109 protein-coding genes, 5 tRNA genes and 3 pseudogenes (1 of these 117 running past the window's edge) are annotated in these 114,515 nt (G+C 65.5%); 65 read left to right on the top strand and 52 right to left on the bottom strand.

Annotation, left to right across the window (positions count from 1 at the left end; translation table 11 throughout):
• Positions 1-74: 74 nt before the first annotated feature.
• Positions 75-299, bottom strand: a pseudogene (locus tag A5766_RS11085) (MFS transporter); the annotation flags it as partial.
• 178 nt (positions 300-477) lie between these two features.
• Between A5766_RS11085 and A5766_RS11090 the strand changes: the two are divergent.
• Both A5766_RS11090 and A5766_RS11095 read left to right on the top strand, forming a co-directional pair.
• Positions 478-2,145 carry a DNA repair helicase XPB gene (locus A5766_RS11090; RefSeq protein WP_324288136.1) on the top strand — a complete coding sequence of 556 codons (1,668 nt, stop codon included), beginning with the start codon at positions 478-480 and terminating at the stop codon, positions 2,143-2,145.
• A 21-nt stretch (positions 2,146-2,166) separates the two neighbouring features.
• Positions 2,167-3,318: a pyridoxal phosphate-dependent aminotransferase gene (locus A5766_RS11095; RefSeq protein ID WP_064904762.1), complete on the top strand. Its 1,152-nt coding sequence runs from the start codon at positions 2,167-2,169 to the stop codon at positions 3,316-3,318.
• Between the two features lie 22 nt (positions 3,319-3,340).
• Here the strand turns inward: A5766_RS11095 and A5766_RS11100 are convergent, their stop codons facing one another.
• Positions 3,341-4,369 carry an NADP-dependent oxidoreductase gene (locus A5766_RS11100; RefSeq protein WP_064904763.1) on the bottom strand — a complete coding sequence of 343 codons (1,029 nt, stop codon included), beginning with the start codon at positions 4,367-4,369 and terminating at the stop codon, positions 3,341-3,343.
• Positions 4,370-4,505: 136 nt separating this feature from the next.
• On the opposite strand from A5766_RS11100, the gene A5766_RS11105 reads away from it, so the two are divergent.
• On the top strand, positions 4,506-5,096 hold the full coding sequence (locus A5766_RS11105) for a TetR/AcrR family transcriptional regulator (protein ID WP_064904765.1): 591 nt from the start codon (positions 4,506-4,508) through the stop codon (positions 5,094-5,096).
• A gap of 9 nt (positions 5,097-5,105) precedes the next feature.
• Here the strand turns inward: A5766_RS11105 and A5766_RS11110 are convergent, their stop codons facing one another.
• Both A5766_RS11110 and A5766_RS11115 read right to left on the bottom strand, forming a co-directional pair.
• Positions 5,106-5,762, bottom strand: coding sequence for a TetR family transcriptional regulator (locus tag A5766_RS11110; RefSeq protein WP_082965499.1), 657 nt, complete (start codon positions 5,760-5,762; stop codon positions 5,106-5,108).
• Positions 5,763-5,799: 37 nt separating this feature from the next.
• A complete protein-coding gene (locus A5766_RS11115) occupies positions 5,800-8,037 on the bottom strand; it encodes an MMPL family transporter (RefSeq protein WP_005204405.1) in 2,238 nt (745 codons plus the stop codon).
• 196 nt (positions 8,038-8,233) lie between these two features.
• Here A5766_RS11115 and A5766_RS11120 point away from each other — a divergent pair, with 196 nt between their 5' ends.
• The 3 genes from A5766_RS11120 to A5766_RS11130 all read left to right on the top strand — a co-directional run bounded on the left by A5766_RS11120 (position 8,234) and on the right by A5766_RS11130 (position 11,207).
• Positions 8,234-8,863, top strand: coding sequence for an alpha-ketoglutarate-dependent dioxygenase AlkB (locus A5766_RS11120; RefSeq protein WP_064904769.1), 630 nt, complete (start codon positions 8,234-8,236; stop codon positions 8,861-8,863).
• Positions 8,864-8,976: 113 nt separating this feature from the next.
• Complete coding sequence (locus A5766_RS11125) at positions 8,977-9,411, top strand: hypothetical protein (RefSeq protein WP_156527443.1); 435 nt, start codon at positions 8,977-8,979, stop codon at positions 9,409-9,411.
• The gene (locus A5766_RS11130; protein WP_064904773.1) at positions 9,411-11,207 is read left to right on the top strand and encodes an alpha/beta hydrolase; all 1,797 of its coding nucleotides are present in this window, start codon (positions 9,411-9,413) and stop codon (positions 11,205-11,207) included. The genes A5766_RS11125 and A5766_RS11130 overlap by 1 nt, the downstream gene beginning before the upstream one ends.
• 28 nt (positions 11,208-11,235) lie before the next feature.
• Here A5766_RS11130 and A5766_RS11135 read toward each other — a convergent pair.
• The 4 genes and pseudogenes from A5766_RS11135 to A5766_RS11150 form a co-directional block, all read right to left on the bottom strand.
• Positions 11,236-12,875, bottom strand: a pseudogene (locus tag A5766_RS11135) (adenylate/guanylate cyclase domain-containing protein).
• Between the two features lie 279 nt (positions 12,876-13,154).
• Positions 13,155-13,709, bottom strand: a complete 555-nt coding sequence (locus A5766_RS11140) for a YceI family protein (RefSeq protein ID WP_064861509.1) — start codon at positions 13,707-13,709, stop codon at positions 13,155-13,157.
• Positions 13,710-13,824: 115 nt separating this feature from the next.
• Positions 13,825-14,472, bottom strand: coding sequence for an NUDIX hydrolase (locus A5766_RS11145; protein ID WP_064904775.1), 648 nt, complete (start codon positions 14,470-14,472; stop codon positions 13,825-13,827).
• Between the two features lie 264 nt (positions 14,473-14,736).
• On the bottom strand, positions 14,737-15,798 hold the full coding sequence (locus A5766_RS11150; protein WP_039855010.1) for a hypothetical protein: 1,062 nt from the start codon (positions 15,796-15,798) through the stop codon (positions 14,737-14,739).
• Positions 15,799-15,865: 67 nt separating this feature from the next.
• Here A5766_RS11150 and A5766_RS11155 point away from each other — a divergent pair, with 67 nt between their 5' ends.
• The 5 genes from A5766_RS11155 (at position 15,866) to A5766_RS11175 (ending at position 18,495) form a co-directional block, all read left to right on the top strand.
• Entirely contained in the window at positions 15,866-16,405 is a 540-nt protein-coding gene (locus tag A5766_RS11155) for a DUF1990 family protein (protein WP_005204391.1), read from the top strand.
• Between the two features lie 203 nt (positions 16,406-16,608).
• Positions 16,609-17,484: an ankyrin repeat domain-containing protein gene (locus tag A5766_RS11160; protein ID WP_168431245.1), complete on the top strand. Its 876-nt coding sequence runs from the start codon at positions 16,609-16,611 to the stop codon at positions 17,482-17,484.
• A complete protein-coding gene (locus A5766_RS11165; protein ID WP_005204384.1) occupies positions 17,481-17,792 on the top strand; it encodes a hypothetical protein in 312 nt (103 codons plus the stop codon). The genes A5766_RS11160 and A5766_RS11165 overlap by 4 nt, the downstream gene beginning before the upstream one ends.
• Positions 17,789-18,085 carry a WXG100 family type VII secretion target gene (locus A5766_RS11170; protein WP_005204383.1) on the top strand — a complete coding sequence of 99 codons (297 nt, stop codon included), beginning with the start codon at positions 17,789-17,791 and terminating at the stop codon, positions 18,083-18,085. The genes A5766_RS11165 and A5766_RS11170 overlap by 4 nt, the downstream gene beginning before the upstream one ends.
• Complete coding sequence (locus A5766_RS11175) at positions 18,082-18,495, top strand: ankyrin repeat domain-containing protein (protein ID WP_005204382.1); 414 nt, start codon at positions 18,082-18,084, stop codon at positions 18,493-18,495. The genes A5766_RS11170 and A5766_RS11175 overlap by 4 nt, the downstream gene beginning before the upstream one ends.
• Positions 18,496-18,613: 118 nt before the next feature.
• Here A5766_RS11175 and A5766_RS11180 read toward each other — a convergent pair.
• The 3 genes from A5766_RS11180 to A5766_RS11190 form a co-directional block, all read right to left on the bottom strand.
• Positions 18,614-18,690, bottom strand: a tRNA-Phe gene (locus A5766_RS11180).
• Between the two features lie 29 nt (positions 18,691-18,719).
• Positions 18,720-18,796: transfer RNA gene (locus tag A5766_RS11185), tRNA-Asp, on the bottom strand.
• A 38-nt stretch (positions 18,797-18,834) separates the two neighbouring features.
• Positions 18,835-18,907, bottom strand: a tRNA-Glu gene (locus tag A5766_RS11190).
• 216 nt (positions 18,908-19,123) lie between these two features.
• On the opposite strand from A5766_RS11190, the gene A5766_RS11195 reads away from it, so the two are divergent.
• Positions 19,124-19,196: transfer RNA gene (locus A5766_RS11195), tRNA-Lys, on the top strand.
• Positions 19,197-19,426: 230 nt separating this feature from the next.
• Here A5766_RS11195 and A5766_RS23860 read toward each other — a convergent pair.
• Both A5766_RS23860 and A5766_RS11205 read right to left on the bottom strand, forming a co-directional pair.
• Positions 19,427-20,521, bottom strand: a pseudogene (locus tag A5766_RS23860) (Arm DNA-binding domain-containing protein); the annotation flags it as partial.
• A gap of 10 nt (positions 20,522-20,531) precedes the next feature.
• A complete protein-coding gene (locus tag A5766_RS11205) occupies positions 20,532-21,155 on the bottom strand; it encodes a helix-turn-helix transcriptional regulator (protein ID WP_005204380.1) in 624 nt (207 codons plus the stop codon).
• A 111-nt stretch (positions 21,156-21,266) separates the two neighbouring features.
• Between A5766_RS11205 and A5766_RS11210 the strand changes: the two genes are divergently transcribed.
• The 5 genes from A5766_RS11210 to A5766_RS11220 all read left to right on the top strand — a co-directional run bounded on the left by A5766_RS11210 (position 21,267) and on the right by A5766_RS11220 (position 22,604).
• Entirely contained in the window at positions 21,267-21,500 is a 234-nt protein-coding gene (locus tag A5766_RS11210) for a hypothetical protein (RefSeq protein ID WP_005204379.1), read from the top strand.
• Entirely contained in the window at positions 21,500-21,628 is a 129-nt protein-coding gene (locus A5766_RS25310) for a hypothetical protein (RefSeq protein WP_269449448.1), read from the top strand. The genes A5766_RS11210 and A5766_RS25310 overlap by 1 nt, the downstream gene beginning before the upstream one ends.
• A gap of 63 nt (positions 21,629-21,691) precedes the next feature.
• A complete protein-coding gene (locus A5766_RS11215) occupies positions 21,692-21,973 on the top strand; it encodes a hypothetical protein (protein ID WP_005204378.1) in 282 nt (93 codons plus the stop codon).
• Positions 21,970-22,137 (top strand): hypothetical protein, encoded by a 168-nt coding sequence (locus A5766_RS24390; RefSeq protein ID WP_005204375.1) that lies wholly within the window; start codon positions 21,970-21,972, stop codon positions 22,135-22,137. The genes A5766_RS11215 and A5766_RS24390 overlap by 4 nt, the downstream gene beginning before the upstream one ends.
• A complete protein-coding gene (locus A5766_RS11220) occupies positions 22,134-22,604 on the top strand; it encodes a hypothetical protein (RefSeq protein WP_005204373.1) in 471 nt (156 codons plus the stop codon). Before A5766_RS24390 ends, A5766_RS11220 begins: the two co-directional genes overlap by 4 nt.
• Positions 22,605-22,606: 2 nt before the next feature.
• Here A5766_RS11220 and A5766_RS24395 read toward each other — a convergent pair whose 3' ends face one another.
• On the bottom strand, positions 22,607-22,861 hold the full coding sequence (locus A5766_RS24395; RefSeq protein WP_141630820.1) for a hypothetical protein: 255 nt from the start codon (positions 22,859-22,861) through the stop codon (positions 22,607-22,609).
• A gap of 20 nt (positions 22,862-22,881) precedes the next feature.
• Between A5766_RS24395 and A5766_RS11225 the strand changes: the two genes are divergently transcribed.
• From A5766_RS11225 to A5766_RS11285, 13 genes are all read left to right on the top strand, one after another.
• Positions 22,882-23,295: a DUF2742 domain-containing protein gene (locus A5766_RS11225; protein WP_064904777.1), complete on the top strand. Its 414-nt coding sequence runs from the start codon at positions 22,882-22,884 to the stop codon at positions 23,293-23,295.
• Positions 23,292-24,329: an AAA family ATPase gene (locus A5766_RS11230; protein WP_005204362.1), complete on the top strand. Its 1,038-nt coding sequence runs from the start codon at positions 23,292-23,294 to the stop codon at positions 24,327-24,329. Before A5766_RS11225 ends, A5766_RS11230 begins: the two co-directional genes overlap by 4 nt.
• Before the next feature lie 232 nt (positions 24,330-24,561).
• The gene (locus A5766_RS11235) at positions 24,562-24,756 is read left to right on the top strand and encodes a hypothetical protein (RefSeq protein ID WP_005204355.1); all 195 of its coding nucleotides are present in this window, start codon (positions 24,562-24,564) and stop codon (positions 24,754-24,756) included.
• A 517-nt stretch (positions 24,757-25,273) separates the two neighbouring features.
• Complete coding sequence (locus tag A5766_RS11240) at positions 25,274-25,639, top strand: hypothetical protein (protein WP_005204354.1); 366 nt, start codon at positions 25,274-25,276, stop codon at positions 25,637-25,639.
• Complete coding sequence (locus A5766_RS24695; RefSeq protein ID WP_005204353.1) at positions 25,639-25,815, top strand: hypothetical protein; 177 nt, start codon at positions 25,639-25,641, stop codon at positions 25,813-25,815. Before A5766_RS11240 ends, A5766_RS24695 begins: the two co-directional genes overlap by 1 nt.
• The gene (locus A5766_RS11245) at positions 25,796-26,428 is read left to right on the top strand and encodes a hypothetical protein (protein WP_005204351.1); all 633 of its coding nucleotides are present in this window, start codon (positions 25,796-25,798) and stop codon (positions 26,426-26,428) included. Before A5766_RS24695 ends, A5766_RS11245 begins: the two co-directional genes overlap by 20 nt.
• The gene (locus tag A5766_RS11250) at positions 26,415-26,702 is read left to right on the top strand and encodes a hypothetical protein (RefSeq protein ID WP_005204347.1); all 288 of its coding nucleotides are present in this window, start codon (positions 26,415-26,417) and stop codon (positions 26,700-26,702) included. Before A5766_RS11245 ends, A5766_RS11250 begins: the two co-directional genes overlap by 14 nt.
• Positions 26,689-27,198: a hypothetical protein gene (locus A5766_RS11255; protein ID WP_005204346.1), complete on the top strand. Its 510-nt coding sequence runs from the start codon at positions 26,689-26,691 to the stop codon at positions 27,196-27,198. Before A5766_RS11250 ends, A5766_RS11255 begins: the two co-directional genes overlap by 14 nt.
• On the top strand, positions 27,195-28,655 hold the full coding sequence (locus A5766_RS11260; RefSeq protein WP_005204345.1) for a terminase large subunit domain-containing protein: 1,461 nt from the start codon (positions 27,195-27,197) through the stop codon (positions 28,653-28,655). Before A5766_RS11255 ends, A5766_RS11260 begins: the two co-directional genes overlap by 4 nt.
• A 230-nt stretch (positions 28,656-28,885) precedes the next feature.
• A complete protein-coding gene (locus tag A5766_RS11270) occupies positions 28,886-29,257 on the top strand; it encodes a hypothetical protein (protein WP_005204343.1) in 372 nt (123 codons plus the stop codon).
• Complete coding sequence (locus A5766_RS11275) at positions 29,250-33,857, top strand: phage tail tape measure protein (RefSeq protein ID WP_156527444.1); 4,608 nt, start codon at positions 29,250-29,252, stop codon at positions 33,855-33,857. The genes A5766_RS11270 and A5766_RS11275 overlap by 8 nt, the downstream gene beginning before the upstream one ends.
• Before the next feature lie 89 nt (positions 33,858-33,946).
• Positions 33,947-34,219, top strand: a complete 273-nt coding sequence (locus tag A5766_RS11280) for a type II toxin-antitoxin system TacA family antitoxin (protein WP_005204340.1) — start codon at positions 33,947-33,949, stop codon at positions 34,217-34,219.
• Complete coding sequence (locus A5766_RS11285; RefSeq protein ID WP_005204339.1) at positions 34,216-34,734, top strand: GNAT family N-acetyltransferase; 519 nt, start codon at positions 34,216-34,218, stop codon at positions 34,732-34,734. Before A5766_RS11280 ends, A5766_RS11285 begins: the two co-directional genes overlap by 4 nt.
• Here the strand turns inward: A5766_RS11285 and A5766_RS11290 are convergent.
• Entirely contained in the window at positions 34,731-34,973 is a 243-nt protein-coding gene (locus tag A5766_RS11290; RefSeq protein ID WP_005204337.1) for a helix-turn-helix domain-containing protein, read from the bottom strand. The genes A5766_RS11285 and A5766_RS11290 overlap by 4 nt on opposite strands.
• A 109-nt stretch (positions 34,974-35,082) precedes the next feature.
• Between A5766_RS11290 and A5766_RS11295 the strand changes: the two genes are divergently transcribed.
• Entirely contained in the window at positions 35,083-35,298 is a 216-nt protein-coding gene (locus A5766_RS11295; protein WP_005204335.1) for a hypothetical protein, read from the top strand.
• 102 nt (positions 35,299-35,400) lie between these two features.
• Here A5766_RS11295 and A5766_RS11305 read toward each other — a convergent pair whose 3' ends face one another.
• From A5766_RS11305 to A5766_RS11335, 8 genes are all read right to left on the bottom strand, one after another.
• Positions 35,401-36,975, bottom strand: a complete 1,575-nt coding sequence (locus A5766_RS11305; protein WP_331710683.1) for an HNH endonuclease — start codon at positions 36,973-36,975, stop codon at positions 35,401-35,403.
• 158 nt (positions 36,976-37,133) lie between these two features.
• Positions 37,134-37,556: an organic hydroperoxide resistance protein gene (locus A5766_RS11310; protein ID WP_005204332.1), complete on the bottom strand. Its 423-nt coding sequence runs from the start codon at positions 37,554-37,556 to the stop codon at positions 37,134-37,136.
• A 17-nt stretch (positions 37,557-37,573) separates the two neighbouring features.
• On the bottom strand, positions 37,574-38,074 hold the full coding sequence (locus tag A5766_RS11315) for a MarR family winged helix-turn-helix transcriptional regulator (RefSeq protein ID WP_005204330.1): 501 nt from the start codon (positions 38,072-38,074) through the stop codon (positions 37,574-37,576).
• Between the two features lie 91 nt (positions 38,075-38,165).
• Positions 38,166-38,714, bottom strand: a complete 549-nt coding sequence (locus A5766_RS11320) for a dihydrofolate reductase family protein (RefSeq protein WP_005204328.1) — start codon at positions 38,712-38,714, stop codon at positions 38,166-38,168.
• A gap of 10 nt (positions 38,715-38,724) precedes the next feature.
• Positions 38,725-38,874, bottom strand: a complete 150-nt coding sequence (locus A5766_RS23865; protein ID WP_174273025.1) for a hypothetical protein — start codon at positions 38,872-38,874, stop codon at positions 38,725-38,727.
• 72 nt (positions 38,875-38,946) lie between these two features.
• Entirely contained in the window at positions 38,947-40,737 is a 1,791-nt protein-coding gene (gene selB, locus A5766_RS11325; RefSeq protein ID WP_039855008.1) for a selenocysteine-specific translation elongation factor, read from the bottom strand.
• Position 40,738: 1 nt separating this feature from the next.
• Positions 40,739-42,067, bottom strand: coding sequence for an L-seryl-tRNA(Sec) selenium transferase (selA, locus tag A5766_RS11330; RefSeq protein ID WP_005204323.1), 1,329 nt, complete (start codon positions 42,065-42,067; stop codon positions 40,739-40,741).
• A gap of 24 nt (positions 42,068-42,091) precedes the next feature.
• Positions 42,092-42,187, bottom strand: a tRNA-Sec gene (locus tag A5766_RS11335).
• Between the two features lie 52 nt (positions 42,188-42,239).
• On the opposite strand from A5766_RS11335, the gene selD reads away from it, so the two are divergent.
• Both selD and A5766_RS11345 read left to right on the top strand, forming a co-directional pair.
• Positions 42,240-43,253 carry a selenide, water dikinase SelD gene (gene selD, locus A5766_RS11340; RefSeq protein WP_005204321.1) on the top strand — a complete coding sequence of 338 codons (1,014 nt, stop codon included), beginning with the start codon at positions 42,240-42,242 and terminating at the stop codon, positions 43,251-43,253.
• 58 nt (positions 43,254-43,311) lie between these two features.
• Entirely contained in the window at positions 43,312-44,466 is a 1,155-nt protein-coding gene (locus A5766_RS11345) for a GGDEF domain-containing protein (protein WP_005204319.1), read from the top strand.
• Here the strand turns inward: A5766_RS11345 and nrfD are convergent.
• The 6 genes from nrfD to A5766_RS11380 form a co-directional block, all read right to left on the bottom strand.
• Positions 44,450-45,553: an NrfD/PsrC family molybdoenzyme membrane anchor subunit gene (gene nrfD, locus A5766_RS11350; protein ID WP_064904783.1), complete on the bottom strand. Its 1,104-nt coding sequence runs from the start codon at positions 45,551-45,553 to the stop codon at positions 44,450-44,452. The genes A5766_RS11345 and nrfD overlap by 17 nt on opposite strands.
• Positions 45,550-46,575 (bottom strand): 4Fe-4S dicluster domain-containing protein, encoded by a 1,026-nt coding sequence (locus A5766_RS11355; RefSeq protein WP_064904806.1) that lies wholly within the window; start codon positions 46,573-46,575, stop codon positions 45,550-45,552. Before A5766_RS11355 ends, nrfD begins: the two co-directional genes overlap by 4 nt.
• A gap of 10 nt (positions 46,576-46,585) precedes the next feature.
• Positions 46,586-49,939 (bottom strand): formate dehydrogenase, encoded by a 3,354-nt coding sequence (fdh, locus tag A5766_RS11360; RefSeq protein WP_197501432.1) that lies wholly within the window; start codon positions 49,937-49,939, stop codon positions 46,586-46,588.
• A gap of 15 nt (positions 49,940-49,954) precedes the next feature.
• Positions 49,955-50,275, bottom strand: coding sequence for a putative quinol monooxygenase (locus A5766_RS11370; protein ID WP_064904785.1), 321 nt, complete (start codon positions 50,273-50,275; stop codon positions 49,955-49,957).
• A 95-nt stretch (positions 50,276-50,370) separates the two neighbouring features.
• Positions 50,371-51,240 carry an alpha/beta fold hydrolase gene (locus A5766_RS11375; RefSeq protein ID WP_005204309.1) on the bottom strand — a complete coding sequence of 290 codons (870 nt, stop codon included), beginning with the start codon at positions 51,238-51,240 and terminating at the stop codon, positions 50,371-50,373.
• 108 nt (positions 51,241-51,348) lie between these two features.
• Entirely contained in the window at positions 51,349-52,923 is a 1,575-nt protein-coding gene (locus tag A5766_RS11380; RefSeq protein ID WP_064904787.1) for an MFS transporter, read from the bottom strand.
• A 53-nt stretch (positions 52,924-52,976) separates the two neighbouring features.
• On the opposite strand from A5766_RS11380, the gene A5766_RS11385 reads away from it, so the two are divergent.
• The 5 genes from A5766_RS11385 to A5766_RS11405 all read left to right on the top strand — a co-directional run bounded on the left by A5766_RS11385 (position 52,977) and on the right by A5766_RS11405 (position 57,800).
• Positions 52,977-53,927: an alpha/beta fold hydrolase gene (locus A5766_RS11385; protein WP_064904789.1), complete on the top strand. Its 951-nt coding sequence runs from the start codon at positions 52,977-52,979 to the stop codon at positions 53,925-53,927.
• A gap of 169 nt (positions 53,928-54,096) precedes the next feature.
• Entirely contained in the window at positions 54,097-55,215 is a 1,119-nt protein-coding gene (locus tag A5766_RS11390) for an MBL fold metallo-hydrolase (protein WP_039855038.1), read from the top strand.
• Entirely contained in the window at positions 55,212-55,973 is a 762-nt protein-coding gene (locus A5766_RS11395) for a crotonase/enoyl-CoA hydratase family protein (RefSeq protein WP_064904791.1), read from the top strand. Before A5766_RS11390 ends, A5766_RS11395 begins: the two co-directional genes overlap by 4 nt.
• A 30-nt stretch (positions 55,974-56,003) precedes the next feature.
• Complete coding sequence (locus tag A5766_RS11400; RefSeq protein ID WP_064904793.1) at positions 56,004-56,909, top strand: LysR family transcriptional regulator; 906 nt, start codon at positions 56,004-56,006, stop codon at positions 56,907-56,909.
• A 3-nt stretch (positions 56,910-56,912) separates the two neighbouring features.
• Positions 56,913-57,800 carry a LysR family transcriptional regulator gene (locus A5766_RS11405; RefSeq protein ID WP_064904795.1) on the top strand — a complete coding sequence of 296 codons (888 nt, stop codon included), beginning with the start codon at positions 56,913-56,915 and terminating at the stop codon, positions 57,798-57,800.
• Between the two features lie 21 nt (positions 57,801-57,821).
• Here the strand turns inward: A5766_RS11405 and A5766_RS11410 are convergent, their stop codons facing one another.
• Genes A5766_RS11410 through A5766_RS11420 form a run of 3 tightly spaced genes read right to left on the bottom strand, consistent with a single transcriptional unit; the run spans position 57,822 to position 61,868 of the window.
• Positions 57,822-59,048: an acetyl-CoA C-acetyltransferase gene (locus A5766_RS11410; protein ID WP_005204296.1), complete on the bottom strand. Its 1,227-nt coding sequence runs from the start codon at positions 59,046-59,048 to the stop codon at positions 57,822-57,824.
• Positions 59,041-60,726 (bottom strand): class I adenylate-forming enzyme family protein, encoded by a 1,686-nt coding sequence (locus A5766_RS11415; protein WP_064904797.1) that lies wholly within the window; start codon positions 60,724-60,726, stop codon positions 59,041-59,043. The genes A5766_RS11410 and A5766_RS11415 overlap by 8 nt, the downstream gene beginning before the upstream one ends.
• 5 nt (positions 60,727-60,731) lie before the next feature.
• Positions 60,732-61,868 (bottom strand): thiolase family protein, encoded by a 1,137-nt coding sequence (locus A5766_RS11420; RefSeq protein WP_039855007.1) that lies wholly within the window; start codon positions 61,866-61,868, stop codon positions 60,732-60,734.
• Between the two features lie 152 nt (positions 61,869-62,020).
• Here A5766_RS11420 and A5766_RS11425 point away from each other — a divergent pair, with 152 nt between their 5' ends.
• Together A5766_RS11425 and A5766_RS11430 are read left to right on the top strand one after the other, a co-directional pair.
• The gene (locus A5766_RS11425) at positions 62,021-63,217 is read left to right on the top strand and encodes an acyl-CoA dehydrogenase family protein (RefSeq protein ID WP_174273024.1); all 1,197 of its coding nucleotides are present in this window, start codon (positions 62,021-62,023) and stop codon (positions 63,215-63,217) included.
• A 34-nt stretch (positions 63,218-63,251) separates the two neighbouring features.
• Positions 63,252-64,409, top strand: a complete 1,158-nt coding sequence (locus A5766_RS11430) for an acyl-CoA dehydrogenase family protein (RefSeq protein WP_064904799.1) — start codon at positions 63,252-63,254, stop codon at positions 64,407-64,409.
• A 13-nt stretch (positions 64,410-64,422) separates the two neighbouring features.
• Here the strand turns inward: A5766_RS11430 and A5766_RS11435 are convergent, their stop codons facing one another.
• Entirely contained in the window at positions 64,423-66,450 is a 2,028-nt protein-coding gene (locus A5766_RS11435) for an NAD(+) synthase (protein WP_005204287.1), read from the bottom strand.
• Between the two features lie 43 nt (positions 66,451-66,493).
• Positions 66,494-67,897, bottom strand: a complete 1,404-nt coding sequence (locus tag A5766_RS11440; RefSeq protein WP_039855006.1) for a WS/DGAT/MGAT family O-acyltransferase — start codon at positions 67,895-67,897, stop codon at positions 66,494-66,496.
• 151 nt (positions 67,898-68,048) lie between these two features.
• Between A5766_RS11440 and A5766_RS11445 the strand changes: the two genes are divergently transcribed.
• From A5766_RS11445 to A5766_RS24700, 6 genes are all read left to right on the top strand, one after another.
• A complete protein-coding gene (locus A5766_RS11445) occupies positions 68,049-68,627 on the top strand; it encodes a nuclear transport factor 2 family protein (protein WP_005204283.1) in 579 nt (192 codons plus the stop codon).
• A 183-nt stretch (positions 68,628-68,810) separates the two neighbouring features.
• Positions 68,811-69,803, top strand: coding sequence for an acyl-ACP desaturase (locus A5766_RS11450; RefSeq protein ID WP_005204280.1), 993 nt, complete (start codon positions 68,811-68,813; stop codon positions 69,801-69,803).
• A gap of 133 nt (positions 69,804-69,936) precedes the next feature.
• A complete protein-coding gene (gene dusB / locus A5766_RS11455; protein WP_082965502.1) occupies positions 69,937-71,085 on the top strand; it encodes a tRNA dihydrouridine synthase DusB in 1,149 nt (382 codons plus the stop codon).
• A gap of 127 nt (positions 71,086-71,212) precedes the next feature.
• Positions 71,213-73,471, top strand: coding sequence for an LCP family protein (locus A5766_RS11460; protein ID WP_039855005.1), 2,259 nt, complete (start codon positions 71,213-71,215; stop codon positions 73,469-73,471).
• A gap of 99 nt (positions 73,472-73,570) precedes the next feature.
• Positions 73,571-74,233 (top strand): phosphate signaling complex protein PhoU, encoded by a 663-nt coding sequence (gene phoU / locus A5766_RS11465; protein WP_039855035.1) that lies wholly within the window; start codon positions 73,571-73,573, stop codon positions 74,231-74,233.
• Positions 74,234-74,373: 140 nt separating this feature from the next.
• Positions 74,374-74,523 carry a hypothetical protein gene (locus tag A5766_RS24700; protein WP_168431243.1) on the top strand — a complete coding sequence of 50 codons (150 nt, stop codon included), beginning with the start codon at positions 74,374-74,376 and terminating at the stop codon, positions 74,521-74,523.
• 90 nt (positions 74,524-74,613) lie between these two features.
• On the opposite strand, the gene pstB is transcribed toward A5766_RS24700, so the two are convergent.
• The 4 genes from pstB to pstS are packed head-to-tail and all read right to left on the bottom strand — an operon-like array spanning position 74,614 to position 78,615.
• Positions 74,614-75,390 (bottom strand): phosphate ABC transporter ATP-binding protein PstB, encoded by a 777-nt coding sequence (gene pstB, locus A5766_RS11470; protein WP_005204271.1) that lies wholly within the window; start codon positions 75,388-75,390, stop codon positions 74,614-74,616.
• Between the two features lie 53 nt (positions 75,391-75,443).
• Positions 75,444-76,373, bottom strand: coding sequence for a phosphate ABC transporter permease PstA (gene pstA / locus A5766_RS11475; protein WP_005204269.1), 930 nt, complete (start codon positions 76,371-76,373; stop codon positions 75,444-75,446).
• A complete protein-coding gene (gene pstC / locus A5766_RS11480; protein WP_005204267.1) occupies positions 76,370-77,458 on the bottom strand; it encodes a phosphate ABC transporter permease subunit PstC in 1,089 nt (362 codons plus the stop codon). The genes pstA and pstC overlap by 4 nt, the downstream gene beginning before the upstream one ends.
• A gap of 35 nt (positions 77,459-77,493) precedes the next feature.
• Complete coding sequence (gene pstS, locus A5766_RS11485) at positions 77,494-78,615, bottom strand: phosphate ABC transporter substrate-binding protein PstS (RefSeq protein ID WP_039855004.1); 1,122 nt, start codon at positions 78,613-78,615, stop codon at positions 77,494-77,496.
• Positions 78,616-78,794: 179 nt separating this feature from the next.
• Between pstS and A5766_RS11490 the strand changes: the two genes are divergently transcribed.
• The 7 genes from A5766_RS11490 to A5766_RS11515 all read left to right on the top strand — a co-directional run bounded on the left by A5766_RS11490 (position 78,795) and on the right by A5766_RS11515 (position 86,118).
• Positions 78,795-80,084, top strand: a complete 1,290-nt coding sequence (locus tag A5766_RS11490) for a hypothetical protein (protein ID WP_005204263.1) — start codon at positions 78,795-78,797, stop codon at positions 80,082-80,084.
• A 97-nt stretch (positions 80,085-80,181) separates the two neighbouring features.
• Positions 80,182-81,171 (top strand): glycosyltransferase family 2 protein, encoded by a 990-nt coding sequence (locus A5766_RS11495; RefSeq protein ID WP_039855003.1) that lies wholly within the window; start codon positions 80,182-80,184, stop codon positions 81,169-81,171.
• Positions 81,168-81,884, top strand: coding sequence for a DUF998 domain-containing protein (locus A5766_RS11500; protein WP_005204258.1), 717 nt, complete (start codon positions 81,168-81,170; stop codon positions 81,882-81,884). The genes A5766_RS11495 and A5766_RS11500 overlap by 4 nt, the downstream gene beginning before the upstream one ends.
• Positions 81,881-82,705 carry a glycoside hydrolase family 16 protein gene (locus A5766_RS11505; RefSeq protein WP_005204255.1) on the top strand — a complete coding sequence of 275 codons (825 nt, stop codon included), beginning with the start codon at positions 81,881-81,883 and terminating at the stop codon, positions 82,703-82,705. The genes A5766_RS11500 and A5766_RS11505 overlap by 4 nt, the downstream gene beginning before the upstream one ends.
• 208 nt (positions 82,706-82,913) lie before the next feature.
• Positions 82,914-84,092, top strand: coding sequence for a glycosyltransferase family 2 protein (locus tag A5766_RS11510; protein ID WP_231894620.1), 1,179 nt, complete (start codon positions 82,914-82,916; stop codon positions 84,090-84,092).
• Positions 84,019-84,441: a hypothetical protein gene (locus tag A5766_RS25025; RefSeq protein WP_231894621.1), complete on the top strand. Its 423-nt coding sequence runs from the start codon at positions 84,019-84,021 to the stop codon at positions 84,439-84,441. The genes A5766_RS11510 and A5766_RS25025 overlap by 74 nt, the downstream gene beginning before the upstream one ends.
• Positions 84,442-84,468: 27 nt before the next feature.
• Complete coding sequence (locus tag A5766_RS11515; RefSeq protein ID WP_231894622.1) at positions 84,469-86,118, top strand: hypothetical protein; 1,650 nt, start codon at positions 84,469-84,471, stop codon at positions 86,116-86,118.
• On the opposite strand, the gene A5766_RS11520 is transcribed toward A5766_RS11515, so the two are convergent.
• Entirely contained in the window at positions 86,036-86,974 is a 939-nt protein-coding gene (locus A5766_RS11520) for a glycosyltransferase family 2 protein (RefSeq protein WP_082933763.1), read from the bottom strand. The genes A5766_RS11515 and A5766_RS11520 overlap by 83 nt on opposite strands.
• A gap of 246 nt (positions 86,975-87,220) precedes the next feature.
• Here A5766_RS11520 and A5766_RS11525 point away from each other — a divergent pair, with 246 nt between their 5' ends.
• Positions 87,221-88,438, top strand: a complete 1,218-nt coding sequence (locus tag A5766_RS11525; RefSeq protein WP_082965500.1) for a 4-hydroxybenzoate 3-monooxygenase — start codon at positions 87,221-87,223, stop codon at positions 88,436-88,438.
• On the opposite strand, the gene A5766_RS25315 is transcribed toward A5766_RS11525, so the two are convergent.
• Together A5766_RS25315 and A5766_RS25320 are read right to left on the bottom strand one after the other, a co-directional pair.
• Entirely contained in the window at positions 88,396-88,728 is a 333-nt protein-coding gene (locus A5766_RS25315; protein ID WP_005204243.1) for an arylamine N-acetyltransferase, read from the bottom strand. The two genes, A5766_RS11525 and A5766_RS25315, sit on opposite strands and share 43 nt — an antisense overlap.
• Positions 88,706-89,221 (bottom strand): arylamine N-acetyltransferase family protein, encoded by a 516-nt coding sequence (locus A5766_RS25320; RefSeq protein ID WP_005204242.1) that lies wholly within the window; start codon positions 89,219-89,221, stop codon positions 88,706-88,708. The genes A5766_RS25315 and A5766_RS25320 overlap by 23 nt, the downstream gene beginning before the upstream one ends.
• 89 nt (positions 89,222-89,310) lie before the next feature.
• On the opposite strand from A5766_RS25320, the gene A5766_RS11535 reads away from it, so the two are divergent.
• From A5766_RS11535 to A5766_RS11555, 5 genes are read left to right on the top strand one after another with little or no spacing between them, the layout of a single operon-like run.
• Positions 89,311-90,129 carry a 2-amino-3,7-dideoxy-D-threo-hept-6-ulosonate synthase gene (locus A5766_RS11535; RefSeq protein ID WP_005204240.1) on the top strand — a complete coding sequence of 273 codons (819 nt, stop codon included), beginning with the start codon at positions 89,311-89,313 and terminating at the stop codon, positions 90,127-90,129.
• Between the two features lie 43 nt (positions 90,130-90,172).
• Positions 90,173-91,366, top strand: a complete 1,194-nt coding sequence (locus A5766_RS11540; protein WP_064904800.1) for a 3-dehydroquinate synthase II family protein — start codon at positions 90,173-90,175, stop codon at positions 91,364-91,366.
• Positions 91,363-92,514 (top strand): LLM class flavin-dependent oxidoreductase, encoded by a 1,152-nt coding sequence (locus A5766_RS11545; RefSeq protein WP_005204237.1) that lies wholly within the window; start codon positions 91,363-91,365, stop codon positions 92,512-92,514. Before A5766_RS11540 ends, A5766_RS11545 begins: the two co-directional genes overlap by 4 nt.
• Positions 92,511-93,827, top strand: coding sequence for a lipopolysaccharide biosynthesis protein (locus A5766_RS11550; protein WP_064904802.1), 1,317 nt, complete (start codon positions 92,511-92,513; stop codon positions 93,825-93,827). The genes A5766_RS11545 and A5766_RS11550 overlap by 4 nt, the downstream gene beginning before the upstream one ends.
• Complete coding sequence (locus tag A5766_RS11555) at positions 93,824-96,409, top strand: AMP-binding protein (RefSeq protein ID WP_005204231.1); 2,586 nt, start codon at positions 93,824-93,826, stop codon at positions 96,407-96,409. Before A5766_RS11550 ends, A5766_RS11555 begins: the two co-directional genes overlap by 4 nt.
• Before the next feature lie 4 nt (positions 96,410-96,413).
• Here A5766_RS11555 and A5766_RS11560 read toward each other — a convergent pair whose 3' ends face one another.
• The 4 genes from A5766_RS11560 to A5766_RS11575 all read right to left on the bottom strand — a co-directional run bounded on the left by A5766_RS11560 (position 96,414) and on the right by A5766_RS11575 (position 100,301).
• Positions 96,414-97,436 (bottom strand): glycosyltransferase family 2 protein, encoded by a 1,023-nt coding sequence (locus A5766_RS11560; RefSeq protein ID WP_051993756.1) that lies wholly within the window; start codon positions 97,434-97,436, stop codon positions 96,414-96,416.
• A gap of 88 nt (positions 97,437-97,524) precedes the next feature.
• On the bottom strand, positions 97,525-98,523 hold the full coding sequence (locus tag A5766_RS11565) for an endonuclease/exonuclease/phosphatase family protein (protein ID WP_005204227.1): 999 nt from the start codon (positions 98,521-98,523) through the stop codon (positions 97,525-97,527).
• A complete protein-coding gene (gene mshD, locus A5766_RS11570) occupies positions 98,489-99,427 on the bottom strand; it encodes a mycothiol synthase (RefSeq protein ID WP_005204225.1) in 939 nt (312 codons plus the stop codon). The genes A5766_RS11565 and mshD overlap by 35 nt, the downstream gene beginning before the upstream one ends.
• Complete coding sequence (locus A5766_RS11575) at positions 99,411-100,301, bottom strand: winged helix-turn-helix transcriptional regulator (protein WP_005204223.1); 891 nt, start codon at positions 100,299-100,301, stop codon at positions 99,411-99,413. The genes mshD and A5766_RS11575 overlap by 17 nt, the downstream gene beginning before the upstream one ends.
• 156 nt (positions 100,302-100,457) lie before the next feature.
• On the opposite strand from A5766_RS11575, the gene A5766_RS11580 reads away from it, so the two are divergent.
• The 3 genes from A5766_RS11580 (at position 100,458) to A5766_RS11590 (ending at position 102,987) form a co-directional block, all read left to right on the top strand.
• The gene (locus A5766_RS11580; RefSeq protein ID WP_005204221.1) at positions 100,458-101,429 is read left to right on the top strand and encodes an LmeA family phospholipid-binding protein; all 972 of its coding nucleotides are present in this window, start codon (positions 100,458-100,460) and stop codon (positions 101,427-101,429) included.
• 410 nt (positions 101,430-101,839) lie between these two features.
• Positions 101,840-102,679 carry a sulfurtransferase gene (locus tag A5766_RS11585; RefSeq protein WP_005204219.1) on the top strand — a complete coding sequence of 280 codons (840 nt, stop codon included), beginning with the start codon at positions 101,840-101,842 and terminating at the stop codon, positions 102,677-102,679.
• A gap of 2 nt (positions 102,680-102,681) precedes the next feature.
• Positions 102,682-102,987 carry a DUF1416 domain-containing protein gene (locus A5766_RS11590; RefSeq protein WP_005204217.1) on the top strand — a complete coding sequence of 102 codons (306 nt, stop codon included), beginning with the start codon at positions 102,682-102,684 and terminating at the stop codon, positions 102,985-102,987.
• 67 nt (positions 102,988-103,054) lie between these two features.
• Here A5766_RS11590 and A5766_RS11595 read toward each other — a convergent pair whose 3' ends face one another.
• A complete protein-coding gene (locus tag A5766_RS11595; RefSeq protein ID WP_064861682.1) occupies positions 103,055-103,456 on the bottom strand; it encodes a helix-turn-helix domain-containing protein in 402 nt (133 codons plus the stop codon).
• A gap of 57 nt (positions 103,457-103,513) precedes the next feature.
• Here A5766_RS11595 and A5766_RS11600 point away from each other — a divergent pair, with 57 nt between their 5' ends.
• Both A5766_RS11600 and A5766_RS11605 read left to right on the top strand, forming a co-directional pair.
• Positions 103,514-104,536 carry an alpha/beta fold hydrolase gene (locus A5766_RS11600; protein ID WP_064904804.1) on the top strand — a complete coding sequence of 341 codons (1,023 nt, stop codon included), beginning with the start codon at positions 103,514-103,516 and terminating at the stop codon, positions 104,534-104,536.
• Between the two features lie 104 nt (positions 104,537-104,640).
• Positions 104,641-105,306 (top strand): FABP family protein, encoded by a 666-nt coding sequence (locus tag A5766_RS11605; protein ID WP_005204210.1) that lies wholly within the window; start codon positions 104,641-104,643, stop codon positions 105,304-105,306.
• A 49-nt stretch (positions 105,307-105,355) separates the two neighbouring features.
• Here the strand turns inward: A5766_RS11605 and A5766_RS11610 are convergent, their stop codons facing one another.
• Positions 105,356-105,802, bottom strand: a complete 447-nt coding sequence (locus tag A5766_RS11610) for a hypothetical protein (RefSeq protein ID WP_005204209.1) — start codon at positions 105,800-105,802, stop codon at positions 105,356-105,358.
• A gap of 491 nt (positions 105,803-106,293) precedes the next feature.
• Here A5766_RS11610 and A5766_RS11615 point away from each other — a divergent pair, with 491 nt between their 5' ends.
• Positions 106,294-107,919, top strand: coding sequence for an HNH endonuclease signature motif containing protein (locus A5766_RS11615; RefSeq protein WP_005204207.1), 1,626 nt, complete (start codon positions 106,294-106,296; stop codon positions 107,917-107,919).
• Positions 107,920-107,961: 42 nt separating this feature from the next.
• Here the strand turns inward: A5766_RS11615 and cydC are convergent, their stop codons facing one another.
• The 5 genes from cydC to A5766_RS11640 all read right to left on the bottom strand — a co-directional run.
• Positions 107,962-109,728: a thiol reductant ABC exporter subunit CydC gene (gene cydC / locus A5766_RS11620; protein WP_005204205.1), complete on the bottom strand. Its 1,767-nt coding sequence runs from the start codon at positions 109,726-109,728 to the stop codon at positions 107,962-107,964.
• On the bottom strand, positions 109,721-111,451 hold the full coding sequence (gene cydD, locus A5766_RS11625) for a thiol reductant ABC exporter subunit CydD (protein ID WP_005204203.1): 1,731 nt from the start codon (positions 111,449-111,451) through the stop codon (positions 109,721-109,723). Before cydD ends, cydC begins: the two co-directional genes overlap by 8 nt.
• A 5-nt stretch (positions 111,452-111,456) precedes the next feature.
• Positions 111,457-112,533 carry a cytochrome d ubiquinol oxidase subunit II gene (cydB, locus tag A5766_RS11630; RefSeq protein WP_005204202.1) on the bottom strand — a complete coding sequence of 359 codons (1,077 nt, stop codon included), beginning with the start codon at positions 112,531-112,533 and terminating at the stop codon, positions 111,457-111,459.
• Between the two features lie 12 nt (positions 112,534-112,545).
• On the bottom strand, positions 112,546-114,132 hold the full coding sequence (locus A5766_RS11635; protein WP_005204199.1) for a cytochrome ubiquinol oxidase subunit I: 1,587 nt from the start codon (positions 114,130-114,132) through the stop codon (positions 112,546-112,548).
• Positions 114,133-114,362: 230 nt separating this feature from the next.
• Positions 114,363-114,515: the 3' end of an aminodeoxychorismate lyase gene (locus A5766_RS11640; RefSeq protein ID WP_005204198.1), read on the bottom strand. It continues 726 nt past the right edge of the window; only the last 153 of its 879 coding nucleotides appear in the window; its start codon lies off the right edge, out of view; the stop codon is at positions 114,363-114,365.

A 114,515-nucleotide genomic window follows, 5' to 3' on the forward strand; every position in this document is an offset into this window, starting at 1 on the left:
GCGGGAGCCGGAGAATTCGCCATAGCCGAGTATCTCAAACCCCCAACCATTAACTAACTAACGACACGAGATACTAGCGCATACGCGGTGATGACCCACTGCTGATTGGCGGTGCTGATGCCGAGGTCGACCTTGGCGTCGGGCAGGGCGATCTGGACCACTGTGCCGTCGAGCACGACCATCAACTGCGCGATGCAGATGAAGACCAGGGCCTTCCAGCGGCGCGGGTCGGGCTCGGTGGACAGGGTTGGCGTCTCGGAAGCTGACGACCCAGAAGATGGCTTCTCGGAAGTTGACATGAAGAGTGAGATCCCCACTTGCGTCGTAGTACCCCGGAGATATCCGGAGGTTTGCTCCGCTTACTTTACGCCGCGATGGTCGCGCAGGACAGTGTCACTTAACGGACATAAGGGACGCGCGTCGTCTCGTGCTTGCGCCGCTCCGTTCTGCGCTTAGAACGCAGATACAATGGCGCGGGTGACTGATGGACCCCTGATCGTGCAATCCGACAAGACGCTGCTGCTCGAAGTCGATCATCCCGACGCCGCGGCGGCGCGTGGTGCGATCGCCCCGTTCGCCGAGCTCGAGCGCGCTCCTGAGCATGTGCACACCTACCGGGTGACGCCGTTGGCACTGTGGAACGCGCGCGCGGCCGGGCATGACGCCGAACAGGTCGTCGACGCTCTGGTCTCGTTTTCGCGGTATGCCGTCCCACAGCCGCTGCTCATGGACATCGTCGACACGATGGGCCGGTTCGGGCGGCTGCAGCTTGTGAAGAGTCCTGTTCACGGGTTGACGCTCGTCAGCTTCGACCGTGCGGTCCTCGAGGAGATCCTGCGCAACAAGAAGGTCGCGCCGATGCTCGGTGCGCGGATCGACGACGACACCGTCGTGGTGCATCCGTCGGAGCGTGGTCGGCTCAAGCAGGTGCTGTTGAAGGTCGGTTGGCCCGCGGAGGATCTCGCGGGCTACGTCGACGGTGAGGCGCATCCGATCGAGTTGGAGCAGGACGAGTGGCATCTGCGCGACTACCAGGAGATGGCCGCCGACTCGTTCTGGGCCGGAGGTTCGGGCGTCGTCGTGCTGCCCTGTGGTGCTGGCAAGACGATGGTCGGTGCCGCGGCGATGGCGAAGGCGCAGGCAACGACGCTCATCCTGGTGACGAATACCGTTGCGGGACGGCAGTGGAAGCGTGAGCTCATCGCACGTACGTCGCTCACCGAGGAGGAGATCGGCGAATACTCGGGTGAGCGCAAGGAGATTCGTCCCGTCACCATCGCGACCTATCAGGTGATGACGCGAAAGTCGAAGGGCGAGTACAAGAATCTCGACCTGTTCGACTCCCGCGACTGGGGCCTCATCGTCTACGACGAGGTGCATCTGCTGCCCGCGCCCGTATTCCGCATGACCGCCGACCTGCAGTCGCGGCGTCGACTCGGTTTGACCGCAACGCTCGTGCGTGAGGACGGCCGTGAGGGCGACGTGTTCAGCCTCATCGGACCCAAGCGGTACGACGCCCCGTGGAAGGACATCGAGGCGCAGGGCTGGATCGCGCCTGCCGACTGCGTCGAGGTGCGCGTGACGCTCACCGACGAGGAGCGCCTGCAGTACGCGGTCGCCGAGAACGAGGAGAAGTACAAGCTCTGCTCGACGGCGCACACCAAGGTCAACGTCGTGAAGTCGATCCTCGCCAAGCACGCGGGCTCGCCGACGCTGGTCATCGGCGCGTACATCGATCAGCTCGAAGAACTCGGCCGTGAACTCGACGCCCCGGTGATCCAGGGTTCGACGAAGAACAAGGAGCGCGAGGCGCTGTTCGATCGCTTCCGCTCGGGAGAGCTGCAGACGCTCGTCGTGTCGAAGGTCGCGAACTTCTCGATCGACCTGCCGGAGGCGTCGGTCGCGGTGCAGGTGTCGGGCACGTTCGGGTCTCGTCAGGAGGAGGCTCAGCGACTCGGTCGTCTGTTGCGCCCCAAGAAGGATGGCGGCCAGGCCCACTTCTATTCGGTGGTGTCACGCGACACCCTCGACGCCGATTACGCCGCCCACCGGCAGCGTTTCCTCGCCGAGCAGGGTTACGCGTACCGCATCACCGACGCCGACGACCTGCTCGGCCCGGCCATCGGCGAGGAGTCCGTGGACTGATCCACGGCTAGCCTTGACCTCATGACCGTCGAGCGCCTTCGTCCGTTCTCCAGCACGATCTTCGCCGAGATGTCGGCGCTGGCCGTGGCTCACGATGCAGTGAACCTCGGCCAGGGTTTCCCCGACACCGACGGCCCGGCATCGATGTTGGCCGCCGCCAAGGACGCGATCTCGACCGGGCACAACCAGTACCCGCCGGGTATCGGTGTCCCCGCGCTCCGCCACGCCGTCGCGCGGCACCAGCGTGAGCACTACCGTCTCGACTACGACGCCGACTCCGAGGTGCTCATCACCGTCGGTGCCACCGAGGCCATCGCGGGCGCGATCGTCGGGCTGGTCGAGCCCGGGCGCGAAGTGGTGATGATCGAGCCGTACTACGACTCCTATGCCGCAACGGTTGCGATGGCCGGCGGGGTTCGACGCGTCGTCCCGCTCGTCGCCGACGGCAACGGTTTCCGGCTCGACCGAGAACGACTCGCCGACGCATTCGGACCGAAAACCTCTGTCGTGCTGGTCAATTCACCGCACAACCCCACCGGGACCGTGCTCTCCGACGACGATCTCGCCGAGATCGCGCGCCTGTGCATCGAGCACGACGTCGTGGCCGTCACCGACGAGGTGTACGAGCATCTCCTGTTCGACGGCCGCACGCACACCCCCCTGGCGACGCTTCCCGGGATGCGCGAACGAACCCTGCGAATCTCCAGCGCCGCAAAGACATTCAACTGCACCGGCTGGAAGGTCGGCTGGATCAGTGGTCCACCCGAACTGGTCGCCGCGGCACGCGCGGCCAAGCAGTTCATGACCTACGTCGGGTCGGGGCCATTTCAACCAGCGGTTGCCGTCGCACTCGACAACGAGATGGAGTGGGTGCGCAAATCTGCGGCAGAACTCGAGGCCAAGCGCGACCTCCTCACCTCCGCGCTCGTCGACTCCGGGTTCGACGTACATCGCAGCGAGGCAACCTATTTCGTCTGCGCCGATCCGCGACCACTCGGATACGACGACGGCGTCAAGTTCTGCCGGACGCTACCCGAGCGGATCGGTGTCGCGGCGGTGCCGGTCAGCGTCTTCGCCGACGACAAGGAGCCGTGGAAACACATGGTGCGCTTCGCATCCTCCAAACGAGACGACGTCATCGCCGAGGCCGCGCGGCGGCTGCGGACACTCTGACCCGCGCCCTACTGACCGTCACCTACAGGCGCACGACCATCTTTCCGACGTTCGCGCCGCGCATCATGTCGAGGAAGGCGTCGATCGCGTGATCGATGCCGTCGACGACGGTCTCATCGAAGACCACGTCGCCCGCAGCGAGCCACTCCGACATCTTGGCGGTGAACTCCGGCGCCTTGTCGAAGTGATGTCCCACGGTGAAGCCGGTCAGCGTCAGTGCGCGGGTGATGATGTTGGACATGTTTTCCGGGCCGGGAACCCGCTCGGTCGAGTTGTAGCTGACGATCGCGCCACAGAGCGCCGCGCGCCCGCCGTCGTTGAATGCGTCGAGGGCCGCCTCGAGGTGGTCGCCGCCGACGTTGTCGAAGTAGACGTCGATGCCGTCGGGAGCGGCTGCGCGCAGTTGCTTGCGGATCGGGCCCTCTTTGTAGTTGACCGCGGCGTCGAATCCGTAACGGCCGGTGAGCAACTCGACCTTCTCGTCACTTCCCGCCGAGCCGATGACGGCCTTGGCGCCGAGGAGTCGTGCGATCTGGCCCGCGGCGGTCCCCACGGCACCGGCGGCGCCGGAGATGAACACGATGTCGCCCGGCTTCATCTTCGCGATCTCGGTCAAGCCGACATAGGCGGTCAGGCCCGTCATGCCGAGCACGCCGAGGTAGAGCGACGAGTCGAATGCCTTGTCGCCGTTGGCGTCTGACGGCGGCTCCGGTAGCACGGTGAACGCCTTCGCCGGACCTTGTGCCACATCGCGCCAACCGAGCTGGTGCAGCACCAACGCGCCGACCGGCACGTCGTCGGAGCGAGATTCGACGACCCGCCCCACGGCACCACCGGTCATCGTCTCGTCGAGCTTGAAAGGCGGAACATAGCTGCGGGTGTCGATCATCCGCCCGCGCATGTACGGGTCGACGGACATGAACTCGTTGGCCACGCGCACCTCCCCCGGCTCGAGATCGTCGAGAACGACTGTCACGGTGCGGAAATCGGACTGCTTCGGCCATCCGACCGGACGGGACACCAACTGGATCTGGGTACTGGTTGCGGTCATGTCTCCACTCTCCTCAGTGTGCGTGCGCAGTCAAGGCACATTCTGGTTCAGGCTGGTTCAGGGCAAATTCTGGACTGTTCATTACACTATAGGCATAGTAGAATGATCGTTGCAAAATCAGTGCGAGGAGGCAGCCGTGGGACGCACCGCAACGTTCAATTCGACCGAACTCATCGCTTCTGCTCGAGATCTGTTCTGGCAGAAGGGTTTCAGTGACGTCTCGGTTGCCGACGTCGAGGCCGCGTCAGGCGTCGGCCGCTCCAGTATCTACCACGCGTTCGGCAGCATGCGCGGACTGTTCGACGCCGCGGTCGACGACTACCTGACGACCATCGTCGCACCCCGACTGACCGAGCTGAACCGCGACGACGTGCACCCCGACGCCATCTGCTCATACCTCTCGGACCTGCGAGACGCCATCACCGCAGCGTCGGCCGCCGACGCCGGGACGCCTTCGGGATGCCTCATACTCACCGCGTCGGCGACACCGATCGGCGCCGACGATGCGGTGCACGGCGTCATCGAGAACTATCGGGCGATGTTGTCCGACGCGATCCGACGCGGCATCGCGGCACGCATGCCCGAGGCGTCGTCGAGCATCGTCGACCATCACACCCGCCTGACCGTCGCCGCGATCATCGCTGCGCAGTGCCTGGCGCGTATCAATCCCGACGAAGCGGCACGCACGCTCGACGCCGCGACCAGCGCACTCGATACGTCTGCGTAGCGCGCGCACTCACAGCGGCAATCCCTGCTCCAGCAGGTCGATCGCCTCGAGAAGCGACTCGAGGAATCTGCCGTCGCGCACGTTCTCGGTCCCGTTGGCGATGTGGAACATCATGCCGCCGACCGCGGCGATGAAGACGCGTAGCCGCGGATTGTCGCGCTCGACACCGAGGTAGTCGGCGATGAAGTCTGCGGCCTCGGAGATCGCGCGGTCGGATTCGACCTGGTTGACCACCAGCAGCGCCGGCTCGGACTGGATGAGTTTCATCCGCGCCGGGTCCGAGGCCCAGTCGTCGGCGAGAACCAGGCCGACGAGTCTGCGCACGATCTCGCGCAGGAGATCGAATCGTCCGAGCCCGGGCGGGATCGATGTGAGCGCCTCCTGCCACACGTCGTCGAGGTCGTCGTTGATGACGACCTGTTCCTTCGATTGGAAGTAGCGGAAGAAGGTGGTGTGGGAGACGTCGGCAGCCTCGGCGATCTGCGCAACGGTCGTCTGTGCGTACCCCTGGGCGTCGAACAGTTCCATCGCCGCCGCGCGGATTGCCGCCCTGGTGCGACGTTTGTGCTTCTCGCGCAACCCGATCGGGCGTACGGGGGCGTCGGGCGCATGCGAGACCGAGGCGGGCGCGGTAGCCATCGCTGCCGTACTCGTCGCCTCGGTCATCGCACTGCTCTCCCTATCTACTCTTTATCCAGTCCGCTCAACTCGACGCCGCGGCGGCGACCTCGCGGGTTTCGTCGACGCTCGCCTGCGGGATACCGCGGTCGCGCACCTTCTCGCCCTCGATGTCGAGATTGGGAACCAGCTTGTCCAGCCATCGTGGCAGACCCCACGCCCGATCGCCCAGCAATGCGATGACAGCGGGCACCACGATCATCCGGATGATGAAGGCGTCGAACAGCACGGCAATCGCGAGCGAGAAGCCGAGCATCTTGGCCGTCGTGTCCGGGGAGAGCATGAACGCCGCGAACACGCTGATCATGATGATCGCCGCCGATGTGACGATACGCGCGCCATGCCGGTAGCCGGCGATGATCGCCTCCTTCGCGGTCATGCCGTGGATGTACTCCTCGCGTATTCGCGTCACCAGGAACACCTGGTAATCCATCGCGAGGCCGAACACCACGCCGATCAGGAAGATCGGCAGGAACGACAGGATCGGCTTGGTGTTGTCGATCAGACCGAACCAGCCCTCCTGGAAGATCGCGACAGTCACGCCGAACGTCGCGAGGACCGAGAAGATGAAGCCAATCGTTCCGATCAGTGGCACCCAGATCGACCGGAACACCGCGATCATGATCAGGAACGCCAACCCGACCACCACGATCAGATACGGGATCAACGCCTTGTCGAGTTTGGCCGAGAGGTCGGACATGATGGCCGTCTGACCACCGACGTGCAGTTCCGACCCTGCTCGCTGCGCCTCGGGACTGAAGTCGCGGATCTGCTCCATGAGGTCGTGCGTCGCCTGATCCGACGGCGCACTCTTGGGCGTCACCGAGATCAGCGCGGCGGTTGCTCCGACGTTCGGCTGCGGTGTGCCGTTGCCCAGCCAGGTCATCGTCGACGCGTTGGCGACGTCGGGCAGCGTCTTGATGTGCGCGACGGTCTCGGTGGCCGCCTTCTCGACCGTGCCGTTCTCGGAGTGCAGCACGACGAGCAGCGGGCCGTTGATGCCCTCGCCGAAGCCGCGCTGCAGCAGTGCCTGTGCGGGAGCCTCGTCGTCGCTGGAGAGCGAGAGCCCCAGTTGCAGCTTGCCGACCGGGATCGCCGCGAGTACCAGCACCGCGAGACCCGCGACAATGAACGGGATGGGTCGCCGAACCACCATGCGGCCGAAGCGAACTCCGTTGGTGTCGGCGGTGTCGGATTCTTCTGCGTGCTTGATCCACGGGATACGTGGGGTGAACGCGAAACGTCCGACGGCACCGAGCAGCGCGGGGATCAGGGTGAGCGCGGCGATCACTGCCATGAACACCGCGACGGCGGCGCCCGCACCCATCTGGGTGATCAGCGGGATTCCGACCACCATCAGCGCGACGACCGCGATGATCACGGTCAGCCCGGCGAAGACCACAGCGGAGCCGGCCGTACCGACCGCTCGACCCGCGGCGTCGGCTCTGTCACCGCCGCGCTTCACCTCGCCGCGATAGCGGGAGACGATGAACAGGGCGTAGTCGATCGACACGGCGATGCCGAGCATGGTGACGATCGCGGTGGCGGTCTCGTTGACCGTGATGACCTCGGCACTCAGCCGCAGCAGCATGATGGTGATCATCACGCCCATCAGGCCGGTGATCAGCGGGATGAACGCGGCGACGAGCGCTCCGAAGGCGACGATCATCACCACGAAGGCGACGGCGAAGCCGATCAACTCAGCCTTACCGCCCGCCTCCATCACGCTCATCAGCGAGCCCGTGGCCTCGACCTGCAGACCGTTGCCCCGATGCTTCTCGAGGATGTCGGTCAGCTGCTTCTTGTTCTCGACGGTGAGGTCGGTCAGCTCGATGTTCTGCCGCACCTGGATCAAACCGACCTTGCCACCGTCACCGAGGACCGACGACGCGAGCTCGGGTTTGGCCGTGGCGACGGTGACAGGGTTCAGAACCGTCGCCTTGTCGGTCAGCTCGGGCAAGGTGTGCAGGTCGGCGACGAGTGCGTCGATCTGTGCGGAATGGGCGGCCAGCCCGTCGTCCGCGGCAACGAGGACGCTCGTCGAGGCCTCCGATTGCTGCTTCATCGCCTCGGGGAAATACTCCTCGACCTGCGAGGTCGCAGTTCCGGAGTCGGTTCCGGGGAGTTCGAAGTCTTTCGCGAACTTGGGGTTCAACGCACCCACGAGTCCGATGAGCAGCGCGGCGATGACCACCCACGCCCCGATCACCCACCACTTGTGGCGGAACGAGAACCGTCCCACCCGAAACAACAACGACGCCATCTGTGTGCACTCCCTCGAGAAGACTCGGACATTCCGGCAGCAACTAAGAAGTGTTAGTTGCTAACACTTGTGCTCCGGTATACCGATGGGCGGCGTCGGTGTGCCACCTCCAAGCCGCGATTGTGAGCGACGTCCCATGCGAGTCCTTCCGGCCGCGTTGCGAACACGTGTTCGATGTTGGAGTAGGCTGTGGCCCATGAGCGCAGGAGTCCAGGGATCGATCTTCGACCTCGACGCCGAGTCACCGCGGCTGCGCGACCTCGGATCGCATGTCGAACGTCGAGTCCTGACCAAGGGCGCGTGGGTCGATCTGCGGCCCGGATGGATCGCAGGCAGCACCGACCTGTTCGACGCTCTGCTCGCCGACGTTCCGTGGCGGGCCGAACGTCGTCGGATGTACGACAGAGTTGTCGACGTCCCGCGTCTGGTCTGCAATTACCAGGCGAGTGACGAGCTCCCCGACCCGCTACTCGTCGACGCACGCGCCGCCTTGACCGCGCACTACCGCGACGAGTTACCCGAGGGCTTCGCGACGGCGGGTCTCTGCCTGTATCGCGACGGGTCGGATTCGGTTGCGTGGCACGGCGACCGGTTCGGCCGCGGCGCCACCCACGACACGATGGTCGCGATCGTCTCTCTCGGCTCTCCGCGCCCGTTGGCGTTGCGGCCGCGCGGCGGCGGAGCGTCGTTGAAATTCACGTTGTCGGCGGGCGATCTGTTGGTGATGGGCGGGAGTTGTCAGCGCACCTGGGAGCACGCGGTACCCAAGGTCCGCGGCGTCGGCGCGCGGATGAGCGTGCAGTTCCGACCGCCCGGCGTGTGGTGAGCGGGAGACTCCCAAAGATTCTTGGAACCTTTACCCCCTTGGGTGCGTCAGAGTCTGTGCCGCCGGTGTCAGCCGACGGGAACATCTGACCGCGACATCAGGGGGACCGACACGTGACAGCACCTCAACTGCCGCTCGATGGCATGGCGGATGCGATCGCAGAGGGCGTGGCCGAGCTACTCAGCAGAGCGAGGCGCCCGGACCATCAGGACAACACCCCGAGCCCCGGGCCTCCCCCTGACCAATCCCCCTCTGCTCGAGCACCTTTCGGCGTTCGCCCCGAGGAGATCGAACAGACCGCGAGTACGTGGCGTCGTGAATCGAAGGTCGTGGCGGAGCTCAAACTCGACGCGTTGTCGTCGGTGTCCGGCGCGATGAGTGACGTGACAACGGCACTGCACTCGGCGTCGACCTCGGCGGTTCCGACACTCGCCTCGATCTCGGCTCGCCTTGCGACACTTGCCGATTCGCTCGTCACGTTCAACGCCATGGTGATCGATCGCGATGACCGCGCCGCGGCGGCCCTACGCAGCGTGCCGAGCCGCTGATGACACCGACCATCTCAGCGGTGCGCGGGTGGAGCACGGATGCGATCTCGGCGGCGGGTGCGGCCGCGCAGGCGGCAGCCGCCGCACTCGACTCGTCCCTCGCGGCAGTGGAGCGATCACTGAACGACGCCGGCTCGTGGCGGGGCGCAACCCACGATGCCGCGCAGGCCCGAGTCACCGAGGAACGCGACCACGCCTCCGAGGTACGCAACGTGCTGAACCAGATCGCCGACGAGGCCAAGGACGCCGCCACAGACATTGGCCATGCACGGGCGTATCTGATCCGCGAAGTCGACAACGCGATCGCCGACGGGTTCACCGTGTCCGACACCGGCGAGGTGACCCACGCCGATCCCGACGAGGACATGAACGCCTTCGTCCGCCAGAACCGGATCGCCATCGGCATCGACACCCTCGCCGAATTCGACACCGACTACGGTCGTCGGATCAGCGACCTGGCATCGGACATCGCAGCCATGGTCAATGGACAGCCCGACGTCACGCTGCCCGGCGGCACTCGCGCCGACCCGGACGACGTGGTTGCCGGGCTGCGTAACCTACCCGTCGAACAACGACGCCAGTACCTGGAGTCAATGAGTCCCACCGACGTGCGTCGTCTGATCCAGGCCGATCCGAACGTCATGGGCAACCTCGACGGCGTGCCGTTCGACACCCGAGCCGATGCCAACGAGATCAACATCCGCAACGCACTGGCAGACGAGATCGCAGCCGGACGTGGTGACGGGCCGCGCGCACAGATGCTGACCGACTTCCTGCGACAGAAGAACGACCCTGCCTCCGCGATCGACCGCGACAACGCAGGCGCCTACTTTGCCGACGACAACAAGACCGAGCGCAGGTTCATCGCATTCGATAACAGTGGCAACGGCCGGTTCATCGAGATGATCGGCACGTTCAACAAGGACACGCGTAACGCTGCGGTGGTGGTCCCTGGAACGAACAGCAACATGAATGGCAGCCTGCGCAACAGCAACTCCGCGTGGAACCTCGCAAAGCAAACCGACGGGCCGGTCTTCGTCTACATGAACGGTGAACTACCGCAGAAGATGGGTCACGAGGGTATGCCCTCCGCCGCGCTCGACGGACTGGAGGGCGGGCTGCGCGACGGCCTGCCGGGTGCGCGGGACGGCACCCGGTCGGGGATGGAGAAGTCCTTGAACAATTCTGCAGCCGACCCCGTCTTCGCTCGCAGCATGGCACCGGGACTCGTCGATTTCGGTCGTGAACTCGACGCCGAGATCGCCCGCCACGCCCCCGACGCGAAGACCACGTTCATCGGCCACTCCTACGGGGGTTCGGTCGTCGGATCGGCCGAACAGTTGGGACTGCGCGCCGATCGGGTGATCTATGCGTCGTCGGCGGGCACCGGAGTGTTCGAGGGCGGGTGGGACAACGCCAATCCGCGCGTCGAGCGGTTCTCGATGACCGCACCGGGCGACCTCATCCAGGGCATCCAGTCGCTACCCGGCAATCCGCACGGCGCCGATCCTGACACCGCCCCTGGCGTGACACGTATGGACTCGGGTTACTTCGGTGATGACAGACAGCATCCCCGGCGGCTCGTGGAAGGCACCGCAGGCCACGGCGACTACTGGGACGACCCGAACTCCGACGCCTTCAACAACATCGCGCGCGTCATCGTCGGCGAGCAACCAACACCGTACGTCTATCGAGCACCAGACATTCCGATCGTCGGGGCACTGAAGCACCTGGCGGCCGCAGGTGTGATCGACGTACCAGGTCTCCCCGACATCCCGCTGCGCCTACCGAAATGATGCGACTACCGAAATGAACTGCGCGCGTTCACTTATCGGAGTGTTTGGACGAGCCCGTCGCCATCCGGATCGCAGGGCCGAGCAGTCCGGAGATCAACCCGCCGATCGACAACGGCGTCTGGCCGTCGAGTCCGATCGGGGCATACATCTCGGTGATCTCACTGCGCCCCCGCACAACTCGACGATCAACCGCCGTCCAGTGCTCGCTCTCGCCCTCCGACGCGTCTATCGCCTCGCCGCTGGCGAGAACCGGATAGCGGCCGCTGCGGGCAGCCTCCGACAGGCGCGCGCACTCGTTGACCGGGTCACCGATCACGGTGTACTCGTAGCGCCGTTCAGCACCGATGTTGCCCGCGAACACGGTTCCGTAAGAAACTCCGATCCCCCACCGGATCTCGAGCGCTTCGGTCAGACCCCTGGCAAGGTCACGCGCGGCGGCGAGTGCCGCGGCGGCCGGGTCGTCGAGTTCGACGGGGGCGCCGAACACCGCGAGCGCCGCGTCGCCTCGAATTTGTTGACAAAGCCGCCGTGTCTGTCGACCACGTCGGCGACAACGGAGAAGAACGAGTTGAGGAGCGCCGCGGTATCTTCCGGCGCCCGATGCTCGGCCAGCGTCGTGGATCCGACGATGTCGACGAACAGCACCCCGACCTGACAGTTCGATCCGTGCATCCCCGCGCCGTGTTCGATGGCGAGTTGCGCGACGGTGTCGCCGACGTGCCGTGCGAACAGTTCACGCATCCGCTCCCGCTCGTCAAGACCCTCGACCATCTCGTTGAAGCCGTGTTGCAGCACTCCGAGTTCGGACGAGTCGTACACATCGACGTGGGTGGTGAGGTCGCCATTCTGGACCCGCTGCACGGCGTGCCGCAGTTCGGTGAGCGGGTCGATGATGGCCTGCCCGACCAACATGATGACGCGCACGCCCGCAGCGAGACCGACCGCGGCCAGCACCACTGTCGTCCAATCGATCCTGCCGGCGGCCGGTGGCAACAGGCCCGATCCCCTCCCGAGGTTGATGATCAGCAGTCCACTCATCGGCACGAGGCAACTGATCGCCCACACCGCGGCCATGCGTGCACGCACGCCCTGCACCGCATGGGTTGCCGGGTGATCCTGCAGCGCGATGATCAGCAGCGGGCGCGCCGAGCGTTCGGCGAACAGGTAGGTGAGGCAGCCGATCGACATACCTGCAAGGGCGAACGCGACAGCCACCCCGAGTAGGTCGTCGGCGCTGAGCCTGCCCAGCGACAGAAGCACGTAGCTGAGCACGGCCAAGAGCCAGCCGACGATCGTGGCCGCCGCCTGCGCGAACGGGATTCTCTGGACGGATCGTCGACGCTCCCGATCGGCCTGCTCGCCACTGATGAACCAGCGCAACTGCGGCACCATCACGGCGAAGACCAGCACCACATTGACCACGAGACCGACGCCGATCGCCGCGACGACGGCCGGAAAGTTCGGTGCGCCCAGCGTCGTGGCGAAGGTCATCTGGCCACCGTTGTAGGCGAGCTGGACCAGCAGGAACGTCTCGAGGCCGACGAGCACGTTGCTGCCGACGATTGCCGAACCGGCGATCACGCTCGCGCGGCGGGCGAGCCGGATACGTTCCGCCCGGCCGATGCCACCCCATTCGCGCAACGTCGGAGGCCGCTCGACGCCCCACACGAATGTCGAGTATCGACGCCGCGCGCGAGACCACCGGTCATCGTGGTCGCGGGAGCGTTGCGGTTGCACCGAAGCGCCTTTCTGCCTGTTGTGTCACATAAGACAGTTCATTGTGACAGGCGAAATGCCGGGATCAGAACTCGATCGTGTGTGACGACGCACGCCGAAACGCCAAAAAGGCCGGCGCCGCTCCCGGGGGACTAACGGGAACGGCACCGGCCGCGGACTCGTACGTCATGTCGAGGTCATCGACTCATCGCACGAGCGGTCATGATCGGATCAGGCCTGCGCCTTGAGCGCCTCGATCTCGAGGTTGATGGTGACCTTGTCGCCGACGACGACGCCGCCACCCTCGAGTGGCATCTCGATGTCGATGCCGAAGTCCTTGCGGTTGATCACGGTGGTTGCCTCGAAGCCGGCAACAGCGCCCTGGCCCATGCCCGGGTTCGATCCGTTGAACTCGAGTGCGAGGTCGACCGACTTGGTCACGCCGTGCAGGGTGAAGTCGCCGGTGAGCACGAAGTTGTCACCGTCGGGGCGCACGCTGGTCGAGACGAAGGTCGCCTTGGGGAACTTCTCGGCGTCGAAGAAGTCGGCCGACTTGATGTGGCCGTCACGCTGCGGGTTTCCGGTGGTGATGGTCGTGACGTCGATCTCGGCCTGCACCGACGGGGTGCCGTCCTCGGCAACAGTGATGGTTCCGCTGAACGACTCGAACTTGCCGCGAACCTTGCTCACCATCAGGTGCTTCACGACGAAGCCGACGGTCGAGTGGGTGGGATCGATGTTCCAGACGCCGGCCTCGATGGGGGCCTTGACGGTGCTTGTGGTCATGGTGAAACTCCTCGGCTTCTTGTCGTTTCGGGTTGTGGTCCGTGGACCGTCTTCTCGGCCCATCGCTCATTCTAAACGGACCGCGGTCCGATTTCATTCCGCTAGACCAAACTATTTATTTCCAGGCGAATACTGGCTGCTCAAAGCCATCGACGCGGGTATCGCGACCTCGCAGGACGACCTCGACGAACTGATAGATCACCGCGGCGGTCGGCGCGTGGAGCAATGCCGAGTGACCGCTCGGCGAGTGATCATCGGGGTCACGACGCAGCCCGGGGATACGGAGTTGTATGACCGGACGCGGCGATTCGGGGATCGCGATGAACCGCGGTTCGTCGAGTAGGTCGTCGAGTGGCACGAAGAACAGTTCCGACACCTCGTCGGGGCTCGGCGTCGGAGGCGGTGCGTCGTCCGGCGCCCAGCAGACGACGGGCGTCATGACGAAGCCGGATCGTGTCGGGTAGTCGTCGAGCAATCCGAGTACGTCGTCGGTGTCGAGCGCCACCCCGAGTTCCTCGTGCAGTTCCCGCAGCGCGGCGTCGACGATTCCCTCTCCCGGGTCGAGGCGTCCGCCGGGGAGCGCGAACTGTGCGGCATGGCGACGCATGGTCAGTGGCCGACGCAGAACCCAGATTCCCTGTCGGTCGGCTTGATTCGAGATCACGATGGCGACGGCGGCGGGCCTGGCATCAGGATCGTCGACGACGCGACGTTCGAGAGCCGCGATGCGATCAGTGGCGATCGTGCGATCGATAGATGTCACATATTCAGTTCACCACGGTCGAAGAATCGCTAACCGATGTGCCCGCACACACACCGGCGACTCGCTCGTGATCTGCACCGGCGAACCTTTTCTCCGTCACGACGATCGGCCACCATTGATACACCCGCGAACCGAAACCTCCTCCAAGACAAGGCAGATCATGTCCACGATCGTTGTCACTCTCATCGTCCTGGTCCTTCTCGCCGTGCTGAGTAATCGCCCGGGGTTGAACTTCTATGCGCGCAGCATGGGTGGGTCGGGGCGCTAGACCCGCAGTTGTCCGTGCTCGTGCTGCGCCGTCGCCCGCGCGACTGCCGCGCGTAGGTGATAGTCGATGATCGCCAGCGCGAACAGACCGAGCGCAAGGTTGTAGAGCGCCCCGAAACCGTCGAGCGCGAAGTCGACGAGGGCGTTGGACATCGTGAAGATGAGCGCTGCCATGCGCAATGCGCGCAGCGGCCAGACGCGATCGGTGTAGCGGCGACCGATCATCGCCGACGCCGAGCACGCCAGCGTCAGCACGCCGCTGATGAACAGAATCCACGCGGCGGTGGGGTCGCGGCTCAGTTCGAGATAGATCCCGTAGTCGCGGTGATTCACGTACAGCGCGAGCGCACCCACGATGACCGTCAGCGCGGAGCTGATGACCAGCAGCCAGCCGATCAGCGTCAACCACCAGCGTCGTCGGAAGAAACTCGGGATCAACGCGAGTGCCCGCGCGCGTAGCCGGGTCAGCCGGTCCGGGGTGTGGACACTCGCGTCGAGTAACCCGCGAATATGCGTCACGAGTGCAGGATCGGCGTCGCGTGCTTCGGCGAAATCGAGGAGGTCGGTGGCCTGTCGGCGTCGACTCTCCGGAAGTCCGTGCGCCACACCGTCGGCCGCGATCACCGCTGCGTTCGCGATCGCCTCGGGCACCGATGGTCGCTTGAGGTCGCGGACGAACCGACTGATCAGCAGGATCAGCACCACCAGCAGGTACATGATCTCGGCCGATGGACCGTAGAAATAGTCGTTGTCCTTGGTGACGAACTTGCCCACTTCGTCGAGGAACAGACCGAATCCGATACCACCCATCACCACCGCGACGACGCGAGGCGTCGAACCGAGCAGGAGCCAACCGAAGACCAGCGCGAGCATCATGAGCGCCCCGCCCCACAGTGCGTGGGCGATGTGCAGCGTGCCGTTTCCGATCTGCGGGTAGCCGGTCAGACGCAGGTAGGCACGCGTCACGAGGATCGTGCCGATCGCGAAGATGAGGAACCACTGCACCGCCGCGGTTCCGTAGACGCTGCGCACCAGGACGGTTGTTTGCCGAGCCGACATGAGGCGATTGTTGCGCGTGACGGTGCAGCGTGAGTTCGAAATCGGACACGGTCACTAGAATGGCGTGATGTCCGACCTCGGCCGTTGGGAGCTTGAGCCGTTCACGTACGACGAGGTCGGCGCGACCCACGGCACGCCTCCTGCGAGTGCTCACGTCGTACGGGCAGAGCGGCTCGTCGGTCACGGCCAGTCTGACTTCCATACGATCAGCGACGCGGTTCTCCGGTACGGCATGCAGCGAGGCGCCGGGCTGCGGGTTCACGCGAGTACGACGTCGGCGCAGGTCGGCACCGTCATCGTGCTCAGCGCGTGGTTCCTCGGGCCGGTTCGCATTCCCTGCCGGGTGGTGTACGTCATCGACGAACCAGGTCGTGCCGGATTCGCCTACGGCACACTTCCCGGGCATCCGGAAAGTGGCGAGGAGTTGTTCGCGGTCGAACTGCGGGCCGACGGCTCGGTGGTGGCGACGATCTGCGCCTTCTCTCGTCCTGGCCGCTGGTACACCCGACTCGGCGGTCCGGTCGCGCGTCTCGCCCAGCGGCTGATGACCCGGCGGTACTTGGCCGCGATGGCGCGACTCGGGCGCGGGTGCGGCTCGGGCGGATGAGCGCGCTCTACCTGTCCGAGCATGGCCGATGGCCTCCGATCGTGCGCGTGCACACCTCGAACCCCGTCGGAGCGGAATGGCTTGTCGGAATGGCGGAGCGCTACGGGCCCGGGGTCACCCGCGGGCGGCCACCGCTTGCTTAGCCGTTAGTGTGCGTTCGCAGCACGGCTCGTGACCAACAGGACCGGGAAGGCGAATAGATGATGTCAGAGAAGCGACACGACTATCGCGATCGAGCCGGCCGAACGCCGCTGCACTACGCGGTTGCGGATAACGAGTTGGAGAAGGTGCGCAATCTCCTCGCGGCGGGCGCCGATCCGAATGCCAAAGAGCGCGAAGGACTTACCCCACTGCACGCCGGGGCCCAGCTCACGGACACCGGAGCGGTGATACGCCTTCTCCTCGACTCCGGTGCGGACCCCAACGCGTTGGACAACCTGGGAAGGAATCCGCTGATGGTCGCAGTCGCGTCCTCAAAGTCGCCGCTAATCCAATCCATACTCCTGAACGCGGGAAGCGATCCCCACCACGAAGGAACAAACCACTACAGCCCAGCCAACTACATCGAGCGCTTCGGCACAGGCGAGGAGAAGAATGTCTTCGCGGTACATGCGGTAGGAAAGGGCACGATGTCGATCGACTACGACAGTTGGCGCGAACCGGAGTGGGACACCGAAGAGGAACCCGACGTTGACCCGGTCAGCGAGGCCGAGAAGAAGCGTCAGCAACTCAGGGAGATGCACGCCGAGAGGGTGCACGCACTTCGCGGGAGCGCGTCGTCTCACTCGGGGGTAAAAGTTCAGGTCACCAGCGAGGGCCATCTCGTCTCCGTACACATCCCCGAGTCGGCGACAACTGATGTGAGTGCCCTCGAACAAGAGATCGTTGACTGCAGCCGGCGCGCGATCGGCGACGTCGGTACAAAAGTGATTGCTCTGGCTCGCCAGGTCGGCCAGATTCTGGCAGAGATTTCACCTGCCGACGCCCGCAGCGTCGAGTTCGCCGATGCCTTGCTCAGTAGCTTTTCGCCGGAGGCGATGACGAACGGCGACAGCGCCACGGAGGAGCCCGACTCGTGACCGCGATAGATAAGCACGCGCTCGAATCGGCCGCCGACACGTTGACGCACACCGCGGTTGCTCTCGCCGAGCAAAAGAAGGAGCTACGCGAGCAGGGGGACATACATCTCGACTATTGGATCGGACGATCCGCCGACAAGTGGGGGCCCGAGTTCGAGGAGTGGTTCAACGGCGCGGATGCATTGGTGGCCCGCCTGGGAGCCATGGGCGAGCTGCTCGGTGATGCGTGCCACGCGTCCACCGATGCCGACAATGAGAGCGCGGCTGACATCGGAAGTACCGCCGACGAAGAGGAACTCAAGCCATGACGCGAATTCATCGAATCGATCTCGACCAGTTCGATCGTGTCGTCAGACTCATGGCGAGCTTCGAGGAAGCCCTGGAGGATGCCGAGATTGAGTTGGCCAAGATCACCACGGACCTGCCGAAATCCTGGGAAGGCACCACCGCCGACGCGTTCTTCGACGAGTCAGCCGACTGGACCGCGGCAGCCAAAGAGTCTCGCGACGAACTCAAGCGGTTGCGGGCAGTGGGCGAGATGATCATCACCAACTATCACCGCGCTTTCCGCGCAAACGCCCAGATGCTCAACGGCCTATGAGCACGGTCGACGATCGCGATCGAGCCGGCCGAACGCCTCTGCACTACGCCGTCAACGCCAACCGTGACCTAGATAAGGGGCGCCGCCTTCTCGAAGCCGGTGCCGACCCGAATGCCAAAGACCACGAAGGACTCACGCCACTGCACATTGCCGCCCAGTACGACGAGGGAGAAGAAGCGATACGCCTTCTCCTCGAGCTCGGTGCGGACCCCAACGCGTTGGACAACCTGGGGCGGAGTCCGCTGATGGTCGCTGTCGCGTCGTCACTGTCACCGGCAATCGAATCCATCCTCTTGGCCGCGGGAAGCGATCCCCACCACGAAGGAACAAACCACTACAGCCCCGCCATCTACATCGAGCGCTACGGCACAGACGAAGAGAAGAGCCTCTTCGCGCCATACCTGCGGTAGAGACAGTCGCGGCCACAGTTCTCGGCACACTAGTGGCCCACTTGCGTGGGTCCAAAAGTGAATCGCCCGAGCCGGGCTAGAAGACAGAAATCTCTGTCTGAGATGGGAAATTCTCCCATGGTGGCCAGAGTCGGGATCGAACCGACGACCTTCCACTTTTCAGGCGGACGCTCGTACCAACTGAGCTACCTGGCCAGAAGGTCCGGTGCGAAACCGGAAACCTTTGGCGACCCTGACGGGACTCGAACCCGCGACCTCCGCCGTGACAGGGCGGCGCGCTAACCAACTGCGCCACAGGGCCATCTTCAATTTTCCTGCTCCCCCGTAGAGGATCAGTTGTACCCCCTACGGGATTCGAACCCGCGCTACCGCCTTGAAAGGGCGGCGTCCTAGGCCGCTAGACGAAGGGGGCCGGTTCTCCGTTGGGAGCCGACTCAGCTTAGGACACCGCTCGCGCAATTCACAAATCGGCTGGTCAGACTGCATTTCGCACGAGTTGGTGCCCTCCGAACACCATACCCGGATCCGACGTCGACGGCATCGACAATTCCAAGCCCACCGTCGATGCATCGCCGCGCGGCCGACCTGTAAACTCACTTCCTGCGTCGGCCACAGCGCCGAGGCGTCCGCCCCTATAGCTCAGTTGGTAGAGCTACGGACTTTTAATCCGCAGGTCGTAGGTTCGAGCCCTACTGGGGGCACTTCCCTGATCAGGCGATTCATCGAAAGATGGGTCGCCTGAATCTGTTTCGTCGGTCTGATCTGTCACCGATTGATCACCTTTGCTTTGCAAAGTTCTTTCGGTGTCACGCCCTGCCCGCGGGATGAGACGTGCCGCCGCCTCGGCTGCGCCCTTCTCCACACCCGGCAGCAAGTGCGAGTAGGTGTCGCTCGTGATGCTGATCGAGCTGTGCCCGAGCCGCTTGGAAACGATCGCGAGCGGCACGTCAGCGGCCAACAGCAACGACGCCGCACCGTGGCGCAAATCGTGCACCCGAATGCGCCGCAAGCCGACCTCGTCGGCGAGGTCGTGGAACAACTTCGTCACGTCGGCGGGCGGGATCGGGCTTCCATCCTCACGGCTGAATACCAATCCGTGGTCGCAATACAACTCGCCCCACTCGGCACGCTCGATCTCCTGATGCGCCCGGTGTGCGAGCAGCGTCCGCATCGTCATCGCATCGAGTTCGACGGTGCGGTGGTCCCCCGACGCAGTCTTCGGCGCACCGAACTGGAACTGCCGGTGCTCACCTCCGCAGAACCGGCACTCAATTCCGGTCCCATCGACCTCGACGATCTGCTGGCGGACGGTGATGACCCCGTCGGCGATGTCATCCCATCGGAGACCGACAGCTTCGCCGCGACGCAGTCCAGTGAGCGCGAGGACTTCGAACAACGCACCCAGGCGGTGCGATCCCGCGCGATCGAGGAACGTTCCGAGTTCCGTTGGCGTCCAGGGCTTCACCCTCGGGCGGGCGGCACGCGGCAACTCCATATCGGCGGCGGCGTTGAAACTCACCAGGTGCTTGCGCTTCGCGCTCGTGAGGGCACTACGCAGCGTGGCATGAACGCGGCGCTGCGTAGCTGGCGAGAGCTGCTTGGGGTTGCGCCGCTGACCCTTACCGATCTTCGCCCCCTCGGCAGGTTTCGTTGGCGGCTTGGCGATTTCACGGAGCATGTGCTCGACGTGTGTAGCTCGGAGATCCCGCAGTCGTACATTGCCAATCGTCGGCACGATGTAGGCGTTGACATGCTGCTGATAGCTACGCAGCGTCGTCGGGCGCACCCCAGCGGATTCCTTTGCTGCGAGCCATGATTCGAGGTATTGCGCGAGTGTGAGTCGTTGATCCACCGCGACAACTCCGGTGCGGATCTCGCCCAGCCGCTCGTCGAGCGCCTCCACGGCTTCGCGCTTGGTTCGGAATCCTCGCTTGCGCTCCTGGCGTCGCTTGCCTGTCGCCGGGTCGCGACCGAGATCAACGACATATCCCCAGGAACTACCCGAGTTCTTGACGCTACCGCGCATCAGGATTCACCTATTCCTTATTGAAGTGATCCGGAGGGAGGAACGCTTCGAGGAACGTACGCACGGCGTCGGGCGTAACTCCACCAACAATCTTCTCGACCTCACTATCCCGTTCCGATGCAGCTGAAACAGCCTCGCGCAGTTGATTTCGCGCCTCTACGAGGCTGGAGACCGCCTTGATCGCAGGCTTCGTTGCGAGATGAGACCGCACAACGTCCAACGACATTTCGACATCGTTCGAGTCGTAACTACGCTTTACGAGATCAGCCGGTTCCGCGTTCAATCGCTCTGTAGCGTCCCAGATCTGGTCTGCCACGATGTTGACGTCGTCAGCCGAACGACTGGCGAGCGAGATGAAGGCATCAAGCGCGGCACGTTGGTCGTAGCTGCGGCTGGCGATCATCTCGTCGAGGGTCAAGTCGAAAGCTGACGCCAGCACCACGGCTTCGTCGAGCCGGATTGTTCTGTCCATGGCCTCAATCTTCGCGATGGTCGTCGGGTGAGCTCGTAGCCCTGCGGAGACGAGACGATCAGCCAAGTCGGCCTGTGACCAGCCTCGTTGCTTTCGCTCAGCCTTAACGCGGTTGACGAAGCGTCGCGCGATGTCGTGCGAGATTCCCTCTTCATTTCCCATAGTAGGAATATCATCCCGCAGTGGGTTGTGTTCGTCAAGGTTACGTAGTACCGTCTGAGTCGGCTCCCCGATTTGGGAAGCATGAACCAATTCAGGAAAGGCCTTTGAAAAATGACGAACCCCCACTGGACACCGGATGCAGTGAGGGAGCTGGGCGTCCGGACCGATCTTGAGACCGCGAACAGCGTGCTTGGAATTAGCCGATCGGTCGGTTACGAGCTCATTCAGCGCGGCGAGTATCCAGTCAAGACTCTCCGAGTTGGCAAACGCTACATCGTCCCGGTCGCGGGACTCCTTGCCGCACTGGACATCCCGGCGACGGAACCCGAACGGCAGTCGGCCTGATGACTGCCCCACCGGGTATCGCCCCGGCTCGCTCTCCCCGGAGTATCGACTTCTCCGGTATCGAAGACCTCAAAGTCATCGCCCGCCGCGTGCTCGCGGAGCAGGGCACACAGACCGAAAAGAAATGACCGGCCTGAGCACCACCTCAGACCGGTCGAATCAGAAACCACCTCGACAAAGGAAAGACCCTGATGGAACTCATTCTGACATACCCGAGCGACAGGCGGACAGACCGACGCGTCGTGACCGCCCGCACCGATGCCGCGTGGACGGTGTGGCACCAGTCGCCGGCCGGTGAGACCCGCGACCGACTGCGCGACGCTATCTGGCAATTCCAGGACCGCGCAGACGCTGGCCACAACGTCTCGTCGATCGTCGGAGCGCTCGACGCAGCGGAACTCAACGCACACGCCGAGATGCTCGGCGAGGTCGACGACGTAGTAACAGAGTCGCAGAGTGGTGACGCCGCATGAACCGCGAAGCCGTGGCCGATCGACTCTGCCACCAACTCAACACGTTCGAGTCGAGCGCGTTGAGCGACGAACAGCTCCTCGCCCTGACCGTGCTGCTCGAATCGTTCAGCGGTGTGAAATCCGAAGAGCTGCCTCGGGTTCCGCATTTGGAGGTCGTCCGATGACCGCGACTTCGCCCAACCGCGCCGTCGACGAACTCCTCGAATCGGCTTGGAATGCGATCGAGTCGATCGAGTGGGGCATCGACCGGATCGCGATGAACGACGAAATCGAGACCGACGACAGCGTCGAGCTGTCTCGCATCTCCGATGCGACCGGACCGATTGGACGCGCAGTGCGCGCCTTCACCCGCTACAGCGACGGCCGGCCGATCAGATCCCACGTCCCGATCACTCCTGGTGTCACGTTCATCGTGCTGTGGCCAGCCGACCCCGCCTGGGCTGCCGCCGAATACGCGTTGCACGAGGGGATGACTTGGGATGGCCGTTGGCGACTGGCATCCGAGGGCCGACTACCTGTCGACCCGGGCCAGCCTGACCGTGGCGGATTCCGCGTGTGGGTCGACGACGGGCCGTGTGCCGTCCGCATCGAGGATCTGCCGCCCACTCCACAGTTGGAGGTTGTCAGATGACCCTACGAGGCCGACGCGAAGCGTCCGAACGGCTGCAACCGCTGTGGTGCCCCGAATGTCGCAGCACCTACGCCGACCCTTGGTCGCACACCTGCGGGATACACGCGTCGGCACCCCGCGACCTCGATGCGTGGGAGGACACCCTTGCCACGCTCAGCCACCTGGGTCTGACGCCCATGGTGCCCGCTGAGGTTGCCCGCGGCATCTGGCGGCGTGGTGGTCGATCCCTTCGCCTCATCAGCCGCGTCTCTGAGCACGGAGGGATTCAACCAACCGCATGATTCCTACCCAGCCCGTCTCACCCCGCGTTGACAACCAGTCGACGCGGGGTGAGGCCGCGCGCCTTCCCACCCGCATTGTCGCGCTCACCCACACCAGCCGCGAAGTCTCGTGGTCCCTTGCGCACGAGGCGCTTTGGCCCATCGTCGAGCGCGCCTTGCGTGTCGGAGCACTACCACTGATCGGTACACACGACTGGCTCGATCTGCCCACCTCCGACCCTCGACGCGTCGGGGCGATCTATCTCGCCGCCGACCAGTGGGCCTTACACCTCGAAAACCAGACCTCCGCGATCATCGACGCCTCGCGGGAGATCTCGATCAGCCGCGACTGGTCCGCCGAAGCTCAACGCCAGCTCGAACACGAACGGTGGCTACAGGCCAATCCCTGGGCAATGCGGAGGCCGGCATGACGCGCAACCGCCACTACGACACAGCCCAGGAGGACAACGTGCATCCGATCAACGGTGGCGAACCCGAGGTTCCGCACCAGATCGTCGACGGAGGCACGTTCATCCACGACGAGCCCGAAGGTGTTGCCGCAGTGTGGGGTAAGGGCGATCGTGTGCTCTGGGCGGATGGCGAAGCACTCATCGTCTGCGGTCCCCAAGGCGTAGGCAAAACGACCCTCGCCTCGAATGTGTTGGCGTCGCTGATCGGTGAACGACCCACCGACGTACTCGGCCTTCCCGTAAACCCGGTGCCGCATGTTCTCTACCTCGCGATGGACCGGCCTCGGCAGGCCGCGCGAGCGCTGCGCCGACAACTCGGGCATCGAGACCGTGACTACCTCGCACAACGCATCACGTTCTGGAAGGGACCGCCGCCCTACGACCTCGCGAAGAACACAGGTGTGCTGACCTCTCTTGCCGAGTCTGCCTGCGCCGACATCGTGATCGTCGACAGCCTCAAAGATGCCGCGCTGGGTCTATCGGATGACGAGGTCGGAGCCGGGTGGAACCGCGCCCGCCAACAACTGCTGGCCAGTGGCCGCAACCTTCTCGAACTGCACCACATCAAGAAGATCCCCTCGGACAAGAAGCCCGATATCGCCGACGTGTACGGCTCGACGTGGATCACCTCGGGAGCGGGCTCAGTGCTACTGCTCAACGGCAACCCCGGCGACCCCGTGGTTCACATGCACCACGTCAAGCAGCCCGTCGGCGAGCTCGGCCCTTGGAGTCTCCTGCACGACCAGGAGAGCGGTGCGGTCACCATCCACGGTCAGGTCGACATCGAGGCCGTCGCAGCCCGCATCGGTGGCATCACCGTGAAAGGTGCCGCACGGCTGCTCTTCGAGGTGGACAACCCCGACCGAAACCAGATCGAGAAGGCGCGCCGCAAGCTCACCGCACTGGTACGAAACGGACGGCTGTACGCCACAGAGCCGGGTAAGCCGAGCCCCACAACCTACGTCGCGGCGACCTGTCAGGGGCTCGCGTCATGACCCCCGAAATCCAATCACGTTTCCAATCACGCGGCCTCTCGCCGCGTGATAAATCACGCGCCCTCCAATCAATCACGGCACAACCCAAAGCCGCAGGTCAGGCAATCACGGTTCCAATCACGGGTATCACGCACCCACGTAATCACGCCCTGGGGGGTCTCTTAGAGACCCCAGGGCGACGTGGCGGGGCCGAAATCAGGCTCTCCGGGGCCTCTGAAAACAGGAGAAATGGATGGACCTCAACGATCCCGAACACTCCAACCGGATCACCGCTGTGCTCTTGCCCGATGGCTGGCACAAGGTTCTCCACAACAGCTTCGAGATCGAACCCTGGAATCCGGCAGACGCTCTCGGCTTCTCATTCCTCACGGGCAGTGAGGAGATCTCGGGGCCTCTCACGTCAGTCCTCGCGATCAGCCAAGCATGAGGAACCAGCCACTCTGCGAAATGTGTCGATTCCCGATGAGCTTCCCCGAAGACATCGACCGTGGGGAACACGCCACATGCATCGCCATCGCCTGGCCCAAGGGATCACGACAGAGGGCGCAACTGCGAAAGCCCTTCCACTTTCGAAAGGAGAAGAAGCGATGACTCCGAGCCTCAGTACCCAGCCCAACCCACCTGCTCGTGGCTCGCGTGCTGTGTGCGGAATCGATGCGCGCACGTGCGAGTCGGGGGTGGGGGGCAAATTCTCCCCCCGCTTTAACCCCGCCCAACCCACCTCGTGCTGCCTCACGTCGCCCAACCCACCTCGTGCTGCCTCACGTCCCGATGGCCCGAACGTTGTGCGTGCGCGTGCGAGCAGGGCCTCGAAGATCGCAGTCACGTCGGCGCGAGGTGATGTGACCAACGTGTGACCACTGCATCGATCTCGTTGCAGCGCAATACAACTCAACACCCCAGCGGATACACAATCCGCAGGTATCACAGAAGGAGAAGTCACCATGCCCTACACCCCACCCAGCAACGTCCACCGCATCAGCACCCGACGAGGCGGCAACCGCATCGCCAACCTCGGCTACGTCGACCGCAACGGCGTCTACCGCTTCCGAGATGGGCGGACCGTGCAGGCAGCGGGCTACCTCGTTCGCGCCGACGGCACCCGCGAGAGCGGCACACGGCTGGTGATCGTGCAGGCCGACGGGACTCTCCGCTTCGGCCCCGGCTCACAGGACGGGCAGGACTCGGCGGGCAACACGGCTTCCGGTCGTCACTCCGTCGACAGCGATTACCAGGCGACCTACGACGCCAACCCCGACGCGTACGACGCATTGCCGTTGACCGTGTTCACCGTGGCGGACGGTGCCTGATGGCCGGCCGACCGTTCGAGGAACTCAGCGCCGCACTCGGCGAGGCCCTGAGAGCCTCCACACGCCCCAAGCCGCCCTCGGCACCCAAGACCCCACCCCCAGCTGGATCGTCGCTCAGCGACGCCATCACCCACCACTACAGCCAGGAGAACGCACATGCCGACGACAACGACTGAGGCGCAGGACGCCCTCGCCACAGCCCGCGCCCACCACGCCGAACTCGAAGACGCCATCCGCGACGGCAACGACACCATCACCGCGGCGCAGTTGGCCGACGCCACCGCCGAGATCCGCACGGCTGAACTCCGGCTCGAAGCTGCCGAGCGCGCCGAGCAGCGCACCGCCGAGGCCGCCCGCGCCCACGAGGCCGACGTGGTGCGCCAGGAGTTCGAGCACCTCACCGGGAAGGGGTCGGAGAAGGCACGCAAGGCGTACGCCGCCGCGGTGGCGGCACTGCGCACCCTGACCGCCGAGGCCAACGGACTTCGCGACACCCGCGCGGCACTGCAAGCGCGCGCCAGCATGGCCGGCGTCGACCTGCCGTTCTGGGATTCCGAGCGAGTCGTCGACGGTGGCGGCGAGTCGTACATCAACCGCGCCATCAAGGAGGCACGCGGTGACGTCCTCACTCACGCCCACGCCCTGCACGACGACAAGCGCCGCGCCGAGTTCGCCGCAGCCGCACAGCGCGCCGAGAAACTCGACCGTGAACGCCACGAGCGCTTCATGGCCAATACCGAGGTGACCGACGAGCTCGGACGGCGGGTGGTGGCCGATGTCGACGCCTGACGGGTGCCCCGACGCCGCCTGCCAGCGACCGATCCCGCAACTGGTGATCGCCCGAGCTCTCGACGCGGTCGCGCAGTTCGTCGACCCCCGCGACGACGGCCGTGTGGTGGTCCGGGCCGATGACGACACCGTCGAGTTCGTGCGTGCCGTCATCGGCCTGGCCGTGGGGTTTGCGTACCTCCTGCACCCCGAGCTCAACGACGCAGAGATCGCCGAAGGGCTGCGCCTGCAAGCGCACTCGATTCGGGAGGTGGAGTCCAGTGTCGGCGGCTGAGCCGGATGGTGGCACGCACGCTCGCCCGCGACCCGCGTCGGGCCTACCCGCGCGGAACTACTCGTGGGAGCCGTTCGTCGCCAACAACACCAAGAGCCTCAAGCATGGCGCGTACTCAGAGCGTGTGATCACTCCGATGGCCGCTCAGATCGGCAACGATCTCGTGGAAGCCCATCCCCATCTTCGCGAATTCAAAGAAGCGACGTTGGAGTACGCGCGCGTAGACGCTCAGGTTGAGTGCCTACAGATGTGGGTCGACGAGCACGGCGAACTCGACGACGCGGGGCAACCGACGGGCGCAACCGTGTTGCTCTTGCGCACCCGCAAGCACCTACTCAACCTTGCCGACCGCCTAGGGATAACCCCGCTGGCCCGCGCTCGGCTGGGCAAGGATACGACCTCGGCTCAGCTCGACATCGCCAAGATCCTCGCCGGTGACGCGTCGAAACCCACGTCGATCGACGGCGAGGTCGAGTCAGAGGATGGTGCGGCATGACGACGGCTGCCGAGGTGTCGGCACTACGTAGTGCCGTGTCGCGGATCGACGTCTTCGCCGAGAAGCTCGTCGGCGCGCCCCTGTGGCCCCATCAGTTGGAGATGGCGACATCAACGGCGCGTATCCGCGTGATGTGCGCCGGCCGTCAGGTCGGCAAGTCGAGAACCTTGGCCGTGGAGGCGCTGCACAAAGCGTTCACGCAAGCTGGCGCATTGGTGTTGTTGATCTCCGCGGGCGAGGTGGCCTCGCGTCGTCTCCTCGAAGAGTGCACCGCGTTGGCCGTCGGGTCGCCGTTGTTGAGCGGATCGGTGGTCGACGAGCAGAAGGCGCAACTGACGCTGTCGAACGGCTCGCGGATCGTCTCGGTCCCCGCCTCCGACAAGCAGATTCGAGGATGGCCGGTCGACCTGCTGATCATCGACGAGGCGGGCTTCGTGGCCGAGGAGATCTGGCGTGCTGCCGAACCGGCGATCATCGCGCGCCCCGGTGCGAGGATCATCCTGTCGTCGTCGCCATGGGGCGGACTCGAACACTTCTTCCGCCGCCTCTGGCAGCGCGGGATGACGAGCCCCGATGCGCGTTACGCCTCGTTCCACTGGCCGTCGTCGATGAACCCGTTGGTGTCTGCCGACGACCTCGAAGCGATCCGCGAGCGCGAGCCGTCGCACTACTTCAACCGCGAGTACCTCGCGGAGTGGACCGACGAGTCGGGTGCGTACTTCACGACATCCGAAATCGACACCGCCGTCGCCGATTACGAACTCATCGAACCGCGGCGCGTCATGAGCGGGTCGATGGTCGTCGGCGGTATCGACTGGGGTCACGCGCACGACGCGAACTGCGTGGTCTACCTGGCCGCGCTCGGCGACGTCGAACTCAACCGTGCTCAGCATGGCGACGAGCCGATCTTCTGGATTCCGTGGCTCGAACACCACTTCCGCATGGAGTACGCCGACTTCATCGCCCAACTTGTGCAGCACGCCAACCGATTCGATGTCGTGCGGTTCATGTCGGAGACCAACGGTGTCGGGCAGATGCCCACCCAGGAGTTGCGCCGTCTACTGCAGCAGGACTCGACAACCATGGTCAGCGGGGTGGTTACCGATACGCGCCGCAAGTCGGGCGGGTTCGGACGGATCAAGATGCTGCTCCAACGCGGTCGGCTCATCCTGCCGCGCCACCCCGAGTTGCTCAAGCAACTGCACTCGTTGACCTTCGAGCAGACCGAGATGGGCCACTTCAAGATCTCGGTACCCGAGTCCGCGGGGCATGACGACCTCGCGATGGCACTCATGCAGGCGGTCTCGGCGATCAACACTCTGCGCAACGAATCCTACGGCGAACAACGCGACGGACAGGGAGCCATCATCACCACTGACCGTGGCACGAAACTTCCTGTGCGACCGGGCTTTATCGCACACGATCCGGTGCTATTCCGAGGAGGAAAGCTCGTCTGATGGCTGACACCGACAACTATTTGCAACTCACTCATCGCCTATTCGGACTAGCGCGCGCATCGCGTCGTGGGCGCTTGCCCGAGCGAGAAGAAATCTACCTGACAGCGTGCCTCGACCACTGGCAGGCGACAGTGACCGAATGGCGCAAATCCGAACGGCCACAACGTGTTTTGGTCGACGAGCAACCCCCATCCGACCGATAGAATCGGACCAACGAACGGAGACGCCTCATGGCCAAGTATCACGGCAGCCCCATCGCAATAGTGCGCGTGCACGCCGACGGAGGCGTGGCGATGAATGACGTTGCAGTGGCACTGATCTTCGGTTCCACACCGGGCCAGATCGCGGCGCGCAAGCTCTACTCGGGCGGCAGCCCGGTCGAGAATGCCACCAAGGCCATGCGACAGCGAGCCATCAAGCGGCGCAAGATATTCACGAAAGCGACCGGCGAGCCGCCAACCGAACTCGGCATGGTGAAGTACTGGGCGCAGCGCGAAGGTGTTGGCGTCATGTACCGCGTCGATGGTGAGGAAACCGTGATGATCGACGCCGAGGGCACTACTATCGACCGCTTCGGCGAATTGGAGACAGCGCATGGCTGACATGAACCTCGGCACTCTCGTCGCGAAGCTCAAGCTCGAAGGCGCAGACCAGTACACCCGCGACGTCACGCGAGCACGCAACGCGTTCGCCGACCTCGCGGACGCAGCGCAGCGTGCCGATCGTCAAGCCGGTCAGATGCGTTCACCCCGTGGGCTTACCGAAATCCGTACCGACGCCGACAAAGCCAGAGCGGCAGTCTCCGACATCGGTGATGGCGCGCAACGCACTTCGACGAGACTCGCGGGCACCGGCGACGGCATGGCGACCGCGCGTAGACAGATCACCTCGGACGCGCAGGCTGCCCGTCGCGAGGTCGAGCAGATCGGCGACTCCGCGCACCAGTCGGCACAACGCACCGAGAACGCGTTCTCGCACTCGGTGTCGCGCATCGCCTCCACCTTCGGCAACGGCGGCCCACTGTCGGAAGCGCTCTCGAACCTTGGCAGCCAGGGCGAGGACGCCGGTGACGATGCAGGCGGTGGAGTCATCTCGGGGTTCACCGCTGCACTGCGCGGTGGTGGTGGTGGTGGTGGCCCGCTGGGCGCTGCCATTGCGGCGGGACTTGCCGTGCAGGTCGGTATCCCCCTCGCAGCGGGCAAGTCGTTCGCCGATCAGGTGATGCAGGGCATGGAAAAGCAGCTCGCCCGCAACACCATTGGCGCGACGTTCGGATTCACCCCAGGACAGATGGAGCAGGCGGGGCTCGCCGCAGGCAACGCTTACGGCAACGCATGGGGTGACTCGGTCAACGACAACATCAAGGCTGCGGGCAACGCCATACAGGCGGGTCTCATCGACGGTAACGCGACCGCCGACCAGATCCAGCCAGTCATCGAGAAGCTCAACATCGTCTCCGGAATCATGGGTACCGAGATCCCCGAGACCGCGAACGCCGCGGGCCAGATGGTCAAGACGGGCCTCGTGGCCAACTCGACGGAAGCCTTCGACCTGCTGACCGCCGCACAACAGCGGGGATTGAACAAGAACCAAGACCTGCTCGACACCGTCAACGAGTACTCGACGCAATGGCGCAAGGCGGGACTCACCGGGGCCGACGCGCTCGGGCTGATCTCACAGGCCACAGCGAATGGCGCGCGCGACGCCGACGTAGCCGCGGATGCCATCAAGGAGTTCACGATCCGCGCCACCGATGGCTCGGAGTCCACCTCGACCGCATTGCAAGGTCTCGGCCTCAACGTGCAGGACATCACGACGCAGCTCGCTCAGGGCGGCGCGGGTGCCAAGCAGGGTCTCGACTCGATCCTCGACAAGCTCCGCGAGATGCCCCCGTCGGTCGAGAAGAACCAGATCGCCGCGGCCTTGTTCGGCACCCAGTGGGAAGACCTCGGCGCGGCATTCGATCACTTCGACATAACAACCGCGAAAGACCAACTCGGCCAAATCGGAGACGCGACCGACCGTGCCGGACAACAGATGTCCAACGGCGCATCCGGAATCCAGGGCCTCAAGAACACCGTCAGCGCGACCATCGACGAGATACAGATCAAACTCGCCAACGCCTTCGGACCCGCAGCCCAGCAGCTCACCGACTGGGTGAGCGCACACAAAGACGAGATCACCAACTTCTTCCTCGACGTCGCGAAATATGCAGGTATCGCCGCGGGTGGCACCATCGCGGCCGGTGGTGGCATCCTCGACATCCTCGGTCGTGTGGTCACGAGCGTGGGGTACATGCAGAAGTACACCGTCGGCGCGTTCGGTTCGATGGCCTCGTCACTCGGCGGCATCCTCAAACACCTTCCCGGAACCATGGGCGACCTCGGGCGCAACCTCGAAACAGCCGGCAACGCAGCCATCGGCGCTGCCGACAAGATGATCGGCGTTGGTCAGGGCATGACCCAAGCCGGTGACGAGGCGGCAAAGCTGGGGATCAAAGCTGCCCAAGCCTCGGCAGCCATCGGGCAGACAGGTGATGCAGCGAAGGAAACGACCGCCAAGTTCGGCGACCTGACCGTCACGGTGAACGGGGTGCCCGACAGCAAGTCCGTCACGATCACCGACAACAGCCCCGAGACGAAGCAGAAGCTCGAAGCCCTCGGCTACACCGTCACGACCCTGCCTGACGGCTCGGTCAAGGTAGAGGCGAAAACCGAACAGGCGCAACGCGATATCGCCGAGATCATCAAGCAGCGCCACATGGAGGTGCTGGTCACCTACAAGGACGTCGAGGGCAACACCGTCTCGGCTCCCGCGAGCGCACCGCGCGATGCGCAGGGCCGTCGACTCGTAGGCCGCGCTGGTGGCGGGCAGGTGTTCGGCCCCGGTGGCCCGAAGGATGACCGCATCTTCACCGCGCTCTCCAACCGCGAATGGGTGCAGCCCGTCGACGCTGTCGACTACTACGGCAACGCGTTCATGTCCGACGTGCAGCACATGCGCTTTCCCCGCATCCCCGGCTACGCCGACGGCGGCCAGGTGGGCTACGGGCTACCCGCGGGCTCGTCCGGCTCCGACGGCTTCCCCGACTGGATCACCCAGCTCGGCGCGGCCCACGGCGTCAAGCCCGCCACCTACGCCGGTCACCAGGAGAGCGACCGCAACGAGGCGGGCTACGCCCCGAACCCACAGCACCTCAACCGCGGTATCGACTGGACCGGCTCGGTCGCCGACATGCAGGCGTTCGCGGAATACATGATGGGTCAGGCGGTCAACGATCCGTCGATCGAGCAGGTCATCTGGATGAACCCGCAGACCGGGCAGAAGCTCGGCTGGCACGGTCGCCAACCCGACACCGACGGCTCCTACTTCGCCAGCGACTACGCGGGTCACACCGATCATGTGCACACCCGCTTCTCGGCGCAGGTCGGGGCGCAGACGGGCGCACAGGGTCAACAGGGCGGCATCCGCGACATCACGCTCGGCCCCAACGCATCCCGCGACGACGTGGCGCGCAAGATCATCGCCGAAGGCCGCAAGCGCGGCTACTCCGACGCCGAGATCGAGGCGTACCTCGCGACCGCGATGCAAGAGAGCAACCTGTCGAACTCTGCCATCGGCGGTGGCGGCGCATGGCACGGTACCTTCCAGCAGGATTCGAGCTACGCGGGCCGCGACGATCCCAACACCAACATCACCGGCTTCTACGACCGCATGGACAAGCTCAAGCAGTCCCCCGGCTACGACAAGTCCGACCCGTACAAAAACGCGTTCTGGCTACAGCAGGCACCGGGTAGCGACTCGGCGGCGTCGGCGTATTCCAGTGGGCGACAGGGCTACTACAGCGAGATCAAGTCCAAGCAGGGTGAGTCCAAAGACCTCTTGACCCGCCTCGGTCCGTCGGTCGGCACCGCTGACGGCGCGGGCGCGTCGGGCGACTTCGGCGGCACGGGAATGCCGGTGCAGGTGACGAACTGGCCGTCGAGCTTCGGGTCCGGTAGTGGCTCGTCGTCGAGTTCGTCGTTCTCCAGTAGCTATGACACCCCGTCGGCGTCGACGAAGATGCCCGACGTCGACAACAAGACCCGCCCCACCGACTCCGACCTCACGAGCGGCCATGCCGCGGTCGCGGAGGCTGAACGCGCGGTCACCGAGGCACAGGCCGCGGCGAAGGTGGCGCAGACGAAGTACGACTCGGCCAAGCCGCAGGACCGCGCCGCCGCCAAGGGGGAACTCGACAAGGCCAACAGCGCCGTCACCGAGGCGCAGGCGACCGCGCAAACCTCACGGGACCTGATGGCCGACCTCCAGGCGCGCCACGACCGCTTCGCCACCGCTCCGGATCGGTCGGAGTTGATCACGAAGCAGGCTGAACTCGCGAAGGCTAAGCGCGACCTCGTGCAGTTGCAGGCCGCGCAACGCGACGCCGAGAAGAAAGCCGGTGACGCTCGCGCGCAACACAAGTCGGCCACCGACATCGCCACCGCCGACGCGGATGCGACGAAGGCACGCAACGCGGTCGCGAGCGCACAGTCGGCAATCACGACGCTCGAAGAAGAGATTCGCAAGGCGCAGCGCGAGGCCGACAGCAGCGCGGGTGAGCGCAAGGGCGAGGCGGGCAAGAACCCGCTACCGCTGATGGCCTACGCCAACGGCGGCTGGGGCGGACCCGACGCCGCGCAGATGCTCGACCAGGCGAACGCGTGGGTCACCCTCGCGGGCGAAGCGGGACGTGAAGCGTTCATCCCGATCAACGGCTCCGACAAGTCGAAGAACCTGTGGCTGCAAGCGGGTCGCGAACTTGGGATGGTGAAGGCGTTTGCCGACGGCGGCTTCGGTGGCTATCAGGAGGACACATCCGACTGGATGGCCCCGAAGAGCTGGCAGGACTGGATGGCCCTCGGGGCGGGCGCGGGCTTCACCGCCGCGAGCGCCATCGCACCGTACGCCGCCATCGCCTACGACTTCGCCACAGACGGTGCCGGATCGGTCACCCTCGGCGACCTCGCGCCGCAACCGTCGACCGGCAGCAACGACATACCCGTGCTCTCGCAGGTCATCTCGGACCAGATGAGCGCACTCACGAGCCAGATCGGCGAACTACAGAAGGCCGTCAAGGAGGGCAAGCAGGTGTACATCACCGTGCAGGACATGCAGGACTTGCTCAAGAAGTCAGGCATCCACTTGGCGGCGATGGGATGAACGCGCCACTGATGACGTGTAGATTTGTACGGACACTTCCCGTACATTGGAGTAGATAAACCCTCATTCTCGCAGCCAAAAGGGGTGTCATGGCAGATACGAAGAGCAAGCGGATCGAGGTCCGAGCGGAAGCTCAGACTCTCGATCGGATTCAACGCGCCGCCAATGTCGTGCACGAACCCGCATCTGAGTTTGTTCGGAAGGCAGCGTTGGCACGTGCGGAAGAGGTGCTTCGACAAGAGTTGATTACAGTCATGCCGACTGAGCAGTTCGATGCGTTGATGTCGTCCCTGGACTCTGCCGACGCGGCTCCTCGACTGGCTGAAGCCGCGCGCAAGCCCGCCGTGTTCAAGCGCCGATGAGAGAGTTTGAGTCGACCCAGCTGGACGACGATCACGTCATCGAAGGGTTCGACTGTGGCATCGAGTCACTCAACGATTGGCTTTCCGAACAAGCTCACCGTGCGAACAACGGCGGCGTTGCGCGTGTGTACGTGTGGACACCGCTAGGCGAGTCGAAAGTGTGTGCTTACTTCGCAATTTGCCCTACTGAGGTAGTGCGTGAAGACGACGGAGTGAGTGGTGGTCTCGCTGGAGGGTACTCACGGGTGCCGGGGTTCCTGATCGCTCGCCTCGCGCTCGACTCCTCGATACAGGGGAATGGATACGGAGAACAATTGCTCCTAGATGCGCTTGGGCGCGCTGTTGGCGCGGCCGAGATGGGTGGTGGGCGACTGATCGTCGTCGATGCCATCAATGAGGAGGCGCAGCGGTTTTACGAGCGGTTTGATTTCACCCCGGTGGCGAAGCGTGAGCGACGCCTAGTGATGAAAGTATCCACGGCATCGAAGGCACTGGCCGACCGGTGGGCCGACTAGTCCAGGTCCGCGATGCGTTGATGGACCGGTGGTGCCTCGTACTGTCCGTAGCGGGGGCACCCCTGGGCGATCCATGCGTCGACGGCGGCTTCAGTGATGAACCAGCGGCCTCCGCGCATCGAGTGGCTGCCGTCGAGGGCACCGGAGTTGAGGGCGTCGTAGATCACGTTGGCGCTGCGGCCCGTGAGGGCGGCGACGTCGGTGATGGTGAGGACTTTGCGAGTCATGCGGGTGGTCATGGGGGAAATCTATGGCACCCCTACCGACAAGTCTCGGCCTGTCACCTAGTCGAGCGAAAATAGCCCATTCGATCGCCGGGCTTCGAGCGCGCTCTGAGATGATGCGCAGATGAGCCTTGAGCGAGATATCCAGAAGCAGCTCCGAGACACCATGCAGAAGGTGTTCGATAGGGCTCAACGCAATGGCAAGGGTAAACCGGTTGACACGGTGATGAAGGCGCTTGAGCGTGAGCTCAAGTCCGTCGGGATCAATGGGGTAGGCAAAAGCGACCTCGAATCATGGGCGCAGCAGATTTCCGAAGGCGTGAGGCTCCGCGCCAAGTAGCGGTCTTCGTGGTCACACCGCTGTCACGCACCACGCAGAACCACCCGAACTTCACCGATCCTGCCAAGATGGCGACATAGCCGCCTACCAACGCAAATAGCTCTAGTCGTCACTCGCCCGCATCACCCAAACCGTGCGGATTCCGTCTTTTAATCCGCAGGTCGTAGGTTCGAGCCCTACTGGGGGCACTCGTGACGGAGTCCGCACTCGTGCGCGGCGGGTCCGTCGAGCGTTCCGCTGAACGTCGTCACGCGGCGGCCAGCGAGGCGGGTCGGTCGGCGCGGGCCGCGGCCGACTGCTTGAACCGCCAACCGGCGTACAGCACCTCGGTTGTGTAGCCCAGGTCGAGAGGTCCCGGATTCTCGGGGACGACCGCGTCGTCGGCGATCGCCGCAGGCCGCCAACCGGCTGGCGCAAGATCGGCGGCGCCTGCTCGATCAGCTGCCCATCCTCCTGGCGATGAAATGTGAACTGCTGCAACGCATGCGCCGTGATCGAGAACTCGCCGCGATGCAACGCTCGGTGGTGCGACGAACAGAGCAGCACCAGGTTGTCGGGCGTCGTGGCACCACCGCGCGACCAGAAGCGCACGTGATGCGCGTGCAGGTGTCGAGTCCGTCCGCACCCCGGGTAGCGGCATCCGCCATCGCGCGCCAGGATCGCGCGCAGCGTCCGCGTCGAGGGCGTCCGCGTCCGACGCCCCCACGACGTGACGGTCCCCCGATTTCCGTGACGCACCTCGGTCTTCGTGCCGCCACACGACGCTTCCGACTCCTCAGCCGCCGAGAGCGCGGGCCCACCCTCGACGTACGGGTCAGCCCCGTACGTGTCAGCCTCCGACGACTGGCTGTGCACGACCACCTCTGCCCCGGGGGTGAACGTCGGCACGTCGATCGCCGCTTGCATCGTCTCCGCCATCAACACCACGGCGGGTGCGATGTTGGCAGGGGTATGCCGCCACAACCGTTGATCGGCGGGCTCGAGGCCGGCTTCCTCGATCTCAGCCTCCCGGTCAGGCGACTCTGCCGAATCAATCTGCGCGGCAACCAGATCCGCTACCGATGGTCCAGCGTCGTCAGACGACGTGCGTGTTCGCTCGTACTCGGCACGCACCGTCGCCGCAAGAAATGAGGCCCCGTCCAACGCCGACAACCGCATCCGCACCGACAACGTGCCGTCGGAGTTCCATTCCCACGACGCCGTCGATTCAACCTCGCCTTCGGTCGCCTCTCGTTCACGCTGATCGATCGAGCGGATCGCCCTCACGACCCGCTCGAGTTGGGCCGCGTCGGCAGACAACGCGACGCTGAGCAGTTCGTCCTCGCGGTCGGGCGTCACGACTCGCGTGAGCGCACGAACCTTCGAATACGACAGGCGGCCCTCGACGAACGCATCCCGAATCCGGGGCACCCCATCGAGGGTGCGCGCCACCCGCACGTATTGCTGTGCCGTACGCATCGACAACCCGGTCCGCAGCGTCAACCAGTGCGCGCAGGACATGATCCCCTCTCCCGTCCACCCTTTCCTGCGGTCGAACTCAGAGAGCAGCAGCAGAAACCGCCCTGTGAGGCTCGCGATCTGACTGGCGTGGCCCACAAGGCGGTCTGCGATCTGATCCAACTCCAACCCGGACGGGTCGGCGTCGTCGAAAATTTCTGTGCTGCTGCTGGCGTTCACGATGCCCCCTGACAATCGACAACATGTTCGAGTATCAGAGTATCGGTGGGCACCGACAGAAAATCTGGAGTTCGACCGCCAGAACGTTCAGCGGAACGCCGCGGCCAGAACGTTCAGCGGAACGCCGTGATCCCGAGACCACGCGGATGGTGTCGCGACTACTCGTCGACGAGCGTCAGCGTGACGTCGATATTGCCGCGCGTGGCGTTGGAGTACGGGCACACCTGATGGGCCGCAGCGGTGAGTGCCTGCGCGTCGTCTGCGCTCAGCGCCGGCAACGAGATCTCCAAAACGACGGCCAGCTCGAAACCACCGGAGTCGTTGGAGCCCAACGACACTCGGGCGCCAACGGCCGAGTCGCTGACGTCGGCCTTCTCGGCCCGCGCAACGGTGCGCAGCGCACTGTGGAAGCACGCGGCGTAGCCGGCTGCGAAGAGCTGCTCCGGGTTCGTCGCGCCGCCGGGACCTCCCAGCTCCTTGGGGATCGCGAGATCGAGATCAAGTTGTCCGTCGCTCGTCCTGGCGTGGCCGTCCCGGCCTTCGCCGGTCGCAAGCGCCTCGGCTGTGTACAGAGTCTTCATGGTGACATCCCTTCTTTTCAGCGAGCCTGGTTGGCGCGCAACACATCAGATAGTTGGTGCAGTGCCGCACGCAGCTCGACGGCCGCGTCGACGTCGAAGTCGGCATCGGATTCCGCACCGGGTTCCGCAGGATCGTCGACCGAAGAATCGTTCGACGAACCGGTCAACGCGTCGACCAAGGCGGCCATCACGCAGTCAGACTTTTCGCCGAGCGCCGCGCCCGATTCGGTCAGTGACACGATCGTCGACCGCTCGTCGTCGGGAGACCTGCGACGTTCCACGTGTCCCATCGACTCCAAACGACGAACCAGTGGTGACACGGTGCCCGAGTCCAGTTGCAGACGCTCCCCCAGCCGGCCGATCGGGACAGATTCTTCCTCCCACAGCACCAACATCACGAGGTACTGCGGATACGTCAGTCCGAGTTCGCGCAAGCCCGGTCGCTCCGCGGCGATGATCGCGCGCGACGCAGTGTAGAGCGCGAAGCACAGGTGGTCGTCGAGTCGAATCTTTCCCACGTGGAGAACACTAGGCCCGATTTACATTGTGCACAACATAGTTGCTCGCAATGTTTCTGTGGGCGACGTCATATCAGCGCGCACGGGGCGTTCAGCGGAACGCCGTGACTCCGTATCGAGCGCAGACGAATCCCTGGTTGCGCGCGAGGTAGCGCAGTTCGAGGTCGCACCTCGCGGTGAACAGTGGACGCCCGGCGCCGAGTAGCACGGGCGCGATCGACACCACGAGTTCGTCGAGCATTCCCGACGCCCAGAACTGCGCGGCGAGGTCGCCACCGCCGACGATCCAGACGTCACGTCCGGCGGCGGCGGCGACCAGCGCGTCGTGATAATCCGCAGGCGACCCTGACACCACGCGGATGGTGTCGGCGACGGGAGTCAGGTCGCGTGTGCTGAAGACGAACGTCGGGACCTCGTAGGGCCACGGATTGCCCTGTTCCACTTCATGTTCGACGAGCCACTCGTAGGTGGTCGACCCCATCGCCAGAGCTCCGACGCCGCCGATGAACTCCACGTAATTCATCGGACCGTCCTCGTCGATCGGCTGGCTGAGCAACCAATCGAGCGAGTCTGCGGTATCGGCAAGGAAGCCGTCGAGACTCGTGGCCGTGTAGAAGCGGAATCGAGTTGCAGCACTCATCGAGCACCTCCTACCCTGCAGTGTCGCATTCACCGCCGAGTACCGCTTCAATTCTGTTGGCGCACACCTCGGGAAGCAGGCCGTCGAGTCCCATCGACTTGTCGAGGCGTATGAGCGGGAGTCCGAGAAGCAACGCGCTACTGATGAAGTGGGATGTCATGTTCTCAACCCGAGCGCCAACCGCATCCTCGTAGCGGGCTATGGACGACGACACCGCCACCCGATCCCAGGATCACCGAACCACCTCGCGATGCCCCGCGTCGAGGCGTCGTGTCCAGCCGCGGTCGTCGAGGTACTCGAGCAGTGGGATGGCGACGCGGCGCGTGGTGCCCAAAGCCTTTCGGGCCTCGCTCGTCGTGAAGGGCTGATCAAGAGCAGCCAGAACGCGCATCGCCAACGCGGGAGATCGGGGCGAGAGCACAACACCGTCACGCAACCGAAGTAGCCGGCCGAGTCGTTCAGCCGCTGCCAGTTGCTTGGGGCCGAGCCCGAGTGCGGCGAGGTCGTCGGCTTCTGGCGCGGCAAAGGCATCGGCGGCAAGTCGACGCTCGAGTGCAGCGACTGCCTCCTCCGCATCGCCGAGTCCGCGTGCCACACCGGGTTTCGACAGGAACCCGCCCGCATGGTCCAGGCCGGCGTCGGCAACGAGAGGCGCGACAAGCGCTTCGGACGGAAGTCCGACGACGCCCGCTACACTCGCGCGGGGCAACCCCTCGGCGAGCGAATCCCGCTGATAGACAGCATCAACAGCGTCGCGGAGCCGTGCGATCCACTCCGCCCAGGCCTGCTCATCGACCCACCAGGACCCGACCACGCGCACACCCTCGGGCGGGGTTGCCTCGGCTCCGACGACACCGAGCCGTCGCAGATGCTCGACGGCAACGGCACCGCGGCGTTCGACCTCACGTCGCGCATCACCTCGATCACTCATGTCCGACAACACATCTGCTCGACGTGCTGCATCACCACGACGCCGCAGCGGCGGTGGCTCCGCATCCACGACGACGCCCCCACCGATCCGACCGCTGCCCGCGTCGCGGAGCACCAGTCGATCACCGAGGATCAGCGGAACGGCGCGCTCGAATGTGATCCGCGCGTGGTCGGCGTCGAATGGGCGGAGCCGACCACGCAGCGCAGCCGTGCCGACATGAACACTCAGATCGCTTGGTATCGAGTCGAACTCAGGCCCGCTGACACGTCGGATGTCGACACAGTCGGTCAGCCGCCACGCCCCGGGACTCAACAGCAGATCACCCCGGGCGACGTCCGACGCCGACACGTCGCGCAGATTGACCGCCACCCGGCTCACCGGTCCGACGCGTTCGCGCGGCGTGTTCTCACTCTGCACACCACGCACGCTGACCGATCGAATCCCTCTGCCGGTCAACAGGTCCAGCGTGTCTCCACGACCCACCGACCCGGCCGACAGCGTCCCGGTGACCACGGCACCCGCACCTTTGATGGTGAACGCGCGGTCGATCCAGAACCGAACGGGTGCGGTATCCGAGGGAAACGGGTTGCGCTGCACTACCTCTGCGATCGTGTCGCGCAGCTCGTCGATCCCTCGCCCAGTCAACGCCGACGTGATCACGGCCGGTGCGTCGCCGAGACCGGTACCGGACAGCTCGTCGCGCGCCTGCGCCACGACGTCGGCGATCCGCTCGTCGTCGGCGAGATCGGCGCGTGAGATCACCAGCACGCCACGATCGATGCCGAGTGCGGCGATCGCGTCACGATGATCCGACGACTGCCTGCTCCAGCCCTCGTCGGCAGCGACGACGAACGCCACCACGGGTGCGGGACCGATCCCCGCCAACATATTGCCGAGAAACCGCTCGTGGCCCGGAACGTCGACGAATGCGATGTCGGCACCGGATAGTGTTGTCATCCAGGCGAATCCGAGGTCGATCGTCAGTCCTCGACGTCGCTCTTCGGCCCAGCGGTCCGGTTCCATCGTCGTCAGGGCACGCACCAACGCACTCTTCCCGTGATCGACGTGCCCCGCCGTCGCGACGACGTACACCTCAGCCGGTCGCCCCCGACACGCGGACCGCACCGAGTGCACGCGCGAGCGCCTCGGCGAGAATCTCGTCGTCCGTCGCCGGGATACATCGCAGGTCGACGAGACATACGCCGTCGTGCACGCGCGCGAGCACCGCGGGAGTGCCGGTGCGTAACGCCTTGGCCGCCTGTTCCGCCAGTGCAATCGCCCAGCCGGGCAACGGAACTCCGGGCGCCCCTCCCCCGCCGACCCTGCCGTCGTGGGGCACCACGTCCGCACCGACCTCCGCGGCGACGACCTCGGCCCGCCGACGTAACCGCTCGTTGTCGGCGTGCAGGTACTCGGTCACCGGAGGCACAGGTCCGACGAGCGTGGCCTCCATCGCCGCGAGGGCGAGCTTGTCGGCCCGAACAGCCCGCGCGAGTGGATGTTTCGACAGTCGCCCGACAAGATCGGCGTCGCCGAGCAGGATTCCGGCCTGTGGTCCGCCGAGTAGTTTGTCGCCGCTGGCGATCACCAGATCGGCGCCCGCGGCCAGCGCCGACGACGCGTCCGGCTCGTCGGGGAGCGTGGCGTCGGGGACGAGAAGCCCGCTTCCGAGGTCGGCGATCAGCGGAACACCCTGGGCGGCAGTCAGTTCCGCCAGCTCCGCGATGGTCGCCTCCGCGGTGAACCCACTGACCCGATAGTTGCTCGGGTGCACCTTGAGTACACAGCCGACGTCACCCTCGGCGAGTGCCGCAGCGTAGTCGCGCAGGTGGGTGCGGTTGGTGGTCCCGACCTCGCGCAGCCGCGCACCGGTCGACTCGATGAGGTCGGTGAGCCGAAAACCCGCGCCGATCTCGATCATCTCGCCGCGACTGATGACCACCTCGCGACCGGCAGCGAGCGCGGTGGTGGCCAGCACCATCGCGGCAGCACCGTTGTTCACCATCAGGGCATCGCCCGCGGCGGGACAGGCCCGCAGCAACGCCTCGCGGGTCGCGACGCCACGCCGCGAGCGCGTACCCGACTCCAGGTCGAGTTCGACGTCGACGTAGCCACACGCATCGACGACTGCATCGCGCGCGGCCGTCGACAACGGTGCTCGACCGAGGTTGGTGTGCACCACGACTCCGGTCGCATTCAGCACCGACCGTCCGGTGCCGACGCGGCGTCGAGCGAGTGTTTCCCGAATAGCTCCCTGCACGTCGTCGGGATCGACGTCGCCGCGCCTGGCGGCCTCCTGAACATCGCGGACGACGTCGCGGACAGCCAGTTCACCGAGTCGTCGTGCAGCCGTGGCGATCTCGGGATCGGCCAGCAGGTGGTCGGTGCGCGGGATCCGCCGCCGGGGATCGGATCGGGTCACCGCGCCTCCTTCGAGAACAGTCTGTGGCGGAGGCGGACGGGAATCGAACCCGCCAGACCGAGATACTCGACCTCCTCGGTTTTGAAGACCGGGGGGCCCACCAGGAACCCAGACGCCTCCTCGGCGACCATACCTCCTAATTCTCCCGATCCCTCCGATTAGCCTGAGTCACATGAGCACCGTCGAGACGAATCCGGATTCGCAGAGCCCGACGATCAGGTTGACCGGCTACGCCCACGGCGGCGGCTGTGCGTGCAAGATCCCGCCGGGAGAGCTCGAAGCCGCCGTCGCCGGTCTGACCGGCCAGAGCGGCGAGAACATTCTCGTCGGCCTCGACGACGGCGACGACGCCGCTGCCGTGCGCATCCGCGACGACCTCGCCGTCCTCTCCACCGCCGACTTCTTCACACCGGTCGTCGACGACGCCTACGACTGGGGACGCATCGCGGCCGCGAACGCGCTCTCCGACATCTACGCCATGGGTGGGTCGCCCGTCGTCGCGATCAACCTCGTCGGCTGGCCGCGTGATCTGCTGCCGATGGAACTGATGACCGAGGTGCTGCGCGGCGGGCTCGCCGTCGCGGCGCAAGCCGACTGCCCGGTGATCGGCGGCCACAGCATCGACGACCCCGAGCCCAAATACGGCATGGCCGTCACCGGTGTCGCGTCGCCCGACGCACTCATCCGCAACGACGCCGCGACCGTCGGCCTACCGATCACCCTGACCAAACCGATCGGCGTCGGGATGCTCAACAACCGGCACAAGCAGACCGGTGAGGTATTCGACGCCGCGATCGACGTCATGACGACACTCAACCGCGACGCCGCCGACGCCGCGCTCGCTGCCGGTGTCCGAGCGGGCACCGACGTCACCGGATTCGGGCTGCTCGGCCACCTCCACAAACTGACAAGGGCCTCGGGTGTGCGCGCGGTGATCGACGCTTCCGCGGTCCCACTCGTCGACGGCGCCCGCGATGCGCTCGACGACGGGTACGTCTCGGGCGGTACCAGACGCAACCTCGACTGGGTTCGCGAGCACCTCGAGGTCGGGCGCGCTGTCGACGAGAGCGACCTCCTGATGCTCGCCGACGCCCAGACATCCGGCGGGCTGTTGCTGGTCGGCGAAGTGCCCGGATACCCGGTCATCGGCGAAATCGTTGCAGGTGCAGGGATCGACATTCGCTGACATCGATCGCCGATCGCTCTATTGTCGCTACACACACCGAATCCGAGGGGGAGATCAGGTGCAGCGTCGCAGCGCTATCGCGGTCTCTGACTGGCTGCGTGACGCAACGCCACTACAGTGGCGCGTCCCACTCTTCGATCAGCTCGGAAATGCGCCACTCAAGCGGCTCGTCTTGTCGCTGGGTGCGGGGCTGTTGGGATTCGCGGCGGCGGCCGCCGCGGCGTCGTCGAGCTCCGGATTTTCGCCGTACGTCGAGAACATTCTGCTGGTCACAGCGGTCGTTGCCGCGATTCTCGTGCTGCGGTGGTGGCTGCTCCCACTCCCGACAGGAGCCGAAAGTCTTCTGGTGCTGGTGTTCGCCGACGCCGTGATCGCGACCGCCTGCTTCGGGCATCACGATCACATGCTCGGCATCGCAGGCGTCACGCTGTTCGCGATCATGAGCTCGTTTGCGCTGTTCTTCTGCACGCCGAGGGCCCACTTACTGCACGCGATCTTCGCTTCTGCGGCAATCGTGATTCTGGTCACTATTGTGGCGGCGGACGGAGGGCGTCCGATGCTGCTGGTGGCTCTGTCGAAAGGTATCGCCCCCCTTGCCCTGGTGGCAGTGCTCCTGCCCGCCATGCACTACTTCTTCTGGGTCCTCGGCACCAACGCCATGGACGCAGGGACCGACCCGCTGACCCGGCTGGCCAACCGGCGAGGCCTGTCGCGATATGTCGGCGGGCTCAATCACTCGGCCCGCACGCTCTCGGTGATCATCATCGACATCGACGGATTCAAGGCGATCAACGACACCCACGGCCACCAGGTCGGCGACCTCGTACTCGTGCGCGTAGCCGGGCGGATCATGGAGGCGTGCAACCGGCTGGCAGGCATCCGCAACCTTGTCGCAGCGCGTACCGGCGGCGAGGAGTTCGCCGTGATCCTCGACGACGACCTGCGCACCGCCCGCTCGCTGGCCGAGCGCATTCGCATCGGCGTCGCGGCCGACACCTCGCCGTCGGTGACCGTCAGCGTGGGCATCAGCGTCACCGCACCAGACGTCAAGGCAAACGTCGACCGACATCTCGAAGACGCCGACGTCGCGATGTACCTCGCGAAACGGCAGGGCGGGAATCGGGTGGTGGTGGCTGCATCGAACGACCGCCGTCCACTGGCCCGACACGCCCGACGCGAACGCGACGAGAACGCGATCAGTCCGCAGTCGTGACCGAGTCGTCGGTGACGCCTGCGGCTCGACGAGCGGCGAGGCGTCGCTTCTGCGGTTCGATCGTGTAGCGCGGATCCTTCGCCGACTCGATGCCCGCGTGAAACACGCCGAACCGGGTACATGCCGAGGCCGCGAGCAGCGCCAGACCCGACGCCGCAGACGCGACCCGCGAACGACCACTGACCAGTGCGCCCACTCCCCCGACAACCGCCAGTCGTTCCGCCCAGCGCATCAGCGCACCGGGCTTACCGTGGTGGAGCGGTTCCGCGGCAATCGGATCCATGCGCGCTTCCATGACGCGGGTGGCCGCCACATCGCCCACCACGCCGAGAACGGCCAGCGTCCGTGCCGGGCCCACCTCGTCGAGCGGTGTGGTGACCAGCGCCAGTCCGCTCGCCGCGAGACTTGCCGAGCTGACGAAGACGAAGGGCAGGTCGCGGTGCATCGCGTTCCACGTGGGTGTGGCCGTATCGCCCAGCAGCGCCGCGGTGTACACGGCGAGCAGCGGCCCCATCGCGCCGCCGACGAGTCCCATCGGCGCCTCCACGACGTGGAGAACCGAACGCAGCGGGCCGAGCGGAAGTCTTTCCCGGAGAAGCCGATCCACCTCTGCCGCAGCCGCGACTCCGATACCGCCGGAGAAGCCGGACAGTATCCATGACCCGACGCTCATCGGCGACGTCACCTTGAAGGTGCGCAGCATGTTGTAGAACCGATCGGGTCGGCCGAGGTCGGCGATGAGCGCAACCCCACCGAGCCCGGCCGCGGCGAGACCACTGAGACGGGCGTTGCGGCGCAACACTTCTCGCCCTGTCAACTGCGCACCCGCCGCGAGCACTCCCGACCCGCCCGCGACGCCACCGAGGAACAGGTACGCCGCGACCTTGTCGTCCCAGGGCGCAGGCTTGACGACGTTGTGCCCGTAGTAGCCCTCGACGTCGACCTTCTCGAACTCGACGTCGGGCACCATCGACATCTCACGCGCGCCGTCGCCCTGGCCGAACAAGCCTCGTCGACGCCCCTTGCCGCCCTTCCGCTTTCGGCGACCGGGTTCGGGTGGGCGCAGCGAATCGTAGTCGGAGGTCATCGCTTTCTACCGGTCAGGAACGAGACCGCCGCCGCGGCAACCATTCCGAGGGCGGCAGCGCCCGCTCGTCGATACATGGTGGGGAGATCGGCCGTGCACACGCGCGGGTCCGGCGGAAGGCCGTAGACCTCGGGCTCGTCGAGGAGAAGGAACACCGAACCGGTGCCGCCGACTGCGTCGTTGGGGTTCGCCCCGTAGAGCCGGGCCTCGGTCATCCCCTGGGCGTGCAGCTGTTCGACCCGTTCGCGCGCGGTGTCGACCATGTCGTCGTGGTCGCCGAACTTGATCGACGTCGTCGGACAGGTCTTCGCGCACGCGGGTGTCTCGTCGTCGACGAGTCGGTCGTAACAGAGCGTGCACTTCTGTGCCACACCACGTCCGGGCACGGGCGGCTGCTCGCCCTTGCGTTGGCCCTCGCGCGTGGTCGGCTCGACGGTGCCGTCGGACCGACGTTCGACGACGCCGAAAGGGCAACCGGCGACACAGGTTCCGCACCCGTTGCACACTTCGTGCTGCACGACGACCGTCCCGAACTCGGTGCGGAACAACGCGCCGGTCGGGCACACGTCGAGACAGCCCGCGTGCGTGCAGTGCTTGCAGACGTCCGACGACATCAGCCAGCGGAACTCGGGTGTATCGGGCGGGGTGGTGTCGGGCGGGGTCGTGCCCACGGAGTCCATGGCGTCGGGAATTGTCTCACCCCCGGGCATCGTCGGCATCCCCAAACCGACCAGGGCGCGGCCTGATTTGCGTGCCTTGTCGATGCGGTCGCGGTCCTGCTCGATGAACGCGACGTGCCGCCACGTACTCGCACCCAGCGCGACGGTGTTGTCGTACGACATGCCCGTCAGTTCCAGGTCACCGTCGCGCGGGTTCTGGTTCCATTCCTTGCACGCGACCTCGCATGCCTTGCAGCCGATACAGATCGACGTGTCGGTGAAGAAGCCCTTGCGCGGACGCTCGGCGTCGCCCCAGTGCGCGTCGGCACTGGGATCGGTGGGACCGGACAGCTGATGACTCATCTCGCACTCCTCACCATCGGGTGAACCCCTCTCCGTCCGGATCATCGGAATCGATTGGCGGATAGATCTTTTCGTGCTCGGGATCGGTGATGCGCACGTTGTCGGTCTCGGGTGTCACGCCCGCGCGCTGCTGGTAGGAGCGCACCAGGTCGAGGAGCGCCTGACCCTGGGGTCGACGCCCCGCGATCACCTCGCACGACCCGACCTTGGACTCCTGGATCTGGACGTTGGGGTCGAGCGTGACACCGATCAGATCGTTCGCGGCGTCGCCACTGACCACGGCGTCGCTGCCGACGCCCCAGTGATAGGGCAGACCGACCTGATGGACGTCACGTCCGTTGATACGCAACGTCTTCACCCGGTCGGTGACCAAGACGCGCGCCTCGATTGCCGCGCGCGGCGAGATGATCGTCGCCCAGCCCTCGTTGACCAGTCCCCGTTCGGCGGCGAGTGCCGGGGAGACCTCGCAGAACATTTCCGGTTGCAGCTCGGCGAGATACGGCGACCAGCGACTCATCCCGCCCGCGGTGTGGTGCTCGGTGAGGCGATAGGTGGTGAACACATACGGATAGACGTCGACGCCTGCGTCGCCCGCGCTCGGGGCGTCGAGATTGTCGTTGCGCGCGAAGATGATTCGTGCCGGTGCCTGCTGCTGCGGGTACAGCGCGTTGGCGACCGGCGACTCCTGCGGCTCGTAGTGCGCGGGCAGCGGACCGTCGACAAGCCCCTTGGGCGCGAAAAGCCAACCCTTGCCGTCGGATTGCATGATGAACGGGTCGTCGCCCGCGAGTCCCTCGGCTCCTCCGCGATCGGGATCGGGGCGGGCATCGGGCGCCTTGTCGACCGGGAAGTCGGGCACGTCGTCGCCAACCCACTTGCGCGCCTGCGCATCCCACCAGATGTAGCGCTTGCGCTCGCTCCACGGATTGCCCTCGGGATCGGCGGAGGCACGGTTGTAGAGAATTCGACGATCCGCCGGCCACACCCAGCCCCACTCGTGCTGGCTCACCGAGTCGCCGCCGTGTGGAACGCGTCGCGCCGCCATGTTGGTCGCGTGCGCGTAGACGCCGGTGTAGATCCAGCAGCCACCCGCCGTCGAACCATCGGCCTTCATCTGCGTGTAACTGGTGAGGTTCTCGCCCGCGTGATCGCCAGATGTGAAGTAGCCGTTGATCTCCGAGAGCACCGACTCCGGCTCGGGGTTGCCATGCTCGTCGAGCGGGTAGTCCCACGTCATGTCGAGGAGTGGCCGGTCGCGCGGGTCGTCGGAGTCGGCCAGCCGCGTGCGGATGCGTTGTCCGAGTTCGTAGAAGAAGTCGAGTTCGCTCTGCGCCTGTCCCGGCGGCGCGACCGCCTGATGCCGCCACTGCACCATGCGTTGGGTCTGGGTGAACGAGCCTGCCTTCTCGACATGCGTTGCGGCGGGCATGAAGAAGACCTCGGTGCCGATATCCTCTGTGCGCAGCTCACCGGAGGTGATTTCGGGTCCCTCCTTCCACCAGGTCGCCGACTCGATCATGTTGAGGTCGCGCACCACCAGCCACTTGAGATGGCTCATGGCCAGGCGCTGCTGTCTGCCGTTCGCCGATCCGACGGCAGGGTTCTGGCCGAGCACGAAGTAGCCCTCGACCTCGTCGTCGAGCATCGACACGGTGGTCTGGTACGTGCCGGCGGGACCGTTCAACCTGGGCAGATAGTCGTAGCACCAGTCGTTGTCGGCGGTGGCGGTGTCGCCGAACCACGCTTTGAGCAGGCTCACCATGTAGGTGTCGGCGTAGGCCCAATACCCCTTCTGCTGTGGCGATCCGACGCCCGCGAGGTAGTCGTCGAGAGTGTCGTGCTTGCCCACCGACGGCATCGGTAGGTAGCCGGGAAGCAGGTTGAACAGGGTCGGGATGTCGGTGGAACCCTGGATGCTGGCGTGTCCGCGCAGCGCCATGATGCCGCTGCCGGGGCGACCGACGTTGCCGAGCAACAGCTGCAGGATCGCCGCGGTACGGATGAACTGGGCGCCGAGGGTGTGCTGCGTCCAACCGGTCGCGTAGCCGAAACACGTTGTGCGGTCTCGACCGGAGTTGTCGGCGATCGACTCGGCGAGGTAGGTGAACTCGTCGACCGAGATGCCGCACATGTCGCGGACCATCTCCGGCGTGTAGCGGGAGAAGTGGCGTTTGAGGATCTGGAACACCGTGCGCTCGTCGGTCAGCGAGTCGTCGCGGAGCACGTTCGCGTGCTCGAGGGGCGGACCGCCCGAGCCGTGCTGGTCGCCCGCCGCACGCGCCGCCGCGGTCTCGCCGTGCTCGTCGCCCCCGGGCGATTCGATGCCGGACGATTCGGTACCGCCGTCCTCGGCATCGGCGTAGGCCCACGTCGACGGGTCGTACTGTCCGGTCTCGGGGTCGAAACCGGAGAACAGTCCGCCGAGGTCCTCGGTGTCGCGGTACTCGTCGTTCACGATCGTCGCGGCGTTGGTGTACGCGACGACGTACTCACGGAAGTACCGCTCGTGGGTGAGCATGTAGTTGATCAGCCCACCGAGCAGCACGACGTCGGAGCCGACGCGGATCGAGATGTGCTTGTCGGCGTTGGCCGACGTCCTGGTGAACCGCGGGTCGACATGGATGACCCGTGCACCGCGCGAGCGCGCTTCAACCACCCACTGGAAACCGACGGGGTGCGCCTCGGCCATATTGCCGCCGATGAGCACGATGCAGTCGGAGTTCGCCATGTCCTGCAGTGATTGCGTTGCGCCGCCGCGTCCAAATGAAGCTCCCAAACTGGGAACGGTTGCGGAGTGTCATATGCGCGCCTGGTTCTCGATCTGGATCGCGCCCGCCGCGGTGAAGAGCTTCTTGATCAGGTAGTTCTCTTCGTTGTCCAGGGTCGCACCGCCGAGCGAGGCGATGCCCATGGTGCGTCGGAGTACCCGCCCCTGCTCGTCGGTGTCCTGCCAGGTTCGACGACGCGACTCGACGAAGCGGTCGGCGATCATGTCGATCGCGGTGTCCAGGTCGAGATCGGTCCACTCGGTCGCGTACGGCGCGCGGTAGCGAATGGTGCGCTGCCGCATCGGATTGTTGACCAGCTGCTCGCTCGACGCGCCCTTCGGGCAGAGGCGTCCGCGTGAGATCGGCGAGTCGGGGTCGCCCTCGATCTGGATGACGCGCTCGTCTTTGACGTAGACCTTCTGCCCGCAGCCGACAGCGCAGAACGGGCAGACGCTCTGCACCACACGGTCGGCGGTGGCGGTCCTCGGTTCGGTTGCGCGGGTGCGCGCCGACTGCACGGCCGGACCGCGGCCGAACCTGTCGCCGGTGCGCAACTGCCGGAAGACCGGCCACTCCAATGGGCTGAAGGAGGGCACGCCATAGACCCTACGTCAGATTGCGCCCTTGTCGGGATCACCTGCGGGCACCGCGTCGAACGTCTTGATGTCGAGCGGTGCGGCGAGCAGGTGGTTCAGCGCTGCACCGAGTTCGGCGAGGGCTGCTCCCTTGCCGTGCGTGGCCAAGGCGTCGAACGACTCCCACTTCTCGATCATCACCAGATCCGTGCCATCACCGGTGGCCTCGTGCAGCGCGTACAGCTGGCAACCCGGCTCGGTCTGCACCTTGGGGACCGCCGCGATCACGGCCTCGCGGGCCGCGGCCTCCTGTCCGGGCTTGGGCGACAGCGTTGCGACGACGATCACGGGCGACATATGCACTCCTACTTGGGCTTCCGCGCCCAGGTACTTTTCCGGGGCGCGGAAGACAACGCTACGTCGGTGACGCCACACGCGATGGTGTTTTGGCGTCAGTTCCCACTCACGAGAACCGGGGATTCGAGCGCGACGGCGTCGACTGCCGCGACGAAGGGCGGCAGGAAGTTCTCGACGCCGATCACGCAGCACGCGTGGCCGCCGTCGACGTCGAATCGGCGCGCGCCGGGGATGCCGTCGACGAGAAGTTGCTGACGCTCGGGTTCGACGGTGTGGTCCCTGGTCGAGACCACCACGGAGGTGGGCACGTCGATGTCGCGCAGCCACGAGGTGGAGTCGAAGTTACCCAGGCCCTCGCCGAAATCGCCCGCGTGCGAGAGCGGCGTCGAGAGGAACTGCTTGGTGGCCCAGATGCTCGTGTGTTTCGCCGGGCGGTCGAGGCTGTCGTCGGACGGACGGGGAAGCGACTCGTAGATCGGGCGCAGGATTCGTCCGATGCGGGCGTCGCGGCCACGCCTGTTCGGATCGCGTTCGCTGAAGAACGGTCCCGTCGAGCACAGCACGAGCCCTGACACCCTGCCCGGGTGTCGACGCCAGACGAGCTGTGCGATTCCGCCGCCCATCGAGAACCCGGCAGCGGTGAACCGGTCGATACCCAGAACGTCGGCGAGCGCGACGACGTCGTCGGCGCAGTCGCGCAGATCGAAACCCTCGGCCTGGATACCTCGCCCGTGCCATCGCTGGTCGAGTGTGATGACCCGGTACCGACCGTTCAGTTGCGGAATCGACGGGTACCAACAGAGCAGTCCGGTGGTGAGCACCGAGTGCAGCAGGAACACCGCCGGGGCGTCCTTCGGTCCGGAGTCGGTCACGTAAGTCGTTCCACGGCCGGGCAATTCGACATGCCGGCCGGACGGAAGGTCGCGTACCGGATAGGGCGTCGCGACGTGGCGAACGCCGCGCACGATCCGCTGAATCGACGACGGCGTCGAAGCCTCGGTTGTCGGGGAAACGTCTGCACTCACCCGGTCAACGGTACGCGCACACGCTGCGGGTTCGCTGTGTTCGGCGCGTCATCGGATGTTCGTGCTGAACAGGTGCCGTTCGTCGGGTATGCCCGTTGTGGTCATGGCGAGCACGCGGGCGACGTTGTCGTGGTCGTACTCGGTCCAGCGATCGCGATGCTGACGCCGGTATTCCGACCACGACGGCACGACGAACTGCTCGACGTAGCGGCCGTCCCGGTCGGCGCTGCGGTAGAGATGCCAGTTCCGTGCGCCGGTGCGTCGACGTGACCGGCCGACGGCAGGCATGGCGGCGAGGAAGTCGTCGCGGCGATCGGCAGGAACGTCGTAGATGGCACTGACCTCGACGGGCCCGTCGTCGGGTTCGGGCTCGAACACCAGCGTCGGGACGGGCCAGGCCATCGAGAGCTCACGGCTGAGCGTGCCCGTGACCGGCGACGGCGGCAGCAGCCACACACTCGCCGCGGTCAGCAATAGACAGACTCCGGCGATCACCAGCGCCCACTTGGTGCCCAACGCAGACCCGACAGCTCCCCACAGCAGCGCGCCGATGCCCTGGGAACCCATGAAGACCAGCAGATACGCAGCCATCCCGCGTGCACGCACCCATTGCGGGAGCGTCAACTGCGCACCGGCATTGAGCGTAGTCAGCGTCGCGATCCACGCGACTCCCGCGAACAAGAACAACACGAGACACGGCCAGAGAGGCAGAAATGCTGCGGCGATCGTGGCCACCGCGAACACGACTGCCGACGACGCGAGAATCACCGCAGACGACAGGTGCTGGCGCATCCAGGGCATCAGCGCCACCCCGATCAACGCCCCGACGCCGAGCACCCCGAGAACGAGACCGTAACCCGAGGATCCGAGGTGAAACGAATGCGCGACGACCAGCGGCAACAGCGCCCACAACGCCGACGCCGGGATCGCGAACAACGCCGAGCGGAGCAGGATTCGACGCACGATCGGGGCTGCCGCGACGTACCGCAAGCCTGCCCAGAATGAGTCCGAGAGACGCTCGGGCACGACCGTCGAGCTCTGCCCGGACCCCTTCCACGCCAGCAACGCGATCACGACAGCCAGGTACGAGATGGCATTGAGGAGAAAGACGAGGCCTGGCCCGCCGAGCGAGAAGATCACACCGGCCAGTGCCGGTCCGATGGCACGCGCGGCGTTGACCGAGACACTGCCGAGTGACGCGGCGTCGGGTATCTCGTCGCGGGGGACGAGTTCGGGCTGGATGGCCTGGAACGCAGGCGACGAGAGCGCCGCGCCCGCGCCGAGCAGGAAGGTCAGGATCAACAGCGTGGCGGGATTGAGGTGTCCGGTGAACGCCAACACCGCCATCAGCACGCCGATCGCCGTGGAGTAGACCGACATCACCACGAGCAACCATTTGCGGTCGAGACTGTCGGCGAGCACGCCCGCCAGCAGCGAGAACAGCAGAGTGGGCGCGAGGCTTGCCGTCTGGACCAGTGAGATCACGGCGGGTCCGGCGTGCTGGTCGACCAGAAACCACTGCGCGCCGACCGACTGCATCCACAACCCGACATTCGACACGAGTTGCGCGATGAACAGGTTGCGGAAGACCGAGCTCTTCAGGGGCTGCCAGGCGGAGGCCATGCGTCAACCATGCCCGCATTCCGCGTCGAACGACAGCGTGAGACCCTTGTCACATGATCGACGTCGATCGCCCGAAGATCGAGGGCTCCGTAGCTGTCGGAACACAGGCACACGACAAGAAGAAGCGCCGGATGGGATTCGCCGAGTTCGGTTCGGCGTCCGGACGCCCGATCCTGTGGTTCCACGGCACGCCCGGTGCTCGACGACAGATTCCGCTCGAAGCCCGCGAGTACGCCGCCGCGCGCGGAGTCCGACTCATCGGCATCGACCGGCCCGGCGTCGGATCGTCGACGGCCCACCCCTACGACTCCGTCCGGGACTTCTGCGCCGACCTCACCGACGTCCTCGACGCGCTCGGCATCGACGATTTCGGTGTCATCGGCGTCTCCGGCGGCGGCCCGTACGCGCTGGCCGTCGCGCACGAGTTCGGTCCACGCGTCCACGTCGCCGGAATCGTCGGCGGCGTGGCCCCGACGGTGGGCCCGGAGGCGATCGGCGGTGGCGCAGTTGCGTTGGCACGCCACGCCGCGCCCGTTCTGCCGGTCCTCGGTGCACCCGTCGGCCAGGCGATCAGCACCGCGCTGCGCTTCGTCCGACCGATCGCCGAGCCCGCGATCCTGCTCTACGGCAGGCTCTCCCCCGCCGCCGACCGCGAGTTGCTCAGCCGCCCGGAGTTTCGCGCCGTGTTCCTCGACGACCTCCTCAGCGGCGGGTCGCACCGCATGGAGGCACCGTTCAACGACGTACGGGTGTTCTCCCGCGATTGGGGCTTCTCGGTCACCGACATCACCACCCCGGTGCGCTGGTGGCACGGGGACCGCGACCACATCGTCCCCTACGCGCACGGCGAGCACGTGGTCTCGCTGCTGCCCGACGCCAAGCTGTTCAGCCTGCACGGCGAGAGCCATCTGAGCCTGTTCGGGATGTCGACGGACGTGATGGACGAACTCCTCGCCGTCTGGGATCAGGCGATGGTTGCGCCGACGAGTTCCGTGAGCGAGTAGGACCAGAAAAGTTCACCTCATCTGTGTCGATCTACCTTCGGCAGTGCCGAAGGTGGCGTGCAACAGATGAGGTGGATCTTTTCGGTACACAGCTACATAGGGGTTTCCTCACGGGCTGTGAGTCGACGGGTGTTTGTGGCGCTCGGTCTCGCCGTGGTCGGATCAGATGATGAGTACGTCGATCGTGGTCACCGGCCATCGCCAGCGCGAGGCCTGGGTGCGTAAAGAGATGCCGCCCGTCGAAGAAGTCCGGCCGGGCCTCTGGTCGATCCCGGTCCTCATCCCCGAGAACCCACTGCGCTACATCCTTGTTTACGCATTGGCGACGGCAGACGGCCGGCTCGCGCTCATCGACACCGGCTGGAACACCGACACGGGCTGGAAGATGCTCGTCGACGGAATCCACGCCACCGGACACGACCTCGCCGACGTCTCGCACGTCTTCGTCACCCACCTGCACCCCGACCACTTCGGACTCGTCCCGCGCCTGCTCGAACACACCGACCCACAGCTCGCGATGCACGTCGCCGACGCCCGCCACCTGCGGTTTCACAGCGAACAAGAAGTAGCGCGTGAGTTCGTGGCCGCTCAGGAGGACCTCCGTGTCCTCGGCGCTCCGACCGACGTCGCGGACACCGGGCTCCTCGAATTCGTCCGGCTCCCGGACGGTCGCACGATGGATGTCGAGCTCGACGACGACGTTCCGCTGAACGTTCCCGGGTGGAATCTGCGTGCGGTGTGGACACCCGGCCACACGGCGGGGCACCTGTGTTTCGCCGACGACGACGCGGGCGTCATCTTCACCGGCGATCATCTGCTCCCCCGGATCAGCCCGAATGTCTCGACCAATCCCTTCCAGACGCCGAGCCCGCTGGCCGACTACCTGACGTCGCTCGCGCGAACCGAGCACATCGGCGACCTCGAGGCCATGCCCAGTCACGAGTACCGATTCCGTGGGCTCGCCGACCGGGTGACCGATCTCCTCTCGCACCACGAGGAACGGCTCAACGAGATCGCCGAGGCGATCTGGAACCAACCGGGCGCGACAGCGTGGGACGTCACACGCGCTGTCACGTGGTCTCGCCCGTTCTCCGATCTGTCGATTCCCTTGTCCCGCATGGCATTGCGGGAGACCAACGCGCACCTGCTGGTACTCGAAGCGCGCGGCATCATCTCGTCGACAGGCCACGAGCCGGTGCGCTGGACGGTCACCGACACCCGCCCCGCCGACCATCACATCGAATCCGCGACGATCGAATCCGCAACCACGAGAGGAACTCTGCGATGACCCCGGTACGCACCGAATCCGCCGACGGCGTAGCCGTTTTCACCATCGACCGCCCGGAGGCGCGAAACGCCGTCAACCAGGAGGTCGCACAACAGCTCGCCGCGGCGATGGACGAGTTCGAACGACGCGATGACATCACCATCGGCATCCTCACCGGAGCGGGTGGAACCTTCTGTGCCGGTATGGATCTCAAGGCGTTCACGCGTGGTGAGCTGCCCAGCGTCGAGGGTCGCGGCTTCGGTGGTATCGCCTCCGCTCCCCCGAGCAAACCACTGATCGCGGCGGTCGAGGGTTGGGCACTGGCGGGCGGGTGCGAACTGGCACTGTCGGCCGACCTGATCGTCGCCGCCGACGACGCGAAATTCGGTCTGCCGGAGGTCAAGCGCGGACTCGCGGCCGCAGCGGGCGGTCTGCTGCGACTCCCCAAGATCCTTCCCTACCAACTCGCCATGGAGATCGCACTCACCGGCGACCCGATCACCGCCGTCCGCGCCCACGAGTTCGGTCTGGTGAACATCCTGACACCGTCGGGTGGAGCGCTCGACGGCGCGCGTGAGCTCGCAGCACGGATCGCCGCCAACGGACCGCTGGCGGTGCGCGCCACCAAGCAGGTCGTCAGCATGGCCATCCGCTACACCGACCCCGAGTTGTTCGCGGAGCAGCGCGGCATCCTCGACCCCGTCTTCGTCTCCGACGACGCGCAGGAAGGCGCCCGCGCCTTCGCCGAGAAGCGCGCACCGAAGTGGACCGGCCACTGACCGAGGCACCCCCTCGCCTACGATCGAGAAGTGGACCTGCACCTTGCCACCTATTTCGTCGCGGTCATCGATCACGGCGGTATCACCAAGGCTGCGCAGGCGCTCCACATCTCCCAGCCGTCGCTCTCGCAGGCGATTCGCACGCTCGAACGCCGACTGGGCGTGACGCTGTTCGACCGCACGGGGCGTCGACTCGAACTCACCGAGGCGGGCGCACGCGTCGAGGTGATCGCGCGGCGAGTCCTCGCCGACGTCGAGCGAGCGCGTCAGCGGGTTGGCGCAGTTCGCGAATTGCGTTCCGGGACAGTGGATGTCGTCACCGAATCCGCCTTCGCAGTCGCACCCCTCGTCACGATCGTGCGTGATTTCCGTGCGCGCTTCGATCGGGTGATCGTACGAATTCTTGCCGCCGACGGCCCGGCGGGCATCCTCGCTGCGCTGCGCAGCGGACGCGCCGAGATAGGACTGATCGATTCCAGCGCGGACCATTCCACTTTCGTATCCGCGCCGCTGGGCACTCAGGAACTCGTCCTTGCCGCGCCACCGTCTCTGAACGTCGACGCCGACGCCGGGGTTGTCGCACGCGAGTCCGTTCGCGCGCTGCCCCTGCTCCTCGACCTCTCCGACCCGGCGACCGAAAGCCTTCTCGCCGACGTCATCGCCGACGGTGCGCGCAACGTCGCGGTCGACTGCGCGCATCCGCCCACCATCCGCGAGCTGGTCACCCGGGGCGTCGGCGCGACCATTGCGCCGCGGGAGTCGGTCGCCGAGCAGATTCCGGACGCCACGACGTACAGCCTGGGCCCGCCGCTGCGACGAGATTTCGGCCTGATCATGCGCTCCGGGCAACCGTCGCCCGCCGCCGCAGCCTTCGTCGCCGTCGCGCGCCAGACATGCGGCGCGCCAGCACAAGTCGACGACCCGGTCTTCGAGTAGCCCGTGGAACTACGTCAGATCGAATACTTCCTCGCCGTGGTCGAGCACGGCGGGATCGGCGGGGCGTCGGTGTCGCTCGGCGTGACCCAGCCGACGGTGTCGCAGGCGCTACGCGCGCTCGAACGCGAGCTCGGGGTGCAACTCTTCCACCGGATCGGCCGCGGGATGGTGCCCAGCGCTGCGGGACGTGCACTCGTCGGCTCGGCGCGCCAGATCGTGCGCGACGTCGGATCGGTCGACGACGCGCTTGCCGTCGGCAGTGATCAGATCACCGGGCGGGTGGAGATCCTCGCGTCACCATTCGCCGACGGTTCCACGATCGCCGATGTGGTCGCGGCATTCGTCAGCGCGCACCCCACCGCCACGATCAGGGTGGGCGAACTCGACGACGAATCACTCGCGGCAGCCGTGATCGAGGGTCGCTGCGACTTCGTCGTCACACATCTTCACCCCGTCGAGACGGCGGTCGACGATGCTCTCGAAGTGATCGTGCTCGGCGAGCAGGAGTTCTGGCTCGTCTGTCCCTCGGGCACCGTCCTGCCCGACGGTCCGATCGACATCGCCGACCTCCCCCACATCCCGATGGTGTTCGTTCCGCGCGGCGGGACGGTCGCCGACGAGATCGAGAGCGCGATGCGCGAAGCGGGCGTACGCCCACCGATCGCGGTGCTCGCCGAAGACCGCGAGGAGCGACTACCCATGGTGCTGGCGGGAATCGGCGCGACGCTGCTCGAACGACGGGTCGCGGAGTCGGTTGCCGATCGCACCACGGTGCGGCCCGTTCGTCCGCGATTCGTCCGCAACTTCGCGCTCATGTACGACCCGACGGCATTATCGATCGCCGCACAGGCTTTCGTCGACGTCGTTCGAACACTGCACCGCGAGAACTGAATACGGTCGACGTATGACCGGTCAGGCCACCCGCTCGAACACTGCCGCCAGCCCCTGTCCGCCGCCGATACACATCGTCTCGAGGCCGTAGCGCCCGCCACCGCGCACCAGTTCGCGAGCCAGCGACGCGAGCATCCGGCCTCCGGTCGCGCCGACGGGATGACCGAGAGAGATGCCTGAGCCGTGCACGTTGACGCGCGCGAAATCGGCACTCTCGGTGGAGAATCGACCGAAACCCCACTCACGGGTCACGGCAAGCGCCTGTGCCGCGAACGCCTCGTTGAGTTCGATCACGTCCATGTCGTCGAGGGTGAGACCCGCCTTGTCGAGCGCCTTCTGCGTCGCCGGAACCGGACCGATCCCCATCGTCTCCGGGGGCACTCCCGCGAGACCCCACGACACCAGTCGTACGAGTGGGCGCAGACCGTACCGCTGCGCCGTCTCGGCGGTCGTCACCAGACACATCGACGCCGCATCGTTCTGACCGCTCGCATTTCCGGCGGTCACCGTGGCGTCGGCGTCGACCTTCGACATGATCGGCGTCAGTGCGGCAAGGGAATCCAGCGAAATGTCGGCCCGCGGATGTTCGTCGGTGTCGATGACCTGCTCTGACCGCTTGCCCGACACGGTGACAGGAATGATCTCCTCGGCCAGGATGCCGTCCTTCTGCGCACGCACGGCGCGCAGATGCGACTCGACGGCCAGCTCGTCCTGCTCGTCGCGCGAGACGCCGTACTGCCTACGGAGATTCTCGGCGGTCTCGATCATCCCGCCCGGGATCGGATGGTCTCGGCCACCCGCAGTGGATCGTGCCCGAACGAGGCTGTCGTGCAGTGCGATTCCGGTTCGCGCGCCACCCCAGCGCATGTCGACGGAGTAGAACGACGCATTGCTCATCGACTCGGTACCGCCCGCCACGACGAGATCGTTGTCGCCGGCACCCACCTGATCGGCCGCCTGGATCACGGCCTGCAGACCGGAGCCGCAGCGTCGATCGACGTGCATACCCGGCACCGTCGTCGGAAGCCCTGCGTCGAGCGCGACGACCCGTCCGATCGCGGGTGCCTCACTGTTGCCATTGCAGTGGCCGAGGATCACGTCCTCGACGGCGTCGTGCGGCACAGCGGTGCGCTCGAGCAATCCGCTCAGTGCCGCTACTCCGAGGTCGACCGCGGTCACGGATCGGAACATCCCGCCATAGCGTCCGATCGGGGTGCGGACCGGCTCGCAGATCACGACCTCACGCATGATGTAGCTCCTCTGACTCACGCAGCCGCGTGCGTAGCGCGACCTTCTGGATCTTCCCCGCGGCAGACGTCGGCAGCGCATCGATGACGACGACGTCGCGAATCTTCTTGTACGGCAACACCTGCTCGGCGACGTAGGTCATGACAGCGTCGACATCGACCTCCCTGCCGTCCCGGGCAACAACGAACGCGACCGGCTCCTGACCGACCACTCCGGCCTCCCGTGCGACGACGGCGGCCTGCGCGACGTCGGGATGAGTCACGAGGATCTCCTCGAGTTCACGCGGGTAGACGTTGTAGCCCTTGTAGATCAGCATGTCCTTCGCGCGGTCGGCGATGTAGACGTGACCGTCGTCGTCGCGGAAGGCGATATCGCCCGTATCGAGCCACCCGTCAACGAACTGCTGCGCTGTGATCTCCGGGTGATGGAGGCACCCCGCGGTCACCTGCGGTCCGCGGACCCAGAGCCCGCCACGCTCGCCCGTTGACAGGATCGTGGTGCGGTCGGCGAGCGATCGGATCTGCAGTTGTGTGTCGTAGGTCGGCAGTCCCACACTGCCGATCCGGTAGTCGCCCGCACCCTGGCCGGTGTCGGCGAGCGGCGCGGATGTGACGAGGCACGTCGCCTCGGTGAGTCCGTAGCCCTCGACGACCGAGCACGACGGGAATGCTGCCGCGAGCCTGTCGAGCGTGACGCGGTCGATGGGCGCCGCGCCGGAGGACACGACACGCACCGAACTCAGGTCCCTGCTGCCGACGTCGGGGTGTCCCACGAGCGATGCCCACATGGCCGGGCTTCCGGTCACGTACGTGGCACGGTGTCGTTCGATGAGTTCGAGCATGCGCCCGGCGTCGAATCGTCGTGTCGTCGCCTCCGAACGCGAATCCACCGCGAGAACCTGGCTCGCCCCGCACATCAGCAGGAACGACATGTTGATCAATGCGTGAGCATGGAACAGCGGCGAGACCACCACCGTCGCCGCGTCACCCGGCCGCACTCCACGGTTGCCCCCATCGCGCGGTTCGAGGTGAACGAGTCCCCGATCGTCGTCGACCACCGAATGCCCTGCGCGCCAGGCGATCATCTGCGTGGCATTGGCAATGACGTTGCGGTGCAACACTCGGACGCCCTTGGAGACTCCGGTGGTTCCGCCCGTGAACGCGAGGTGCGCGACGTCGTCTCCGGTGATGCGCAGTTGCGGCGGGCCATCGTGTGTCGGCTCCGCGAGTTCGTCGAGCGAGATCGCCGTGGCATCACCCGACGTCGGGCCGTCGACCACGACGATGAGCGACGCGTCGGTGCCGTCGACCGCGGCGGTCACGAGCTCACGACTGTCGCGCGTGGTGAAGACACCGACCGCGTCGGTTTCGGCGAGTTGATCACGTAAACCCTTGGCGGGCTGTGTCGGATTCACAAGGGTCACGGTGGCGCCGGCGCGCAGCGAACCGTAATAGGCCAGCACGAACTCGATGCTGTTCGGCAGATGGAGTGCGACGACGTCTCGCTCACGTACACCCCTCGCCCGTAGTCCCGCGGCGATCGAGGCTGTGGCACTGTCGAGTTCGGAGTAGTCCAGGGTGCGGTCACCCTCGACGACCGCGGCACGGTGCGGATACATGGCGGCCATGCTTGGCGGCAGTGCCGCGAGAGTGACGTCGGGATAATGCAATTGCGTCATCGACGTCAGCCGATCAGTTCGAAGATGGTGGCATTGGCCATGCCGCCCGCTTCGCACATCGTCTGCAGTCCGTAGCGAATACCGTTGTCGTGCATGTGATGCGCGAGGCGTGTCGCGAGGATGGCACCGGATCCCCCGAGCGGATGTCCGACGGCGATCGCTCCGCCGAGCGGGTTGAGCGCCTTCTCCGATGCACCCGTGTCGATCTGCCACGCCAGCGGCACCGGCGCGAACGCCTCATTGACCTCGAATGCACCGATCTCGTCGATCGAGAGTCCTGAACGTGCAAGCACTTTGGCCGTGGCGGGAATCGGCCCCGTGAGCATGACGACCGGATCGTCACCCGCCACGACGGTGGTGTGAATCCGCACCAGAGGGACCAGGCCGTTGGCCGCCGCGGTCTCGCTCGACATCACCAGCAGTGCGCCCGCCCCGTCGGAGATCTGTGATGCGTTGCCCGCGTGAATGACTCCGTTCTCGTCGAACACCGTTCGGAGTTTGCCGAGGGACTCCAGCGAACCGCCGCGTCGAATGCCCTCGTCCCCCTCGAGTACGCCGGGCAGCGTCGCGAGCTGAGCGTCGAAGGCACCCGAATCGGTTGCTGCGGCGGCGAGTTCGTGTGACCGTAGTGCGTACTCGTCGAGTTGGGTGCGGCTCAGACCCCAGCGTCGCGCTACCTCCTCTGCCCCGATGCCCTGACTGAAGCGGTCGACGCCGAAGCGGTCGAGTACGGTTGCTGGCTGACTCTCGCCGTTGGGTGCCGCGGTTCCCATCGGGACACGGCTCATCGACTCGACTCCGCCAGCCACGACGACGTCGAGTTGGCCGGAGATCACGGCGGCCGCGGCCATCGCCAGCGCCTGCTGGCTCGACCCGCACGCCCGTGTGACCGTGGTTCCGGGGACCGTGGTCGGCCACCCCGCGGCCAACACCGCTGTGCGTGCGATGTTTCCCGCCTGCTCGGCGTGCTGGCTTACGCAACCCCACATGACGTCGTCGATGATCGCGGGGTCGATCCCGGTGCGTTCGACGAGCGCTTCGAGCACGTGGGCCGAGAGGTCAGCGGGATGGATACCGGCCAACGCCCCGTTTCGACGTCCGATCGGGGTGCGTACCGCGTCGACGATCACTGCATCTGTCATGCATTCGAGCCGACCACTTCTCACCTGGTGACCACAAGTAGTTTCGCGTTCACGGACTCATAGACAAGCCCTATCCCATTGAGTCGCCCTATCGGTGTGTTAGCCGATCCGGCCGTTCCTTCCACCTACGTCACGGGTGCATGCTGGAGGTCATGGCACGTCTGGCCCGCACGCTCGGTCTCACCGACACCCAGGAAGACATCGTCGCCGCGGTGCGACGATTCGTCGACGCCGAGATCATCCCGACCGCGCAGCAACTCGAACACGACGACGCCTACCCGCAGAAGATCGTCGATGGCATGGCCCAACTGGGGCTGTTCGGCCTGATGATCCCCGAGGAGTACGGAGGACTCGGCGAGTCGCTGCTCACCTACGCGCTGTGCGTCGAGGAGCTCGCACGCGGCTGGATGAGCGTGTCCGGTGTCATCAACACGCATTTCATCGTCGCCTACATGCTGCGTCAGCACGGAACCGACGAGCAGAAGCAACGGTTTCTGCCACGGATGGCCACCGGCGAGGTGCGCGGCGCGTTCTCGATGAGCGAACCGGATCTCGGCTCCGACGTCGCAGCGATCAAGACGTCGGCCAAGCTCGGTGACGATGGCGCGTACACGATCAACGGCGCGAAGATGTGGCTGACGAACGGGGCGTCGTCGACTCTCGTTGCGGCACTTGTCCGTACCGACGAGGGCGCGGCCAAACCGCACCACAATCTGACGACGTTCCTCATCGAGAAGCCTGCAGGATTCGGGGAAGTCGTTGCCGGACTGACCATTCCGGGAAAGATCGAGAAGATGGGCTACAAGGGCATCGACACCACGGAGATGATCTTCGACGACTATCGGGCATCGCCGGACGACATCCTCGGCGGAGTGCCCTGCCGCGGGTTCGCGCACATGATGGACGGGGTCGAGGTGGGTCGGGTCAATGTCTCTGCACGCGCGTGCGGTGTTGCGCAACGAGCGTTCGAACTCGCCATCGCCTATGCGCAACAGCGCCACACCTTCGGCAAACCGATCGCCGAGCACCAGGCGATAGCGTTCAGTCTCGCCGAGATAGCCACCAAAGTCGAAGCGGCACACCTGATGATGACCAATGCCGCACGGCTGAAGGACTCCGGCGAACGCAACGACGTCGCAGCGGGCATGGCCAAGTATCTGTGCAGCGAATACTGTTCGGAGGTCACCGGGGCGTCGTTCCGCATTCACGGCGGGTATGGCTACTCGAAGGAGTTCGAGATCGAACGACTCATGCGTGAAGCGCCGTTCCTGCTCATCGGCGAGGGCACCAGCGAGATCCAGAAACAGATCATCAGCAAAGGGCTGCTGCGCGAGTACGCCGCCAGCTGAACCACCGACAGATATCCGACGAGAGGGAAAAGACGTGCAGCGCACCGTATTCAACGAAGACCACGAGGCTTTTCGCAAGACGATCCGCGACTTCATCGCCAAGGAGGTCGTGCCCGTCCACCCCGAATGGGAGAAGCAGGGACACCCGCCGCGTGACTTCTACCGCAAACTCGGCGAGTTGGGCGTGCTCGGCATCGAGGTGCCCGAGGAGTACGGCGGCGGAGGCGTCCACGATTTCACGTATTCGCTTGTCGTGTCGGAAGAAACCGCCCTCGCGGGCGTGACCTTCGGCAGCGAGTCGGTACACACCAATCTGATCCTGCCGTACCTCATGGAGTACGCGACCGACGAACAGAAGCAGCGCTGGCTACCCGGATTCGCCTCGGGCGACATCATGTTCGCGATCGCCATGACCGAACCGGGCACCGGCTCCGACCTCGCGAACATCTCGACGACGGCCAAGCTCTCCGAGGACGGCAGCCACTACATCCTCGACGGCGCAAAGACATTCATCACGGGTGGCGCACTGGCCGACCGCATTCTGGTGGTGTGCCGCACCGCATCGTTCGATCCCGACAATCGTCGGGCCGGACTCTCGATTCTGGTGGTGGACACCACATCCGAGGGTTTCGCCGTCGGACGGAAGCTGGAGAAGATCGGACTCAAGGCGTCCGATACCGCCGAACTCTCCTTCTCATCGGTGCGCGTGCCCGTCGAGGACCGGCTCGGCGAGGAGGGCAAGGGTTTCTCCTACCTCACACACAACCTGGCGCAGGAGCGCCTGAGCATCGCCATCGGGGCGTCGGCAACCGCGAACGCTGCTCTGCAACACGCCCTCGCCTACACCCGTGAGCGCGACGTGTTCGGCAGGCCCGTTGCGTCGTTCCAGAACACCAAGTTCGTGCTGGCCGAGTGCTCGGCCGACGTCGCGGCGGTGCAGCAGTTCGTCGACCAGGCGTTGATCCTCCACAACCGGGGCGAACTGTCGGTGGCCGACGCCGCGCGCGCCAAGCTCTTCGCCACCGAGACCGCCGGCCGCGTCATCGACAAGTGCCTGCAATTGCACGGCGGATACGGCTACATCACCGAGTACCCCATCGCGCGGCTCTACGCCGACACCCGCGTCTCCCGGATCTACGGCGGCACCAACGAGGTGATGAAGACGATCATCGCGAAGGATTTGGGGCTCTAGAGCTGCCGCGACATCAGCTGCCCTTGAGCTGGTCCAGCCAGGTGCGGGCGGAGGCGTCCGACGGCGAGCGCCAGTCGCCGCGCGGCGACAGCGACCCGCCCGAACCGATTTTCGGCCCGTTGGGCATCGCGGTGCGCTTGAACTGGTTGCTCATGAATCGCTTCAGGAACGTCGAGAGCCAGTGCTCAATGGTCGCGGCGTCGTACTGATTTCGACGCTCCGGCGCGATCAGCTCCGACCACGCACCGCGTTCCCGGTCGCCCCACGCCTGGCCCGCGAGGTAGGCGATCTTGTCGGGGCGGTAGCCGAACCGCGTGAGGTAGTACAGGAAGAAGTCGTGCAGTTCGTAGGGGCCGACGGTGTCCTCTGTGCTCTGGATCGCGCCGTCTTCGCCGGGCGGGACGAGTTCGGGTGAGATCACGTCGTCGAGGATCTCGGCGAGCGTATCGGTGGTCTCCTGCGAGTACTGCCCGGTCGAGATCATCCAGCGAATCAGGTACTGGATCAACGTCTTCGGGACCGACGTGTTGACGTTGTAGTGCGACATTTGGTCGCCGACGCCGTAGGTGCACCACCCCAGCGCGAGTTCGGACAGATCGCCGGTCCCGAGCACGATTCCCCCGTGGAAGTTCGCCAGCCGGAACAGGTGCGACGTCCGCTCGCCTGCCTGCACATTCTCGAAGGTCACGTCGAAGACCTTCTCGCCCTTGGCATAGGGATGTCCGATGTCGGCGAGCATCTGCTCACACGACGGCCGGATGTCGAGTTCGGTGCCGCTGACCCCGAGAGAATCCATCAGCACATGTGCGCGTCGTAGCGTCGCGCCGCCGGTGGCGAATCCCGGCATCGTGTACGCGAGGATGTTGGTGCGCGGCAGGCCGAGTCGGTCGAAGGTGTCGACGGCGACGAGCAATGCGAGCGTCGAATCGAGGCCACCGGACACCCCGATGACGATCTTGTCGATGCCGGTGGCGCGCAGACGTGCGGCCAGGCCCTGAACCTGGATGTCGCGCACCTCGCGGCACCGTTCGTCACGGTCAGCGGCGTCGGCGGGAACGAACGGGAAGCGTGCGACCGAGCGTCGCAGATCATCGTCGACGGCGAGGTCGAGGTCGCCGAACTCGAAGTCGATGTGGCGCAACGACGTCAGACGATCCTTGAGGTCGCCGACCTGATCGTGGAAGCTGCCCATCCGGATGCGCTCCTGGCGTAGCCGGTCGAGGTCGACGTCGGCGACGACGAGTTGCTCGGTCGTCGCGAATCCCTCACTGCGAGTGAGTAGTCCGCCGTTCTCGGCGATCAGCGCATCTCCGTCCCACGCGAGATCGGTTGTGGATTCGCCATATCCGGCCGCAACGTAGACGTAGGCGGCAATACACCGGGCAGAGAGGCTGGTGCACAACGACTTCCGATACGACTCCTTGCCGATCGTGACCGGCGAACCCGACAGGTTCGCGAGAACCGTCGCACCTCCGAGGGCGGCCCAGGTACTCGGCGGGATGGGCACCCAGGCGTCCTCGCAGACCTCGAGATGCAGTGCGAAACCGGGCAGGTCGACGGCGTCGAAGATCAGGTCGGTGCCGAACGGCACCGTTTGTCCGAGCAGCGTCACCGTGTCGGCGAGTGCGTCGCGGGCAGCGCTGAAATACCGCTTGTCGTAGAACTCGCGGTAATTCGGCAGGAACGCCTTAGGTACGACGCCGAGAATCCGACCATCACGCAGCAGGACCGCGCAGTTGTACAGCCCGGCGTCGACGACGAGCGGCAGTCCGACGGCCACCAGCGGGCGCAGGCCCTCACTCGCGGCGACGACGGTGGCGAGCGCGTCGAGCGCGGCGTCGATCACCGCATCCTGTTGGACCAGATCGTCGATGCTGTATCCGGTGAGCCCCATCTCGGGGAACACGACGAATGCGGCCCCCTCGGTGGCCGCCTGCCGCATCAATTCGACGGTGGCCTGCGCGTTGGCCGCCGGGTCGGCGATACGGACGACGGGCACCGCGCCCGCTACTCGGGCGAATCCGTGGCGATAGATGGACACAGGGCAAAGCTTAGTGACCAGATGACCCCATCACCGCAAGACCTCAGTCGCCGCACACCTCGAGAAGCGTCTTGAGCTGTTCGTCGAACGCGTGGGCGAGGAAGTCGATATCGGGGATCTGATCGGTGCACCCGAGGATTCCGACGTTGAGCTCGCCGTCGGCCGAGAACACCGTGATGTTGAGCCCGAGCCCGTGGAAGATCGGCCCGAGCGGGTAGACCGCCGTCACGCGCGCGCCGCAGAAGTACACCGGGATGTCGGCGCCCGCGACGTTCGACACCGTCACGTTGAAGACCGGAGGGTGCTTGAGCGCCAACTTCCGGTCGCCGTAGAACTTCATCAGCGTCGACATCGTGGTGCCGGGCGCGAACTGGGCCCAGGCACGCAGGATGTTCGCGTCGATGTCGGCGTGGTGCGCCTTCGCTTTTCGCGAGAGCTCGGCGGCACGCTCGATCCGTTCGACGGGATCGGCGACGTCGGAGGCCAATTGCGTGAACATGCCCGACACCTTGTTGGTGCCCTCCACCATCAACCCGCTGTCGTCGGCGCCGTGAACCGACACCGGCACCATCGCGACGAGCGGCCTGTCCGGCAGCTCGTTGTGCGCCAACAGATATTCACGGAGCGCCCCGCCGGTGATCGCCAGCACGACGTCGTTGACCTTGACTCCGAACCGGTTCTTGACGCGCTTGATGTCGGCGAGGGAGAGCTGGGTCAGTGCGATCGAACGGTGCGGTGTGATGGGGCCGTTGAATCGGGTTCGCGGCGCCCCGAACGGTGCGGGCATCGCCTCGTGCGAGCGCGCCCGACGCAGCCACGCGAACGGAACCGCGACCGTCTCCGGCAGCAGACGCGCCATCGCGATCGGACGTCGGATCAGGTAGTGGACCGCACCCGTCGCGGCGAGCACCGCATGCGACGACCCGCCTGCGGTCTGATGCAGCAGATCGGCGTCGAGGTCGGGTTGCTCGGGCGAGAGCGAGAAGAGCTGCGAGAGCACCTCGGCGCTGCCGACACCGTCGACCGCGGCGTGGTGCATCCGCAGCATGATCATGATCCGCCCGTTGGACAGGCCCTCGATGACCCACAGTTCCCACAACGGCTTCGCGCGGTCGAGGGTCTGCCCGGCCAGATGTCCACAGAGCTCGGTGACCTCGCCGATCCCGCCCGGCGCCGGAACCGCCACGCGGTGCACGTGCCGGTCGATGTCGAAATGGTCGTCCTCCACCCACGCGGGGTGGTCGATGTTGATCAGCGAGTTGTCGAGCTTGCGTCGAAATTTCGGGGTCGCACGGACGAGCTGTCGCATCTGATCACGGATACGGCCGAACGAATACCCACCCAGAATCGTCGACGGATCAACCTCGATCAGGCCGATGATCTGCATCAACTGCGACCGCGTCTCCATGTACAGGAACGAGGCGTCCAAACCGCTCAGCCGCTCCATCGCAAATCCTCCGCATCCTGCTCGCCCGCGCCGTCGCGCACGCCCGTCTACGTCGACGGGTCGATGATGAAATCGAACCACGTCTGTGCGTCGTCGCGCTCCTTTTCCATAACGCTTCGCGCACCCGCCGTAGTTCCCTACGATCAGCCGGATGCGCACCGAAAACGCCGCGTCTGCCGCGGATGCCCGATTCTCGCCGACCCCGTTCGAGCTCGATGAGTTGTCGGAGGCGTTCGACGTCTTCGAGGCCACCGTCGCAGGCATCGCGGCACATGCCCGCGCCGAGCCGTCCGAGGCGCCTGCGGCCTGGGCGCGCTTCGCCGACCTCTTCACCCCCGACGCCGACTACATCGAGCACGCGCTCGGCACCATGCACGGCAGGGATGAGATCCGACCGTGGATCGTGAAGACGATGACCCGCTTCCCCGGCGACCACATGGTTGCCTTCCCCAATCTGTGGAAGGTGTTCGACGCCCCGACCGGCCGCGTGATCTTCGAAGTCGACAATCCGATGTGCGATCCCGGCGACGGAAGCGTCATCACCGCGACCAACATTTCGATCATCACGTACGCCGGCGACGGTCTGTGGAAGTGCGAGGAGGACATCTACAACCCTTTGGAGTTCGGCATCGCCGCAATGCAGTGGTGTGACAAGGCGCGCGAACTCGGTACCCTTGACGACGACGCCGCCACGTGGGCGTCGACGTTCGGCCGAGCGTTTTGGGGGTAGCGCTTGCGAGCCAAGTTACGACACCGTAAGTGCGTACTTGGGTAACGCCTGCTCGGTGCCGTAACCTTACTGACTGACTTGAATGCATGTCGGTCACCGAGCCAGGCATGACAACCAGAGACGACAGTCGGAGACTACGACAGTCCGACCTGTTTCGATGTGGACCGTTCGGAGGAACGAACAATGGCACGTGAGCTCACTCAGCTCGATCTGCTCCGCGAGTTGGCACCGGTTGCCGAGGACAACGTCAACCGGCACCTGAAGATCGCGAAGAGCTGGAACCCGCACGACTACGTCCCCTGGGACGAGGGGCGTAACTTCGCCGCGCTCGGCGGCGTCGACTACGACCCCGAACAGTCGCAGCTCGATGAGGTCGCGAAGGCCGCGATGATCACCAACCTGCTGACCGAGGACAACCTGCCCTCCTACCACCGGGTGATCGCCGACAACTTCTCGATGGATTCGGCATGGGGCTTCTGGGTCGGTCGCTGGACCGCCGAGGAGAACCGGCACTCGATCGTCATGCGCGACTACCTCACGGTGACGCGCGGCGTCGACCCCGCCCAGCTCGAGGCCGACCGCATGGTCCACATGACCAACGGTTACTCACCCGAGTCCGCCGCAGGCGACCGCGTCGAGGAGATGATGGAGAAGGGCGGCGAGATGGGCCTGCTGCACTCCGTCGCCTACGTGACGTTCCAGGAGCTCGCCACGCGCGTCAGCCACCGCAACACCGGTAAGGCGTGCAACGATCCGATCGCCGACAAGATGCTTCAGCGCATCGCTGCCGACGAGAACCTGCACATGATCTTCTACCGCAACATCTGCGGCGCAGGAATGGACATCGCTCCCGACCAGACGCTGCGTGCCGTGACCGACATCGTCACCAACTTCCAGATGCCCGGCGCCGGAATGCCCAACTTCCGCCGCCACGGCGTGTTGATGGCCAAGCACGGCATCTACGACCTGCGCCAGCACCTCGAAGAGGTCATCCAGCCCGTCCTGCGCAAGTGGAACGTCTTCGATCGCGACGACTTCTCCGCCGAGGGCGACAAGACCCGCGAGGAGCTCGCAGCCTTCCTCGAGCAGCTCGAGAAGGACACCATCAAGTTCGAGGAGATGCGCGACCGCGCACTCGCCCGCGAAGCCAAGAAGCGCGAGCGTCAGGCGTCCTGACGCAACCATTGGCTTGACGACGACGATCCGAACCCCAGCAGCGCCGGCGCCCTCCACGATCCACGAGGGCGCCGGTGCGCTGTCGGCTGCGCACGCCACGCCGCTGCGTGACACCCCGCTGCGTGACACCCCTATGCGTGACTCCCCCCTGCGAATCGGCACGATCGAACTCGCGAGTCCCGTGGTGCTCGCGCCGATGGCAGGCGTCACCAACGTGGCGTTCCGGACGCTGTGTCGCGAACTCGAATTGGCCCGCACCGGCACGGTGTCGGGTCTGTACGTATGCGAGATGGTCACCGCACGAGCGCTCGTCGAGCGGCATCCGGTCACCATGCACATGACCACGTTCGGCCCGGACGAGAATCCGCGGTCGATGCAGCTGTACACGGTCGATCCGCGCTACACCTACGAGGCAGCCAAGATGATCGTCGACGAGAATCTCGCCGACCACATCGACATGAACTTCGGTTGCCCGGTGCCGAAGGTGACCCGCAAGGGTGGCGGCTCCGCGATCCCCTACAAGCGCACCCTCTTCCAACGCATCGTCGCGGCCGCGGTCAAGGCGACCGAGGGCACCGACATCCCCGTCACCGTCAAGTTCCGCATCGGGATCGACGACGAGCACCACACGCACCTCGACGCCGGGCGCATCGCTGCGGCCGAGGGCGCGAAAGCTGTTGCGCTCCATGCCCGTACGGCTTCGCAACGGTACTCCGGCGAGGCTGACTGGGCCGAGATCGCCCGTCTCAAGGAGCACGTGACCGACGTGCCGGTGCTCGGCAACGGCGACATCTTCGAACCCCGGGACGCCGTGGCCATGATGGCGCAGACCGGATGCGACGGCGTCGTCGTGGGACGCGGCTGCCTCGGCAGGCCGTGGCTGTTCGCCGAACTCGCCGCTGAACTCAATGGGCTGCCCGCACCCGCTGCGCCGAACCTCGGTGAGGTCGCGCAGATCATCGTCAGGCACGGCGAGTTGCTCGCCGATCACCACGGCGAGGACAAGGGCATGCGCGAGATGCGCAAACACGTCGCCTGGTATCTGCGCGGATTCCCGGCCGGTTCGGAGATCCGTTCGCGCATGTCGCTGGTGTCGACGCTCGACGAACTCCGCGACCTCGTCGGGTCACTTCCCGCCGATACGCCATTTCCCGAGGACGGGCACGGTCCACGTGGTCGGCAGGGATCGCCCGCCAAGGTCGCACTCCCCGACGGTTGGCTCGACGACCCCTACGAAGACGTTGTCCCCGCGGGTGCAGAGGTCATGCACTCCGGCGGCTGAGGCGCTTCTCAGGACCTATCAGTACTATGTCCGAAGGTCCCAAGGCGGGATCTGAGTTCTTCCTGCTCGCCGCAGCGTTCAGCCCCGACGGGCGGCAGCCTCACCACGGGGTACGAGGATTTGTGACGTGAGTCGTTGGACACCCAAGCCGCACGGCGACGAGCCGGGCGACCGGGACGACTCGTCATCGTCATCAACTCCACGCACGTCACGCTCATCGAACCCCAATGACGGCAGGCTGCGTGAGCCGCGCGCCGCCGATCGATACGTCCGCGGCCGCAGTCGAATGACCGTCCGCGAGTTGATGGAGCAGATGAACGCCGATCCCGGCGCACGCTCCGATTCCCCTTCTGACAGCTCGCCACGTGCTGACCAGCCGTCGACTTCCAGCAGGCAGCCGCGCGGCGATTCGTCGCCGACCGAGGCCATTCCGCGCGTCGGCGGCCGTTCCGGCCTTCGTCGGGCACGGCGTGGCAACCGCGCTCCCGCGGATGACGCGTCGAAGCGCCCTTCCGAGACGCCGGGGGCCAAGTCCGAGACGCCAGGAGCGAAGTCCGACGCGCCAGGGGCCAACGAGGTCACGCGCAAGATCCCGATCGTCGGTGCCGCGCCTGCGCCCGTCGTCGACCTCAGTGACAGGGCGACCACGGAGCGGGTCGTCGAGGAATCGCGGGCGCAGGAGTCACACCGCGAACCCGACGCCCCCGCCCCGACCGATGCGCCCGCCGAGTCGTCGGCTCCCGAGGCGGGTCAGAAACCGGCGTCCCCACCGCTCGAGCCGACGCCGGATCTCACCGAGACGATCGCGCTGCGTTCACGACCACAGAGTGTTGGGCGTCGACGTCACAACCGCTCGACACGTCAGAATGTGGCTTTCACCGGTCGCATCATGGTCGCCATCGCATGCGTCATGGCGCTCGTCGGGACCGGCTTCGTGTGGGGGTACATGAAGTCGAAGAACAGCGATTGGCGCACCATCGCCGCCGTCGACCCCGATGACGCGAACATCCGCAACAAGGACGCGCAGTACGGCGACGAGAACTATCTGATCGTCGGAACCGACACACGCAGCGGCAAGAACGGCAAGGTCGGCGCGGGCACCACCGCCGACGCAGAGGGCGCGCGTTCCGACACCGTGATCCTGGTCAACATCCCCGCCAACCGCAGCCGCGTGGTCGCGGTCTCGTTCCCCCGCGATCTGCAGGTCAACCGGCCCGAATGCCAGGACTGGGACAACGACGCGGGAACCTACAACGGCGAGCTACCCGCGGCCAACGACGTGAAACTGAACAGCGTCTACGCCGACGGTGGACCGAAGTGCCTGGTCAAGGTCATCACCGAGATGAGTGGTCTGAACATCAACCACTTCATCGGGATGGACTTCTCCGGCTTCGAGAAGATCGTGCGCGCAGTCGGCGGCGTCGAGGTGTGCTCCACGACGCCGGTGTACGACTACGAACTCGGCCAGATCCTCTCCAAGCCGGGCAAGCAGACGATCACCGGCCGCAAGGCGCTCAACTACGTCCGCGCCCGCACGGTGTCGACGGAGGGCAACGGCGACTACGGACGCATCAAGCGCCAACAATTGTTCATGTCGTCACTGCTGCGGTCGACGCTCTCAGGCAACGTCCTGTCCAATCCGGCCAAGCTCAACAGCATCGTCAACACCTTCATCAAGAACAGCTACGTCGACGGCGTCGACACGCAGTCACTGCTCAAACTCGCCGACTCGATGCAGGGTATCGAGGCGGGTCGCGTGACGTTCCTGACCATCCCGACGTCGGGTACGGCGACCGACGGCTCGAATAACGAGATCCCGCGCACCGACGACATCAACGCCATCTTCAACGCGATCATCGACGACGATCCGCTCCCCGGCGAGCAGGCCGCGAAGAAGAAGCAGAGCAGTTCGTCGAAGAAGCAGACCACGGCGGCCGGCGCCACCACGAGTACGTCGCAGACGCCGTCGACGGTCTCGGCTACCGCGCAGAACCCGAGCAACGTCGGGGTGCGTGTGCTCAACGGCACGGGCAAGGCCGGGCAAGCCGCCGACGCGTCCGACCAGCTGACCGCCCAGGGCTTCGACGTCCGCGGCGTCGCGGATGCATCGGAGAACCGCACAGATACCGTCGTGCGCTACGGGCCGGGTGAACAGGACTCTGCTGCGACACTCGCCGCGATGTTCCCCGGCGCCAAGATCCAGAGCGACAAGACAGTGAAGTCGGGCGTCGAGGTCATTCTCGGCAGCGACTTCGCCGGCAGCGTCACCAGTGCTCCCGCCGCAGGCGAGACGCTATCGGCGCAGGCACTGCCTCCAGCGGCGAACTCCAGCAATCTGCCCAACGATCTCGCGGTGACCAACGCGGGCGACACCACCTGCTCCTGACGGGCGCAGGTGCGCGAGCAGAGCTACTCACCGCGCGTTCACGGTGTGTTCACCACGCGGAAGATCGTGATCTGCGGCACGCACAGTACCCTTGAGGGTATGCGTACCGCGTATCAAGAACAGCTGCATTCACTGAATGCGGTGCTCGGAGAAATGTGCGATCTGGCCGGTTCAGCAATGGACCGTGCCACCCAGGCCCTCTTGCAGGCCGATCTCGCCATTGCCGAGGAAGTGCTGTCGGAGAACGACAAACTGTCCGAACTGTCCGCGCGCGCCGAGGAGCAGGCGTTCGCGCTTCTCGCGCTCCAGGCTCCCGTCGCAGGCGACCTGCGCGGAGTTGTCAGTGGGTTCCAGATCGTCGCAGACGTCGACCGTATGGGCGCGCTGGCGCTGCACGTCGCCAAGGTCGCCCGACGACGCCATCCCGCTAAGGCCCTGCCCGAAGAGGTCAACGGCTACTTCGCCGAGATGGGCAGGCTGGCAGTCCAGCTCGCCACCAACGCGCGCGAGGTCCTCGACACGCAAGATCCCGAGGCTGCGGTTCGTCTACAAGAAGACGACGACGCCATGGACGATCTCCACCGCCACCTGTTCACGGTGCTGATGGACCGGGACTGGCAGCACGGAGTTGCCGCAGCCGTCGACGTCACCCTGCTGGGCCGATACTACGAGCGCTTCGCCGACCACGCCGTACTCATCGGCCGTCGGGTCGTCTTCCAGGCCACCGGCCAGACGCCCGAGCAGTTCCTAGACGCTTCTTAAAGCACAGACGCTTCCCGACACACCCCCACCACCGACGTCGGTGGATCACACCCCGGTTCGGATGTGATTCACCGACGTTTCTCGTCGTGGAGGGCGTCCTGACTTCACGCACACCAGGCGCGCAGTCTAGGGTGAGCGCCATGGGCGTGCACTATCCGGCAGAACCCGATTTCAATGCCGAATCCGACGACGAAGCCGAAGCACATCTCCGGCGACGCCAGCTGTTCGTCTATGTCGGCGTGACGCTGTCGCTCGTCGCTCTGCTGGTCATACTGTTGCTCAACATGTGAGCGCCCCCATCAACGCAAAAGACCCGCGACGATTCCTCGTCGCGGGTCTTTGTCTGCTTGTGGGCCTGTGCGTCGTTGCCCGGCCGGTGATCAGCCGAAGCGGCCGGAGATGTAGTCCTCGGTCTCGCGCTTGGTGGGGTGCGTGAAGATGGTCTCGGTGTCGCCGATCTCGACCAACTGTCCCGGCTGGCCGACGCCCTCGAGGTTGAAGAACGCGGTCTGATCACTGACACGCGCAGCCTGCTGCATGTTGTGCGTGACGATGACGATCGTGAAGTCCTTCTTCAGCTCGCCCATCAGATCCTCGATGGCCAGCGTCGAGATCGGATCGAGCGCAGAGCACGGCTCATCCATCAGCAGGACGTCCGGCGAGACCGCGATGGCACGCGCGATGCACAGTCGCTGCTGCTGACCACCCGAGAGACCGCCACCGGGCTTGTCGAGGCGGTCCTTGACCTCTTCCCACAGGTTGGCGCCGCGAAGGCTTCGCTCGGCCACCTCGTTGAGCTGCTTCTTGTTGCGAATGCCCTGCAGGCGAAGACCTGCGACGACGTTGTCTCGGATCGACATGGTCGGGAAGGGATTGGGCCGCTGGAACACCATGCCGATCGTCGTACGGACGCTCGTCGGGTTGACCTCTTTGGAGTAGATGTCCTCACCGTCGAGCAGCACACTGCCGACCGCGTATGCGCCGGGGATCTCCTCGTGCATGCGATTGAGCGTGCGCAGCACCGTCGACTTGCCGCAGCCCGACGGACCGATGAACGCGGTGATGCTGCGCGGCGGCACTGCAAGAGTCACTTCCTTCACGGCGTGGAACTTGCTGTAGTAGATATTCAGGTCTTTGATGTCGAGGCGCTTGGCCATGGCATTACTCTCTCGTGCTGTTGATGTACGACGCTGTTGCTGGGCGTGCGGTCTTACCTGGACTTGGGTGCCAGGAACTTCGCGAGCAGCGCTGCGACGATGTTGAGGATGGCGATGATGATGATCAGCGTCAGCGCTGCACCCCAGTAGTAGAACGACGACGCCGGCTGACTCGCCGCCCACATGTCCTTGATGAACAGAGGCAGCGAGTTCATACCGCCCTCGAAGGGGTTGGTCTTGACCAGCGAACTCGCCGGACCCGCGAGGATCAGGACTGGGGCGGTCTCACCCATGATGCGTGCGATGGCGAGGAAGATGCCGCTGAGCATGCCCGACAGCGCGGTCGGGATCACGACACGCATGATCGTCTTCCACTTGGGGATGCCCAGTGCGTACGACGCCTCGCGCAGTTCGTCGGGTACGAGCTTGAGCATCTCCTCCGACGATCGGACGACGATCGGGATCATCAGCAGGATGAGCGCGAGACTGACCATGAAGGCGCTCTGTCCCATCGAGAGTCCGATGACGAACACCGTGAAGATGAACAGCGTCGCGACGATCGACGGCACGCCCGCGAGAATGTCGACCATGAAGCTGACCGGCTTGACCAGCTTCGACGTCGGGTACTCGACCAGGAGAACGGCCGTGAGCACCGCGATCGGGACCGAGATGATCGTGGCGACGAGCGCCTGGATGATCGAACCGACGATCGCGGGCGCGATTCCCGCGCCGTAGTCGGTTGTGGTGTCGACTGCGTAGCCGTCGCCGAACCACCAGTTCGGGTCGGTGATGGCGCTCGCTCCATTCGAGAGCACCGTCCACAGCAACCACACCAGTGGAATGACGCCGAGCGCGAAGCAGATGAAGAAAGCGGCGCGCGCACCGTTGTTGCGGATTCGACGGCTCAGCGAGATCTCGCGGAATGCCGACGGATGTTGTTTGACCGGGCCGCCGCCTGCGCCCTTATCGAGTGCGATGCTCATCCGTTGACCTTTCCGCCTGCGACCGTGCGAGCGACCGCGTTCACCACGAATGTCAGGAGGAACAGCACCAGACCGGCCGCGATGTAGGCGCTCTGGGTGTCCTGGCTACCGACGAACTCGCCGACGTCGCGAGCGATCTTCGACGCGAACGTGTCGCCGCCTTCGAACAGCGACCACTTGAGGCGGCCGACGGCGGCACTCAGGATGATCATGACGGCGATGGTCTCGCCGAGCGCACGTCCGAGCGCCAGCATCGCCGCGGCGATCATGCCGGAGCGTCCGTACGGGAACGAGGTCATCCGGATGACCTCCCACTTCGTCGCACCGAGGGCCAGTGCCGCTTCTTTCTGGCCGGGAGGGGTCTGGCGCAGCACCTCTCGGGTGATCGAGGTGATGATCGGCAGCATCATGATCGCGAGCACGATGCCCGCGGTGAAGATCGTGCCGCCGCCGCTGACTGACGTGCTACCGGCGGAGAAGAGGAAGAACCAGCCGAGCACGCTGTTGAGCCTCTCCGCGAACGGCGCGATCACCGGCGCGAGGACGTAGATGCCCCAGAGACCGAAGATGATCGACGGCACCGCCGCGAGCAGATCGATGACCGCGGCGAGCGGGCGGGCGACCTGTCGCGGGGCGTACTCCACGAGGAACACCGCGATGCCGATCGCGATCGGGGTGGCGATGACCAGGGCGAACAGCGAGGTCAGGACCGTCGCGCGGAACAACTCCCAGATGCCGAAACGCACCGTGTCGTTGTCGAAGTTCGCCGAACTGACGTCCCACTGGGACGAGAAGATGAAGTTGGCGTGGTTCGCCAGCATCGCCGGTATGGCATTGACGATCAGTGCAATGCCGATACCGGCGACGAGGACGACCACGAAGAAACCCGTGCCCCGCGCGAGGTAGGAGAAAAGCTGGTCGCCGAGTGCGCCGCGGTGGCTGCGCAGGCCCGGGTGGAGCTGCTCTTCGAGCTGCTCCTCGGAATCCGGAGGCAACTGGTCGGACGATTCGGGAGGCTGCGTGCCGGGTTCGGGCGGGGTCTCCGCCTTCCCCCGGCCCACACCGGTGGTGTCATCCACAGACATAACTCATATCGCTTCGGGTCGGTGTTTTCGTGTGATTACTGAAGGGCGTTGATCGACGAAGTCAGCTTCTGCTGGAATTCGCTCGGCAGCGGGATGTAGCCCGCGTTGACCAGATCCTGGCCCTGGTTCTGCGGTGCAGACGCCACCGAGAGGAACGTCTTGACACCCTGGCCAACCGAAGTATCGGCGTACTTCGAGCAGACGATCGAGTATGTTGCCAGAATGATCGGGTACGCGCCCGCCTCGGTCGGCTTGTAGAACGATTCGGTGTCGATGACCATGTTGTGGTTGTCGGGACCGTTCTTGAGAGTCGCCGCCGCGATGGTCTTACCGCCGGTCTCAGAGTTCAGCTCCACACCGCTCTTGTCCTGATCGGTGATGATCTTCGCCATCGACAGCTTGTTGGACTGCGCGTACGCCCACTCGACGTAGGCGATCGATCCGGGGGTCGGCTTCACTGCGGAACCAACGCCGGGGTTGCCCTGCTTGCCCTCGCCGACACCACCGTTGAAGGTCTTGCCCGCACCCTTGGTCCATCCGCCCGCGGCGGTCAGGTACTTCTGGAAGTTGTCCGTCGTGCCCGACTGGTCAGCACGGTAGATCACGCTGATAGCAGTGCTGGGAAGGGTCTTGCCCGGGTTGTCGGCGGCAATCGCCGGATCGTTCCAGGTCTTTGCCTCGCCGCTGAAGATCTTGGAGAGCGTCGGACCCGACAGCGCGAGATCGTTGACACCATCGACGTTGTAGGTCACGGCGATCGGACCGAACACGAGCGGCAGCTGCCATGCTTCCGAGCCACAGCGCTGTGCGGCCTTCTGGATCTCGTCGCCCTTCAGCGGCGAGTCGGAGCCACCGAAGTCGGTGAGATTCTGCGTGAAGTCGGAGACACCCTGTCCCGAGCCTCCGCCACCGTAGGCGAGCTCGTGACCGGGGCAGGTCTTCGCAAACGAGGTGGAGAAGATCTTCATGGCGTTGGCCTGGGCTGTCGAACCACTCGCCTTGAGTGACTGCTTGCCCTCGCACTTGATGTCAGTCACCGCTGAGGCGGGCGCTGCGCTCGTGCCGCCCTTGTCAGCATTGCTGCTACACGCACCGAGAACGAGGGCGGAGCTGGCGGCCATCACGGCGACAGCGGCTCCTGTACGACTCAATTTCACTTTCTGGTTCCCTCCAGCATCAGAACATGGCAGTCCCGCCAAGCGGCTTTGCCCGGTCGCAATGACAGTAGGGTGCCGTGGTGGACGTACCGGGCACCGAAGGTGAACGGAAGATGAATTGGACATCTCCGGCGCGGCCTGCGCGTATTAGGTAAGCCTTTGTTAAAGTCATCAGGAAGATGAGTAGTTCAGCCACTTCCCCCGACGCGTCGCGCACTTTCACCGGCGCGGCCATCGACGCGCATCACAGTGGCCATCGCAGCGCCGTCGTCGTCGGTCCGCTCGATCTCCCGGACGCGAACTGCGCGTCGCAACGGCTCATCCGCTTCGCGAAGCGTGGCCCCCACACACGCATCGGGCTCGTACCATCACACGATCGTCGCGCCTGGTCATACGCGCCCGACAGGTTGGCCGACGCCGTCCACACCGCGCCACCGACCGACGATCCCCTGGCGTTGCTCGACGTAGTGGCGGCGCTTCCACCTCGGCATCTGCGCGTCGTACTCAGTGGCCGCTACCTGGCAATCGACTACGACCACGGCCTCGGCGACACCACGCTCCTCAACACCATCGTCGACGTTCTGCTCAGCGAGGAGATCCCCGAAACCATCGCGGCATCTCCGCGCTGGTGGACGCCGACGCGTGCCCTCGCGATCGCGGGTGCAGCTGTGCTGTCGAATCCACGGCGGCTGCGCGCGCTGGCCCACATGCATCGGTCGCGCGATTACCGAGCACCGCAACCGTCAACCCTCATACCGGTCGATCCGCCGCGACAGGCGACAAGCGTGTTCGCGCGAACACCACGCGACGTCGTCGAGTTGATGCGCGCGGCCCGGACGTCGCGCGGCGCGGACGTCGGAATGTTCACGCTGCACACCGTCGCGCTCGTGCGCGCACTGACCGCCGCCGGGCTGCGCGTGAATCCGATGGTCACACTTCCCTTCGATGCCAGGGCATATCTCCCCCGATCCGTGGGCACCATGGCGAACTTCGCGGCGGGCCTCGACTTCGTCGTACTCCCCGACACAGCGCCCGACGCACTGCAGGCAGAATTGTCAGCGGCGTCGTCGATGGGTCGCCCCGTCGCGAATCTCCTTGTGACAGCGGCAAAGTCGAGAGCTGCCGCGAGGGGACAGCGCCGAAGACGGGTGGCGGCGACCGGGCAACAGTCGTGGGCGCCCGCGGGCGAGGCGGCGATCGACCTACTGCACTCCTCGGGCGGCGTCGTACCGGGACGTCATCAGCGGTGGAACTTCTCCGACACCGAGAAGGCATTGGTCATCGGCATCGCCGAGCCTCCATCACCCACCGGGATCACCGTCACGAGTGCATCGGTCGCCGGAAGTCTGTGTCTCACAGCGACGTTCCGCGACGACGTCTTTCCAGCCGACGCTGTGGCAGCCGCACTCGCGGACGTACCGGCACAGGCGTTGGCGGTGCTCGGAGAGACGATCCCCGCACCGCGGTAGTACGTCGATCACATCCGACTAGTTTGGTTAGCCTTCCCTAATCCTTATGGGTTAGGCTACCGTGGTCCGCCGTCCCGCATGCCGTCCGGAGTCGAAGTTGTCGCACCCGCATCAGCAGTCCACTGCGCCCACCCTGTCGGCGATCATCTGCTGCTACACCTCCGACCGCGCAGCGCTCCTCACGCGCGCCATCGCCGCGACACGCGCACAACTCCTCGACGTCGACGAGCTCATCGTCGTGGTCGATCACAACGACGACCTGCTCACCTCACTGACAGCGCAGTTCTCCACTGACCAGTCCGCGGTCACCGTCGTCGCATCAGCGGGACCGCGAGGACTGTCCGAGGCTCGTAACACCGGCACTCGCACTGCACGTGGTGACGTCTTGGTCTTCATCGACGACGACGCCGAGCCGGTACCCGGATCGTTCGCCGCCGTTCGATCGCGATTCGCCGGCGACGACATCAGCGCCCTGGGCGGTGCAGTCGATGCCCAGTGGCTTGCTCCCCGGCCGAGATGGTTCCCCGAGGAGTTCGGCTGGGTCGTCGGCTGCGACTATCGCGGCCTACCGGGACACGGTGCACAGATCCGCAATCCGATCGGTGCGGCGATGGCGGTACGACGCGATCGGCTCGAGGCCGTCGGAGGCTTCTCGACGGCACTCGGTCGGCACGCCGATCTTCCCTCCGGATGCGAAGAGACGCTCATGGGAATCGCTCTGCGCCAACAGTTCCCGAATTCGACGATCCTGCGCGACACGGATTTCCGTGTCCGACATGCGGTGTCACCCGACCGCACCCGGTTCTCCTACTTCACGCGCCGCTGTTACGAAGAGGGCCGCTCCAAGGCGACTCTGTCGCGCCTGACCTCAACCGACACAGCACTTTCCACCGAGCGCGGATACGCGACCCGCACACTGCCCCAGGGCGCGTGGCGTTCACGTCGCACCCCGACGCGGGTCGCGGCACTCATCGCGGGCCTGTTCGTCACATGCGCGGGGTTCGGCGCCGGAACCCTGAAATCGATTGGTCGTGGCGCGCCCGCCACTGCCCATGAGTCTCCCCGAGAGGTCAGCACCATCCCATGAAAGTCATCCGACTCCTGATCGACCCGCGCATCACGCTGGTCGCCGCGCTCGTCGTGCTCCAGTTCTTCGCCGCGGAATGGGTGGTCTCCGCGACGTGGCGTGGACAGTACTCCTACCAGACAGACCAGATCGGTCCACTCGGCCTCGAATTCTGTGGCCCACAGGGACGTTGGCCGTGCAGTGCGCTCTACCCGGTGATGAATGTCAGCTTCGTTCTCACCGGCCTGGCCATCGCGGTGGTGGCGTCGAGCTGGGCGGTGCGTCGGATCGTCACGTTCCCGCACGCGGGCGCGCTGGCCATCGCGGGAGTCGGACTGGCCGTCACCGGAATCATCACCGAGAAGACCGATTACCAACAGCATTCGGCAGCGCTGACCACCTTCTTCGTGCTCGCATCCGTGGGGCTCGCGATGATCGGGTTCTCCGGTTCGACACGGCTGGCGGCTGGGGTTCGTGCGTTCACAGCCCTCGCCGGAACGGTCGCCACCGTCGCATTCATCGCTTACGCAACAGGTTTGACCGGCTGGTTCGGGTCGGGTGGCACCCAGCGACTGATCATCTACCCGATCCTGATCGCCGTCGTGGTGGCGGGAGTGTCGAGCGGTCGGGTCCGCGTTGCCGACGACCACACCTCCGACACCGAACCCGCAGTCGCCGAGCAAGAAGTCGCCGGGCCAGAAGTCTCACAGCCGGGTCCGGTGACCACCGGATGAAGCTCGCCTCGTGCGCGCTCATCGGAGTACTAGCCATCTCACTCGCGGCCTGCACCGTCCCGCGCACGGACGCAGAACCTCCCGCAACGACGGCCAACGCCGACGTCGTCTCCGACGAATTCGACGGTCCCGCAGGCCCTGTCACGGGTGTGTGGACTGCCGAGATCGGCGGCGGAGGGTGGGGCAACGGCGAACAGCAGGTCTACACCGACAGCACGCGCAACGTGAGGCTCGACGGCAAAGGACATCTACTGATCACCGCGCGACGTGACGGCGACACCATCACATCGGCACGCCTCACGACCCGCGGCAAGTACTCGCTGCGCTACGGCACGATCTCCGCACGTATCTCGATGCCATCGGGCCAGGGACTCCATCCCGCGTTCTGGCTGCTCGGGGATTCCCTCGAGCAGGTGGGCTGGCCGCGTGCCGGAGAGATCGACGTGATCGAAACCCTCAACACCGCAGCGGATTACCACACCGGAATCCACGCGCCGCAGGACTCCAGCACACGTGGACAGACGGTGTCGGCATCCGGACCGGGACCCTTCGAACTCGCCAACACGTTTCGCACGTACTGGATGCGCAAGACGCCGGGGCGCATCGTCACCGGAATCGACGACCGAGAACTGTTCTCGGTCACACCGGCCGACCTCGCGCCCGACGCCCAATGGGTCTTCGACGCACCTTTCCATGTCCTGCTCAACGTCGCCGTCGGAGGCGATTGGCCCGGCCCCGCGTCGGACGACACCACTTTCCCCGCCACGATGACTGTCGATTGGATTCGGGTGAACACAACCGAACGGAGCTCCGGCACATGACCGAACTATTCACGGCGCCAATCGAACTGCGGCCGGTCATGCCCGCGACCGGAGGACCCGAGTGGCCCGGCGCGACCTGGGTGGGTCAACTCGACACCGCCGAACTCGACCTCGCGGACCGCTCGGCGACATTACCGTCACCTGCCGCCCTCTCGGCGCCGACGGCTATACGCGCGCGCGACTGCTCATTCGCGAATCCGTTGTGCTGGTGCGCTTCACGGAATCCCCGCTCGAGAACGGGCTCGCCACCGTCACCATCCCGCCGTGCGACGAGACACGCGACAACGGCGATGCGCCGAGCAGGCCGGTGTCGGTCGTCGTGTGCACCCGAGAGCGTCCCGAACATCTGCGTTCGGCGTTGGCATCACTGACGCTGCTGGACCATCCCGACCTCGAGATCATCGTCGTCGACAACGCGCCTGCGACAGACGCAACTGCGCGGGTCGTCGACGAATGCGACGACCCCCGCGTGCGGCTGGTGACAGAACCGACGCCCGGCCTCTCGGCAGCACGAAACACCGGCCTGCTGGCCGCATCCCACGAGATCGTGGCGTTCACCGACGACGACGTCGTCGTCGACCAGCGGTGGATCACAGGGCTGCTGGCGGGTTTCGCGCGCGCTGACGACGTCGCGTGCGTATGCGGACTGGTACCGAGCGGTGAGTTGCGGACGCCGGCACAGGCGTACTTCGACTGGCGTGTCTCCTGGGCCGACAACATCGTCGCGCGACGCTACTCGCTGCTCGATCCGCCCGACGACGTCCCGCTGTTCCCCTATCAGGTCGGGATCTACGGCACCGGAGCAAATTTCGCGGTCGATCGGGATCGCATCGTGCGCCTCGGCGGATTCGACGAGGCTCTCGGCGCGGGAACCACGACGATGGGCGGCGAGGATCTCGACATCTTCCTGCGTGTACTGCAGGCCGGGTACAGCCTGGTGTCCGAGCCAGCGGCAATCGTGTGGCACCGTCACCGCAGCGACAACGAGGCTCTGCTCTCCCAAGCGCGCGGCTACGGAGCTGGACTCGGCGCGGTACTGACCAAGATCGCGTTCGACCGCGCGCACCGTCGACTCGCGTTCTCCGTGTTGCGCAAACGTTTCCGTGCCGTGTCCCGTGCTTCGGCGGCGTACGGCGGTGTCTGCCGTCCACCCGATCACGTGCTCGTCGACATCTCGGCGTCGGTCGGTCGGTCGAGGTGTTCTCAGTCCTGCGCGGTCCGTTGGCCCTCGCCCGCGGACGGCGAGCAGGTCGTCACGCCACCCCGCTCCACGCGGCACGCGACCGCGCGGTCGTCGATTCCGGTGCGATCCGATGACAACGAGCGCACCGACCCATACCGCGAAAGACAACGCGCCAGCGCCGACCTCGGCTCCCGACACCGTTGACCCACAACGAGTCACGTATCGGCTCGCCGACGCCGCGCTCGTCGCGGCGGTATGCGGACTCCTCGGGCTCATCCCGCTACCCTCTCCCGTGCGCGCAGTGCTCGTCGCAGCATTCGTATTCGTCGGGCCCGGTGCCGCGATCACCACGTGGGTACACGTCCCCCGCAGACTCCTGCCAGCTGCCGTCGTCACGCTCAGTATGTCGGCCACGACTATCGTGGCCATCGGTGCGATGTGGTCGTACCGATGGAATCCGACGGGCATCCTCGTCGTCGGCACTTTCGCCGTGGTGGCCAGCAGCATCTACTGGTACGTGCGGGCGCGATCGTTTCCACCGCTACGTTCGTGAGCCGCCGATGTCGCCGCCCGCGTACGAATGTCGCTGCGCAGCATCGGCCTCGACATATCGGTGGTCTTCCTCGCAGTCGCACTGATCCTGTGGATCGTCGCGCTGAGCATCGGGTTGCCCGGCGTGGACGCCAGCTTCTTCGGACTGCTGTTCTCCGGCGCCGGAGCTCTTCTCATCCCGGCTGTCGTTCTCGTCGCCGTCGCGTTCGTGATCGCGATCGCCCGACGGCGCGTCCCCGTTGCCACGGCCGCCCTGCTCACACTGATCGTCGTCGAGCGCGCCACCACCTGGCTCGGAACCGAAGTGCCGCTCTATGAATGGACGTACAAGCACATCGCCGTCGTACGCTACGTGCTGGCACACGACCTCATTCAGCCCAACGGCACCGACATCTACGCGCAGTGGCCTGCTTTCTTCGTCACCACGGCCTGGTTCTCCGATGTCACCGGCCTCGACCCGATGACCCTGGCGCATGTCTTCGCGCCCGTGATTCACCTGCTGATCGCGATCATCGTCTACTCCGCGGCCCGAACGATCGGATCGTCGACTCGAGTGGCGATCACGGCGGCCTTCTGCGCGGAGATGGTGAACTGGGTTGCGCAGGACTACTTCTCGCCGCAGGCCTGGACCCTGGTCATCGCCTACGGACTCCTCGCCATGCTGATCGCCTCACGGCATCACCGGCAGGCGGGCATTCTTGCCATCATCCCGTTCGCCGCGATCGTCCCCACACATCAACTCACACCGTTCTGGGCACTTGCGGCGGCAGTAGCGCTCGTCATCTTCCGTCAGGCGCGCCCGTGGTGGGCGGTCGCGGCGATGATCGGTATCACGGGTGCGTACCTGGCACTCAACTTCGAAGCCGTTGCCCCGTACGGAATCCTGTCCGGCGGCAATCCGGTCAGCAACGCAACCAGCAACGTGACCGCTGCCGGAGTGCCCGCGAAGGAGATCACGTCGCTCGTATGTCGAGCGCTGTCGGCAGGCGTGCTGCTGCTCGCCGCGCTCTCCGCGGTGGTGGGCTGGAAACACAAGCGGCCGTACGTGATCGCGTGTGCGATCGTCGCCTTCTCGCCTCTCGCGCTGCTTCTCGGCCAGAGCTACGGCGGCGAGGCGATCTTCCGCGTGTACCTGTACTCGCTGTTCGGCTGCGGACTGCTCGTCGCACCGCATATTGTTGCGGCTCTTGACGGTTTCGGTGCCGGTCGACGCCGCGCCCTCGTCGCATGGGCGGGCGCACTCGCTGTCGTCGCTGCGGCGCTGGCAGGCGCCTACTCGTATTTCGCGCTGTGGCCGACCGTGGTCGAGACCAGGGCGCAGGTCGAGGCGATCGACCGCATCACCGCCGACGCACCTCCCGGCACGCGGATCATCATGCTGTACGGGGCGGGACTGCCTGCACGAATCAACGACAACTACGCCCCGTTGACACTTGCCAATCCGTATTTCGCTATCCACTCTCCTACGAGTTGGCCGACACGCGAGGCACTTTCCCGACAGCGGAGCAACTCGGTTGGCTCGAGTGGAAGGTCGGCGAGACCGATAAGCCGACGATCGTCGCCTTCACCACGCAATCGCGACGTGTCATCGAGTACTACGGCGAATACCGTCCCGGTGCACCGGCCGAGTTCGAGCAGATCATGCGCGAGACCCCTGGCTGGCGAACGGTCTGCCTGACCCAAGCACAACATCGCTTCACCCGAACAAAAACGGGGCGTTCCGCGGAACGCCCCGTTTTTGTTCTTCCGTTGTCCAGGACCCGAAGTGGCGGGCGGTCTCTAGCGCGGCGCCGCCTTCGGATCATGTTCCAGCACAAGGGTGTCGGGATTCTCGTGAGGTTGCTGCGCCCGTGGATTCGGCAACTCTCGTGGGAGCCGACCTCCTTGATCGACAGGCCACTGCGTGCCATCCGCACATTGATGACGGTCTCGATCTCGAAGCCGTCTCCCCACTGAGCTTCTGCCAGCGTGGTGTCCGGCAGATCGAGAACAGCTACGTGATGACGCCAGAAAGCGTTGTAGCCGTAGCAGAGATCGGCAAAGGTGGTGTGGAAGATCCGGTTGACGAGAAAGTTCAGACCCTTGTTTCCCAGACGGCGGAACGTCGTGATGTCGTCACTGCCACCGCCATGGGAGAACCTGCTCCCCTTGGCCAAATCGGCTCCGCTGACGAGAGTTTCGACGAATCGAGGGATCTCGGCCGGGTCGGTCGAGCCGTCGGCGTCGATCATCACGATGATGTCGCACGTCGCGGCCGCGAAACCACATGCCAGTGCGTTGCCCTTGCCCGCGCGGGTCTGCGGAATGATCACCGCATCGGGCCAGAGCCTGCGCGCCACATCCATGGTGTCGTCGACCGAGTTCCCGTCGACGACGACGATCTCATCGACCGTGGGCATACGTTCGGCGACGTACGGCAGGTTCAGCGCCTCGTTGCGAGCGGGAATCACCACCGTCACGGTCGGCTCCCGCGACGCTTCCGAGCCGTCGCCATCAGGCGTTCCCGGCTCGAATTCGTGTTCAAACTCGGTCATTTCGTCGTCTACCGCGCGCGGAGTCTCCCCGTTGAACGTGTCGGTCACCGATCTCCCCTTCGTATGAGGTCGTGGTCGTCATCGCGGTATCGGCACCAGACCGCATTCCGGTCTCCCGGCTCGCCCAACCGTACTAGATAAGGGTAGGCTTACGAAACCTGAAGAGGAAGATAGTCGGTGCGACCGTGCTCACTGTGGCCACCCGATCCTCCGACCGGACTACATGAGGCTGAACAGGGGAGAATTGTGAGAACGTCTGCCGCAGGGCACCATTCGACTCGAACTCAGGTCGCGATCATCGGCGCAGGCCCCGCGGGGCTCACGCTGGCGCACATGCTCGCCGGCCAGGGGATCGACGCCGTGGTGCTCGAACGTCAGACCGAGGACCACGTTCGCTCGCGTGTGCGTGCAGGTGTCATCGAGAATTCGACCGTCGACGTTCTCACCGAACTCGGGGTAGCCGAACGGCTCCATCGTGAGGCGTTGGTACACAAGGGGTTCTATATCCGCCTCGATCGCACCACGCACCACCTCGACTTCCATCGACTGTCGTCGCGCAACGCCTACGTCTATGGGCAGGCCGAGATCGTCGCCGACCTCATCGACGGACTCCGTGAGATCGGACGCGAACCCCTCTTCTCTGCCGCCGACGACGTATCCATACACGATTTCGAGGGCAGCGCACCGTCGGTCGAGTTCACCGTCGACGGTGTCCGGCACCACGTCGACGCCGACGTGATCGCGGCGTGCGACGGCTTCCACGGCGTCGGGCGCGCGACGATGGCGCCGTACGTCGAAACCCTTGAACGCACGTATCCGTTTGCCTGGCTGGGCATTCTGGCGCACTCCACACCGGTCACCGAGGAGGGCATGTACTGCGCCCACCCGGACGGACTGTCGGTCCACAGCATGCGTGGACCACACTTGAGCCGACAGTATCTCCAGGTCCCCGCCGATACCCGCCTCTCGGACTGGAGCGACGAGGCGATCTGGACCGAGCTCGCCCGACGTAGCGCCAGTGACGATCATCCGCCGCTGGAAACCGGCGAGATCATCGATCGCAGCCTGGCACCCCTGCGCAGTGTGGTGACGCAGCCCATGCAGCTCGGTTCGTTGTTCCTGCTCGGCGACGCCGCACACATCGTTCCTCCGACGGGCGCAAAGGGACTCAATCTCGCCGTCTCGGACGCGTGTGTCCTCTCCCACGCCCTCGGCGCGTTCTACGCCACGGGAAAGCGTGAAGAGCTCGACGCCTACACCGCCCGCGCGCTTCCCAGAATCTGGCAGGCGCAATCGTTCTCGTGGAACCTCACGTCCCTTCTGCACCGCTTCTCCGACGATCCGTTCGACTGGGAGCTGCGTCGCGCACGCCTACAGCGATGGGTGTCGTCCGAGGACGAGCAGCGCGCGCTGGGCGAGGTCTACCTCGGGCTTCCGTTCCCCACTCCGTGGAATTTCACATGAACAAGGTCGTCGCGAGCCGCGACGGGTTCGTCGAGTTTGATCCCGAACAGGTTGCGCAGCAACGTCATCGAATCTCGCATGGTCACCGGCTCGGACACCCGGGTTCCGTCAGAGCTGGTGGTCACCAGGCGGTAGCCCGTTTCCCCGCGTCGCGACGTGAGGGTGTAGCGACTCCCGCCGTCGTCGCGGGTACAGATCACCGACCCAGTAAAGCGCGACGACGCGTCGGTACTGTGCCAGCGCGCCATACCGGCGAACTCGCCGAGTTCACGTGGTACGCCGTCGAGCACGTATCCACCGCCGCCACTGGCGATCTTCCAGGGTGCCCGGGTCGTCGAGATCAACCCGCGCGGTGACCATCTCGCCACCGAAGCCCACGTCGACGAGGTGGCGCGCGGACCCCGACCCGACCACGATCGCCATGTGCCCCAACGGCAGTCCGAGTCCCGCCTCGGTGCGTACCTGCGCACCGATGGGTTGCGCCTGCACCCCGAGCTCACGAAGCGCCAAGAGCAGAACGCCGTTGAGCTCGTAGCAGATCCCTCCGCGACGACCGGTGATCAGCTTGTCGACGATCGCCCCCGGAGAGACGTCGACGACGAGTCCGCGATGAATGTCGAGGTTCTCGAACGGTATTGCCCGATGCTGCGCACAGGCGAGGGAATCGACCGCAGCGACATCGAGCTCGGCGGTGTCGTGGTCGGCGAGCAACGAGGGCCGCTCACCGATACCGATGCGCGCCAGGTAGGCGTCCGTCGGAAATCTCACACTCAGCTTGGTCACAGCAGAAAGGATAGGCTACCCTCAGCTTGATCAACGGGGGTGGTCCACCACTCGCTACGTGATCTGTCATCAGGATCGGAGTTCGGAGCATGCACGACCGCCACGGCGACAGACGGGAAACCCTGTCCGGCAGAGCCCTTCGCATGGCACGTCTGTTCTCGTCGCCTTCGCGACGCGCGCTGGTCGTGCCGATCGACCATTCGGTGACGATCGGCCCGCTCGGACGCGCAGACCACGCCGATACGACCGCAGCGATGCTCGCGGACGCCGGCGCCGATGCGCTCATCGTCCACAAGGGCAGAGCGAAAACCATCGATCCGCGCCGGTTCACCGCTCTCGGCCTGATCGTGCACCTCTCGGCCGGGACGAGCCTCGCACAGGACTCCACCGGCAAGGTGCTCGTGGGTTCGGTCGACGAGTGCCTCGGACTCGGCGCCGACGCGGTGAGCGTTCACGTGAACGTCTCCTCGGATACCGAACCCGAACAACTCGCCGACCTCGGTCGGGTCGCCCGCGAATGCGATCGCCTCGGAATGCCGCTGCTGGCAATGATGTACGCGCGCGGAGCGACCACCTCACCGGCTTCGACGTCGGCGCAGACTTTGGCACACCTGGCCGCGATCGCGACCGACCTCGGAGCCGACATCGTCAAACTCGACTACGCGGGCAGCACCGAGGCCATGGATCAGGTCGTCGACTCATGCCCGCTACCCATCCTCGTCGCGGGCGGCCCCTCCGCCGCGTCCGACGACGCAGCCGTCGAACTCGGCTGCCGCGTCGCACAATCCCGCGTTGCAGGTCTCAGTTTCGGACGTCAGATCTTCGACGCCGACGACCCGGCGCAGGTGGCGGGCGCACTTGCCGCCCACCTTCACGACCACGATCCCCGCGCGCTCGCGTTGGCCTGATCGCGAACCAGCCCCTCCCCCTTCACCATCGAGGTAGATTCACATGAGCAACAGCACTGACATCGTGACCGACGACATCACACCCCTCGGCGTCGATCGCGACAGTTCGTCGACCACTGCAGCGCAGTCGGATTCCGGCCGTGAGCATTTCGCCTGGGTCGACCTACGCACAGTTCCCGCGGGCACCGTCGACGCCATGGTGCAGGCGGCCATTCATCAGCGCATCGACGGCATCATCTCCGCCGACATCGACCTCCTCGACGGCCTGCCGCCCACCGTGCGTCGGATCTACGCACCGGGCCACTCGAATGATGAGATCTCAGAAGGCCAGATCTCGGCCGACATCGTGTTGGTTGCCCACGGCGACTCCGAAGAAGCCGCTCCGGGTGCGGAAACCGCTGTGCACGTTGTCGTTTCCGACGCAGATACGCTGCGCGACGCCTGTGAGACCGTGCGGCGCGCTCCCTGGACACTGCTGACCTTCACCGACCCCACCAAGATCCCCCTCGAGATCGTGATCGCAGCGGCGGAGAACTCCGGCGGCCGCACCGTGACCGTCGTCAACGACATCGAGGACGCCGAGATCGTGAAGCTGGTGCTCGAACACGGCTCCGACGGGCTGCTGCTCGCCCCGCAGAGCGTCGACGACATCGCAACGCTCGCCGACGTCATCCGCCCGTCTGCCGACCGCATCGAACTCACCGAGCTGACCGTCACCAAGGTCGAGCACATCGGCATGGGCGAACGTGCATGCATCGACACCTGCTCGCTGCTCGCACAGGACGAGGGATGTCTGATCGGTTCGTTCTCGACCGGAATGTTTCTGTCCTGCAGCGAAACCCACCCGCTGCCGTACATGCCGACCCGTCCGTTCCGGTGGAACGCCGGTGCCGTGCACTCCTACGTTCTCGTGCCCGACAACCGCACGCGCTACGTCAGCGAACTCGCTGCCGGACAGCCGATCCTCGCGGTGCGCAGCAACGGTGACGTCCGCGAGGTGCGCATTGGGAGAGTCAAGATCGAGCGCCGCCCGCTGATCTCGGTCAGCGCGACCGCACCCGACGGCCGCACCATCAACGTGATCGCACAGGACGACTGGCATGTGCGCCTCCTCGGCCCCGGCGGATCGGTGAACAACGTGACCGACCTGGTGCCCGGCGATCGCCTTCTCGGTTACGCGCCTACCGAATCACGTCACGTCGGATTGCCGATCACCGAGTTCTGTGACGAACGATGAGTGGCCCCGACGTCCTGTGGTACATCAACCCCACCGACGGCGACGTCCCGTGGGAGCCCGAACACCGCTTTGCCCCGACGTTCGACGCACTCCGGCAGCAGGCCCGCACCCTTGACCGGCTCGGCTTCTACGGCGCGCTGACCACTGCGCGCGAGGCGATTTCACTCGTCGGCGACACCGAACAGCTTCGCTTCCTCATTCCCGAGTACCCCGGCGTCAAGCCTCCGGTGCTGATGGCCGAGGAAGCCCAGGTGTTCGACCAGTACTCCGGCGGTAGGTTGATCTACAACCAGGTCAACGGCGCCGATCCGGTCTTGCACCGGTACGGCAGGTTCGAGTCGAAGGCCGACCGCTACCGGATGTCGGCCGAGTTCTGGACCCAGGTCAAGCGTCTCTATCTCGACGACACCGAGGCGTTCCAGGGCGAATTCTTCTCGTACGGACCGCGATACAAGCCCGCAATCCCCGGCACCCGGCAACCGGGAGGCGTTCAGGTCTGGGGCACCGGTGCGTCAACCGAGGGCATCGCGCACGCGGCGGAGGTCCTCGACGTCTACCTGTCGTTCATGTCGGAACCCAGCTCTCTCACAACGCTTTTCGACCGCGTCCGGACGGCCGCAGCCGAGCGGGGCCGATCGCTACGTTTCGGTGTGCTCGCGAGCGTGATCGTCCGCGAGACCGAAGAACAAGCGTGGGAACGCTTCTCCGAACAGCTCGCGCACACTCGACCGGAGACGGTTCTGGCCACCGCCGATCGCAATCTGCGCAGCTTCGGCTACCCGGGTCTCGACGGGATCACCAGCGAGAACCCGCAGGTTCAAGGCCGGATCGACGCTCTGCGCGCGGGCCGGATTCCGGGCAGGGAACTGCTGGAGTTCGCACCGAACATGGCTGCGGGACTGACGACGTGGACCGCCGCGGAGCCACCGTTCGACATCGCGGGCAAGGGCACCGGCACCTACTTCGTCGGCAGCGCCGAGAATGTGGCGGCGGCGATGTCGTCGGTCGCGGAGCGCGCGGGCATCGACATCTGGATTCTGTCGGGGTGGCCGCTGGCCCGCGAGGCCGAGATCACCGCAGAGCTCTTGCTGCCGCTACTGGCGACCGACCGCAGCACGCGACTGGTCGACGCCGCTTCTGCCCGGTGACCACCACGCAGAAGCGGGGCCTCACCCCTCGACGCCTGAACCTCTTCCGCGACGACAACACCGGCGTCGGGATCAACATCGTCGCGGTGATGACGTCCAGTGTCGCCACCGGCGCACTGGGTTTCGTGTTCTGGACGATCGCGGCGCGCGGATACTCGACGGCGGAGGTCGGCAGGGCGTCGGCCATCATCACCTCCGCGACGTTGATGGCGACCCTGTCGAATCTGAGTCTCGGCAGTCTGTACGAACGGTTCCTTCCGATCGCCGGGTCCAAGGCGCACCGCCTGATCACGATCGGCCGCTCCGTCATCATCGTGACAGCAGTGCTGTTCGGACTCGGCTTCGTCGTACTCGGCCCTCGCGACGCGTTGTTCACCTCGTCGGCGGAACCGTGGCTGTACCCCGTCATCGTTGCGGTACTCGGCGTTTTCGCCGTGCAGGACCAGTTGCTGATCGGCCTCGGCCGCTCGCGCACCGTCGCGCTCAAGAACGTCACGCAATCAACAATCAAGCTGATACTCGTCGCGCTGCTGATCCCATTCGCGTCGGGTTCAGCCATCGTCGCCGCCTGGGTGATCCCCGCCGCTGTCATCGCATGCTGGATCGGAGTGAGCGCCGTACGCCCTACCGCGCGCGCGATGACGGGCCCCGGAACGCTTCCCGGGCGCGGTGAGATCGCACACTTCTACGCAGGCTCGCTCGCGATGACAGCGGTGGGAGTGGTTGTGCCGCTCGTTGTTCCACTGGTCATCGTGGCTCAGCTGGGCACCGAGATGAACGCGTACTTCTCGGTCTGCTGGCTGGTCATCAGCACGGCGGCCATCCTGCTCAACGCCACCTGCGCGCCGTTCGTGTCGGCCTCGGCGGAGCCCGACGTCGATTTGCGGGCAACCACACTGCGTTTCATCGCACTGTGTGGCGGCGCGGCAGTCGTCGGTTGCCTACTGCTGATCGCGCTGGCACCGTGGATTCTCTCGATCATGGGCCCGCAGTACGCCCGTGAGGGGACAGATCTCATCCGCCTGATGGCGCTGACCCTGCCGACTGTGGCGTTCGTGGTGATCTACGGCGGCCTCGCGCGGGTACAGCGCAAGCTGAAACTCGCTGTGGCGACACAGATCGTCTTCGGCGTGGTCGTCGTCTGCGGTATCGCCGCGGCGGCCGATCGATGGGGCATCATCGGCGTCGCCTACGTCTACCTGGTGGCCGACGTCGCCGTCGTGCTCTTCCTCCTCGTACCCGGTATCCGACTGATCCGCCAAGCCCTCGATCCGAAGACCACACTCGCATCGTTCACCGGAGCCGTCAGATGACCACTTCTACCGACGCCACCCCCGACGACACTGCCCCCGGTGACCCCGCCGAGGTTCACTCGGTGCGCACCGCGATCATCGCAGGCGCACAACGCTTCACCGACCGTCCGGCCATCCGTATGGCGGGGCAGAGCCTGACGTACGGCCAACTCGTCGAGCGAGCCACGTCGGCCGCGGCGTCGATCACCGCACGTGCCGGTGGATCGTCGAATCCGGTTGTCGTGCAGGTGTGGTTGTCGCCCGACGCGGTCGCGCTGGTTCTCGGCGTGTTTCTCTCCGGACATCCGATCGTCGCCCTGGACCCGCACCTGCCGGCCGAACGTGTCTCGACGATCCTCGCCGAGTTGAAGACGCACGGACGCCCTGCCGATGTCATGATCGCCGACGCCGCGCACCTCGACGCCGCTCGCGCCGTCGCTGCCGCCCACGGTCTTCCGGTGACCGACCTCGCCGCGATCACGACCCAGGGCGCCGCAGGCGGCGGAACAACCACGGGTCTCGACAACCCCGATGACCTCACGAGCATCCAGTTCACATCCGGCTCGACGGGCACTCCCAAGGGCGTGCTGCACCCGAATGGCATGTGGCTCTGCGATTCCGAGCTGATGCGCACCGGATTCTCGATCACCCCGGGACGTCGCGTCGCGCTGTGTCTTCCGATCAGCTTCGGTGCCGGACTCAACGTCTTGATCGGATCGCTGATCAACGGTGCCGACATCACCGCCGTCGACCCGCGTGACCGCACCGCAGGCGCGATACTCGACGCACTCGCCGAGTGCGCCGCAGAGATCACCTTTCTCACTCCGGCACTGCTGCGTGCGCTGACGAGCTCGCGCGAGTCGACCGGCCACCCGGCGTGGGCATCGTTGCGCCGCATCATCACCACCGGCGAGGCACTGACGTCCGACGTCGCGCTGGCCGCGCTGTCACACGCTCCCGAGGCAACGGTGACGAACTGGGTGGGATCGTCGGAGACGTCGGCGCTGGCCTACTTCGATCTCCGCGCGGGAGAACACGTATCCCCCGGTGCGCTTCCCGCAGGTGTTCTCGCCCCGCACAAGTCGGTCACCATCGCCGACGACGGTCGCGTCGTCGTGTCGTCGCGCCACCTCGCACTCGGATACCTCGATCCGGCCGCCGACGAGGGCCGCTTCTCCCGCGACACCGACGGCGTGCTCAGCTTCCGCACCGGCGACCGCGGAACCTGGGACGGCACCACGCTCATTCTCACCGGCCGCATCGACGACGCCGTGAAGATCAGGGGCTATCTGGTCGAACCCGCGGAGGTGCACCGCGCGATCATGTCCGACGGCGACCTCGCCGAAGCCGCGGTCATCGCACGGTCGGAGCCCGATTCCGGCCGCACCGAACTGCTCGCCTACGTCGCGCCTGTCCCCGGGGGCCGCACCCCTCCGGCAGCCGAGATCCGCACGAGGCTGCGAGAACGACTGCCCGAGTGGATGATTCCCGCACACGTCGTCGAACTCGCTGCCCTCCCGAGAACTGCGCGCGGCAAGATCGACCGAGCCGCACTGCCCGCACCGACCCGACACATCGACCCACCCGTCGGCGACCTCGAGACATCGGTGGCGGAGATCTGGGCCGAGGCCCTCGGACTCGACGAGGTCGGACGTGACGAGAACATCTACGCACTCGGCGCCGACTCGCTGACGGTCGCCCAGATTCTCGTCGGCCTCACCCGACGTCTCGGCGTTGCACTCACCCAGGCCGACGCCGCGTCGGCACCGACCGTCGCGACGATGGCGCACACGCTCGACGCACGCCTACGACCAGATTCGGTTGCCAGTAAGGGTGATTCACTCGCTCCGACGACGGTGCCGCTGCGTAGCGGCAACGGGCAGACGGTGTTCTGCTTCGCGGGAGCTGGCGCGTCGGCGCTGGTGTTTGTCGCGCTCGCCGACCACCTCGCCCGCGACGAACGGATCGGATCGATCTACGGATTCCAACCGCACGGCCTGGAGAATCGCGGATTCCCCGACTGGACTGTCGGGATGGCTGCACGCAGGCATCTGCGCGATCTGCGTCGCCTTCAACCGAGCGGACCCTATGTGCTGCTTGGTCATTCACTGGGTGGATTGATCGCGCTCGAGGTCGCTCGTCGACTCCTCCGTGCGGGCGAGCAGGTCGCGCTCGTCATGACACTCGACACCTTCGTCCCCCAGCAGACAGCTCGTGCTGTCGGCTCGACGGCGCAGACTCCCGCGACCGCCGAGAGCGACCAGCGTCCCCAACTGTCGGGCGTGCGATTGTCTCGATCACAGTTGTGGCGCAACCGAATCCAGTTGCTACGTGCCGGATTTTTGACCGATCAGCCCGTCGAGTCGGCACGTGCCATGGAGCAGGTCGGTTGGCGCGTCGGCCGATTCCACCGCCCCGCGCCGTATCACGGCCGAGTGCTTGTGGTACTCGGCGCGGACAACAACCACGACGAGCGGGTCTGGACCGATCAGCTCACCCCGGGCGACATCACGATCACCCGGGTTCAGGCCGATCACATGTCGATTGTGCGCGAGCCGCACATCACCGAGGTGGTGGGGCACTTCCTCGACGCGCTGCCCTGACAGATCACCTGTGCCGCAGCATATTCGCGTAGCGCTGCGGCGCGGTCAGCATCGCGACGGCGAAGACGGCAGAGCGTATCTCGCCCGTGGCGAGCAGCGGCAGCACATCCCGACGCGACACGCGAGCACGGGCGATGCGCAGCAGTTCGTCTGTCACCGGGCCTGCGCCACCGTCGTGCTCTGCGCGCATCGCCATGTGCGCCGCGGGGATCAGAACCTCGCGGTACACGAAAGATCGTGCAGTCGAACGCCATTGCCTCGTGTCGGGAACGGTGTCGAGCATCTCGAGCACCTCGTCACCCATCTCGAAGATCGCGCGTGTGTCGGACGTGACGCGGTGCGATACCGAATCGTCGCGAAGTCGGTACCGGTACAACGCCTCTGGCACCGTCGCCACCGTGCGCGAGTCCAGCGCCACCCGCGCGATGGCCGATAGATCCTCGTACGCCCGACGTGTGCCCCACGGATCGTCGCCGAGAACGTCACGGCGGAACAGCTTTCCGCTGGCGTACGACCGCGCCTTGCTGCGCAACAAGAGGCCTGCGTACTCGTCGCCCGTGAGTGCGCCGGCCGACAGCACCGGAGTGAGCGCCCCCGTCGGCACCCCGATCTCGTCGACGAATCGTGTTGTGCACGTGGCGAAATCCGCGTCGTTGCGGAGTAGTTCGTCGAGCATTCTGGTCGTGAACGCCGCGTCGGCGATGTCGTCGCTGTCGAAGAACCAGATGACGTTTCCCGACGCCGCCGCGAGTCCCGCGTTGCGTGCAGGCCCGACGCCACTGTTCTGTGGCATACGCACGACCCGATACGCGACCTCGCCTGCCGCGAGCACCTTTTCGGCTCGTTCGATGGAATCGTCACCCCCGCGATCGTCGACGAGCACGATCTCGTCGACCGGAGCCTGCTGGTTGAGTACCGAGCGCACACAGGCCTCGATGTAGGCGGCGCTGCGATAGACCGGCACGACAACAGACACCGACACGTCGTGCATCGTCAGTCGGGTCCGGCTTGTGGCGGATTGATACATCGCGAGATGCGCTCCCCTCAGAATCACTCCGCGTAAGGGTAGCCTAACAGTGATACCGTGCGCCTGTCGGGCACCGTCGCGGACGAGGTCAGGGCCTGACCGTGGCGATCACGCCGTCGTGGTCGGAACCCGGTAGCTCGACTCGACGGAAGCTCGTCGGCACCGGACCTCCGCGCGTCATCACCCGATCGAGAGCGAGCACCGGCGGGAAGTGCCTGTTGGCGGGATACGTTGCGACGATCCCCGCCCCGAGGTGATCGGCGGCATCGACGAGTCCCGGCGGAGTGGCGAGCAACCTCCGAAAGCGCGCGTGGTCGTAGGTCGAGTTGAAGTCGGCGCCGAGGATCAGCGGGAGTCGCTCCTCACCCAGCGTCGACGACAGCAGATCGACCTCGTACGCCCACCGCCACGCGGGCTCCGGCCACGGCGGAATGGGATGCAGTGCGTATATGGCTCGACGCCCGACACCGGGCAGGTCGACGACGGCCCGCAGATTGGCCATCGCCATCTTGCCGATCCGGAATTCGTCGGTCAACGGGTAGCGCGAGTAGATTCCGGCGCCGCCCCCGCCCCGTCTCGGAACCCCGAACCGATACGGCAGAGCACCGGCGATTCCGGCGGCGTCGAGCTTGCCGATCGCGTCGTCGGTGAGTTCGACGACGGTCGCGATGTCGACGCGATTGTCGCGGATCTCCCGCACCACCGACGCGGCGTCGGCCTGTCCGAGGTAGATGTTCGCCTGCAGGACCGTGATGTCCGACGCTGCGCGCGCCTCGTCGGTTCCGATGAAAAGTGGTACCTGCGTACCGATCCCGATGGCGACGACGACTGCAGCGACGATCGCACACATCCACGCCCTCGATGCGAGCAACACGACCAGGCCGACAATGCCGATCACGATCAAGACCGGAGTACCCGCGGCCAACCGTGCCCAGGTGTTGCTGACGAACGGAACAGCGTGCGCGACCACCCCGAGCAGACCGACCGCGGCCAGCAGGCAACCGGTGATCGTCAGCGCCAGGCGCAGTCGACTCGACCCTGCCGTTTCCGAGTCAGCCGTACGCGACGTCGACGGCGTATCGGGCAAACCCGAGCCTCTCGTAGGTGTGTAGTGCCGCGGTGTTGTCGCCTTCGACGTAGAGCATCACCGTCCCGATCCGACGGTCGGCAAAGTAGTGAAGCCCGGCCAGCGTGAGCATGCGGCCGAGGCCGCGGCCCTGAGCCGCCGGGTCGACCCCGACGATGTAGACCTCGCCGAGACCGGCGTCCTGCTGCTTGGTCCAGTGGAAGCCGAGCAGCGTCGTCGGGTCGTCGACGTCGTAGGCGAGGAACAGTCCGGCCGGGTCGAACCACTCGGACGATGTCCGTTCGGTGATCTGTGCCGACGACCATCCGCCCTGCTCCGGGTGCCACGCGAACGCGGCGTTGTTGACCCGCAGGATCTCCGCGTCGTCGGCGGGCCCGGCGTAGGTGCGCAGCTCGATCGACGGGTCGACGACCAGCGGTGGTAGATCAGACCCGTCGGCTGCGACGTCGCGGCGTAGTTGCAGCAGCTCCCGCTGCTTGTGCAGACCCATGCTCGCCGCGAGCGCCTGCGCGCCGGGCAGATCGCCGTGCGCCCAGGCCCGCGGCGTCGGGCCGTCGGGATTCGAGACAGCACGCGCGTCGTCGAATGCGACGTCGAACAGTGCCTTGCCGTGCCCGCGGCGTCGTAGTGCCGGGTCGACGACTCCCTCGATCATCGAGGGCTCCCCGTCGCGGCCGGGTGTGATGTTGGCGTAGCCGGCCGTCGAGACGACGTGACGCACGCCCGATTCCGCGTGAGATCCGGCGGCGTCGTCGATGGACAGGACGGCCTGCTCGGACAGCGGGGCGACTCCGTCGGCGCTGGTCGCGTCGGCCACCAGGCGGCGGGCGTGTGTAACACCGGCGGCGTCGAGTCGATCGGTGACGATCGGAGTGTCTCCGATCGCGTCAGCTTCCGCTGGCACTGAACTCCTCACCGATTCCCGAGGTGTCGAACGAGTCGCTCGCAGACGTGGCGTCCTCGTTCACGTCCCCGTCATCGAGGTCGTCATCGAGATCTGCACCGTCAGCAATATCGCCGCCGGCAATGTCGTCATCGGAAATGTCATCGTCGGAAATGTCATCGTCGACCGGGTAGTCGCTGGCAGCTCCTGAGCCGGCACCGCGACCGCGCGTGGGACGTACGGCCTTGTATCCGACGTTGCGCACGGTCCCGATGAGCGACTCGTGCTCGCTGCCGAGTTTGGCGCGCAGGCGCCGGACGTGGACGTCGACGGTCCGCGTGCCGCCGAAGAAGTCGTAACCCCACACCTCTTGCAGCAGTTGCGCGCGGGTGAATACCCTGCCCGCGTTCTGCGCCAGGTACTTGAGGAGTTCGAACTCCTTGTAGGTCAGGTCGAGCGGGCGCCCCCGCAGTCGAGCGGTGTACGTGCCCTCATCGATCACGAGTTCGCCAAGCGTGACCTTGCCCGACGCTTCTTCGGTGCCCACCCCGCGGGTGCGAACGACGAGGAGTCGAAGCCGCGCGTCGAGTTCGGCGGGTCCGGTCGCCGGAAGGAGGAATTCGTCGAGACCCCAGTCGGCGTTGACGGCGACGAGCCCGCCTTCGGTCAATACCGCCGCGACCGGAACGGCAGAGCCGGTGCTGCCGAGCAATCTGCACAATCCGCGTGCTGCGGCGAGGTCGGTTCTGGCGTCGACGATGGCGATATCAGCGTTACTGGCCTCCATCAGCGACGACACCTCGGTGGGTGCCACACGGACCGTGTGCGCGAGCAGCGACAGGGATGGCAGCACCGCCTCCGGACTCGGATCGGCTGTCAATAACAAGAGATCCACGTGATACTCCGATCTCGTCTTCCCGCCCTGAACTCCACCACTACTACTGCGACCGCCGGGCAGAAGTTCGCCGGGACGTCAGCATCACACACGAACGAACCTCATTGTTTACGTCGGCTTACCACCATGTGCGCGATAGATGACAGAATAGCGCCAATGTCGCGTTCTGCTGTTAACAAGGCAGCCGACGGGGGCGGCGCAACTGCGTCGGGCAGCCACGAGCACGGCACATTCCGCGCCCGTCGCGCACTCATCGTCGGCGTCTGTGTCGTCGTCGTGCTGCTGGTCGTGGCGTTTCTCGCCGACCTCGGCGCGGCCGCGCGTGGCGAGTACCGCTTGTCGCGATCGTTGCAGGCCTCGCCGCAGATCAGCTTCGATCCCGAGGTCACGCTCAGCGGATTCCCCTACGTGTCACATGCCGCGCGTGGCGAGTTCTCCGGCGCGACCATCACCGCGCGCGGCGTCGCGGTGGCCGGTTGCCACATCCGACGCGGATGTACCGCAGAACTCGGCGCCCGCCTGGGGACACTGTCTGTGCCCGATGGGTGGAATATCGGGCCGTCGGACACCATGCACGCAGAGTCGGTCGACGCGTATACGCGGCTGGACTCGGTGAATCTCGGCCGATTCCTGGCAATCCTCGACCTCACGGTGAACACACCCGCCCCCGAGGGCGAGGCGGGCGGCGGTGGCCCACAGGATGGCCTGCTGCACCGATCGTCCGGGGTGCTGCTCACCGGAACCGTCGCATTGCCCCCGTCGGACAGTCCTCTGCCCTCCGCAGGCGGCGAGAGCACTCCCGTCCCCGCTGACACCCCGTCGGCGTCGGAATATCGGGGTCGTAAAGCAAAGGTGAGCGTCAGCGTCGACCTCTCCATCCGCGACGGACGGCTACACCTACAGGCCACCGACTTCTACGACGGCCCGGAAGAACACGAGAGCGCTCCCGAACTCGACGGCGCCGACAACGCGGCGCTGCGCGCCCAAGTGCTGCAACGATTTTCGACGACGCTGCCTCCCCTCCCCCTCCCGTGGGGAATCACTGCCACGGGTGCGCGCAGCGAGGGAAGCGACGTACTCCTCGTCGCCGACACCGGTCCGCGCGATCTTCGCCCGAGCGACTTCTGACACCGGCCGGCATTGTGCGCGTGAGCGCAACTCGCCACCGCGCGCGAGCGCAACTCGACCACCGAGTCGGAATCATGGGGGCCGCTATTGAAGCGTCGTGGGGTGGCTGTTGTACCCTCGTGGGCATGCAACTGCGCCGTGAGCTTCTGCTCACCCGTCGGCGGGCGATCGACTTTTGTCGCGTCGCCGACTGTTGCTGTCTCTAGTCCGGTGATCGCGCCACCTCGGCACGCTCACCACAGGTGACGGCCGGTGTGTGCAGTGTGCGCGCTCGTGACATCGCAAGTCCGCATCTCGTCAGATGCCGCCGTCATCGTTCGACCGTCATTCGACCGACGTCCGGCCCGTTCTCATCACTCCGGTGACCGGACACACTCACCGAGAAATCCCACCTCTGGAAGGAACCAGACATGGCACGTTCCGACGTCCTGGTCAGCGCCGATTGGGCTGAGCAGAACCTGAACAACGACAAGGTCGTCTTCGTCGAGGTCGACGAGGACACCAGCGCTTACGACGGCGGCCACATCGAAGGCGCCGTCAAGCTCGACTGGAAGACCGATCTGCAGGATCCGGTCCGTCGCGACTTCGTCGACCGCGAGCAGTTCTCCGCGCTGCTCAGCGAGCGCGGCATCTCCAACGACGACACCGTCGTCCTCTACGGCGGCAACAACAACTGGTTCGCCGCTTACGCGTACTGGTACTTCAAGCTCTACGGCCACCAGGACGTCAAGCTGCTCGACGGTGGACGCAAGAAGTGGGAGCTCGACGGCCGCCCGCTGTCGACCGACGCTGTCTCGCGCCCCGCGACCGAGTACAAGGCCGCCGATCCCGACAACTCGATCCGCGCCTTCCGCGACGAGGTCGTCGACGCCATCGGCGTGAAGAACCTCGTCGACGTGCGTAGCCCTGACGAGTTTTCCGGCAAGATCCTGGCTCCCGCGCACCTCCCGCAGGAGCAGAGCCAGCGTCCCGGCCACATCCCCGGCGCCATCAACGTGCCGTGGAGCAAGGCTGCCAACGAAGACGGCACCTTCAAGTCCGACGACGACCTCGCCGAGCTGTACAAGGAAGCGGGCCTCGACGGCTCGAAGGAGACCATCGCGTACTGCCGTATCGGTGAGCGCTCGAGCCACACCTGGTTCGTGCTGCAGGAGCTGCTCGGACAGACGAATGTGAAGAACTACGACGGCAGCTGGACCGAATACGGTTCGCTGGTCGGCGTTCCGGTTGAACTGGGAGAAGGAAAGTAAGTATGTGTGCTGCACCCAAGCAGGGACAGAAGTTGCCCGCGGGCGTCGACGTCGAGAAGGAGACCGTCCTGACCGGACAGGTCACCGACGCCTCCGGTAACCCGGTGGCGGGAGCGTTCGTGCGACTGCTCGACTCGACCGGTGAGTTCACCGCCGAGGTCGTCGCAAGCCCCACCGGCGATTTCCGCTTCTTCGCCGCCCCCGGCACCTGGACGCTGCGCGCCCTGTCGTCGGTCGGCAACGGCGACGTGACCGTCAGCCCCGAGGGCCCCGGCGTTCACGACAAGGACATCACCGTCTCGAAGTAGACAGAAGAGTCGCAATCTCGAAGTAGCGCAACGCTTTTGAGGCTGCTGATTCGCAGATCAGGCCCGGTCACCCGCAGGGTGGCCGGGCCTGTTTTTTCGGCGGATAGGTCGATGCGTACCGCGTGCAGTCGGGGCACCGGCTGAGCAGATCATGCCTGCAACCGATGACGTGTTCGAGGAAACTCTCCGCGTCCGCCAGCTGGGCGCGTTGTGAACGTATCCATCGGAGCTTCTGCTCGATCAGTTCCGTGCGACCTTCTTCGTCGCGGTGCAGCACCAGCCGGATGTCGGCAAGACTCATGCCGACGCTCTGGCAGGCCTGAACTATGCGGATGCGACGAATGTGCTCCTCCGTGTACAAACGGTGGCCCGACGCTTCGCGATCGGGTACGACCACACCGAGGTCGTGCCAGTGCCGTAGCACGTGGTCGTCGACGCCGACTCGCCTCGAAGCCTCTCCGATCTTCACTTTCCGCCCGACCTTCCGTCTTGACCTCAGGTCAACCTGAGGTTTTACCTTGTCGCCATGATGACACACGATTCTCTGCCACCCGCTTCGATCGTCACCGTGAACGGAACCTCCATCGCGACAAGGACTCTCGAGCCCCCAACGGCCTCGGCGGGCGACATCGTGCTGTGCCACGGCACGCCATGGTCGTCACAGGTCTGGACCAGCGTTGCCACCGACTTGAGTCGCGACTACCGAGTATTTCTCTGGGATATGCCCGGCTATGGCGAGTCGGAGAAGAGCGCGGCAGTCACGACCGACTTGGCCGCGCAAGCCGTACGACTGGGCGCGCTCATCGAGTTGTGGGGACTGCAGCGGCCGCATGTCGTTGCGCACGACATCGGCGGCGCCGTCGCACTCCGCGCACATCTGCTCAACGGCGTCGAGTACGCAGACGTGTTCCTCTGGGACGTCGTCACCCTGGACCCGTGGGGTTCGCCCTTCTTCCGGCTGGTTGCCGAGAACGCACATGTCTTCGAGCAACTCCCGGCACATCTACATGCAGCACTGGTCAAGGAATACATTGCCGCAGCAGCCTTTCGGCCGTTATCCGACGAAGACGTCGAGGCGCTCGCCTCCCAGTGGCTCGGCCCCATCGGACAGGCGGCGTTCTACCGGCAGATCACAGCACTCAGCGCAGCGGACACCCGCCCTGTGGCGAATCGATTGGAAGCCACCCGCAGCCCGGTTCGTATCGGCTGGGGTCGGGATGATCCGTGGATACCGCTGCGGCAGGCCTATGAACTCCAGTCCAGATTCCCCGATCACCCCGAGGTTGTCGTCCTCGACGACGTCGGACACCTCACGCCCGTCGAAGACCCGTCTGCGGTGACGGCGGCCGTTCGCGCATGGCTTGCGCGGCAACCGGCCCCACCGCGCCGTCGCCGCGTGGGCCATGGTCGGGGCCGACCCCCATCATCGCCGTCGCGGCCCAGGGCGGACGCGACACGGCACAGTGATCCGACTCGACGGCGCGGGCGCCAAGCGACACAGCCGAGTGTGGTCGACCTCAGTGAACTACCGCCCGCGCATCGGAGTTAGAATCTAGCCGTGGTCATCTTCTTCGAAATCTTGCTGGTCCTCGCGGCCGTCCTGATCACCTGGTTTGCGCTGTACGTGCTCTACCGACTGGTCACAGACGAATCGTGACCTCCCCGGAGGACGCACAGCCCGACGACGCCGTCGCCGCCCGTAGATCAGGCGACGAGGCGATCAGCCAGGCCGATTCGCGCGCTGCCGAGTCAGGCAGCCGCGAACGCAACGTACCCGCGTGGGACGATCTCCCGCTCAAGCCCGATACCGCCAACCTGCGGCTCGGCGCGGACCTCCACCAGGGACTTCTCGCGTTACTACCGCTCGTCGGCGTCTGGCGTGGCGAGGGTGAGGGACACGATCCCGTCACGCACACCGACTACCACTTCGCCCAGCAGATCGTCGTCAGTCATGACGGGCAGAACTTCCTGAACTGGGAGTCGCGCTCCTGGGTCATCGACGAGGACGCCAACTTCCTGCGTCCCGACCAGCGTGAAACCGGCTACTGGCGCATCACCGAGGACGACTCCATCGAACTTCTCCTCGCCCACGCCGAGGGCTGGGTCGAGCTGTTCTACGGCCGGCCGCTGAACCAGACGTCGTGGAATCTCACCACCGACGCCGTTGTGCGCTCGGAGACGAGCGCCCCCGCGGGCAACGCCAAACGCCTCTACGGCATCGTTCCCGACGGCGACCTCGCCTACGTCGAAGAACGTGTCGATTCCGACGGCGACCTCACGCCCCGCCTTTCCGCCAAGCTGCGTCGTTTCGTCGGATAGTCAGACCGCGATGCTGCGGCAGCCGGCTGATCGTCGAACCGGCTGCCCATCACCCACGCAGTTGCGGCGGCGGACCGTCGAAGAAGAACTGGAGCGCGAGCGGGCCGTCGTCGATGATCTCTCCCATGAGGACCGGGCGCCCGCCTCGACGCTCGCCCTGCAGGATGTGGAACTCGCTGTCGGGCAGGATGCGCGACGAACCGCTCGGCAGATAGGTGAACAGGGCACCGTCGGTGCCGCAGAGACCTGAGGTCGACAGGATCGCCAGGTCGGCGAGGCCCTCGTTAAGCAAGACCAGGTGACCTGTGGTGGCACCAGCGATTCCGAGTCGGCTGTAGCCGAGGTTCTCGACAGTCCCGATGATCCAATTGGTCGGCCCGTCGTTGGTCCACTCCGGATCGTCGGCGGTGAGGTAGCGGCGACGCACTGCCGCAGTGCGATTCGACGATGCGTGCATACGCGTGTGGAGAGATCTGACCGCGCTGGTTGTTCTCATCATCGGCCTCCTGGCTGTCACGAATCACGGCTAACGAGTGCTTCTGACACGAAGTTCACTCCTCGGCATCGGCAGCCGCATGCGTAATCCACTACTCGTTGTCGGAATTGCCCGACAACCCGATGCAGCCGCACTACCTCAGATCGTGAAACACCCCGACGATGAAAGGCCCCCAGACACGGAACGACCCCCGCATCACCCGTCAGGGACGGGCACATCGGCCGGACGGCCGGATGCGGGGGTCGGGTGACCATCTGGTATTCGCCAACGAGCACAAGTGCCGGCGAAAGTGCCTAAGTCACAGGCGGTCCGCCGTTAGCGGATGGCCACCTCACGTGTCCGTATGTCATACAACTTCAGACCACCTCCTTTCTCGTGTACGACCGAACGTACGCCCGCCCCGAGGTGCTCGCAACGCCTTTTTCGATGCGCATACCGCGGTCGGATCTTCGGTGAGATTTTTTGTCAGACCTCGAATGTATGTTTGGTTCATGTCCTTGGAAACCACTCTCGACGCCGACGCAGCAGCGCCCGGCGCGTCGTCTGATGCCGGGCTCTTCGGCGCGCCGACGATGCCGCCGATCGTCGAGCAGATGTGCGAGGACGAGGAGCTGTCGAAGACCGATCTGGTCGAGATCATCGCGCACTGCGCGTCGGTGCGCGCCAGTGCCGATTATCGAATGCTGCAGGCTATCAGTCTGATTCACGAAGAGCACGAGGAAGACTACGGCTCAGAAATCGGCGAAGCGCACCCCGGTCCCGTTGCCTCTCCGGAGGATCTGCACGCGCTGACCACGCTCGCCAGATCCGGTGGTGACCCGCGCGCCCGGTTCGGTCCGGACGGACTCGAGCGCACCATCGCCGACGTCGGCGCGGTCCTCTCGGTCTCGCCCGCCAGGGCACGTGAGCTGATCACCGCCGGGCATGCCGTCCGCTATCGCCTGCCGCTCACCGGATCGGTGCTCGCGTGCGGACGTCTCGACCTGCCCCAGTTCCTCGTCGTCCTGTCACGCACCGCTCTGTGCGGACCCGACACCATCGCCGACGTCGACTCCCGAATCGCCTCGGCACTGCTGGCGCGCGACAAGATGTCGACGACACGACTCAAGGCACTCGTCGACAGCGTCGTCGCACAACTCGACCCTCCCGCGGTCAAGAGGCAGCGCGAGCTCGTCGACCACGACCGCGACGTGCAGGTACGGCCTGACCGGCACCAGCCGGGACAGTCCCGCATCAGCGGCACGCTGCCCATCGAGTCCGGTGTCATGATCAATGCCCGGCTCAACTCGATGGCCGACGCCGTCCACGACGCCGACCCGCGCACTCACGCACAACGTCGAGCCGACGCGCTCACCGCCTTCGCGCACGGCGAGAGCCACCTCACCTGTAGATGCGAGGCCTGCGCTGCGGCGGCCGAGGTCGCCGAGTCCGCCGGCGAACCGTCCCACGACCTGCCCGACCACGCCGCCGCACCGGCACCATTGGTCCCGCCTTCGCCGAGAGCGGTCATCCACGTCGTCGTCAACGAATCCACCATCAATGGCCACGACGACATGCCCGGATTCATCGACGGACACGGCGTCGTCGATGCGGAGACGATCCGAAAGCTACTCACGGACGCCGAGATCGACTTCCTGGATCCCGCGGCGATCAACGAGCGCGCCGCCTCATCGGCACTGCGGTACACGCCGAGCAAGAAGCTCGACGCCCTGATCCGCTCGGGCGAGCTGTGCTGCACATTCCCCGGGTGCAGCAACCCGGTATGGCGCGCCGACGTCGACCACGGCGAGGCTTTCAACCGCAGCAACCCGCAGGCCGGAGGCGCCACAGTTGCGGCAAACCTCAAGCCGCTGTGCAGGTTTCACCACAGGATCAAGACCTTCGGCAACTGGCGCGACCTGCAGACCGTGATGGGGACAACTCTGTTCGTCTCCCCCACCGGGCACACCTTCGTCGGCAATGCGTTCACGGGCTTCAACCTCTTCCGAGGCTTGCACAGGCAGAAGCCACCCGATCACCCTGCCAATCGACGAATCAACGCCGCACACGACGCCAAGCGGCGTCGAGCAGAGCGTGCCGAAAAACGTTGGAACGACGAGAACCCGCCGCCCTACTGAGCACTCGCCTACCGGGCACTCGCCTACTGGCACTCGCCACACCTACTGGGAGCCGACCGGTTCCCATTCGATCCGCACGAAGTCAGCAGACTCCGCGCGGGGTGGCTGGTGCGTCACGACCACCACGGTCCGCTCGGGACCGAACATGCCTCCCACCGGCGTCAGCAGGCGGGCCAGCAACTGCTCTGCGTCCGCGGCGTCGAGGTGTTCGGTCGGCTCGTCGAGCAGCACCACCGGTGCCCGGTGCAGCAGTGCACGGGCAAGCAACAGTCGACGACGCTGCCCGCCGCTGATCGCCTCCGCCCCACCGGTCAGCACCGTGTCGAGGCCGTCGGGCAGACCTGCCACCCAGTCGCCGAGGCCGACGGTCGCCAGCGCCTCGCGCATCTCGTCGTCGGTCACGTCGCCACGGGCCACGCGCAGGTTCTCGCCGAGCGTCGTCGAAAAGGTGTGCGCTTCTTCGGCGAAATAACATGCGGCCGAGCGCAATGCGACCGGCGCACCGTCCTGAGCGGTCGCAGTCACCGAACCGGCACGCGGCTCGAGCAGACCGGCGATGGTCAGCAGCAGCGTCGACTTTCCTATGCCGCTCGGGCCGACAACGGCAAGCCGCGATCCCGGCGAAAGAACCTGGGAGATGCCCTCGTCTGGGCCGAGCGTCGGCGGTGTGCCGTCGGCCGTCGCGGGCCATCCCCACCTCAGTTGATCGAGCGTCATCGTCACCGGCCCTGCGTATACCGGCACGTCGATGTCGTCGGCGCTATCCGCAGAAACTTCGACCTGGGCACCTTCGGCACGGGCACCGTCGACCAGCGCCATCACGCGCGCCGCGCTCTGGCGGCTGCGCTCCAGTTGGATGCCCGCCTCGGTCAGCGGTGCCGTCGACTCGAATGCCGAGAGCGGCAACAGGATCAGCACGCCGAGGATCATCGGGGTCAGTCCGTGTCCGCTCGCGACGTCGGCGAGGGAGCCCGACGTCGACGAAGCCAGGTGGATACCGATCAAGCACGCGGCCAGCAGCGAGACCCCCAGCGAAAGCGGCGTGGCCGCGGCTGCCAGTGACTGAACGCGCACACCACGATCGGCAGCAACGATGGCGTCCTCGTCCGCGACACGGGCGTCGGCCAACACCGCGTCACGACGCCGTCCGACGATCAGCTCCGGCGCGTGCCAGAGCGCGGTGGACGCGGTGTCGGCGGCTCGCGTGCTCGCGGCGGCACTGTCGGCGATGGCGCGCGCCGACCCACGCGCCGCGAGCCACGGCGCAACGACACCGCTGACGATGAGCGCCACCGCCAACACGATTGCAGCCCAACCGGATACGAACGCCATGATGATGATTGCCGCGAGCGACGTGGTGAATCCGACGCCGATCGGGATCAGTCCACGGATCAGTGCGTTACCGAGTTCGTCGATGTCGTCGCCGGTGCGGGTCAGCAGATCGCCACGTCGCAATGTGACCGAGTACGCGGGCGAACCGGTGGCCAACGCCAGGTACAGCCGTTCCCGCGCTGTCGCCATACCGCCGAGCGCCAGATCATGTGTCGCCAGCCGCTCCAGGTAGCGGAACAGACCGCGCGAGATACCCAGCGCGCGTACCGCGGTGATCGCGACCGACAGAAACAACACAGGCGGCATCTGCCAGGCGCGCGTGATCAGCCACGCAGACAGCGCGGCCAAGCCCAACGCCGCCAGCGCACCGGCGACCCCGAGCAACAACGACCGCGCAACCGGCTTCCACCTCAGATCGAGGAAACCCAATGCACGCACAAGCGGATCGCTGCGCCAGCCGGTCTTGTTGTCAGCCAACGCCGATCACCTCCGGAAATTCGACGATGCTGTCGGCATAGGCACGCGCAACCGGACGATGCGCGACGACGACCACCGTGTCGCCTGCCCACGCACGCCGTGCGATCGCACCGAGCACCGACGCTTCCGACGCCGCGTCGAGATGAGCCGTCGGCTCGTCGAGCAACAACAGCGGCGCCGGTGACGCCAACGCCCGTGTCAACGCGAGGCGTTGACGCTGGCCCGCAGACAGACCGACACCGCCCGCTCCGAGTACGGTGTCGAGTCCATTCGGTAGGGATCGCACCACGTCGTCGAAACCTGTTGCCGTGGAGGCCGCTTCGAATGATTCCGGCGCCAACTGCCCGAAGAGTGCGAGATTCTCGGCGACGGTCCCCGGCACGATGACCGGTTGTTGCGGAAGCCAGATCACCTGCTCGTGGTACGCGGTCGGTTCGAGTTCTGCGACCGGGATCGAGCCGACCAGCACCGACCCGTCGTCGGGTGCGATCAGGCCGAGCATGGTCGCGACGGCCGTCGACTTACCGGCGCCGTTCGGGCCGGTGAACAACGTGAACTGTCCGGGTTCGATGGTGGTCGTCAGGCCGTAGGGCGCCCAGCCGTCACGCCCATGGACGCCGACGTCGAGAAGCCGGATCGGTTCTCCCGCAACGGTGCACGTGCGCGTTCGACGAGATGTCGACGGTGCAGTGACATCGCCGGAATCGATCAGCTCCAGCACCTCGTTCGCCGCGGCGACCCCATCGGCCGAATTGTGGAACTGCGCACCCACCTGACGTAGCGGCAGATACGCCTCGGGCGCGAGGATGAGTGCGAAGACACCGGCGTACAGGCTCATATCGCCGAACACCAGCCGCAATCCGATGCCCACCGCGACCAGAGCGACACACAGCGTCGCCAAGAACTCGAGCACACCACCGGAGAGAAACGCCACCCGCAGCCCGGACATGGTGCTGCGCTTGTGTTCTCGACCCAGCTCGGCGACGCGTTCCGCCGGCGCCTTTGCTCGATTGAGTGCACGCAACGTCGGCAGCCCTGCGATCAGGTCGAGGACTTGTGAATTCAGCGTGCTCATCGTCTTGAGCTTGCGCTCGGTACGATCCCGGGTCATCAGTCCGATGAGGATCATGAACAACGGGATGAGCGGCAGCGTGATGATGATGATCAACGCCGACGGCCAGTCGGCCAATCCGATCACGATCACGACGGTCGGGGTCACCAGCACCGTCACGATCAACGCGGGAACATATCCCGACAGATACGGCCCCAGAGCGTCGAGTCCGCGCAACAGGACCGTCGTCGCATGTTCCCTGCGTCGCACCAACTCTCGCGTCGGGGTGCGGTCGGGATCGGTCAACACACGCAGCGCTCGCGCACGCAGCTCCGCAATGGTCGACGCCGACGCACGGTGCGCGTACCGGTCATGCGCGTACGACATGATCACGCGGACTGCCAACGCGCAGGCCAGAATCCACAGATGCGTCGACTGCGCCGAGATCGACCTGCGTGCGGGGTCGACGATGATCTCCGACAGGATCGACGCCGTCATCGCCGCGGCGACAAGCATCGCGACAGTGGTGATCGACGCCGAGATCGCGGTCACCGCAACGTAGCGGCGGGTCGACGGCGAGTACTTGAGCAGGCGAGGATCGAGAGGCGGACCCCCGCGACGCTTGGCCCCCGAGGCCGGTGGGGCACCCCGGCTATCGGCCGGGGCGCCCACCGGGCTTACTCCCACGCCTTCAGCGACGACAACCCGATCGACTCTGGGATCTGGTCAACCGACAGGCGCTTGCGGAACACCCAGTACGTCCAGGCCTGGTACGCGATCACGATCGGCGTGACGACCACCGCGGCGATCGTCATCACCGTGAGCGTGTAGTCGCTCGACGCCGTGTTCGCCACGGTCAGGTTGAACGCCGAATCGGTCGTCGACGGGAGCACATTCGGGAACAGACACGCGAAGAGTGAGGCAACCGTACCGGCGATGGCAATCGCGTTGGCGGTGAACGCGATTCCCTCCCGTTCGGCCTGCGTGGCGATCACCATGACGACCGCTGCGACGGCCGCGATCAACACCGGGATCCACGTCCAGCCGTTGCCGTAGGCGAACTGCGTCCACAGCAGGAAGACTGCCGCGACGACCAGCGTGGGAATGGCGAGCACCTTGGCGTACTTCTTCGAATCCTCTTCCAGCACACCACCGGTCTTGAGACTGAGGAAGATCGCGCCGTGGGTGAGGAACACCAGCAACGTCGTGACTCCACCCAGCAGTCCGTACGGGTTGAGAAGGTTGAAGAACCCGCCGGTGTACTGGTGCGCCTCGTCGATCGGCAGACCACGAACGACGTTGGCGAACGCGACGCCCCACAGAATGGCCGGAATCCACGAGCCGAGTCCGATACCGACGTCGCACCACTGCCGCCACTTGGGATTGTTGATCTTGCCACGCCATTCGATCGAGACGACGCGGGCGATCAGGCCGACAAGGATGAGGAACAGCGGCAGGTACAGCGCCGAGAACATGGTCGCGTACCACCCGCCGAACGCGGCGAACAGCGCGCCGCCTGCCGTCAGCAGCCAGACCTCGTTGCCGTCCCACACCGGCCCGATCGTGTTGAGCAGCACGCGGCGTCGTTTGTCGTTGTCCGCGGCGTCGTCGTCCGCGGATACCTTGCTGTCGCCGCCGGTATGGCTGCGTCCCAGTAACGGCATGAGCATGCCGACACCGAAGTCGAAGCCTTCGAGGACGAAGTATCCGACGAACAGAATGGCGACGATGATGAACCAGAGATTTCCGAGCATCTCTCCCACTCCTCAGTACGCGAACGTCAGTTGCTTGGGACCATCGGCATCGTGGTCGGTGACATCGTTGTCGAGCACCGGCGGCACGTCGTCGTGTGGACCGGGGCCCTCGATGATGTAGCGGCGCTGCAACAAGAACCAGACGACGCCGAGTGCGCCATAGAGGACGGTGAAGCCGATCAGCGTCACCCAGACGATCGGGGCGGTGTGATTGGAGACGCCGTTCTGCACCAGCATGTGTATTCGCGTCGGGTCGAGGTTGTCCTGCCAGTTCGGCACCACCACCCACGGCTGGCGACCCATCTCGGTGAAGATCCACCCGGATGCGTTGGCCAGGAACGGGGTTGGGATCATCCACAGCGCGAGCAGACCGAACTTACGTGAACTGATCACCTTCTTTTTCCGCGTCAACCACAGTCCGCCGAAGGCGACGATGACCGAACCGAGAGCCCACGTGATCATCGCGCGGAATCCCCAGTAGGTGACGAACAGGTTCGGCGCGAAGTTCTGATTCGGGGGCACACCCGGGGTGCCTGCCAGCTTCTCGGTGTACTCCCGCTGCAACTCGTTGACACCCTTGAGGGTCTGGTTGAAGCGATGCGTCGCCATGAACGACAACATGCCGGGCACCTCGATCACGTGGTCGATGTGGTCGCAGTTGTTCTGCCTACCGATCGAGAGCACGGAGAAGCCCGCATTCGTCTGTGTCTCACACAGTGATTCGGCCGCAGCCATCTTCATCGGCTGCTGTTTGAACATGATCTGCGCCTGGTAGTCGCCGGTGATGATCAGCAACACTCCCGAGACGATCGCCACCCAGCACGCGAATCGGGTGACCGGGCGCCAGAGTCGTCGTGCATCTCGTTCCAGATCCTCTGGCGTGGCGTCGATCTGGCTGGGCGAGGTGGTCTTGGGCATATCGGAGGTGTCGCCCGTCTCGATGGCCTCGCGCAACTTCTTGGCGCGCCACATGTTTCGAGCCATCCACCACGCACCGATGGCCGCGACGAATGTTGCCGCGGTCAGCCACGCACCGACGATCACGTGCGGGAACGCGGCAAGGGTGGTGTTGTTGGTGATCACCGCCCAGAAGTTGTTCATCGCAGGACGATTGCGCTCATCGCTCCACTCGACGCCGACCGGATGCTGCATGAACGAGTTCGCTGCGATGATGAAGTACGCCGACGCGGTGACGCCGATCGTGACCAACCAGATCGTTGCGAGGTGAATGGGTCGCGGCAGGCGACTCCAGCCGAAGATCCACAACCCGAGGAACGTCGACTCGAGGAAGAAGGCGATCAGCCCCTCGAGGGCGAGCGGCGCGCCGAAGACATCGGCGACGTACCTGCTGTATTCGCTCCAGTTCATTCCGAACTGGAACTCCTGCACGATGCCGGTTGCGACGCCGAGCGCGAAGTTGATCAGGAAAAGCTTCCCGAAGAATTTCGTGGCCCTCAACCACTGCTCATTCCCGGTCTTGAACCAGACCGTTTGCATGATCGCGACCATCGGCGCGAGACCGATGGTCAACGGAACAAGAATGAAGTGATAGACAGTCGTGATTCCGAACTGCCATCGTGACAAATCCAGAGCGTTCATCGCGTCTCGAATCTCATAGCCGCGCCCCCGGGCTGGGAGACGCGTCCTGGTACGAAAACACGAGCTTGCTACGACACCACGTAGTAGCTCGTTGTCGACGACGCTACGCTGGGCCGATCCTGGGGACAAGCAGCCAAAGGTCCCGTCGTCAGGATGAAGTTATGAGCCGTGTCTCAAACTCACGCCGGCGACTCGGCGGGGGACTCCACAAAGCTATGCTGCCGACCCGCCTATTCTGAGTCATCGCAGATGGCACGGTCCACCAAATCGGCGAACTGCTCAGTATTCGACGCCACGGGCGTTACGTATCTGTTGAGTGCTGTCACTCGCGCAGCCAAGGTGACGCTACTCACGAGCCAGAACGAATCCGCGGCAATCAGGTC

The organism is Gordonia sp. 852002-51296_SCH5728562-b (assembly GCF_001665475.1).
Taxonomy (GTDB): domain Bacteria; phylum Actinomycetota; class Actinomycetes; order Mycobacteriales; family Mycobacteriaceae; genus Gordonia; species Gordonia sputi.

What these genes read in the sequence shown, in the direction of transcription:
- A5766_RS11095 (WP_064904762.1), top strand. Translation starts at nt 2,167, where the DNA reads ATGACCGTCGAGCGCCTTCGTCCGTTCTCCAGCACGATCTTCGCCGAG.
- A5766_RS11100 (WP_064904763.1), bottom strand. Translation starts at nt 4,369, where the DNA reads ATGACCGCAACCAGTACCCAGATCCAGTTGGTGTCCCGTCCGGTCGGA.
- A5766_RS11110 (WP_082965499.1), bottom strand. Translation starts at nt 5,762, where the DNA reads ATGACCGAGGCGACGAGTACGGCAGCGATGGCTACCGCGCCCGCCTCG.
- A5766_RS11115 (WP_005204405.1), bottom strand. Translation starts at nt 8,037, where the DNA reads ATGGCGTCGTTGTTGTTTCGGGTGGGACGGTTCTCGTTCCGCCACAAG.
- A5766_RS11120 (WP_064904769.1), top strand. Translation starts at nt 8,234, where the DNA reads ATGAGCGCAGGAGTCCAGGGATCGATCTTCGACCTCGACGCCGAGTCA.
- A5766_RS11130 (WP_064904773.1), top strand. Translation starts at nt 9,411, where the DNA reads ATGACACCGACCATCTCAGCGGTGCGCGGGTGGAGCACGGATGCGATC.
- A5766_RS11140 (WP_064861509.1), bottom strand. Translation starts at nt 13,709, where the DNA reads ATGACCACAAGCACCGTCAAGGCCCCCATCGAGGCCGGCGTCTGGAAC.
- A5766_RS11150 (WP_039855010.1), bottom strand. Translation starts at nt 15,798, where the DNA reads ATGTCGGCTCGGCAAACAACCGTCCTGGTGCGCAGCGTCTACGGAACC.
- A5766_RS11155 (WP_005204391.1), top strand. Translation starts at nt 15,866, where the DNA reads ATGTCCGACCTCGGCCGTTGGGAGCTTGAGCCGTTCACGTACGACGAG.
- A5766_RS11160 (WP_168431245.1), top strand. Translation starts at nt 16,609, where the DNA reads ATGTCAGAGAAGCGACACGACTATCGCGATCGAGCCGGCCGAACGCCG.
- A5766_RS11170 (WP_005204383.1), top strand. Translation starts at nt 17,789, where the DNA reads ATGACGCGAATTCATCGAATCGATCTCGACCAGTTCGATCGTGTCGTC.
- A5766_RS11175 (WP_005204382.1), top strand. Translation starts at nt 18,082, where the DNA reads ATGAGCACGGTCGACGATCGCGATCGAGCCGGCCGAACGCCTCTGCAC.
- A5766_RS11205 (WP_005204380.1), bottom strand. Translation starts at nt 21,155, where the DNA reads ATGGGAAATGAAGAGGGAATCTCGCACGACATCGCGCGACGCTTCGTC.
- A5766_RS11210 (WP_005204379.1), top strand. Translation starts at nt 21,267, where the DNA reads ATGACGAACCCCCACTGGACACCGGATGCAGTGAGGGAGCTGGGCGTC.
- A5766_RS25310 (WP_269449448.1), top strand. Translation starts at nt 21,500, where the DNA reads ATGACTGCCCCACCGGGTATCGCCCCGGCTCGCTCTCCCCGGAGTATC.
- A5766_RS11215 (WP_005204378.1), top strand. Translation starts at nt 21,692, where the DNA reads ATGGAACTCATTCTGACATACCCGAGCGACAGGCGGACAGACCGACGC.
- A5766_RS24390 (WP_005204375.1), top strand. Translation starts at nt 21,970, where the DNA reads ATGAACCGCGAAGCCGTGGCCGATCGACTCTGCCACCAACTCAACACG.
- A5766_RS11220 (WP_005204373.1), top strand. Translation starts at nt 22,134, where the DNA reads ATGACCGCGACTTCGCCCAACCGCGCCGTCGACGAACTCCTCGAATCG.
- A5766_RS11225 (WP_064904777.1), top strand. Translation starts at nt 22,882, where the DNA reads ATGATTCCTACCCAGCCCGTCTCACCCCGCGTTGACAACCAGTCGACG.
- A5766_RS11230 (WP_005204362.1), top strand. Translation starts at nt 23,292, where the DNA reads ATGACGCGCAACCGCCACTACGACACAGCCCAGGAGGACAACGTGCAT.
- A5766_RS11235 (WP_005204355.1), top strand. Translation starts at nt 24,562, where the DNA reads ATGGACCTCAACGATCCCGAACACTCCAACCGGATCACCGCTGTGCTC.
- A5766_RS11240 (WP_005204354.1), top strand. Translation starts at nt 25,274, where the DNA reads ATGCCCTACACCCCACCCAGCAACGTCCACCGCATCAGCACCCGACGA.
- A5766_RS24695 (WP_005204353.1), top strand. Translation starts at nt 25,639, where the DNA reads ATGGCCGGCCGACCGTTCGAGGAACTCAGCGCCGCACTCGGCGAGGCC.
- A5766_RS11245 (WP_005204351.1), top strand. Translation starts at nt 25,796, where the DNA reads ATGCCGACGACAACGACTGAGGCGCAGGACGCCCTCGCCACAGCCCGC.
- A5766_RS11250 (WP_005204347.1), top strand. Translation starts at nt 26,415, where the DNA reads ATGTCGACGCCTGACGGGTGCCCCGACGCCGCCTGCCAGCGACCGATC.
- A5766_RS11260 (WP_005204345.1), top strand. Translation starts at nt 27,195, where the DNA reads ATGACGACGGCTGCCGAGGTGTCGGCACTACGTAGTGCCGTGTCGCGG.
- A5766_RS11270 (WP_005204343.1), top strand. Translation starts at nt 28,886, where the DNA reads ATGGCCAAGTATCACGGCAGCCCCATCGCAATAGTGCGCGTGCACGCC.
- A5766_RS11275 (WP_156527444.1), top strand. Translation starts at nt 29,250, where the DNA reads ATGGCTGACATGAACCTCGGCACTCTCGTCGCGAAGCTCAAGCTCGAA.
- A5766_RS11280 (WP_005204340.1), top strand. Translation starts at nt 33,947, where the DNA reads ATGGCAGATACGAAGAGCAAGCGGATCGAGGTCCGAGCGGAAGCTCAG.
- A5766_RS11285 (WP_005204339.1), top strand. Translation starts at nt 34,216, where the DNA reads ATGAGAGAGTTTGAGTCGACCCAGCTGGACGACGATCACGTCATCGAA.
- A5766_RS11290 (WP_005204337.1), bottom strand. Translation starts at nt 34,973, where the DNA reads ATGACCACCCGCATGACTCGCAAAGTCCTCACCATCACCGACGTCGCC.
- A5766_RS11295 (WP_005204335.1), top strand. Translation starts at nt 35,083, where the DNA reads ATGAGCCTTGAGCGAGATATCCAGAAGCAGCTCCGAGACACCATGCAG.
- A5766_RS11310 (WP_005204332.1), bottom strand. Translation starts at nt 37,556, where the DNA reads ATGAAGACTCTGTACACAGCCGAGGCGCTTGCGACCGGCGAAGGCCGG.
- A5766_RS11320 (WP_005204328.1), bottom strand. Translation starts at nt 38,714, where the DNA reads ATGAGTGCTGCAACTCGATTCCGCTTCTACACGGCCACGAGTCTCGAC.
- A5766_RS23865 (WP_174273025.1), bottom strand. Translation starts at nt 38,874, where the DNA reads ATGACATCCCACTTCATCAGTAGCGCGTTGCTTCTCGGACTCCCGCTC.
- selD (WP_005204321.1), top strand. Translation starts at nt 42,240, where the DNA reads ATGAGCACCGTCGAGACGAATCCGGATTCGCAGAGCCCGACGATCAGG.
- nrfD (WP_064904783.1), bottom strand. Translation starts at nt 45,553, where the DNA reads ATGACCTCCGACTACGATTCGCTGCGCCCACCCGAACCCGGTCGCCGA.
- A5766_RS11355 (WP_064904806.1), bottom strand. Translation starts at nt 46,575, where the DNA reads ATGAGTCATCAGCTGTCCGGTCCCACCGATCCCAGTGCCGACGCGCAC.
- A5766_RS11370 (WP_064904785.1), bottom strand. Translation starts at nt 50,275, where the DNA reads ATGTCGCCCGTGATCGTCGTCGCAACGCTGTCGCCCAAGCCCGGACAG.
- A5766_RS11380 (WP_064904787.1), bottom strand. Translation starts at nt 52,923, where the DNA reads ATGGCCTCCGCCTGGCAGCCCCTGAAGAGCTCGGTCTTCCGCAACCTG.
- A5766_RS11385 (WP_064904789.1), top strand. Translation starts at nt 52,977, where the DNA reads ATGATCGACGTCGATCGCCCGAAGATCGAGGGCTCCGTAGCTGTCGGA.
- A5766_RS11390 (WP_039855038.1), top strand. Translation starts at nt 54,097, where the DNA reads ATGAGTACGTCGATCGTGGTCACCGGCCATCGCCAGCGCGAGGCCTGG.
- A5766_RS11395 (WP_064904791.1), top strand. Translation starts at nt 55,212, where the DNA reads ATGACCCCGGTACGCACCGAATCCGCCGACGGCGTAGCCGTTTTCACC.
- A5766_RS11410 (WP_005204296.1), bottom strand. Translation starts at nt 59,048, where the DNA reads ATGCGTGAGGTCGTGATCTGCGAGCCGGTCCGCACCCCGATCGGACGC.
- A5766_RS11415 (WP_064904797.1), bottom strand. Translation starts at nt 60,726, where the DNA reads ATGACGCAATTGCATTATCCCGACGTCACTCTCGCGGCACTGCCGCCA.
- A5766_RS11420 (WP_039855007.1), bottom strand. Translation starts at nt 61,868, where the DNA reads ATGACAGATGCAGTGATCGTCGACGCGGTACGCACCCCGATCGGACGT.
- A5766_RS11425 (WP_174273024.1), top strand. Translation starts at nt 62,021, where the DNA reads ATGGCACGTCTGGCCCGCACGCTCGGTCTCACCGACACCCAGGAAGAC.
- A5766_RS11440 (WP_039855006.1), bottom strand. Translation starts at nt 67,897, where the DNA reads ATGGAGCGGCTGAGCGGTTTGGACGCCTCGTTCCTGTACATGGAGACG.
- A5766_RS11445 (WP_005204283.1), top strand. Translation starts at nt 68,049, where the DNA reads ATGCGCACCGAAAACGCCGCGTCTGCCGCGGATGCCCGATTCTCGCCG.
- A5766_RS11450 (WP_005204280.1), top strand. Translation starts at nt 68,811, where the DNA reads ATGGCACGTGAGCTCACTCAGCTCGATCTGCTCCGCGAGTTGGCACCG.
- dusB (WP_082965502.1), top strand. Translation starts at nt 69,937, where the DNA reads ATGCGTGACTCCCCCCTGCGAATCGGCACGATCGAACTCGCGAGTCCC.
- phoU (WP_039855035.1), top strand. Translation starts at nt 73,571, where the DNA reads ATGCGTACCGCGTATCAAGAACAGCTGCATTCACTGAATGCGGTGCTC.
- A5766_RS24700 (WP_168431243.1), top strand. Translation starts at nt 74,374, where the DNA reads ATGGGCGTGCACTATCCGGCAGAACCCGATTTCAATGCCGAATCCGAC.
- pstB (WP_005204271.1), bottom strand. Translation starts at nt 75,390, where the DNA reads ATGGCCAAGCGCCTCGACATCAAAGACCTGAATATCTACTACAGCAAG.
- pstA (WP_005204269.1), bottom strand. Translation starts at nt 76,373, where the DNA reads ATGAGCATCGCACTCGATAAGGGCGCAGGCGGCGGCCCGGTCAAACAA.
- pstC (WP_005204267.1), bottom strand. Translation starts at nt 77,458, where the DNA reads ATGTCTGTGGATGACACCACCGGTGTGGGCCGGGGGAAGGCGGAGACC.
- A5766_RS11490 (WP_005204263.1), top strand. Translation starts at nt 78,795, where the DNA reads ATGAGTAGTTCAGCCACTTCCCCCGACGCGTCGCGCACTTTCACCGGC.
- A5766_RS11500 (WP_005204258.1), top strand. Translation starts at nt 81,168, where the DNA reads ATGAAAGTCATCCGACTCCTGATCGACCCGCGCATCACGCTGGTCGCC.
- A5766_RS11505 (WP_005204255.1), top strand. Translation starts at nt 81,881, where the DNA reads ATGAAGCTCGCCTCGTGCGCGCTCATCGGAGTACTAGCCATCTCACTC.
- A5766_RS25025 (WP_231894621.1), top strand. Translation starts at nt 84,019, where the DNA reads ATGACAACGAGCGCACCGACCCATACCGCGAAAGACAACGCGCCAGCG.
- A5766_RS11515 (WP_231894622.1), top strand. Translation starts at nt 84,469, where the DNA reads ATGTCGCTGCGCAGCATCGGCCTCGACATATCGGTGGTCTTCCTCGCA.
- A5766_RS11520 (WP_082933763.1), bottom strand. Translation starts at nt 86,974, where the DNA reads ATGACCGAGTTTGAACACGAATTCGAGCCGGGAACGCCTGATGGCGAC.
- A5766_RS11535 (WP_005204240.1), top strand. Translation starts at nt 89,311, where the DNA reads ATGCACGACCGCCACGGCGACAGACGGGAAACCCTGTCCGGCAGAGCC.
- A5766_RS11540 (WP_064904800.1), top strand. Translation starts at nt 90,173, where the DNA reads ATGAGCAACAGCACTGACATCGTGACCGACGACATCACACCCCTCGGC.
- A5766_RS11545 (WP_005204237.1), top strand. Translation starts at nt 91,363, where the DNA reads ATGAGTGGCCCCGACGTCCTGTGGTACATCAACCCCACCGACGGCGAC.
- A5766_RS11555 (WP_005204231.1), top strand. Translation starts at nt 93,824, where the DNA reads ATGACCACTTCTACCGACGCCACCCCCGACGACACTGCCCCCGGTGAC.
- A5766_RS11560 (WP_051993756.1), bottom strand. Translation starts at nt 97,436, where the DNA reads ATGTATCAATCCGCCACAAGCCGGACCCGACTGACGATGCACGACGTG.
- A5766_RS11580 (WP_005204221.1), top strand. Translation starts at nt 100,458, where the DNA reads ATGTCGCGTTCTGCTGTTAACAAGGCAGCCGACGGGGGCGGCGCAACT.
- A5766_RS11585 (WP_005204219.1), top strand. Translation starts at nt 101,840, where the DNA reads ATGGCACGTTCCGACGTCCTGGTCAGCGCCGATTGGGCTGAGCAGAAC.
- A5766_RS11590 (WP_005204217.1), top strand. Translation starts at nt 102,682, where the DNA reads ATGTGTGCTGCACCCAAGCAGGGACAGAAGTTGCCCGCGGGCGTCGAC.
- A5766_RS11600 (WP_064904804.1), top strand. Translation starts at nt 103,514, where the DNA reads ATGATGACACACGATTCTCTGCCACCCGCTTCGATCGTCACCGTGAAC.
- A5766_RS11610 (WP_005204209.1), bottom strand. Translation starts at nt 105,802, where the DNA reads ATGAGAACAACCAGCGCGGTCAGATCTCTCCACACGCGTATGCACGCA.
- A5766_RS11615 (WP_005204207.1), top strand. Translation starts at nt 106,294, where the DNA reads ATGTCCTTGGAAACCACTCTCGACGCCGACGCAGCAGCGCCCGGCGCG.
- cydB (WP_005204202.1), bottom strand. Translation starts at nt 112,533, where the DNA reads ATGCTCGGAAATCTCTGGTTCATCATCGTCGCCATTCTGTTCGTCGGA.
- A5766_RS11635 (WP_005204199.1), bottom strand. Translation starts at nt 114,132, where the DNA reads ATGAACGCTCTGGATTTGTCACGATGGCAGTTCGGAATCACGACTGTC.